Source organism: Oceanicoccus sp., assembly GCF_029238675.1.
Classification (GTDB): Bacteria; Pseudomonadota; Gammaproteobacteria; order Pseudomonadales; family Dasaniaceae; genus Oceanicoccus.
In genome coordinates, this window is the sequence record NZ_JAQWFR010000029.1 from 1 (window position 1) to 85,133 (window position 85,133).

Annotated in this window: 87 protein-coding genes, 1 other RNA gene and 1 pseudogene; 35 read left to right on the forward strand and 54 right to left on the reverse strand. The window is 47.6% G+C overall.

Annotation, left to right across the window (positions count from 1 at the left end):
* Nucleotides 1–81 precede the first annotated feature (81 nt).
* Nucleotides 82–467: RNase P RNA component class A (rnpB, locus tag P8H32_RS10365), an RNA gene on the reverse strand.
* 47 nt (nucleotides 468–514) lie between these two features.
* Nucleotides 515–1,378 (reverse strand): 16S rRNA (cytidine(1402)-2'-O)-methyltransferase, encoded by an 864-nt coding sequence (gene rsmI / locus P8H32_RS10370; RefSeq protein ID WP_297293566.1) that lies wholly within the window; start codon nucleotides 1,376–1,378, stop codon nucleotides 515–517.
* A 54-nt stretch (nucleotides 1,379–1,432) separates the two neighbouring features.
* Here rsmI and P8H32_RS10375 point away from each other — a divergent pair, with 54 nt between their 5' ends.
* The 4 genes from P8H32_RS10375 to P8H32_RS10390 are packed head-to-tail and all read left to right on the forward strand — an operon-like array spanning nucleotide 1,433 to nucleotide 4,890.
* Nucleotides 1,433–3,316: a penicillin-binding protein activator gene (locus P8H32_RS10375; protein WP_301089342.1), complete on the forward strand. Its 1,884-nt coding sequence runs from the start codon at nucleotides 1,433–1,435 to the stop codon at nucleotides 3,314–3,316.
* Complete coding sequence (locus tag P8H32_RS10380) at nucleotides 3,294–3,680, forward strand: YraN family protein (RefSeq protein WP_301089343.1); 387 nt, start codon at nucleotides 3,294–3,296, stop codon at nucleotides 3,678–3,680. Before P8H32_RS10375 ends, P8H32_RS10380 begins: the two co-directional genes overlap by 23 nt.
* A gap of 26 nt (nucleotides 3,681–3,706) precedes the next feature.
* Nucleotides 3,707–4,297, forward strand: coding sequence for an SIS domain-containing protein (locus P8H32_RS10385; RefSeq protein WP_297293560.1), 591 nt, complete (start codon nucleotides 3,707–3,709; stop codon nucleotides 4,295–4,297).
* Nucleotides 4,298–4,302: 5 nt separating this feature from the next.
* Complete coding sequence (locus P8H32_RS10390) at nucleotides 4,303–4,890, forward strand: BON domain-containing protein (RefSeq protein ID WP_297293558.1); 588 nt, start codon at nucleotides 4,303–4,305, stop codon at nucleotides 4,888–4,890.
* A 127-nt stretch (nucleotides 4,891–5,017) separates the two neighbouring features.
* Here P8H32_RS10390 and P8H32_RS10395 read toward each other — a convergent pair whose 3' ends face one another.
* The 7 genes from P8H32_RS10395 to zapE all read right to left on the reverse strand — a co-directional run bounded on the left by P8H32_RS10395 (nucleotide 5,018) and on the right by zapE (nucleotide 11,600).
* Nucleotides 5,018–5,446, reverse strand: coding sequence for a ClpXP protease specificity-enhancing factor (locus P8H32_RS10395; RefSeq protein ID WP_297293556.1), 429 nt, complete (start codon nucleotides 5,444–5,446; stop codon nucleotides 5,018–5,020).
* A gap of 95 nt (nucleotides 5,447–5,541) precedes the next feature.
* Nucleotides 5,542–6,192: a glutathione S-transferase N-terminal domain-containing protein gene (locus tag P8H32_RS10400; protein WP_301089344.1), complete on the reverse strand. Its 651-nt coding sequence runs from the start codon at nucleotides 6,190–6,192 to the stop codon at nucleotides 5,542–5,544.
* 100 nt (nucleotides 6,193–6,292) lie between these two features.
* The gene (locus P8H32_RS10405) at nucleotides 6,293–8,527 is read right to left on the reverse strand and encodes a ubiquinol-cytochrome c reductase (protein WP_301089345.1); all 2,235 of its coding nucleotides are present in this window, start codon (nucleotides 8,525–8,527) and stop codon (nucleotides 6,293–6,295) included.
* Nucleotides 8,527–9,126 carry a ubiquinol-cytochrome c reductase iron-sulfur subunit gene (gene petA, locus P8H32_RS10410; RefSeq protein ID WP_297293276.1) on the reverse strand — a complete coding sequence of 200 codons (600 nt, stop codon included), beginning with the start codon at nucleotides 9,124–9,126 and terminating at the stop codon, nucleotides 8,527–8,529. The genes P8H32_RS10405 and petA overlap by 1 nt, the downstream gene beginning before the upstream one ends.
* A 370-nt stretch (nucleotides 9,127–9,496) precedes the next feature.
* Complete coding sequence (rpsI, locus tag P8H32_RS10415) at nucleotides 9,497–9,889, reverse strand: 30S ribosomal protein S9 (protein ID WP_297293275.1); 393 nt, start codon at nucleotides 9,887–9,889, stop codon at nucleotides 9,497–9,499.
* 11 nt (nucleotides 9,890–9,900) lie between these two features.
* A complete protein-coding gene (rplM, locus tag P8H32_RS10420) occupies nucleotides 9,901–10,329 on the reverse strand; it encodes a 50S ribosomal protein L13 (protein ID WP_297293274.1) in 429 nt (142 codons plus the stop codon).
* 158 nt (nucleotides 10,330–10,487) lie between these two features.
* The gene (zapE, locus tag P8H32_RS10425; protein ID WP_297293273.1) at nucleotides 10,488–11,600 is read right to left on the reverse strand and encodes a cell division protein ZapE; all 1,113 of its coding nucleotides are present in this window, start codon (nucleotides 11,598–11,600) and stop codon (nucleotides 10,488–10,490) included.
* A 169-nt stretch (nucleotides 11,601–11,769) separates the two neighbouring features.
* On the opposite strand from zapE, the gene P8H32_RS10430 reads away from it, so the two are divergent.
* Nucleotides 11,770–12,255 (forward strand): DUF1043 family protein, encoded by a 486-nt coding sequence (locus P8H32_RS10430; RefSeq protein WP_301089346.1) that lies wholly within the window; start codon nucleotides 11,770–11,772, stop codon nucleotides 12,253–12,255.
* Between the two features lie 60 nt (nucleotides 12,256–12,315).
* Here the strand turns inward: P8H32_RS10430 and P8H32_RS10435 are convergent, their stop codons facing one another.
* Nucleotides 12,316–13,077 (reverse strand): Nif3-like dinuclear metal center hexameric protein, encoded by a 762-nt coding sequence (locus P8H32_RS10435; protein WP_297293027.1) that lies wholly within the window; start codon nucleotides 13,075–13,077, stop codon nucleotides 12,316–12,318.
* A 106-nt stretch (nucleotides 13,078–13,183) separates the two neighbouring features.
* On the opposite strand from P8H32_RS10435, the gene P8H32_RS10440 reads away from it, so the two are divergent.
* Nucleotides 13,184–14,329: a trypsin-like peptidase domain-containing protein gene (locus P8H32_RS10440; RefSeq protein ID WP_297293026.1), complete on the forward strand. Its 1,146-nt coding sequence runs from the start codon at nucleotides 13,184–13,186 to the stop codon at nucleotides 14,327–14,329.
* A 66-nt stretch (nucleotides 14,330–14,395) separates the two neighbouring features.
* On the opposite strand, the gene hisD is transcribed toward P8H32_RS10440, so the two are convergent.
* The 5 genes from hisD to P8H32_RS10465 all read right to left on the reverse strand — a co-directional run bounded on the left by hisD (nucleotide 14,396) and on the right by P8H32_RS10465 (nucleotide 18,891).
* On the reverse strand, nucleotides 14,396–15,700 hold the full coding sequence (gene hisD, locus P8H32_RS10445; RefSeq protein WP_301089347.1) for a histidinol dehydrogenase: 1,305 nt from the start codon (nucleotides 15,698–15,700) through the stop codon (nucleotides 14,396–14,398).
* Nucleotides 15,701–16,336 (reverse strand): ATP phosphoribosyltransferase, encoded by a 636-nt coding sequence (hisG, locus tag P8H32_RS10450; protein WP_297291123.1) that lies wholly within the window; start codon nucleotides 16,334–16,336, stop codon nucleotides 15,701–15,703.
* A gap of 24 nt (nucleotides 16,337–16,360) precedes the next feature.
* Entirely contained in the window at nucleotides 16,361–17,623 is a 1,263-nt protein-coding gene (gene murA, locus P8H32_RS10455; protein WP_297291122.1) for a UDP-N-acetylglucosamine 1-carboxyvinyltransferase, read from the reverse strand.
* A 16-nt stretch (nucleotides 17,624–17,639) separates the two neighbouring features.
* Nucleotides 17,640–17,888: a BolA family protein gene (locus tag P8H32_RS10460; protein WP_297291121.1), complete on the reverse strand. Its 249-nt coding sequence runs from the start codon at nucleotides 17,886–17,888 to the stop codon at nucleotides 17,640–17,642.
* Nucleotides 17,889–18,171: 283 nt separating this feature from the next.
* Nucleotides 18,172–18,891: a phospholipid-binding protein MlaC gene (locus tag P8H32_RS10465; RefSeq protein WP_301089348.1), complete on the reverse strand. Its 720-nt coding sequence runs from the start codon at nucleotides 18,889–18,891 to the stop codon at nucleotides 18,172–18,174.
* A 242-nt stretch (nucleotides 18,892–19,133) separates the two neighbouring features.
* Here P8H32_RS10465 and P8H32_RS10470 point away from each other — a divergent pair, with 242 nt between their 5' ends.
* From P8H32_RS10470 to yjgA, 12 genes are all read left to right on the forward strand, one after another.
* Nucleotides 19,134–20,114, forward strand: a complete 981-nt coding sequence (locus P8H32_RS10470) for a calcium/sodium antiporter (RefSeq protein WP_297291220.1) — start codon at nucleotides 19,134–19,136, stop codon at nucleotides 20,112–20,114.
* A 61-nt stretch (nucleotides 20,115–20,175) separates the two neighbouring features.
* The gene (locus tag P8H32_RS10475) at nucleotides 20,176–21,156 is read left to right on the forward strand and encodes a KpsF/GutQ family sugar-phosphate isomerase (RefSeq protein WP_297291219.1); all 981 of its coding nucleotides are present in this window, start codon (nucleotides 20,176–20,178) and stop codon (nucleotides 21,154–21,156) included.
* Nucleotides 21,157–21,161: 5 nt separating this feature from the next.
* A complete protein-coding gene (lptC, locus tag P8H32_RS10480) occupies nucleotides 21,162–21,752 on the forward strand; it encodes an LPS export ABC transporter periplasmic protein LptC (RefSeq protein ID WP_301089349.1) in 591 nt (196 codons plus the stop codon).
* A complete protein-coding gene (gene lptA / locus P8H32_RS10485; RefSeq protein WP_297291217.1) occupies nucleotides 21,742–22,287 on the forward strand; it encodes a lipopolysaccharide transport periplasmic protein LptA in 546 nt (181 codons plus the stop codon). The genes lptC and lptA overlap by 11 nt, the downstream gene beginning before the upstream one ends.
* A gap of 15 nt (nucleotides 22,288–22,302) precedes the next feature.
* The gene (gene lptB / locus P8H32_RS10490) at nucleotides 22,303–23,028 is read left to right on the forward strand and encodes an LPS export ABC transporter ATP-binding protein (RefSeq protein ID WP_301089350.1); all 726 of its coding nucleotides are present in this window, start codon (nucleotides 22,303–22,305) and stop codon (nucleotides 23,026–23,028) included.
* A gap of 227 nt (nucleotides 23,029–23,255) precedes the next feature.
* Nucleotides 23,256–24,770 carry an RNA polymerase factor sigma-54 gene (locus tag P8H32_RS10495; RefSeq protein ID WP_297291215.1) on the forward strand — a complete coding sequence of 505 codons (1,515 nt, stop codon included), beginning with the start codon at nucleotides 23,256–23,258 and terminating at the stop codon, nucleotides 24,768–24,770.
* Nucleotides 24,771–24,890: 120 nt separating this feature from the next.
* On the forward strand, nucleotides 24,891–25,199 hold the full coding sequence (gene raiA / locus P8H32_RS10500; RefSeq protein WP_297291214.1) for a ribosome-associated translation inhibitor RaiA: 309 nt from the start codon (nucleotides 24,891–24,893) through the stop codon (nucleotides 25,197–25,199).
* Between the two features lie 107 nt (nucleotides 25,200–25,306).
* Nucleotides 25,307–25,756, forward strand: a complete 450-nt coding sequence (ptsN, locus tag P8H32_RS10505) for a PTS IIA-like nitrogen regulatory protein PtsN (RefSeq protein WP_297291213.1) — start codon at nucleotides 25,307–25,309, stop codon at nucleotides 25,754–25,756.
* A 54-nt stretch (nucleotides 25,757–25,810) separates the two neighbouring features.
* Nucleotides 25,811–26,677 (forward strand): RNase adapter RapZ, encoded by an 867-nt coding sequence (gene rapZ, locus P8H32_RS10510; RefSeq protein WP_297291212.1) that lies wholly within the window; start codon nucleotides 25,811–25,813, stop codon nucleotides 26,675–26,677.
* Between the two features lie 70 nt (nucleotides 26,678–26,747).
* Entirely contained in the window at nucleotides 26,748–27,017 is a 270-nt protein-coding gene (locus P8H32_RS10515; RefSeq protein WP_297291211.1) for an HPr family phosphocarrier protein, read from the forward strand.
* 120 nt (nucleotides 27,018–27,137) lie between these two features.
* Complete coding sequence (gene mgtE, locus P8H32_RS10520) at nucleotides 27,138–28,496, forward strand: magnesium transporter (RefSeq protein ID WP_297291210.1); 1,359 nt, start codon at nucleotides 27,138–27,140, stop codon at nucleotides 28,494–28,496.
* 7 nt (nucleotides 28,497–28,503) lie between these two features.
* The gene (yjgA, locus tag P8H32_RS10525) at nucleotides 28,504–29,055 is read left to right on the forward strand and encodes a ribosome biogenesis factor YjgA (protein WP_301089351.1); all 552 of its coding nucleotides are present in this window, start codon (nucleotides 28,504–28,506) and stop codon (nucleotides 29,053–29,055) included.
* A 10-nt stretch (nucleotides 29,056–29,065) separates the two neighbouring features.
* Here the strand turns inward: yjgA and P8H32_RS10530 are convergent, their stop codons facing one another.
* The 7 genes from P8H32_RS10530 to P8H32_RS10560 all read right to left on the reverse strand — a co-directional run bounded on the left by P8H32_RS10530 (nucleotide 29,066) and on the right by P8H32_RS10560 (nucleotide 38,440).
* On the reverse strand, nucleotides 29,066–29,899 hold the full coding sequence (locus tag P8H32_RS10530) for a carbon-nitrogen hydrolase family protein (protein WP_297291208.1): 834 nt from the start codon (nucleotides 29,897–29,899) through the stop codon (nucleotides 29,066–29,068).
* Complete coding sequence (locus P8H32_RS10535) at nucleotides 29,896–33,807, reverse strand: YhdP family protein (protein ID WP_367279196.1); 3,912 nt, start codon at nucleotides 33,805–33,807, stop codon at nucleotides 29,896–29,898. Before P8H32_RS10535 ends, P8H32_RS10530 begins: the two co-directional genes overlap by 4 nt.
* 37 nt (nucleotides 33,808–33,844) lie before the next feature.
* A complete protein-coding gene (gene rng, locus P8H32_RS10540) occupies nucleotides 33,845–35,323 on the reverse strand; it encodes a ribonuclease G (RefSeq protein WP_301089352.1) in 1,479 nt (492 codons plus the stop codon).
* Complete coding sequence (locus P8H32_RS10545) at nucleotides 35,316–35,939, reverse strand: nucleoside triphosphate pyrophosphatase (protein ID WP_297291206.1); 624 nt, start codon at nucleotides 35,937–35,939, stop codon at nucleotides 35,316–35,318. The genes rng and P8H32_RS10545 overlap by 8 nt, the downstream gene beginning before the upstream one ends.
* Complete coding sequence (gene mreD, locus P8H32_RS10550) at nucleotides 35,929–36,420, reverse strand: rod shape-determining protein MreD (RefSeq protein ID WP_297291205.1); 492 nt, start codon at nucleotides 36,418–36,420, stop codon at nucleotides 35,929–35,931. The genes P8H32_RS10545 and mreD overlap by 11 nt, the downstream gene beginning before the upstream one ends.
* Nucleotides 36,398–37,285: a rod shape-determining protein MreC gene (mreC, locus tag P8H32_RS10555; protein WP_367279198.1), complete on the reverse strand. Its 888-nt coding sequence runs from the start codon at nucleotides 37,283–37,285 to the stop codon at nucleotides 36,398–36,400. The genes mreD and mreC overlap by 23 nt, the downstream gene beginning before the upstream one ends.
* A 117-nt stretch (nucleotides 37,286–37,402) precedes the next feature.
* Nucleotides 37,403–38,440 carry a rod shape-determining protein gene (locus tag P8H32_RS10560; protein ID WP_301089353.1) on the reverse strand — a complete coding sequence of 346 codons (1,038 nt, stop codon included), beginning with the start codon at nucleotides 38,438–38,440 and terminating at the stop codon, nucleotides 37,403–37,405.
* Nucleotides 38,441–38,719: 279 nt separating this feature from the next.
* On the opposite strand from P8H32_RS10560, the gene gatC reads away from it, so the two are divergent.
* The 4 genes from gatC to P8H32_RS10580 all read left to right on the forward strand — a co-directional run bounded on the left by gatC (nucleotide 38,720) and on the right by P8H32_RS10580 (nucleotide 42,310).
* A complete protein-coding gene (gene gatC / locus P8H32_RS10565) occupies nucleotides 38,720–39,007 on the forward strand; it encodes an Asp-tRNA(Asn)/Glu-tRNA(Gln) amidotransferase subunit GatC (RefSeq protein WP_297292236.1) in 288 nt (95 codons plus the stop codon).
* A 66-nt stretch (nucleotides 39,008–39,073) separates the two neighbouring features.
* On the forward strand, nucleotides 39,074–40,534 hold the full coding sequence (gene gatA / locus P8H32_RS10570; protein ID WP_301089354.1) for an Asp-tRNA(Asn)/Glu-tRNA(Gln) amidotransferase subunit GatA: 1,461 nt from the start codon (nucleotides 39,074–39,076) through the stop codon (nucleotides 40,532–40,534).
* Between the two features lie 3 nt (nucleotides 40,535–40,537).
* Nucleotides 40,538–41,983, forward strand: a complete 1,446-nt coding sequence (gene gatB / locus P8H32_RS10575) for an Asp-tRNA(Asn)/Glu-tRNA(Gln) amidotransferase subunit GatB (RefSeq protein ID WP_297292492.1) — start codon at nucleotides 40,538–40,540, stop codon at nucleotides 41,981–41,983.
* A 30-nt stretch (nucleotides 41,984–42,013) separates the two neighbouring features.
* Complete coding sequence (locus tag P8H32_RS10580; protein WP_297292491.1) at nucleotides 42,014–42,310, forward strand: PA4642 family protein; 297 nt, start codon at nucleotides 42,014–42,016, stop codon at nucleotides 42,308–42,310.
* A 68-nt stretch (nucleotides 42,311–42,378) separates the two neighbouring features.
* Here P8H32_RS10580 and smrA read toward each other — a convergent pair whose 3' ends face one another.
* Entirely contained in the window at nucleotides 42,379–42,978 is a 600-nt protein-coding gene (gene smrA, locus P8H32_RS10585; protein WP_301089355.1) for a DNA endonuclease SmrA, read from the reverse strand.
* 70 nt (nucleotides 42,979–43,048) lie between these two features.
* On the reverse strand, nucleotides 43,049–43,288 hold the full coding sequence (locus P8H32_RS10590) for a DUF2892 domain-containing protein (protein ID WP_297292489.1): 240 nt from the start codon (nucleotides 43,286–43,288) through the stop codon (nucleotides 43,049–43,051).
* 194 nt (nucleotides 43,289–43,482) lie between these two features.
* Between P8H32_RS10590 and P8H32_RS10595 the strand changes: the two genes are divergently transcribed.
* Nucleotides 43,483–44,106, forward strand: a complete 624-nt coding sequence (locus P8H32_RS10595) for a 2OG-Fe(II) oxygenase (RefSeq protein ID WP_301089356.1) — start codon at nucleotides 43,483–43,485, stop codon at nucleotides 44,104–44,106.
* Nucleotides 44,107–44,175: 69 nt separating this feature from the next.
* Nucleotides 44,176–45,228 carry a lipopolysaccharide heptosyltransferase I gene (gene waaC / locus P8H32_RS10600; protein WP_297292487.1) on the forward strand — a complete coding sequence of 351 codons (1,053 nt, stop codon included), beginning with the start codon at nucleotides 44,176–44,178 and terminating at the stop codon, nucleotides 45,226–45,228.
* Between the two features lie 68 nt (nucleotides 45,229–45,296).
* Here waaC and P8H32_RS10605 read toward each other — a convergent pair whose 3' ends face one another.
* The 12 genes from P8H32_RS10605 to gspC all read right to left on the reverse strand — a co-directional run bounded on the left by P8H32_RS10605 (nucleotide 45,297) and on the right by gspC (nucleotide 57,100).
* Entirely contained in the window at nucleotides 45,297–46,079 is a 783-nt protein-coding gene (locus P8H32_RS10605; RefSeq protein ID WP_297292486.1) for a type II secretion system protein N, read from the reverse strand.
* 3 nt (nucleotides 46,080–46,082) lie between these two features.
* Nucleotides 46,083–46,559, reverse strand: a complete 477-nt coding sequence (gene gspM / locus P8H32_RS10610) for a type II secretion system protein M (protein WP_297292485.1) — start codon at nucleotides 46,557–46,559, stop codon at nucleotides 46,083–46,085.
* 4 nt (nucleotides 46,560–46,563) lie between these two features.
* Complete coding sequence (gspL, locus tag P8H32_RS10615; RefSeq protein ID WP_297292484.1) at nucleotides 46,564–47,781, reverse strand: type II secretion system protein GspL; 1,218 nt, start codon at nucleotides 47,779–47,781, stop codon at nucleotides 46,564–46,566.
* Between the two features lie 35 nt (nucleotides 47,782–47,816).
* Nucleotides 47,817–48,893: a type II secretion system minor pseudopilin GspK gene (gene gspK, locus P8H32_RS10620; protein ID WP_297292483.1), complete on the reverse strand. Its 1,077-nt coding sequence runs from the start codon at nucleotides 48,891–48,893 to the stop codon at nucleotides 47,817–47,819.
* Complete coding sequence (gspJ, locus tag P8H32_RS10625) at nucleotides 48,868–49,503, reverse strand: type II secretion system minor pseudopilin GspJ (protein ID WP_301089357.1); 636 nt, start codon at nucleotides 49,501–49,503, stop codon at nucleotides 48,868–48,870. The genes gspK and gspJ overlap by 26 nt, the downstream gene beginning before the upstream one ends.
* On the reverse strand, nucleotides 49,500–49,901 hold the full coding sequence (gene gspI, locus P8H32_RS10630; protein WP_297292481.1) for a type II secretion system minor pseudopilin GspI: 402 nt from the start codon (nucleotides 49,899–49,901) through the stop codon (nucleotides 49,500–49,502). Before gspI ends, gspJ begins: the two co-directional genes overlap by 4 nt.
* Nucleotides 49,888–50,541: a prepilin-type N-terminal cleavage/methylation domain-containing protein gene (locus P8H32_RS10635; protein WP_297292480.1), complete on the reverse strand. Its 654-nt coding sequence runs from the start codon at nucleotides 50,539–50,541 to the stop codon at nucleotides 49,888–49,890. Before P8H32_RS10635 ends, gspI begins: the two co-directional genes overlap by 14 nt.
* Before the next feature lies 1 nt (nucleotide 50,542).
* A complete protein-coding gene (gspG, locus tag P8H32_RS10640) occupies nucleotides 50,543–50,989 on the reverse strand; it encodes a type II secretion system major pseudopilin GspG (RefSeq protein WP_301089375.1) in 447 nt (148 codons plus the stop codon).
* Between the two features lie 41 nt (nucleotides 50,990–51,030).
* Nucleotides 51,031–52,257 (reverse strand): type II secretion system inner membrane protein GspF, encoded by a 1,227-nt coding sequence (gene gspF, locus P8H32_RS10645; protein WP_297292479.1) that lies wholly within the window; start codon nucleotides 52,255–52,257, stop codon nucleotides 51,031–51,033.
* Nucleotides 52,258–52,265: 8 nt separating this feature from the next.
* A complete protein-coding gene (gspE, locus tag P8H32_RS10650; protein WP_297292478.1) occupies nucleotides 52,266–53,786 on the reverse strand; it encodes a type II secretion system ATPase GspE in 1,521 nt (506 codons plus the stop codon).
* Nucleotides 53,787–53,819: 33 nt separating this feature from the next.
* Nucleotides 53,820–55,865, reverse strand: a complete 2,046-nt coding sequence (gene gspD, locus P8H32_RS10655; RefSeq protein ID WP_297292477.1) for a type II secretion system secretin GspD — start codon at nucleotides 55,863–55,865, stop codon at nucleotides 53,820–53,822.
* Between the two features lie 257 nt (nucleotides 55,866–56,122).
* Nucleotides 56,123–57,100: a type II secretion system protein GspC gene (gene gspC, locus P8H32_RS10660; protein ID WP_301089358.1), complete on the reverse strand. Its 978-nt coding sequence runs from the start codon at nucleotides 57,098–57,100 to the stop codon at nucleotides 56,123–56,125.
* A gap of 313 nt (nucleotides 57,101–57,413) precedes the next feature.
* Between gspC and P8H32_RS10665 the strand changes: the two genes are divergently transcribed.
* Nucleotides 57,414–57,623 carry a hypothetical protein gene (locus tag P8H32_RS10665; protein ID WP_297290784.1) on the forward strand — a complete coding sequence of 70 codons (210 nt, stop codon included), beginning with the start codon at nucleotides 57,414–57,416 and terminating at the stop codon, nucleotides 57,621–57,623.
* A 6-nt stretch (nucleotides 57,624–57,629) separates the two neighbouring features.
* Here the strand turns inward: P8H32_RS10665 and P8H32_RS10670 are convergent, their stop codons facing one another.
* From P8H32_RS10670 to P8H32_RS10680, 3 genes are all read right to left on the reverse strand, one after another.
* Nucleotides 57,630–58,934: a sodium ion-translocating decarboxylase subunit beta gene (locus P8H32_RS10670; RefSeq protein WP_297290783.1), complete on the reverse strand. Its 1,305-nt coding sequence runs from the start codon at nucleotides 58,932–58,934 to the stop codon at nucleotides 57,630–57,632.
* Between the two features lie 16 nt (nucleotides 58,935–58,950).
* The gene (gene oadA / locus P8H32_RS10675; protein WP_301089359.1) at nucleotides 58,951–60,744 is read right to left on the reverse strand and encodes a sodium-extruding oxaloacetate decarboxylase subunit alpha; all 1,794 of its coding nucleotides are present in this window, start codon (nucleotides 60,742–60,744) and stop codon (nucleotides 58,951–58,953) included.
* A gap of 70 nt (nucleotides 60,745–60,814) precedes the next feature.
* Nucleotides 60,815–61,051 carry an OadG family protein gene (locus P8H32_RS10680; RefSeq protein ID WP_301089360.1) on the reverse strand — a complete coding sequence of 79 codons (237 nt, stop codon included), beginning with the start codon at nucleotides 61,049–61,051 and terminating at the stop codon, nucleotides 60,815–60,817.
* Nucleotides 61,052–61,289: 238 nt separating this feature from the next.
* On the opposite strand from P8H32_RS10680, the gene P8H32_RS10685 reads away from it, so the two are divergent.
* Entirely contained in the window at nucleotides 61,290–62,246 is a 957-nt protein-coding gene (locus tag P8H32_RS10685; RefSeq protein WP_301089361.1) for a tRNA-dihydrouridine synthase, read from the forward strand.
* Between the two features lie 113 nt (nucleotides 62,247–62,359).
* Here P8H32_RS10685 and P8H32_RS10690 read toward each other — a convergent pair whose 3' ends face one another.
* Nucleotides 62,360–63,067: a DUF4126 domain-containing protein gene (locus P8H32_RS10690; RefSeq protein WP_297293024.1), complete on the reverse strand. Its 708-nt coding sequence runs from the start codon at nucleotides 63,065–63,067 to the stop codon at nucleotides 62,360–62,362.
* A gap of 315 nt (nucleotides 63,068–63,382) precedes the next feature.
* Here P8H32_RS10690 and P8H32_RS10695 point away from each other — a divergent pair, with 315 nt between their 5' ends.
* Nucleotides 63,383–63,763, forward strand: coding sequence for a hypothetical protein (locus tag P8H32_RS10695; protein ID WP_301089362.1), 381 nt, complete (start codon nucleotides 63,383–63,385; stop codon nucleotides 63,761–63,763).
* Nucleotides 63,764–63,898: 135 nt separating this feature from the next.
* On the opposite strand, the gene P8H32_RS10700 is transcribed toward P8H32_RS10695, so the two are convergent.
* A complete protein-coding gene (locus P8H32_RS10700; protein ID WP_301089363.1) occupies nucleotides 63,899–64,261 on the reverse strand; it encodes a hypothetical protein in 363 nt (120 codons plus the stop codon).
* Nucleotides 64,262–64,431: 170 nt separating this feature from the next.
* Nucleotides 64,432–65,169, reverse strand: coding sequence for a 4'-phosphopantetheinyl transferase superfamily protein (locus P8H32_RS10705; protein ID WP_301089364.1), 738 nt, complete (start codon nucleotides 65,167–65,169; stop codon nucleotides 64,432–64,434).
* A 183-nt stretch (nucleotides 65,170–65,352) separates the two neighbouring features.
* On the opposite strand from P8H32_RS10705, the gene P8H32_RS10710 reads away from it, so the two are divergent.
* From P8H32_RS10710 to P8H32_RS10720, 3 genes are read left to right on the forward strand one after another with little or no spacing between them, the layout of a single operon-like run.
* Nucleotides 65,353–66,009 carry a RimK/LysX family protein gene (locus tag P8H32_RS10710; protein ID WP_297292028.1) on the forward strand — a complete coding sequence of 219 codons (657 nt, stop codon included), beginning with the start codon at nucleotides 65,353–65,355 and terminating at the stop codon, nucleotides 66,007–66,009.
* An 8-nt stretch (nucleotides 66,010–66,017) separates the two neighbouring features.
* Entirely contained in the window at nucleotides 66,018–67,553 is a 1,536-nt protein-coding gene (locus P8H32_RS10715; RefSeq protein WP_297292027.1) for an inactive transglutaminase family protein, read from the forward strand.
* Nucleotides 67,550–68,491 (forward strand): alpha-L-glutamate ligase-like protein, encoded by a 942-nt coding sequence (locus P8H32_RS10720; protein WP_301089365.1) that lies wholly within the window; start codon nucleotides 67,550–67,552, stop codon nucleotides 68,489–68,491. Before P8H32_RS10715 ends, P8H32_RS10720 begins: the two co-directional genes overlap by 4 nt.
* Here P8H32_RS10720 and P8H32_RS10725 read toward each other — a convergent pair.
* Genes P8H32_RS10725 through P8H32_RS10735 form a run of 3 tightly spaced genes read right to left on the reverse strand, consistent with a single transcriptional unit; the run spans nucleotide 68,478 to nucleotide 70,015 of the window.
* Nucleotides 68,478–68,978, reverse strand: a complete 501-nt coding sequence (locus P8H32_RS10725; protein ID WP_297293143.1) for a shikimate kinase — start codon at nucleotides 68,976–68,978, stop codon at nucleotides 68,478–68,480. The two genes, P8H32_RS10720 and P8H32_RS10725, sit on opposite strands and share 14 nt — an antisense overlap.
* Nucleotides 68,975–69,748, reverse strand: a complete 774-nt coding sequence (locus P8H32_RS10730; protein WP_297293142.1) for an SDR family oxidoreductase — start codon at nucleotides 69,746–69,748, stop codon at nucleotides 68,975–68,977. Before P8H32_RS10730 ends, P8H32_RS10725 begins: the two co-directional genes overlap by 4 nt.
* A gap of 12 nt (nucleotides 69,749–69,760) precedes the next feature.
* Nucleotides 69,761–70,015 carry a DUF3081 family protein gene (locus tag P8H32_RS10735; protein WP_297293141.1) on the reverse strand — a complete coding sequence of 85 codons (255 nt, stop codon included), beginning with the start codon at nucleotides 70,013–70,015 and terminating at the stop codon, nucleotides 69,761–69,763.
* Nucleotides 70,016–70,435: 420 nt separating this feature from the next.
* Between P8H32_RS10735 and P8H32_RS10740 the strand changes: the two genes are divergently transcribed.
* Entirely contained in the window at nucleotides 70,436–72,835 is a 2,400-nt protein-coding gene (locus tag P8H32_RS10740) for a TonB-dependent receptor (RefSeq protein ID WP_301089366.1), read from the forward strand.
* 75 nt (nucleotides 72,836–72,910) lie between these two features.
* On the opposite strand, the gene P8H32_RS10745 is transcribed toward P8H32_RS10740, so the two are convergent.
* Complete coding sequence (locus tag P8H32_RS10745; protein WP_297293139.1) at nucleotides 72,911–74,152, reverse strand: ABC transporter permease; 1,242 nt, start codon at nucleotides 74,150–74,152, stop codon at nucleotides 72,911–72,913.
* On the reverse strand, nucleotides 74,152–74,832 hold the full coding sequence (locus P8H32_RS10750) for an ABC transporter ATP-binding protein (protein ID WP_297293138.1): 681 nt from the start codon (nucleotides 74,830–74,832) through the stop codon (nucleotides 74,152–74,154). Before P8H32_RS10750 ends, P8H32_RS10745 begins: the two co-directional genes overlap by 1 nt.
* Before the next feature lie 86 nt (nucleotides 74,833–74,918).
* Here P8H32_RS10750 and P8H32_RS10755 point away from each other — a divergent pair, with 86 nt between their 5' ends.
* A complete protein-coding gene (locus P8H32_RS10755; protein WP_297293137.1) occupies nucleotides 74,919–75,524 on the forward strand; it encodes a DUF3299 domain-containing protein in 606 nt (201 codons plus the stop codon).
* A gap of 4 nt (nucleotides 75,525–75,528) precedes the next feature.
* Here P8H32_RS10755 and P8H32_RS10760 read toward each other — a convergent pair whose 3' ends face one another.
* Genes P8H32_RS10760 through P8H32_RS10775 form a run of 4 tightly spaced genes read right to left on the reverse strand, consistent with a single transcriptional unit; the run spans nucleotide 75,529 to nucleotide 78,026 of the window.
* Nucleotides 75,529–76,539, reverse strand: coding sequence for a GTP-binding protein (locus tag P8H32_RS10760; RefSeq protein WP_297293136.1), 1,011 nt, complete (start codon nucleotides 76,537–76,539; stop codon nucleotides 75,529–75,531).
* Nucleotides 76,540–76,554: 15 nt separating this feature from the next.
* Entirely contained in the window at nucleotides 76,555–76,959 is a 405-nt protein-coding gene (locus P8H32_RS10765; protein WP_301089367.1) for a MerC domain-containing protein, read from the reverse strand.
* Between the two features lie 23 nt (nucleotides 76,960–76,982).
* On the reverse strand, nucleotides 76,983–77,444 hold the full coding sequence (locus tag P8H32_RS10770; RefSeq protein ID WP_297293134.1) for a Fur family transcriptional regulator: 462 nt from the start codon (nucleotides 77,442–77,444) through the stop codon (nucleotides 76,983–76,985).
* 3 nt (nucleotides 77,445–77,447) lie between these two features.
* The gene (locus P8H32_RS10775; protein WP_301089368.1) at nucleotides 77,448–78,026 is read right to left on the reverse strand and encodes a DUF2796 domain-containing protein; all 579 of its coding nucleotides are present in this window, start codon (nucleotides 78,024–78,026) and stop codon (nucleotides 77,448–77,450) included.
* 228 nt (nucleotides 78,027–78,254) lie between these two features.
* On the opposite strand from P8H32_RS10775, the gene P8H32_RS10780 reads away from it, so the two are divergent.
* Entirely contained in the window at nucleotides 78,255–79,229 is a 975-nt protein-coding gene (locus P8H32_RS10780; RefSeq protein WP_301089369.1) for a nitronate monooxygenase family protein, read from the forward strand.
* Between the two features lie 827 nt (nucleotides 79,230–80,056).
* On the opposite strand, the gene P8H32_RS10785 is transcribed toward P8H32_RS10780, so the two are convergent.
* Nucleotides 80,057–81,241, reverse strand: a complete 1,185-nt coding sequence (locus P8H32_RS10785) for an ATP-binding protein (RefSeq protein ID WP_301089370.1) — start codon at nucleotides 81,239–81,241, stop codon at nucleotides 80,057–80,059.
* A 179-nt stretch (nucleotides 81,242–81,420) separates the two neighbouring features.
* On the opposite strand from P8H32_RS10785, the pseudogene P8H32_RS10790 reads away from it, so the two are divergent.
* Nucleotides 81,421–81,645, forward strand: a pseudogene (locus tag P8H32_RS10790) (transposase); the annotation flags it as partial.
* A gap of 899 nt (nucleotides 81,646–82,544) precedes the next feature.
* On the opposite strand, the gene P8H32_RS10795 reads toward P8H32_RS10790, so the two are convergent.
* Together P8H32_RS10795 and P8H32_RS10800 are read right to left on the reverse strand one after the other, a co-directional pair.
* Nucleotides 82,545–83,360 (reverse strand): metallophosphoesterase, encoded by an 816-nt coding sequence (locus P8H32_RS10795; protein WP_301089371.1) that lies wholly within the window; start codon nucleotides 83,358–83,360, stop codon nucleotides 82,545–82,547.
* 22 nt (nucleotides 83,361–83,382) lie between these two features.
* Entirely contained in the window at nucleotides 83,383–84,366 is a 984-nt protein-coding gene (locus P8H32_RS10800; RefSeq protein ID WP_301089372.1) for a hypothetical protein, read from the reverse strand.
* A gap of 299 nt (nucleotides 84,367–84,665) precedes the next feature.
* Between P8H32_RS10800 and P8H32_RS10805 the strand changes: the two genes are divergently transcribed.
* Nucleotides 84,666–85,133 (forward strand): hypothetical protein (locus P8H32_RS10805; RefSeq protein WP_301089373.1); only part of this gene is annotated, 468 nt, incomplete at its 3' end.

Here is an 85,133-nt window from a genome sequence, read left to right on the forward strand (position 1 = left end):
AGCGCAGTGGACCCTGTCCATGACAGAACCCGGCAACCGATCTATCTAAAAAGCCAGCAACTCAAACGCGCCAGATCAAAAAAAGTGAGCCAGCCGATAAGCCGGGTTCTGTCGTGGACAGTCATTCATCTACGATTTACGTCGCCATAAATCTTTAGCAACCTACCCGCCCACAGCGCGGGTACACGCCTATAGTGGGCCTATTTGGTCTTGCTCCGAACGGGGTTTACCATGCCGTAGACTGTTACCAGCTACGCGGTGGGCTCTTACCCCACCCTTTCACCCTTACCGGCTTCCGAGGAAGCTTAGGCGGTCTGCTCTCTGCTGCACTTTCCGTAGGCTTGCACCCCCCAGGTGTTACCTGGCGTTCTACCCTATGGAGCCCGGACTTTCCTCTCGGCCCCAACCCCGTTCAACCACAAGTGAAAGAATAGAGAAAAAGGCCCAGCGACTGCCTGGCTGGCTCGGGCGGGAGATTGCCATGCTTTAGGGGGAATAACAAGCGGACTAAGGTTTAATCCTTTTGTTGATCGAGGCCATACTGATAGAGCTGATTTTTTTTGCCGCCGGAAATTTTAGCAGCCAAAGCGGCGGCCTGCTTTAGAGGAAGCTCTTTAACGAGAATATCAAACACTCGATGACCTTCAGAATCTGAGCCATCTGCCTTATCGGCACCATGAACCAGCAATACACACTCCCCTTTTTGCTGGTTATGGTCAGCCTCAACCCAATCCGCCAGTTCAGCCACAGGCGCACGTTTAATAGTTTCAAAAGTCTTGGTCAACTCACGCGCCATTACAACCTGTCTATCAGCACCCAATACAGCCGACATATCCCTTAAGCAGGCCAATACACGATGGGGGGCCTCATAGAAGATCAGCGTGCAGGTTTCACCTTTAAGAGCCTCAAGCTGTTTAGTTCTAGCTTGCTGCCGGGCATTGAGGAACCCCTCAAACATAAATCGGTCAGAGGGAAGACCCGCAGCACTGAGTGCAGCAATGGCGGCACTGGCACCGGGAATAGGTACAACCTGGATACCGGCCGCCAGGGCAGCGTCCACCAAACGGTAGCCGGGGTCTGATATTAAGGGGGTACCCGCATCAGAAATCAGGGCGATGGATTGACCATTGGCTAATTTTTCTACCAATGCGTCGATGATATTGGCACCGGTATGATCGTGATATGCCACCAGTGGGGTAGCAATATTAAAATGCTGCATTAATCGCTTGCTATGACGAGTATCTTCAGCGGCAATCACATCTACCGATTGTAGTACCTCTACTGCTCGCGGTACCATGTCACCCAGATTACCGATGGGTGTTGCTACTACGTAGAGACATGAAGAAAGACATGAATTAGGGCCTGAGCTAACTGTCACAAATAATTCCCGCTGATTGGATATTAAAGACGCTAGCCTAACAATGCAGAGACAATGAGAACAACTCTTTTATTAATACTATTAAGCAGCATGCTGGTGGCCTGTGGCGGCCTGTCGACCAGGCCCAGCTCTCCTGAACAGCAAGCCCTATCCAAGGCTGAGCGTATTCAAGGGCTACTGACTGAAGCACACGGTAGCCTGTCCCCTGCTAAAGAGCGCATGCAACTTAAAGCGGCTACTCTGCTGCTAGAGGAAGAACAGCGCCACCTGGCCCAGCAAATTATCAACCAACTGCAACCCGATTTACTGCCGCTAAGGGACTATGCCCGCTATGTTGAGGTCAGCAGTGAGCTACTGATTCAGCGGGGAGAGTATCAGGAAGCCAGGCTGCTACTGGAAACCCCTCGCCTGCTGGAAAACCTCGATACCCTTTCACAAACCCGACAACTCACCCACGCCTTATTAAGGGCTGAAGTCTTTGCGCTACTAGGCAGCCATATCGCCAGCGCCCAACAGCGTATTTATATCAACCCCCTACTCAACTCCAAAAACCAGCGCAGCAACCGTGAAGCTATCTGGAATTCGCTGATGTATGTTTCCACCGCTGACCTGCTCCATTACCAAAAAACCAGCTTTGGTGGCGAGTACCAAGGCTGGCTGGAACTTGCGGTTATTGCCAAAGACAACCAGGGAGACCTGGAACAACAGCTGGCCCAACTCCAAAGCTGGCAACAACAATGGCAGGATCACCCCGCCAACCAAGAGCTGCCCGGCGGCCTTCAACTGATCAAAGAACTGGCAGCCAATAGACCACAACAGGTCGCCTTACTCTTACCACTCACCGGTAAACTGGCACCGTTTGGCAAAGCGGTACGGGATGGCTTTATCGCCGCACTGTATGAAACTCGCAACCGTGGCGGCAAAGTACCCAACCTGAAAATTTACAATACCGAAAACCACAGTGACTTTATGGCCCTTTACCAACAGGCCATTACTGAAGGCGCTGAGATGATTATCGGGCCTTTGGAAAAGCATCGACTCAGCTTATTATTCGATGCCGGTGATTTACCCGTGCCAACACTGGGCCTTAACCGTATTACTGATTATGGTGACGCCCCGGAACAGCTGTTCCAGTTTGGCCTGGTACCGCAGGATGAAGCCAGCCAGGTGGCCGATATCGCCTTTCTTGAAAATCACCGGCAGGCATTAATTATTGCCCCAAAAGGCGATTGGGGTGACAAGGTTAGCCAGGCCTTTAGCGAGCGCTGGGAAGCCCTGGGGGGCAAAACGATAAAGCGCAGCTTATATACCGGCCAGGCAGATTACTCCAACTCATTGAAAGACTCTTTATTACTGCAAGAAAGTGAAGACCGCTCAAAACGCATCCGGCGCTTAATCGGTGAACCGATAGAATTTCTACCAAGAAGGCGCCAGGATATTGATATGGTGTTTATGTTAGCCAGACCGCAACAGGCCCGCTCACTAAAACCGTTACTGGAATACCATTATGCAGGTGACTTACCTATATACGGTACCTCCCGCCTGTATGCCGGCTATGAAGATACCCGCAAAGACCGTGATATTAACGGTATAAGATTTACCGATATGCCCTGGGTGCTTAGGAAGCCTTCGGCCATGCAACAAACCATCAACACAGAAATCAAACAGAGTAAGCAATACCAGCGTATGTACGCACTGGGTATTGATAGTTTCCAGCTACACCCCAGGTTGCGCCAGCTACAGGAAACCGCCAACAGCCGTGTTTATGGCCATACCGGCAGATTGAAATTAAATGAGCGCAACGAGATTGAACGGCAAATGTTATTTGCCCGGTTTAAACGCAATAAGGCCACGATTATTCCAACGGCCACAGAAACTATTGATTTAATTTTAAACGACAGGGAAGGCGTCACTAATGATTGGGAAATGGCCAACTAACAGCAATAGCAACAACACGGGAGCAGCGGTTGAGCAAAAAGCCAGCCAATGGTTGCAACAGCAAGGGCTGAAGTTTATAGCAGCTAACTATCACTGCAAGGCCGGTGAAATTGATATTATTATGCGTGACAATGAACACCTGGTGTTTGTTGAAGTACGCTACCGCAGGCAAAATAGCTTTGGCGACGGTTTAGACAGCGTCGATTGGCGCAAGCAAAAGAAACTTAGTAAAGCGGCGGCTTTTTATTTATTGGAGCATCCGCAGTATAACAACCTGCCCTGCCGGTTTGATGTTATAGCAGCAAGACCCGACGGCCATGCCACGTTGCACTGGACATGGATAAAAGATGCATTCACGGTTTAAGAATCAATGAGACAGTAATAAACATTATGGATTTAGACCAGCACGTTATAGAGCTTTTTCACAGCAGTATTGATACCACCATGCGCACACTGGATGAGCAATCTGCCAGGGTAAGCGATTGCGCCATGCTGATGGTGCAGTGCTTACTGAGTGAAAATAAAATCCTCTGTTGCGGGGAAGCCACCAATGGCGCCCTGGCACAAGTATTTTCTGCTCATCTGCTCAACCGTTTTGATTATGAGCGCCCCAGCCTGCCAGCGATTAATTTAAGCAGCGATGCAACAACGATTACCGCTCTTTCCGCCGATGGTAATTTTAAAAATATCTTTGGTAGCCAGATTCGTGCTCTTGGGCAAGCCGGAGATATTCTGTTTATTATTTCCAATGCCAATGATTCTGGCACCACCCTGGAAGCCATTAAAGCAGCTCATGATAGAGAAATGGTTGTGATCTGTTTAAGCCACCAGCAAAGCAGTGACATTAAGGCTTTATTACAGCCTGAGGATATTGAATTACCTATACCCAGCGATAATAATGCCAGGGTAATGGAGTCACAGTTACAAATTATCAATTATCTGTCTGAGCTAATTGACCAACAATTATTTGGGAGCCACTAATACCCATGAAGACCTGTACTGCAAAACCTTTTTTAAACCTGTTTTTTTTAAGCCTGCTAATACTCACTATACAGGGCTGTAGTTCTATTTTATCCGCCACCACTGCCGACCCCATTGAAAGCGAAGAAGACGAGCGCACAACGGGCTCAGCGCTGGACGATGAAGTGATTGAAACCATTGCCCTGGTAAATATTGACAAAGCCCATGAGGAATTAGCACAGGCGCATATAGTGGTAGTGAGCTTTAATGGTGTGGTGTTACTGGCAGGCCAGGTAAATACCGCAGAGCAACGTATTCTCGCCGCACAAACAGTGGCCAAAATTGGCAAGGTACGCAGTGTCCATAACGAAATCACTGTGGCGGGCAAAACTTCCATGGTCGCTCGCTCTAATGACTCGTGGATTACCACCAAGGTAAAAACCAAGCTGCTGGCCGACGATGCGGTGGAAGGTGGGCGAATTAAAGTCGTTACCGAAAACGGCGTGGTCTATTTAATGGGATTGGTTACCAGGGATGAAGCCACCCGCGCTGCTGAGGTGGCCAGAAAAACCGGTGGCGTACAAAAAGTCGTTAGGATTTTTGAATATATTTAACCGCTATGTCATTCCCGCGAAGGCGGGAATCCAGACTGCATGTTTATGCTGTTATTTCCGCTAAAGCGGAAATTGACAGCACTGGATTCCCACCTGCGCGGGAATGACGGGGATGGGGTGTTTAAACTTACTTAACGACTCGTAACCCAGGTTTTTTCTTATTGCTATCGTCGGGCTTGGGGCCTGAAGATTTAACACCAGTAGGTTTGGGACCTACCGGCAATGGCGGCTCCGGATTAGAATCATCCAAATCAAAAATCATCCCCTGCCCATTTTCACGGGCATAGATACCCATCACCGCCGTCATTGGCACATAGATATTCATGGGCACACCACCAAAACGTCCATTAAATTCCATGGTTTCATTAGTCAGTAGTAAGTCCATAACGGCAACTGGCGATACATTCAACACAATCTGTCCGTTTTTAACAAACTCCTGTGGCACCTGAACATCATCAGCCATAGCATTAACCAGCACATAAGGTGTGCAGTCGTTTTCCAAAATCCACTCGTAGAGGGCTTTGACTATATAAGGACGACTTGATGTCATGGTCATAGATAAATTACCGTTTGTGCCGAGCTACCAATAAAAAGCCAAGAACAAAAAAGGGATGACAAATCATCCCTTTTTTAAAACCGTAGCTGAGGTCATTATGACGCCACTTGAGGACTACGCATTTCTTTTTCCATTTCTGACAAGCTGGCCTGGAAGGACTCACGTTCAAATAAAGAATCCATATAGGCCAATAGCGGCTTGGTCTGCTTGTTGTTGGGCATTTCAATCCCTAAAGCGGGTAAGCGCCAAAGAATTGGAGCCAAACAGCAATCTACCAAAGTAAATTCTTCATTCATAAAATAAGGCTTTTCAGTAAAGATAGGCGCAATCGCCATCAAACTTTCTTTCAATTCTTTACGCTGTTTTTCCAAGGTCTTGGCATTGGCTGTACCTTCAACCAGGCTATCAACCAATACACACCAGTCACGCTCAATACGGTAGATATACTGACGGCTTGCACCGCGAGCTACCGGATAAACAGGTAATAGTGGAGGATGTGGAAAACGCTCATCAAGATATTCCATCATCACTTTGGATTCGTATAACACCAAGTCACGGTCCAGCAAGGTTGGCAGACTGTTATAAGGGTTCATATCCGTTAGTTCGGCAGGGATATTATTCGCATCCGCTTCGATGACATCAACGGTAACACCCTTCTCGGCTAATACAATACGCACACGGTGGCTATAGTGGCTATTTGCATCGGAGAAGAAAGTCATTGAAGACCGTTTTGCAACAACACCCATTTGGTTTTCCTTAGCTGAATTCAGCTCTTTAACAAAAAATAATTTTCAAAAAAACGGTGGATCGATTGTTCCAAAATCAGCATCCGCCATTAATACACTGTTAGTGTATATCCTTCCAATATTCGCGGTTTAGCAAATAGGCAAAGACAAAGAACAGCGTGATAAATAACAACACATAGATACCAATGCGCTTGCGGTCTTCTACCATAGGCTCAGCTACATAGGCCATAAAGTTAACCAAGTCATAAATTGCTTGATCATACTCTTCAGGCGTCAACAGGCCTGGCTCGGTAACAACAAGACGTCCACAAGGGTTTAAAGCAGAGCCGTCTTCGGCAAATAAAACTTCTTCACCGGTTAGCTCATCACGCTTAATGCCACCGTTAGCTGCTTTAGCCGTGCCAGGAGCACATTCAGTCATACCTTGCAGTTCAAGCAAAACGTGGGGCATGCCCACATCTTTAAAAGTTTTGTTATTCACGCCATAAGGACGGCTTGGGTCAGCGTGAAAGGTACGCAAGTAAGTGTATAGCCAGTCAGCACCGCGAGAGCGGGCTACCAGTGTTAAATCCGGTGGCGCTGCGCCAAACCATTTTTTTGCCATAGGCTTTGGCATGGCGTTTTCCATCAGGTCACCGATTTTGGCAGCGCCCTCAATTTCACCGGACATACCTTCAAACTTCAGGTTGCCTTCAAACAACTCAACCGGCACACCAATATCGTTAGCGGTACGCTCATAACGCGCATACTGCATAGAGTGACACCCTATGCAGTAGTTCATATAAAGCTGGGCACCTTTTTGCAGTGAAGCCTTGTCAGTGGCATCTACTTCAATATGATCCAAATCAACCTTGGCTGATGCGCCAACGGCAGTCAGGGGAACGAGACACAGTAGTGCAATCGCGATTAAAGAACCCAGTGTTTTCCAGAAGCCCATACCACCATTCATCGTTACACGCTCAGGCTCTGGTAATTCCTGGTTTTTAGCAACCATAAAGGGCAAGGCAAAGAACAGTAGTGCATTAAGAATTGCGTAGATACGCGCTGAATACAATGGTTCCTGTGACGAAGGATCAAAACCGTCCAAGCCAATAAACAGCAGGAACAAGCCGGTGAACCACATGCTGCCAAAACGTAAAGCGGCAAACGCTTTATTGGTCCAGAACGGCATGGTCAGGAAGAACGCGAAGTAAACGATAGTGGTTACCTGCGCCAAAATAGTTCTGCCTGGAGTCGGAGACTTAACACCCAACACACCCAGGATAATAAACGCAGCAGCAAACACACCAATCATAATGGTAGGTACTTTACCTTTATAACGGAATGACTTGGCTTTACTGTGATCAATCCATGGCAGGATAAATAGAATCGCTACCGAGGCTGCGAAGGCGATAAAGCCTAACAACTTATCAGGAACCGCACGCAATACTGAGTAGAACGGCGTGAAGTACCAGACCGGCGCAATATGCTCAGGGGTTTTCAGTGAGTTAGCAATTTCAAAGTTTGCATACTCAATAAAGTAACCGCCCATTTCCGGCGCGAAGAAAAGAATCGCACAGAAGGCAAACAGGAACACAGCAATCGCTTGCAGGTCGTGCACCGTGTAATAAGGATGGAAAGCAACGCCGTCTAAAGGTACGCCGTTTTCATCTTTGTTTTTCTTGATGTCTACGCCGTCCGGGTTGTTAGAACCCACTTCGTGAAGAGCTAACAAGTGCATCACAATCAAACCTAATAGAACAATAGGCAGTGCAACAACGTGTAGTGCGAAGAAACGGTTTAGGGTAATACCCGAGATCAGGAAGTCACCACGAATCCACTGTACGATATCTTCACCCACAACCGGGATAGCACCGAACAAGGAGATGATTACCTGTGCGCCCCAGTAAGACATCTGGCCCCAAGGTAGTACGTAACCTACAAAGGCTTCAGCCATCAGCGCAACAAAGATCACCATACCGAACAACCAAACCAACTCGCGTGGTTTTTTGTACGAACCGTAAATCAAGGCGCGGAACATATGCAGATAAACCACCACGAAGAACGCCGAGGCACCGGTGGAGTGCATATAGCGGATAATCCAGCCGTAATCGACATCACGCATGATGTATTCAACCGACTTAAACGCTTCTTCAGAACTAGGGGTAAAGCTCATGGTGAGCCAAACACCGGTCAATAACTGGTTAACTAATACAACAAGGGATAGAACACCAAAGAAGTACCAAAAGTTAAAGTTTTTTGGCGCGTAGTACTTACCCATATGGGTGTTCCAGGCGCGCATAATTGGCAGACGATCGTCAACCCAATCTCTCAATCCTACTAGCATATTGATCATTAGGCTGCCTCCTGATCCACACCGATCACCATCACGGTATCGGTTTCAAAAGAATAAGGGGGTACTACAAGGTTAGCGGATGCTGGTACACCTTTGTAAACACGCCCGGACAAGTCGAACATTGAACCGTGACAGGGGCAGAAGAAACCGCCGACCCAATCGCTGCCATCACTGGTTGGAATTGAACCCACTTCAGGGCGATATTTAGGTGCGCAACCCAGGTGAGTACATAAACCGACTAGCACCATATATTCGGGGTTGATAGCACGCGCTGCACCTTCAATATACTCAGGCTGGTCAGCCGTATCCGAGGCGGGATCTTTCAGAGAGCCTTCAAGGCTGTTTAACTCAGCCACTGACTCAGCATTACGACGAACGACGTAAACGGGCTTACCGCGCCATTCAACGACCTTCATTTCGCCAGGCTCAAGCTTACTGACATCAAATTTAACAGGTGCACCGGCGGCTTTCGCCTTGGCACTTGGGTTCCAGGAACCAACAAACGGAACAGCGATACCGACAGCTCCTGCAGCACCTACCACGGAGGTAGCTCCTGTCAAAAAGCGTCGCCGCGTAGTATTAACGCCGTCATTACTCATGACGTAATCCCCCTACAGGCTAACAAGTTTTAAACCAAACCGAGTTTTACTACCCTTAAAGTAGCCACTCTCAGCACGGATTTTTGAAAAATTTCTCTAAAACCGCAGATATCTGCTTCGAATGGGGCCAAATAGTAAAGAAGTTGGCCCCTGCTTACAAGAATGAACCCTAGATAATTCAAGGACTTCCCCCTGCATAACAGTCAAAACTAAAAAGTAAACAGTCAAAATCTGCTGTTTTTCCAGTTGATAGCGAAAACCCTATCAACAGTCATAAAAAAACGCCCAGACTTTAGCAATCGTGGACGTTTTTTTGCGTGGCCTGGCAATCTGTTTAAAGACTTTGCCAGGCGCGAAATACAACCAACAATTAACGTTTCGAGAACTGCGGCTTCTTACGTGCTTTACGCAGGCCAACTTTCTTACGCTCAACTTCACGCGCATCGCGGGTTACATAACCCTCTGCACGTAGTGCTGGACGAAGACCTTCGTCATATTCCATAAGAGCGCGAGTAATGCCGTGACGAATTGCACCAGCCTGACCAAAGCTGCCACCACCGGCAACAGTGATGTTAAGGTCAAACTTATCAGCCATTTCTACAAGTTCCAGAGGCTGACGAACAATCATACGAGCAACTTCACGACCGAAGTACGTGTCGATAGAGCGCTTATTGATAGTGATTTCACCGGAGCCAGATTTTAAGAAAACTCTGGCTGTTGAAGTTTTACGACGGCCGGTACCGTAATATTGAGTAGCTGACATAGTTCCGTCCGTTATAGGTTAAGTGTTTGAGGCTGTTGGGCAGCATGGGGATGTTCAGTACCAGCGTAGACTTTCAGCTTTCTGAACATTGTGCGACCCAGTGGATTGCGAGGCAACATGCCTTTAACCGCATTCTGGATAGCGCGCTCCGGGGCTTTATCAATAAGCTTCTCGAAGCTGATTGACTTTAAGTTACCCACATAACCTGTGTGACGGTAATAGATTTTGTCTTTTGCTTTATTACCAGTAACCTGGATTTTCTCAGCATTAACAACGACGATATAATCGCCAGTATCAACGTGCGGGGTGTATTCGGCTTTATGCTTGCCACGCAAGCGGTGTGCGATTTCTGTCGCTAATCGACCCAGGGTTTTGCCATCGGCATCTACCAAGAACCAATCTCGCTGAACAGAATCCGGCTTTGCACTGAAGGTTTTCATCTTTTTAACAACCTATATTGTAGAGGTGCTACTAACTTGAGAGCAGGGACTCGTATTTACGAAGAGCGCGGATTGTACAGAGATGAGGCAGGTAGATCAAGGCTTTTGGCGAGTTAATTAGGGGGGAATAAGTGGCTTATTCCCAATATTCCAATGACTTAGGGTCGATGCTCAAGGGCGAGGTAGTCATGGGACTGCATTTCTAACAATCGGCTCTGGGTGCGTTCAAACTCAAAGCTCAGCCTGCCGCCGGTATAGAGCTGCTCGAGGGACACTTCTGCGGATAGCACCAGCTTCACATTGCGGTCGTAAAACTCATCCACCAGATTGATAAACCGGCGCGCCTGGTCATCTTTGCTAGTGCCCATTTGCGGCACATCGCTGACCAAAACCGCATGAAACTCCCGGGCCAGCTCAATATAGTCATTCTGGCTGCGGGGGCCGTCGCAGAGTTCTTTAAAGTCAAACCAGGCCACATCATCAGAGACACAGCGGGCAATAACCGGCCGACCTTCTATATCCAGGGGCTCATTGCGCTGAATATGCTCGGCATCGGGGTTCAGACTGGTAAAGGAGCGGTCAAGACTTTTATCGGCCCCATCATCCAGGGGATAATGGTAAAGCTCTGCTTGTTCCAGTGCTCTCAGGCGATAATCAATACCGCCATCAACATTCACCACCTCTGTATGCTGCTTGACCAAGGCAATGGCTGGCAGGAAGCGGCTGCGTTGCAGACCGTCTTTATAGAGACCATCAGGGACAATATTGGAGGTAGCTACCAGGGTAACACCGCGACCAAATAGCTGCTCGAACAGCCCCCCGAGAATCATGGCATCGGTTATATCCGACACAAAAAACTCATCAAAACAAATCACTTTGGCTTCAGCGGCCAACTGGTCGGCAATCAGGTTTAAAGGGTTTTTCTCACCCTCAAGCTTGGCCAGCTCTTTATGAACACGCTGCATAAAACGGTGAAAGTGAACGCGCATTTTACGTTCAAAAGGCAAAGCATCATAAAAGGCGTCCATCAGATAGGTTTTGCCTCGACCAACCCCGCCCCAGAAATACAAGCCTTTGACAGGCTCAGCTGTTTCCGGAGTCTTAAAACGACCTAACCAACGAGAAATGAAACCATCACTCGTAGTTTCAGCCTCCGCCGCTAGTAAGCGACTATATAAATCCTGCAAATAAGCCACGGCCTGCTCTTGGGCGGGATCATAAGAAAAATCCGGCTGTTTAAGGTCCGATTGATAACGCTCTGTAGGAGTCATACTATTGAAATCATCATTAACTAAAATGGCTCTGCGCCTTAGGGCGGGCAACTTTACCGAGATAAACAAACAGTATCAACCTATGATCAGTTGCAACAGGGCTCTGACGCGCGCCGATTTAAACGTTATACTAGCCCCCCCAAACCCAATTATATTGAAGGATAGATTTGTGTACTCTCTGGAATTAGTTATTACTGTTGTTTTTGCTATGACAATTATCGGCTTGGCCGCTGGCTATCTAATCGCTCTGAAGACTGGCGCCTCGCAGCAATCACAACGCCTGCTGAAAGACCAGCTTAATGAGATGAAAGAGCAACAGGAAAGCTACCAACACGAAGTGTCTGAACACTTTGTAGAAACCGCAGGTCTTTTAAACCAGCTAACCACCAGCTACCGCGATGTCCATAATCATTTGGCGAAAGGGGCGCAGTTGTTAGCGGGAGACAATGCCAAAGAAACACTTGAAGCCCTGGAAGCTGGAGACACTGAGACACCAGCGATTGTTAACGAAGGGGATACCATTACTCCACCGTTAGACTACGCGCCTAAAACGGCTCCCAATGAGCCTGGCATGCTAAACGAAGAGTTTGGTCTTGATAAAGAGCAACGCCAGCAGGAAATCGAAGGTGTGTTGGCTGCTGAAGACAGAATGTAACAACGTCATTCCCGCCTGCGCGGGAATGACAGTTCGTATACGTAAACGTGATGCCAAGAGCTAAGCCGGATTATCAATATCAATAAATTGGTAATCCAAACCAAACTTCTCAGCGACAAACTCACCCACTGCCTGCACACCATAGCGCTCCGTTGCGTGATGCCCCGCCGCTATATAGTGAATACCCAATTCCCTTGCGCTATGCACAGTAGGCTCAGAAATCTCACCGGAAAGATAAGCATCCACACCCAGCGATGCCGCCTGGTCAATATAACCCTGTGCGCCGCCGGTACACCAACCAATAGTCTCTATCAGTTGATCCCCACCTTTAATGAATAAGGGCTCTCGTCCCAGGGCGGCATTCACATGCTGGCAAAATTGTTCTGCCGACAAAGGCGCCGCCAGACGGCCAATATTACCCACCGAATGGGGATTGCCGGGTTCCAGGCCATCGGTCACGGTTAGGTCAAGCAACTTGGCAAGCTGGGCGTTATTACCCATTACCGGATGAGCATCCAGCGGCAGGTGGTAAGCAATCAAACTGATATTATGTTTTAACAAAGCCTCTATACGGCGATGTTTTATACCCACAATACAGGGATCTTCCCCTTTCCAAAAATAACCGTGATGTACCAAAATCGCATCCGCGTTTTCTTCAATCGCACGATCAATCAAAGCCTGGCTGGCAGTCACACCGGCTATTAAAGTATTGATGGTTTCACTGCCCTGCACCTGCAAACCATTAGGGCAATAATCATTAAAGGCTTCCGGCTTTAATAATTCATTAGTACAGTTTAAGAACTCTTTCAGGCTTACAGACATCGTTATTCGCTCAGTACTTGTAGAATAGATATAGATCTGCCACCGCAGCAAAACTCATGTTAGGCTACAGCATCAAACGTAAATCTCAAGTGTGGCTAACACCCTTATGAAAGAGTTTTTCCAATTTTTGCGCTGGCCCGTTGTCTGTGGCTTATTAGCCGCCATTATTATTCTGGATCACTTCCCCAATTTTTTGGGTTTGGATAACTCCACCAGCAATGGCCAAAGCCAGCAAATTGCTGCGCCAGCCAGTCTGCAAGGTCCCTACTCCTATTCCCAAGCGGTAAAACAGGCAGCCCCTGCTGTGGTTAATATCTACACCAGCAAAACCGTTAAGCAGGAACTGCCACGCCGATATAGAGATCCCTTTTTCCGCTTTTTTTTACAGCGCAATAATATCCAGCAAAAAGAACGGGTAGAACGCAGCCTGGGCTCGGGTATTATCATCAACCCTAACGGCTATATCCTGACGAACAATCACGTCATCAAAGAGGCCGATGAGATTTTAGTCTTGCTACAAGATGGCCGGGAAGCTTTGGCAACAGTGATTGGCACTGACCCGGAGACCGACTTAGCGGTACTAAAAATTGACTTAAGTGACCTTGAGACTATTACTATCGGCGATCCATCCCAAGCCATGGTGGGTGATGTGGTGTTAGCGATTGGCAACCCCTATGGTTTTGGCCATACCGTCACCCAAGGTATTATCAGCGCTACTGGCCGCTACGGTTTAAGACTGACCACCTATGAAAACTTTATTCAAACCGATGCGGCTATTAACCCGGGTAACTCCGGCGGCGCACTGGTTGATGCCCAGGGCAAACTACTGGGTATTAATACTGCCATTCAAAGTAACTCCGGTGGCTCACAGGGTATAGGTCTTGCTACCCCTTCCGATCTCGCCTTGAGAATTATGTCGGACCTTATCCAGTACGGCAAAGTGATCAGGGGCTGGCTGGGTATTGAGGTGCAAGCAATACCTGCCGCTATTGCGCAATCTTATAATTTGCCGTTTAACAACGGCGTTATTATCACCGGTACCTATCGGGGTGGCCCGGCGGATGACAGTGGTTTAGTGGGTGGGGATATTATTACCAGTATTAACGGGCAACCGGTGGGTGATGGTCACGCGGGCATGAACTTTATTGCCGCCACCAGACCCGGTGAAGAAGTGGCTATTGAAATTGTCAGGGAAGGACAAATAATGAATGTGAATGCAGTGGTGGGCAGCCGGCCAAACGCCAGGGAGTAAATCGCACCGTCATTCCCCCCCTGTCATTCCCACCTTCGCGGGAATGACAGGGGGCGGGTAATGGCGTTATTTCTTGATACGGTATTCAGCAGAGCGGGCGTGAGCCGTTAAGGACTCACCTCGTGCCAAAACAGAAGCCACTTTACCCAACTCCGAAGCACCTTCCGCCGAGCAGTGGATAATCGAGCTGCGCTTTTGGAAATCATAAACACCCAACGGCGAAGAAAAACGCACCGTACCCGAGGTGGGTAAAACGTGGTTAGGGCCAGCGCAATAATCACCCAATGCTTCTGAGGTATAACGTCCCATAAAGATGGCACCGGCATGTTTAATTTGCGGCAATAATGCTTCAGGGTCTTCAACGGATAATTCCAGGTGCTCGGGGGCAATACGATTACAGACCGCAATCGCCTGCTCTATATCACTCACCTGAATTAACGCCCCACGGTTATACAAAGACGCTGTAGCAATAGCTTCGCGCTCCAGGGTGGGTAGCAACTTTTTAATACTGGCTTCAACCTTATCGATAAACGCAGCATCGGGACAAACCAGAATAGATTGCGCGTTTTCGTCGTGCTCAGCCTGAGAAAACAAATCCATGGCAATCCAATCGGGATCGGTTTGACCATCGCAGATCACTAAAATCTCTGACGGTCCGGCAATCATATCCAGCCCCACCTGGCCAAAGACCTGCCGCTTTGCTGTGGCTACAAAAATATTGCCCGGCCCAACAATTTTATCAACTTGTGGAATGGTTTCAGTACCGTAGGCCAATGCTGCGACGGCTTGCGCGCCACCAACGGTGATGACCTTATCAACACCGGCAATGGCTGCCGCTGCCAGTACAATATGATTGATTTCACCATCGGGCGTGGGACTGGTCATCACAATTTCTTCAACCCCTGCCACCTTCGCAGGAATCACATCCATCAAAACGGTGGATGGATAAGCCGCTTTACCACCGGGGACATACACACCCACTTTTTCCAGGGCAGTAATCTGTTGGCCCAACACGGTGCCATCGGCTTCTTGATAAGACCAGGAATCTTGTTTTTGATGCTGGTGATAAGAGCGAATTCGATTGGCGGCTGTTTCCAGCGCCGTGCGCTCTGCTGCAGAAATCATCGTCAGGGATTGTTTAATTTGCGCTTTATCCATCACCAGTTCGGTCATAGACTTTGCACTCATACGATCAAAGCGATTGGTGTACTCTAACAAGGCTTCATCACCACGCGCTTTAATCGCGGCAATCACATCATTAACCACCCCCACAACAGAGTCGTCAGACACAGAATCCCAGGCCAGTAACTGGCTTAGGCGCTGCTCAAAGTCGGCTTGATTGGCATTGAGGCGGGTAATAGACGCTGACATTTAAGCCGCCTCCACCGCTGCGCGCAGTTGCTCAATAATTTGTGAAATACGCTGGTGCTTGCGCTTCATGGCGGCACGGTTCACCACCAGACGGGAACTGATATCCGCAATTAAATCCTGCGGCTCCATACCATTGGCCTTTAAGGTATTACCGGTATCCACAATATCGACAATCATATCGGCCAAATCCATTAAAGGCGCCAACTCCATTGCACCATAGAGCTTAATAATATCGGCTTGAATACCTTTTTCCGCGCAATAGTGTTTTGCCACATTGGTGAATTTTGTAGCGATACGAACACGACCTTGAGGTAATTCTTTACCCACCAGACCCGCTGTCATTAAACGGCATTTGGAAATATTTAAATCTAACGATTCATATAAGTCAGCACCGCCGGCCTCTAGCAACATATCTTTACCAGACACGCCCATATCAGCCGCACCATGTTGTACATAGGTCGGCACATCCGAACCACGAATAACTAGCAAACGGATATCCGGCTGGTTGGTATCAAAAATCAGCTTGCGGCTCTTGCTAATATCTTCAATCGGCTCAATGCCTGCCGCTGCTAACAAGGGCAGTGTCTCTTTGAGGATACGGCCTTTAGTTAAGGCGATAATGACTTGTTGGTCCATAGTGCTTCTTTAGTAGCTCGTGATTTACTTCGCCAAACGACGAATATTCGCGCCCAGCAGCTGTAGTTTCTCTTCAATACATTCGTAGCCGCGGTCAATATGGTAAATACGATCAATCACCGTATCACCTTCAGCCAGTAAACCTGCAATAACCAAACTGGCTGACGCCCTGAGATCAGAAGCCATAACCGGTGCTGACTGCAAGGTATCCGTCCCCTCTATGATGGCAGTATTGCCTTCAATAGAAATCTTAGCACCCATACGATTCATTTCCTGGGTCTGGTTCAGGCGGTTTTCAAAGACGGTTTCTGTGACTCGACTAGTGCCTTCCGAAATCGCATTCATGGCGGTAAATTGCGCCTGCATATCCGTAGGGAAAGCAGGATAAGGGGCAGTTTTAATATTAACCGCCTGAGGCCTGCGCCCCTCCATATCCAATTCAATCCAATCATCACCGGTGGTGATTTTGGCTCCTGCCTCTTCCAGCTTAACCAGTACCGCTTCCAAAATATCGGAGCGGGTATCTTTTAATTTAACGCGTCCGCCGGTTGCAGCGGCAGCCACCAAATAGGTACCGGTTTCAATTCTATCGGGCATCACTGAATATTCACAGCCATGCAAACGCTCTACACCTTCAATCGTAATAGTGGGCGAACCATGACCACTGACCTTGGCACCCATTGCGTTTAGACATTCTGCCAAATCAACCACTTCCGGCTCACGGGCGGCGTTTTCAATCACCGTTGTCCCTTCGGCTAAGGCTGCGGCCATCATGATATTCTCGGTGCCACCCACGGTTACAGTATCCATTAAGATATATGCGCCTTTAAGACGACCATCAACCTTGGCGCGAATATAACCTTCATCCACATCAACCGTTGCACCCAACGCTTCGAGGCCGCGCAGATGCAAATCTACGGGACGGCTACCAATGGCACAACCACCGGGGAAAGATACATTGGCTTCACCAAAGTGCGCCAGCATTGGGCCTAACACTAAGATTGAGGCGCGCATGGTTTTAACCAATTCATAAGGCGCAGTTAAATCTTCAATGGTGTTGGCATTAACTTCGATACCCAACATCTCATCAATCACCACATCAACCCCCATACAGCGCAGCAGCGCAATCATGGTAGTAATATCGTGCAGGTGAGGCAGGTTGCGAATAGTGACAATTTCATCACATAACAAGGTTGCCGCTAAGATAGGCAGGGCTGAGTTCTTAGAGCCGGAAATCCGAATCTCACCATTTAAGGTTGCGCCACCACTGATCAGTAATTTATCCATCAAAAAAGCCCGTTATTTAAAAGGATTGGGATTTAGCTGCCATTTCGGCACGGGTATATGTCTTCATATTAACAGCATGGATGCTGCCATCAGCAATTTGCGGGTTTAGCGCCGCATACACCAGCTGCTGTTTTTTGACCGCATTTAAACCTTCAAAAACATCCCCCACCACGGTGATATCGAAGTGACGACCATCCCCTGCTACTTCAATATCACAATCGGTAAGATGTGTTTGCAGCAGTTGTTTAACGTTTTCAGGTTCCATATTAAAAGCTCCGCAGCCAAGGTAGGGGCTACTGACAGATTAGCAGACTATTTATTGAGCTACCGAGTGATTACATAAAGCAAAACCGGCAACGGGAAAAAGGCGGGGATTGTACGGAATCTGGGGATTAATTGCGAGCTGTCATTCCCGTAAAGCAACGTCATTCCCGCGAAGGCGGGAATCCAGAGTGCATGCTTATGCTGTTATTTCCGCTCAAGCGGAAATCTACAGCATTGGATTCCCGCCTTCGCGGGAATGACGGGAGGGCGGGAATGACGTTAGATTAAGCGTCGGCGCCCTTATTGGTAGGGTCCACACTCCAATTATCGATCACAGCATCAATATCGCCTTTGTATTGCCTGGCCGCAGAACGAAATTGGCTCTGGTAAACCTTGCCCAAATTAATGGCTTCAATGGTGACATTACGCAACTTCCAATCACCGGCCCGGTTTTTACGCATTTTGTACTGCACCACGTAGGGTTTTTCACTATCGCCATAAATATGCTGGATAACAGTCACGCTACCCTCGGTTGGCGCGCCCTCAGCAGGTGGCAATACTTCAATTCTATTGCCATTAAAAGCGAGCAAACCCTTAGCATAGGTCTGTACCAAGCCATCTTTAAAGGTATCGGCAAAGCGCTTCATGCGAGCTTTGAAAGCGGCCTTCTCTGCAGCGGTTTTCAGCGTCATATACTGTTTTTTGCTAGCATAGGGGCCCATTACACCACGGGAAAAACTATTAAAATCAACCACATCGGATAATATCAACTCTATTTCATAGTAAAAGCGGTCTGGGTCAGTTTCGTAGTAACCCTGGGCATCAGTGATGATTTTCATCACTCTCTCTGTTGTACCCTTAACCACATCGTTGGCGCTGACCGGGGATGCTTTCTCTACATCCTGGGCAGCTACTGCCACAGCCCAAACACATAAGATAGCTGCGGCTAAAAACGTTTTAGCTGAATAAGCCACCAAGGCTGCCACCGAGCGAAAATCCTTCATAAATCTGTTCCCATGTTTTTATCGATAGTTTTTATCAATAGTTTCTGTTAATAGCTTCTGTTGATAGTTACGGTCAATTTGAATACTAGCCTAATGTAACCAAAAACCTTCAGCGGTAACAGTACCCAAAGGAGAAATGAGGTATTTCAGGCTGTAAAACATACCCTTTCTGCTCAAGCTCTATATAATGCAGCCACCGTCGAAACGACCCCAGCCATTAACTACCAAAACTCAGCGAATCTATGATCATAACCAGCGTTGCCATTATTATCGGGTTTATTGGCCTAATCTGGAGCGCGGACCGTTTTGTGGCCGGGGCTGCGGGTATTGCCCGCAACCTCGGTATGGCACCGATTATGATCGGCCTCACGATCGTGGCGCTGGGCACCTCCGCTCCCGAGATTATCGTCGCCATCAATGCCGCCATGGATAATGCCGGCGGTCTGGCTGTTGGCAATGCACTGGGATCAAATCTGGCCAATATTGGCCTTGTGCTTGGTATCACCGCGATCATCTCACCGATTCCTATCGCCAAAACCTTACTAAGAAGAGAAATACCCTTGTTGCTTGGGGCAACATTGGCCGTATTATTCTTTCTCTATGACCACCAGCTGGGCAGGATGGATGGTATTGCTTTTTTACTGATACTGGCAGGCATCTTCTATTATCTGGTCAATAGCAAGTCTCACCAACCCGATGCCGAGCACGAAGCCGATATTGAACATATCCCCGAGCTATCGCAGGGCAAAGCCTGGTGGCTATTCTTCCTCGGCTTAGTTTTGCTGATTGTCAGCTCAAGATTGCTGGTCTGGGGCGCCCGGGAAGTGGCGTTGGCCTTTGGTGTCAGTGAGCTGATTATTGGCCTGACCGTGGTTGCCGTTGGCACCAGCTTGCCGGAACTCGCCGCTAGTGCCGCCAGTGCCCTTAAGGGCCACCATGATATTGCTATTGGCAATGTGGTCGGCTCCAACTTATTTAATCTGTTAGCTGTGATGGCTATGCCTGCACTGATTGCCCCCGCCGCTCTGGAGCCCGCTGTATTTAACCGGGATTATTTATCCATGACTGGCCTTACCCTGGTGTTAGTCTTATTAATATATGGACGCCACTGGTGGGCCAATAAAAAATCGCCGGGGACTGCTACCATCAGCCGAGGCGATGGTCTTTTATTATTGTTGTGTTATGGCGCTTATTATTATTTACTGTTTCCGATTGGTGCCTAGCCGGCCACGGCGGCACACCCTTAGACAGCCCTTAACCATGTACGGGAAAATTGATTGAGTTATGACTGAAAATACCGACAGTCTCTATAAAACCTCTGCCCTTCGCACCATTGCTATGGAGCGCGATGCCGTCAATGAACTGATCCAGCATATTGATCAGAGTTTTGACCAGGCCTGTGAATTAATGATGACCTGCAGCGGCCGCGTGGTCGTTACCGGAATGGGGAAATCCGGCCATATTGGCACCAAAATAGCGGCAACGCTGGCCAGCACCGGCACCCCCGCCATATTTGTTCACCCCGGTGAAGCCAGCCATGGGGATATGGGTATGATCACCCCTAACGATGTAGTACTGGCTTTATCAAATTCGGGGAATACCGCTGAAGTAGTCACCTTATTACCGCTGTTAAAACGAATGGGCACCCCTTTGATTAGCATGACCGGCAACCCGGGCTCAACGCTTTCAACCGCTGCCAATGTTAATTTAAACGTCTCTGTATCCGAAGAGGCCTGCCCACTGGATCTTGCGCCAACTTCCAGCACTACTGCTTCATTGGTTATGGGTGATGCCCTGGCCATTGCACTATTGGAAGCCAAGGGATTTAGCGCTGAAGATTTTGCCTTCTCTCATCCCGGCGGCGCACTGGGTCGCAGGCTGTTACTCAAAGTCGAAGACGTTATGCATACGGGGCAATTAATACCGATAGTCAACAGCGGTACCAAACTCAGCGATGCCCTGCTGGAAGTCACTAGCAAGGGGCTGGGCATGACCACTATTATTGATGACCAGCAATCACTACTTGGGATTTTTACTGATGGTGATTTGCGCCGCACCCTGGACCAAAGCATTGATATTCATAATACCGCTATCAACGATGTGATGACGATTAACTGTAAGACCGCCACAGCTAATATGTTAGCCGCTGAAGCATTAGCCATTATGGACAACGGCAAAATAAGCGTATTGGCAGTGATTAATGAAAGCAACCAACCTATTGGCGCCGTGCACCTACATGACTTGCTGAACGCTGGCGTTGCTTGACCGAAATGAAACTATTTAGCACCCGCAATATCAATACTAGTATCGCCGTAGTGGCCGGTTTGGTATTGCTGGTGTTTTTGTTGTTTTATGCTGAAACAGGTACCCCGCCAGCCCTAACCGGCAATACACAAGTGAAGCTACAGCCGGATTTTTACCTGATCAAAAGCTCCACCAAAGAATATGATGAGACCGGCAAGCTGGATATCGTTATGAACAGCGAATCTCTTCAGCATAACCCCAAAGATGATAGCATTAGCCTGCAAAAGCCTTATTTTCAGGTTTATCAAAACGGTATTGCAAGCTGGCGAATAAAGGCACTTTCTGGCACAGCTTATAACAGCGGTAGTAAAATCGACCTGGAACAACGTGTTGAAATTATTAATGACAACAAACGGACATCGTTAACTACACCACAACTTTTTGTTTATCCCAATAAAAAACGCGCCAGCACCGACAAGCCCGTTACCCTGCGCAATGATAACGGCTTTACTCGCGCTATTGGCATGAAAGCGGATTTAGAAAAAAAACATATTGCGTTACTTGATCAAGTCAGAGGCCAGTATGAACCAACGGCGGCACCAGAAGATGCTCAATAACTTATTTTCCAGCGCATTGCTTTTCTCCCTGGCCCTATTAAGTCCGGCTGCTCTTGCGCTGCCGGAAGACAGCGCATTACCGATCAATATACAGTCCGACAGGGCTAGCCAAAAGGCGCTTAAAAATGGCGAGAAAACCGAGTACTTTGGCAATGTACTGATGACCCAGGGCTCGTTAAAAATTTCCGGTGACCATATTATTGTCCGCAGCAAAGACAGAAAAGTGATTTCTATCGTGGCGTTGGGCAAGCCCGCGCATTTTGAACAGCAGTCAGATCCCGGCAAAGCGCCCATCAAAGCCGATGCCAACAAACTGCATTACCGCCTGAAACAAGATACGGTTATCTTAAGTGAGAATGCCTCCATCGAGCAAAATGGCACAACGGTCTCGGGCAAAAGAATTGAGTACAATATTGCCTCCGAGCAAGTGAAAGCAATCGGCGGCAAGGACAATTCCGACCGCGTTAAGATGGTACTAATCCCGGAAGGTAACAGCGAAACCGAATCTTCAACATCCCCCGAAAATAAAGATTAAAGAATAAGGAACACAATGCCTGTACTGACAGCCAATCACCTGGCCAAAGCCTATAAAGGTCGTAAGGTGGTCAAAGATGTGTCACTGGAAGTCCACAGCGGACAGATTGTGGGACTGCTAGGCCCTAACGGTGCCGGTAAAACCACCTGCTTCTATATGATTGTCGGTATTGTCACCGCCGACCAGGGCACTATTGCCCTCAATGGCGAAGACCTGACCGGCCTATCCATGCATGGCCGTGCTCGCCAGGGTATTGGTTACTTACCCCAGGAGGCGTCGATCTTCCGCAAACTCACCGTGGCAGACAATATTTCTGCCATCCTCGAAACCCGCAGCGACCTGAATAAACAACAGCGCAACGACAAACTGGAAAGCCTGCTACAGGAATTTCATATCACTCATATCCGCGACAGCCTGGGTATGGCCCTGTCGGGGGGGGAGCGCCGCCGAGTGGAAATTGCCCGCGCCCTTGCCACTGAGCCCTCGTTTATTTTACTGGATGAGCCTTTCGCAGGGGTTGACCCTATTTCCGTGGGAGATATCAAACAGATCATTACCCACCTGAAAGATATAGGAATTGGCGTACTGATTACTGACCACAATGTCCGCGAGACACTGGATATTTGCGAGAAGGCCTACATTGTCGGCGAAGGCCATATTATCTCTGAAGGAGATGCCGACACCGTCCTTAACAACAAAAAAGTCCGCGATACTTACCTGGGGCACCAATTTGTATTGTAAAAAAGTGGGAGTTTTTCGCAAAATCGGTATAACTATTGCTAGTAGCATTGCTAGTAGCGAAAACCACCGCTAAACTGTCCCTAAGTCAAACAAATAAGAAATCCATATATTTGTTATTTTTCAACCATGTAAGACACTAAGCATCCCATATCTCGAAGCGGCACAGTAGTGCGCACTTACCAGCAAAACCCCGCCAGAGATATGCAGTATGGGTAACACGATAGCCTATGAAACAATCGCTACAGCTTAAAATCGGTCAACAACTGACAATGACGCCTCAGCTACAACAGGCGATCAAACTACTTCAATTATCCACCCTCGACCTGCAACAGGAAATCCAGCAAGCGCTGGAAAGCAATCCCATGCTGGATGTTAATGAGGAGCAGGAAGCCGAGCGCAAAGCTGATAGCGAACAGGAAAAAGTCAAAACCGAGGAAGTCGATTTCAGTAACAATGTAGAAGCCAAAACCGAGACGGTTGAGGTGGAAGGCCCCAACGCTGACAGTGAGTGGCAGGAAAACATTCCGGAAGACTTGCCTGTCGATACCCAGTGGGACGATGTCTACCAATCCAGCACACCGTCCACGCCCAACTCATCACAGGCCACCTCAAGCAACGAAGACTTCGACTTTGATTCCCGCAACAGCGTGACCGAGTCCCTGCAGGATCACCTGTTATGGCAGCTTAACCTGACCCGCATGTCTGATATTGATCGCAGTATTGCCATGGCAATTATTGATGCCGTTGATGACAATGGTCGCCTAACCCTATCAGCAGAGCAGCTACACAACAGCTTTATTAAAGACAATCCCGATATCGAGCTCGATGAAGTGGTAGCCGTATTGCACGGTGTTCAGCAGTTTGACCCCCCGGGGGTAGCAGCACTGGATTTACAGGAGTGCCTGCTGATTCAACTCAATCAACTTTCCCCGGATACGCCCTGGTTGAAGGAAACCAAGGTAGTTATTAACCGCCACCTATCGCTACTGGGCAACCGTGATTACGCACAATTGATGCGCCGCAGCAAACTCAAAGAACCCGAGCTACGTGAAGTGCTTAACCTGATACAAACCCTGAACCCCAACCCGGGTGAAATGGTTGCACCGGACACCACCCAGTATATTGTGCCCGACGTCTATGTAAAAAAGGTCAAAGGCCGCTGGATCGTTGAACTCAATCCCGATATTGCTCCCAAATTAAAAATTAACAGCGACTATGCCTCGTTGGTCAAACGGGCAGATAATAGCGATGACAACAATTTCCTACGCGACAATTTGCAGGAAGCACGCTGGTTTCTTAAAAGCCTGCAAAGCCGCAACGAAACACTGATGAAAGTCGCCACTCGGATTGTCGAACACCAGCGTGGCTTTTTGGAATATGGCGAAGAAGCTATGAAGCCCCTGGTGTTGCACGATATTGCCGAGGCGGTTGAAATGCATGAGTCGACCATCTCCAGGGTGACTACGCAAAAGTATATGCACACTCCCAGAGGCATCTTCGAGCTTAAGTATTTCTTCTCCAGCCACGTCAGTACCGACTCTGGCGGCGAGTGCTCATCGACTGCCATTAGAGCCCTGATCAAAAAATTAATTGCCACAGAAAACCCGAAAAAGCCCTTAAGCGACAGCAAAATCACTGTAGAGCTGGGCGACCAGGGTATCAAAGTGGCCCGGCGCACCATCGCCAAATACCGCGAGTCACTGATGATCCCTCCCTCAAATGAACGAAAGCGGCTAGTCTAGATATAGCAATTGTTACAATTGCGGTCATTCGAATAAAAATCTGCCCGCAATTTGATGTTTATACTCGACAGATTGTTACTCAAAGAGTAACTTAAATACCACAACTAGAAGGAGCAGCTTATGCAAATTAATGTTAGTGGACACCACGTAGAAGTCACCCCCCCACTCCGCGAATACGTAAACGCCAAACTCTCCAAGCTTCAGCGACATTTCGATAACATCACCAAAACCGATGTGACCCTCACCGTAGAAAAGTTGGTACAAAAGGCAGAGGCCTCTGTACACGTAGCTGGCGCAGATTTATTTGCCGCCTGTGAGTCAGACGATATGTATGCTGCTATTGACCAGTTAATTGATAAGCTTGATCGCCAGCTTATTAAACATAAAGAAAAAAATACCCACCGCAAACAAGGGGTGGCCTCTCGTTAAGAGTAAAGCTTTGACACTCTTTAGCTTTACTATTCAGCGATATTGCATAACTACATTACCTAACTACATTACCTAACTACAAAGAACGGAAAACCATACTGTAAACCATGAAACTCGATAGCATCCTAAGTCCCGACCGTACCCTCTGCGGTGCACCGGGCAGCAGTAAGAAACGAGTACTAGACACTATATCCCAATTTATTTGCCAGGATTTGTCGGAATTTAACCCCAATCAACTCTTTGACAATTTGCTGGCCAGGGAAAAACTTGGCAGCACAGGTCTGGGCAATGGCATTGCTATTCCCCATTGTCGCATCACTCAATGCCAGTCCGTGATCGGGACTTTGATCAAGTTGGACGAAGCGGTAGATTTTGATGCCATCGATGGCAAGCCGGTCGACCTGATATTTGTTCTTCTGGTTCCCGAGCAGGCCCACGATGAACATCTCAATGTTTTAGCGACTCTGGCCGAACGTTTTAGCGACCAGGGATTTTGTCAACGGTTACGCAGCGCTACCGATAATGAGAGTCTTTATCGTCTGGCGACTGCGAACTAAAACCGTTTATAAAACGTACCAATAAGACACTAACAACAGCCAGAGGCCTGGCCAATGAAACTTGTTATTATCAGCGGACGCTCCGGCTCCGGCAAAAGTACTGCTCTCAACCTGCTGGAGGACGAAGGCTATTACTGCATTGATAACCTGCCCGTCGTATTAATACCGCCAACCGTCAAACACCTGCAAAGCAGCGATGCCCAGGAGCACAACAAAGTTGCTATTTGTATTGACGCCCGCAATGCCAGCCAGGACTTATCTAATCTGGTAGGTCTGGTCCAGGACAAGCCCGACAACCTGGATATCGATATTTTATTTCTCGATGCCGACAGTGAAAAATTGATCATCCGCTTTAGTGAAACCCGCCGGCGCCACCCACTCAGCAACAAGCAGACAGCACTTACCGAAGCGATTATCAACGAGCGTAAGCTGCTGGAACCCATTGCCGATATCGCTACACTGACTATTGATACCAGTAGCATGAGCTTGCACGAACTTCGCACCATGATTAAATCCAGGTTAGTGGAAAAAGACAGCACCGGTATTTCTATTTTGTTTCAATCCTTCGGTTTTAAACAGGGTGTGCCTGTGGATGCCGATATGGTTTATGACATCCGCATTTTGCCCAATCCTCACTGGGACCCTTCGCTGCGCGCGCTAACTGGCAAAGACCAGCCAGTGATTGATTTTCTGGATCAGCAGGATGAAGTGAATGAGATGTATAAAGACATCAAGGACTATCTGGTAAAATGGCTACCCTTGTTTGAACACAATAACCGCAGCTATATCACCGTAAGCATTGGTTGCACCGGTGGACAACATCGCTCAGTATATATGGCCGAGCGACTAGGCAAATACTTTCAGGCCAACTATAACAACGTGCAAATTCGCCACCGCGAGCTGGACCGCCTTACTCCTTAACAATAACTAATTATCACCGACTAACTATCACCAACTAACTATCACCAACTACAAACAGCAATAAAAAAGTATGATTAAAACGACCATTACCATTATTAACAAACTCGGACTGCACGCCAGAGCCGCCTCCAAGTTTGTCACCACCGCCTCAGCCTTTGGCTGCGATATTAAAGCCGGTAGAGGCGGCAAGATGGTCGACGGCAAAAGTATTATGTCAGTGATGATGCTTGCCGCCAGCAAGGGCACCGAGCTTGAACTGGAATTTGATGGCAGTGACGAGCAAAAAGCCTATAATGCCTTGACCACCCTGATCAACAACCGCTTCGACGAAGGCGAGTAACCCACCCAACGATTTTTCTATTATTTCACCAGCTTATCTTGTTGATTTCCCTACTTTTCTGGATAATTCACCGCGTTCACCTAAACTGCCAATAGCGTTTCTTTCCCCGGTGGAGCAACAATGCCAGCAACAGCAGAGACTATTCAAAGCCACGGCCACCTTGATCAGCTAAATCAAGCTCTGGATAGCGGCGCCTTTATTCAGGTACAACGCATGCTTAATAGCCTGCCTGCGCCGGATGTGGCTCATATTATTGAATCATCACCGCCAAAAACCCGTGCGGTTATTTGGCGCTTAATTGATGTGGAGCGTGAAGGTGAAGTACTCCCCTACCTGAACGATGAAATTGAAAGTCAATTCCTGCGGGCTATGGACAGCAAAGAGCTACTGACCATTACCGAAGGTCTTGAGGCGGATGATGTCGCCGATATTTTGCAGCAACTGCCGGACCGGGTTATCCGTGAAGTACTGCAACTGATGGATCAACAAGACCGGCAGCGGGTTGAACAAGTACTCTCCTACCCGGAAGATACTGCTGGCGGCATGATGAATACCGATGCCATCACGGTGCGGGCGAAAACGCCACTGGACGTAGTATTACGTTATTTACGCCGCCACGAAGAACTGCCAGAAATGACCGATAACCTGATTGTGGTTAACCGTCGCGATGAATATATAGGCCAACTTCCCCTTAGAAAACTATTGGTATCAGACCCCGGTATTACCGTCCGTGAAATTATGGTCACGGATATTGATGCCATACCTGCCACTATGGACGATGGCGAGGTGGCCACATTATTTGAACGTAATGACTGGGTATCAGCACCGGTCATTGATGAAACCGGCAAACTGGTTGGACGTATCACCATCGATGATGTGGTAGATGTTATCCGGGAAGACGCCGACCACTCCCTGATGAGCCTGGCCGGTCTGGACGAAGATGAAGATACCTTCGCCCCGGTGTTTCAAACAGCGCCCCGCCGGGCTATGTGGCTGGGTATCAACCTGGTTACCGCCTTTTTAGCCTCGGCCGTGATCAATCTTTTTGAAGGCACTATTGATAAGGTAGTCGCCCTGGCCATTCTAATGCCCATTGTCGCCAGCATGGGCGGCATCGCGGGCACACAGGCACTTACCGTGGTGATACGCGGTATGGCCCTTGGGCAAGTGGGTAGCAATAACAGCGGCTGGCTTATTAACAAAGAATTTCTGGTAGGTGTTATTAATGGCCTTTGCTGGTCACTGGTGGTTGCAGCAGCAGCCACCCTCTGGTTTGACGACCCATTAATCGGGATCATTATCGCCTGTGCCATGGTGATTAATTTAATCACCGCTGGCCTTGCAGGTGCTATCATCCCCATCGCCTTACGCCGTATGAATATCGACCCTGCGCTGGCTGGCGGTGTGGTGCTTACCACAGTGACCGATGTGGTTGGGTTTATGTCATTCCTTGGTCTGGCCACCTTATTTTATATGTAAGCTTTATATGTATAGTTCTATTGATGAGCAAATGATGAACGACGAACACAATTTTGATGAAGATGATGATGAAGAAATCATCTATGTAAGCCGCTCGGAAATGAAGCGGGATATGCTAGAGCTGCAAGCATTAGGTGAAGCCATTGTAAAACTCAGCAAAGGGCAGCTGGAAACCATCCCCCTTGAAGATGAAACCCTGGCCGAAGCCATTTATACCGCCCGCAGAATCAAACACCGGGAAGGCCTGCGCCGGCAGATGCAGTATATTGGCAAACTGATGCGCAAAACCGATACTGAAGCCATCGAGGCCGCCTACAAAAAGCTTCAGGATGGCCGTAAAGAAGAAGCCAGGGAATTCCATGAACTGGAACAGTGGCGGGACCGCCTGATTGCCAGTGGCCCCAAATCCATTGAAGAAGTGATGACCCAGTACCCGAATGCTGACCGCCAGCACTTGAGGCAACTGGTAATGCAAGCCAATAAAGAAATCAAAAACAAAAAGCCCCCCGCCGCCAGTCGTAAGTTATTTCGTTATTTGCGGGAATTAAGCGACAGCTAGAATATGCCAGTTATTTTTTGGTGCTAACGGTAAAACGCTGGTGCTGTTTAATCGGCATAGCGCGACGATGTTTTGCCGCTTCATCCAGGTCAATAGTGGCAATCACATAGCCGGCACCTTGCTCTTTGCTGGCCAGCTGTTTTCCCCAGCTATCGAAAATAACCGATTCACCGGAAGTTTTGCGGGAAGGAGTATGCTGCCCACCTTGGTTAGCGCCAATAACATAACACTGGTTTTCAATGGCGCGGGCCTGTAACAACGGTAGCCAATGAGCTTTGCCTGTCAGGAAGGTAAAGGCTGCAGGCACCGCAATAATATCTACATCTTCGGCAAACATAGCCCGAAAAAATTCCGGAAAACGCAGGTCATAGCACACAGCCAAACCCAAACGGCCAAAAGGGGTATCGATTACTACGACTTTGTCGCCCGCTAAAAACGTATCTGACTCGCGATAACTGCCCTGGGCATCAGCCACATCCACATCAAACAAATGGATTTTGTGATAACAGCCTTGCTCGTCGCCCTTATCATCAAACACAAAACAGGACGCTAATACCTGCTCACTATTTTCAACCGCAAGCGGTATTGTGCCCGCTACGATCCAAATACCCAGGCGTTTAGCCAGGGCGCTAATAAAAGGCCTGATAACCGCTTTATCGGAAGCCTCCTGCAAACCCAATGAGCGCTGCGCGCGGGTACTAAACATGGCAAAGGTTTCAGGGAGCACGATTAATTGAGCACCTGCCGAAGCGGCTTCTACAATCAAACGCTCTGCCTCGGCGAGATTACCATCGAGGTCATTGTTGCTCACCATCTGGATGGCTGCAAGCTGGAACGGGTTCATGGCTCTGCCGTCACTGGCTGGCTATCTTCCGCTAACGGGGAGGGCTCCCCGGATTTATTTTTTTTGCCACTATCAAAGACTTTAACAAAGGACAGCCGGGGATCATTCCAATCTCCTTCAATACTGTAAACAGCGCTGGCGATTCGGTCAAACTGGTCTTCAAAAATTTTACTGGCCACATAGACACCGGCAGCCGTTGGCAAACCCCCTGCCAGGCCCGCAATCCAGGGTAAATTATTAGTCACTGGCAAAGTGGCAATTAACTGCATATCCAATTCCTTAGTCTGTAAATTAGCATCGCCACGCAGGCTGAAGCGGCTTGAGGGTGCTTTCACCGTTAAGTCTTCAACAATTTTTAATAGGGAATCTTCAAATAATAGCTCACCTTCAATACGGTCATAACTGATACCGCTTTCATAAAGATCAGAGAAGTCTAACTGCAAGCGTCTAACGATATTGGCGAGGTTAACAATACCCACCACTTTCAATGTGCCTGCAGCTGTATCTGAAGCCTTTAAAAAACGCCCCTCTTTAACCTTTAAATACAGAGGGCCGGAGGATATTGCCAGCGCCCATTGGTTAGGTGTGCCGGGCCAGGTTAAATCCAGGGATACATTACCCTCCCGGCTTTCTATCATTCTCTCGTAATGCCAGTTTTCTAACACATCGCCTAAATCAGTAAACTCAAACTGGCCATACAAACGGGTCTCTTCACCGCGCTCTGTTTGCAGCCATTCCAGTGTGGCTGGATTCTCTTTATTAATTCTAAGACCGCGTAAGTCACCTGAGATATTATTGAACACCAGACCATCTTCCTGGCTGCGTAGCTCAAAACCAAGATTGCCAAAGAGTTCATCCCCTAAAAATAATTGCTCAACAGAAAAATCCAGATTCAGCTTACGCAGGGAATCAAAGTCTGAGGGGGACAGATCATCCGACACAGAAGACTTGGGTAATTTAAGCCACTGCAACCTGGTGATCAGTGGCAATGCGGCATCATCGGCAATAAATAATTCACCGGAAAAAATACTGTTGCTGGCGGTAAGCCACCAGGCATCCTGCCAACGTTGCAGACCTACAGTAGAGTTTTCATAACGCTGGTCAAAGCCGGAAAAATCTTTTATCAATAGCTCTCTGACTTTGATCCGCAAACCCTGCTCTTTTTCTTCACTGCTATCCGCTTTTTGATTGTGCAGTTGCAAGCTGGCCTCATTGTACTGGGCAAGCACCTTCTGCCATTCATCCAAAACAAAGTTATCAACCGCACCCGTTACCACTAAAAAGTCCGGCTGATGCTGTATATTCTTTGCGCCATCAAGAATAGCCAAACCACTTTCTACCTGCCCCTTATCTAAACGCAATTGCAGTTCGGCAATATCAACCACCCCCATACGCAATAGAGGCTTATCACCTGTCAGTGGCAGCTTTAGCCAAAATTCACGCTTATCATCCGCTTGTTTGGCATAAGGCTCCGGCAAGTTAATTTCAACACCCAACAAATTTGACGCTGCAGTAAATTCACTACCGTCCTTACCGTTAACCACAATCTGTGCAACTACATCCGTTTCGCCACGGGCAAAGGCCAGTGCCGGCTGCTGACTCCAATTCAGCACATCCCGAATATCCGCGCGGCCGGCAAAATCTACCAACACACCGCTATCTTCATCCGTGCCAACCTTAACCACAAAGGGTTTGTTATATAAGTTGGCATTCAGGCCCGGTGAATAGAAGCCTTGCTGGCTACTGTAATTTAACGGGCCACCTACATCGGTAAACTGTAACCGGTATTGTGGAATCGCGACGTCGTTATCCGCCAACTGCACCGCCACTTCAATATCCGCAGGCTTATTGGCACCGGCAAGGGCTAAGCCAAGGCTAACTTCGGCACTGGCCTGGCCTTGCAGTTGCCACTGTTCAAAGACATCGCCCACGATTTTTTGTAGGGCGCTTTCATTAACCAGCCTGATCGCATCACTGGACCGGCCGGCGGCTTTTGCATCAACCGTCAACCAGATGCCTCCTCCCTCTACGGTGGTGGTGGCAACCCTGGCTTCGAGAACATCCATATCATATATTTTGGCTTCAGTGGTATTGACCCTGGCATTGTTATCATCCACTTCAACCAGACCCGTAATACCCGTCAATTGTGGCCAGTCAGGGTGATAATTCAGGGTGACATCTTCAACGTTTAAATAGAGCTGTACCGTTCGATCACTTACATCGCCTTTGCGCAGTGAGCCGTGGTAAATAAAACCACCATCAATCACTCGTCCCTGTGGAACGCTAGTCGCCATCCAGTCGAGAAAATCCTGGTTCAAGGTATAGGGAATAAATTTATCCCGGTGGCTGGCTGCGGTATCAATCAAACCTATGGTTAATGTCATTTCGGGCGGTATTAGACTGCCGGCTTTTGTCGGCAAGTCCAAATTCAGTAACGCAGTGGCAGGGCCGTGATCAGCGGATAAATACAATGGCTCGCTCTCGACATAGACCCTGTCCTCAGTAATCTGCCAACTCACTTTACCTTCGGCAGATTTAAACGCTAAAGGCTGGCGATAGACCGACGGAAATTCCATGGAGAAATCTTGCGTTTTCAACTCCACAAAACCATTAACAGGGTTTAGTTCAATATAACCGTTAACACCAGTGGCACCGGGCGCGCCCTTCCAGGGGGCGACAGAAACATTGTCCAGATTAGCTTGCAAAATAAAGCGAGGCGTTTTTCCCGGGGTGGGGTTGCGGGATAAATTCAGGGAAACCTGTTGTAAATTACCCGCAAGGGAAAGCGTGTTAACCGTCTCTTTTAATCTATCTTCCAGTAAATCAATCGCCACCAGTTGCCGGGTGGTTTGTGCCAAATCCAGGGTAGGGATGGATATTTCCAGCCGCTTGTTTTTAATATCAACTTTCAGCTGTTCAAATTTAAAGGCCTGTTGCTGCCAATTCATCGCCAGTAGAGGTACCCACCCTTGCCAGTTATTATCGGCACTTTTCTCGGCTCTAAAATTAATTTCCAGATCTTTTAAAGGGGCAAGCTGACGACCACTTAAAGCCGCAATATCTATTAGGGGTGTAGTAATAGACCCCTGCAACTCAATCACCGTTTGTGGCTTCCAATCCAGCCATAACTGCCCATCAATACGGGCATCTTCCAGATCTATACCCAGGGCGCTGATAGCCGGCAGCTGGGCTGAAAAATCGACGTCATTAAACGTCAAATAAGCTTTGGCAGAAAACTCATCCTGCTCGCGGGGGTCGCCTTGCGATTCAATGATCCCCAGCACAGGTTCTGCTGATTGATCAAAATTGGCCTCAACCCGAAAACGCCTGAAGTCCCCTGCCCGCTTAAAGGACAATTCTTTAACCGCCAGCAAGGCATCACTACCTTTGGCAAAGCTAACCGCCATATTGGCGCCTAATAAATCAGCCACTTCGACAGAGAGCACTAAATCAATCAGGTTATCAAAGTTAGTGCTGCCACCGGTGTTAATCGGGTAGCCCTTTAACTGCCATTTACCGGGGCTGGTTTCTTCCAGGGCACATTCAACACCATCGATTAGCAGGCGTTTAATTTGCCACGAGCCATTTAGTAAGCTGCTAAGGGGGTCTAACTGCAAACTAAGCTTGTCAATACTTAATACGGTTTGGCCGGGATCATCCGGTGCATAAAGTACTAGCCGCTCCACGGTGAGTATCGGGGAAAGTCTTGACCAGCGGCCATAAAGACGGTCGATATTGAGGGGCAGGTTGGTGAATTGATTAAATCGCGCTACTAGCGGCTTTTGGTACTGCTCTACATAATCAATATAGTAACGACCGACACTGACATAACTGGCAACAAGGATTAATGCCATGAACAAAGTTGCCCATAGCAAACGATTAACCCAGATAGCACTCTTTTTTAACAAGGCTTCTATTTACCTAATTGATTCAACAATACAAAGGTCACAGCAAAATGACATCAAACTGTTCCTGGTTATAAACCGTTTCTACTTGAAACTGAATACTCTTGCCAATAAATTCTTCCAGATCCGCCACACTGGCAGACTCTTCGTCCAGTAGACGATCAACCACTGATTGAGAGGCCAGTACTAATAATTTGTCATTTTCATAGGCTCTGGCTTCACGCAGTATTTCACGAAAGACTTCATAACAAATAGTTTCAGCGGTTTTGACCGAACCCCTGGCATCACAGACCGGGCAATCTTCGCACATTACATGTTCAAGGCTTTCGCGGGTACGCTTGCGGGTCATTTCTACCAAACCCAATTCAGAAACACCGGTAATAATATTTTTGGCGTGATCATTTTCCATCGCTTTTTCCAGGGTGCGGTGAACCTGGCGACGGTGTTCAGCATCTTTCATATCAATAAAATCAACAATAATTATGCCGCCAAGGTTACGTACTCGCAGCTGTCTGGCCAAGGAAGTTGCCGCTTCCAGGTTGGTTTTGAAAATGGTTTCTTCCAAATTTCGGTGTCCAACAAAACCACCGGTATTAACATCAATGGTGGTCATGGCTTCAGTTTGATCGATAATTAAATAGCCACCGGATTTCAAGGCAACTTTACGGCCCAATGCTTTTTGTATTTCATCTTCAACGCTGTAGAGGTCAAAGATGGGGCGTTCTCCAGGGTAATATTCAATACGATTCTTTAGCTCGGGAATATAATCTTCGGCAAACTGCCGCATATTCTGGAAGCTTTCGTTAGAATCGATACGAATTTTTTCTATCTCGGGCTTTACCAAATCGCGCATAGTGCGCATATATAAGGGCAGATCCTCATAAATAATAGCCGGCGCCTGACGCTCTTTCATTTTGCGCTCGAGCGCAGCCCACAGGCGTTTAAAATATTTTATATCCGCTAGTAGCTCATCTTCACCGGCACCCTCGGCCGCAGTACGAACAATAAAGCCACCAGGATTTTCCATTTGCTCCGCCGCAATACATTTCTCCACCAGATCACGTAAACGGTTTCGCTCTTCTTCATCCTCCAGGCGCTGGGAAATACCAATATGCTGATGATGGGGCATATAAACCAGGTATCTGGAAGGGACGGACAAGTGCGTGGTTAAGCGCGCGCCCTTGGTACCGATGGGGTCCTTAACCACTTGCACAATAAGGCTCTGCCCCTCGCGGACCATGGTGCGAATATCCGGCTCTTCGCTACTGCGCTTTTCAACGCCGTTTTGGTCAAGCACCGCAATATCGGATACATGGATAAAGCTGGTTCGCTCCAATCCAATCTCGACAAAGGCGGCCTGCATACCGGGTAGTACTCGCACCACTTTGCCTTTATAGATATTGCCGACAATACCTTTTGACGCACTGCGCTCGATATACACTTCTTGCAACATGCCGTTTTCAACCACCGCTACCCGGGTTTCGGTGGGGGTGACATTGGCTAAAATTTCTTCACTCATGGGCGTCCATCTGTTCAATGCTTTGCAGCAGTTGTTGAGTTTCCAGCAGGGGCAAACCCACTACTGCCGAATAGCTGCCGTTAATCTTTTCTACAAATACAGCACCAAGCCCCTGTATAGCATAGGCACCAGCCTTGCCCAGAGGTTCACCACTGAGCCAGTATTGCTCTAGCTCCGCCGCTGTGATCTCGCGGAAACTGACCTCGGTAATACTGAGGGCAAGCTCCTGATGCTGTTGATAGCATAGACAGATTGCGCTCATCACCCGATGGGTTTTGCCCGACAATTGCCCCAGCATGGCCAAGGCGTGATCGCGGTCACGGGGCTTGCCCATAATCTGGTCGGCAATTATCACGGCAGTATCTGCACCTAGCACCGGCAAAGGTTTTAAACCTTGTTGTTTGACTACCGCCAAGCCTGCCTGAGCTTTGGCAATGGCTACCCGCTGTACATACGCTGCGGGAAGCTCGCCCGCTAAAACCGTTTCATCGGTTTCCACTGAGAGTTTCTCAAACGTTACGCCAATCTGTTCTAACAGCTCTGCTCTGCGTGGAGACTGTGACGCCAGATATAAACGAGCAGAACGCTTCGCTTCAGGTGACGGTTTAAGTGACATAGTAGGCTCGACGTAACACCCGTAAAAACACCGACAATAAGGGCCACAACAGCGCACTCACTAAAGCGGGTAATAAAAAGAGAAGATTAGGAGAAACTGTACCCGTTAGGGTTTCAACCCAATGACATAGCAACTGGTTAAGGCCGATCAAGACAAAAATAACCCCTGCCTGCTGGATTGGGGGATACATCCGTAACCGCTGATAGAGAATCAGGGACACGTAGGCCAGCACCGCCAGGGCAAAAGCATGCTGCCCAAGGGGGCTGCCCTGCATAATATCCTGTAGCAGGCCAACGACCCAGGCTATGCCAATACCCACTCGTTCCGGCAAAGCAATCACCCAATAAACCAATACCATAGCGACTAATTCAGGGCGGCCCCATTGCGCCCATACCGGCAACGGCACAATAGCCAACCAAAGAGCCATTAGCAGGGTTAGCGCGATAACCCAGTGACCATTACTCGGGCTCAACGGCTGCACTCCCTTCACGCCGGTTACTAAACACCAGCAAGACATGCCGGCTTCTGTTCAGGGCAGCACTGGGTTTGGCTTTAACAATGGCAAAGGCCTGGCCGGGGTCAATGGTGACTTCGGTCACTACGGCCACCGGGTAACCCACCGGAAAACGCTGGCCAAGGCCGGAACTCACTAGTAAATCACCCACTTTAATATCCGTGGTTGCCGCCACATGTTGCAAAATAAGCTCATGGAACAGCCCAACTCCCTCAGCCACACTTCTAACACCATTGCGATTTATCTGGACTGGCAGGGCGTGGGAGGCATCGGTAATAAGCAATACCCGGCTTTGCAAAGGGCCAACCTCAATAATTTGCCCCATCAAGCCCAGGGCATCGGTTACCGGCTGGCCCACATATAAACCATCTTTTTTACCCTTGTTAACAATAATCTGGTGGTGTAAAGGGTCCGGCGACACACCTACCATTTCCGCTACCAACACACTGTCATCGAGAATAGCGGAGGAATTAAGCAGCTCTCGCAGCCGAACATTCTCAGCTTCCAGTGAGGCTAACTTTTGCACTTGGGCTTTGAGTAGCAAGGATTCAGCGGTAAACCGTTCATTGTCGGCAATCAGGGTTTTGCGACTGCGGATATTTTCATCGCTCCACTCGGAAATTTTGCTGGGGATATCCCCAACCCAATAGAACGGCGTGGCGACAATAGAGAGATTGGCTTGCAGGTCTTTAACCCAGCCAAAACGCTGGCCGGCAAAGATAAGCACAAGGGCAATAGTGCTCAGTATTAAAAACCGAGCACCAATAGAAGGGCCTTTTACAAATAACGGTTTGATGAGCCTAACCCATATTGTTTTGCTGTCAGGGTGAATGCAGTATCAAAGCCCCATAACACACCTGTCATTCCCGCGTAGGCGGGAATGTCGGGCATTAAGAGAACAGATACTTTACTCTATATTCCGTCAGATTTACCGGTTGAGCTGTTATCGCTATTCCGTCGATAAAAGATCAATACTGTGACGATCCATAATCTCCAATGCCTTACCACCGCCGCGGGCAACACAGGTCAACGGATCATCCGCCACCAGTACCGGCAAGCCAGTTTCATCAGAGATTAAACGATTGAGATCACGTAGCATGGCGCCACCACCGGTAAGCACAATGCCGGTTTCTGCAATATCTGCGGCCAATTCCGGGGGGGCTTGTTCCAATGCACGTTTAACCGATTGCACAATAGCCGTTAACGGCTCCTGTAAAGCTTCAAGAATTTCATCACTATTAAGAGTAAAGCTGCGGGGTACACCCTCAGCCAGGTTGCGGCCGCGCACATCAATTTCACACAGCTCACTTTCAGTGTGAGCACAACCTATCTCTTGTTTAATACGCTCCGCCGTGGCATCGCCAATCAGGCTGCCATATTTACGGCGAACATGGGAAACGATGGACTCGTCAAAGCGGTCACCACCGACCCGTACAGAATCTGAGTACACCACACCATTAAGGGAGATAATAGCAATCTCAGTGGTACCACCACCGATATCAACCACCATGGAGCCGGTGGCTTCCTCAACCGATAGCCCGGCACCAATCGCGGCGGCCATGGGTTCCTCGATTAATCGCACCTCGCGGGAACCGGCACTCAGGGCAGATTCACGGATAGCCCGGCGCTCTACCTGGGTAGACTTACAGGGTACGCAGATCAATACACGGGGGCTGGGGCGGATAAAGCTGTTTTGGTGAACTTTGGATATAAAGTGCTGTAGCATCTTCTCAGTGACCTGAAAATCGGCGATAACGCCGTCTTTCAAAGGTCTAATGGCTGTGATATTGCCCGGTGTACGACCCAACATACGCTTGGCGTCAGCGCCTACAGCTTCGATGGTCTTTTGACCATTGTGGACACGAATCGCGACCACTGAGGGTTCATCCAGAACAATGCCCTCTTCGCGCACATAAATGAGGGTGTTTGCAGTCCCAAGATCAATGGACAGATCGTTGGAGAAAATGCCTCTTATTCTTTTAAACATTGAGTTATTTCACCTTAAAGGTTTTGGCACAGGTCTTAAAGGCAGCTACGGGAATAGATCCCGCTTGATGGCGCCATATGTCTTTGCTTTGGCTTCTTTGTTCTAACTTGTTTGTTTTGAAGAAAGTTTAGCCTATTTTTGACGCCATACTGCTATATCAAAGCCTGCCCTGCAATAAATTTGCCACTCTAACAACGGCAGGCATTTAGAGCAAGGCGGAAATGTGATAAGTTTAGGGTTTATAACGACTTATCCGCCGCGCCAATTGAGTAAACAGCAATGTCCGTAGAACAATCCGATATTGAAAAGATCGCTATCCTGTCCCGTATCCGGGTGGCAGAAAATGATATTCCCGAAGTGGCCGACCGGATTAACGATATCCTGGCCATGGTCGACAACATGCAGGCAGTGGATACCGCCGATGTTGAGCCTATGGCCAACCCCTTAGATGCGGTGCAACGCCTGCGTGATGATATGGTCACCGAGACCAACCAGCGCGACAGCTTTCAAGCCATTGCCCCGGACGCCGATGAAGGCCTATACCTTGTCCCCAAGGTTATTGAATAACGCCCATCGCAATATTTCCAAAATCCCGAACCCTTGAGATTTGACCCGTAACACACAGGATTTTCCATGCATAACAAAACACTGGCTGAGCTGAGTGAAGGCTTATCCAATAAAACGTTTTCCAGTGAAGAGCTTACCCAGCACTTTTTAGGGCGTATCAAAACACTGGATGCAGATTACAATAGTTTTATCACCGTGACCGAAGAACAGGCCTTGAGTCAGGCCAAAGCCGCCGATGCAAAAATCGCCAGCGGCGATGCCTCAGCATTAACGGGCATCCCTTTAGCTCATAAAGATATTTTCTGTACTGAAGGAGTAAAGACCAGTTGTGGTTCAAAAATGCTGGATAATTTTATTCCGCCTTACAACGCCACCGTGATCGAAAAATTTAATCAGGCCGGTGCCGTTTCCCTGGGCAAAACCAATATGGATGAGTTCGCTATGGGCTCCTCTAATGAATCCAGCTTTTATGGCGCGGTTAAAAATCCCTGGAATACTGACTGCGTACCCGGCGGCTCATCCGGCGGCAGTGCCGCTGCGGTTGCTGCGCAATTAGCGCCAGCCAGTACTGGTACCGATACCGGCGGCTCGATTCGCCAACCCGCTGCTTTATGCGGTATTACAGGGCTAAAACCCACCTATGGCCGTGTTTCCCGCTACGGCATGATTGCCTTTGCCTCCAGCCTTGACCAGGGTGGCCCAATGACACGCAGCGCTGAAGATGCCGCACTGATGCTTAATGTGATGGCGGGCTTCGATGCCAAAGACTCAACCAGTATGGATAAAGCAGTCCCCGACTACACCGCCACACTAAACGATAACTTATCAGGCTTAACCATTGGTTTACCGAAAGAATATTTTGGTGAAGGTTTAACACCCGCTATCGAGCAAGCGGTACAAGCCGCCATTAAAGAATACGAAAAGATGGGCGCGTCGGTAAAAGAAATTTCTTTACCGAATACCCACCTGGCTGTGCCCTGCTATTACGTGATCGCCCCTTCAGAAGCCTCGGCCAATTTATCGCGCTTTGATGGTGTGCGTTATGGTTACCGCTGCGAAAACCCGGAAGATTTACAAGACCTCTACACCCGCACCCGTGAAGAAGGTTTTGGCGAAGAAGTTAAGCGCCGTATTTTGGTAGGCACTTATGCCCTGTCTGCCGGTTTTTACGATGCTTACTACCGCAAGGCGCAACAAATCCGCCGTTTAATTAAAAACGATTTTGTAAAAGCCTTTAACAGCGTTGATGTGATTATGGGCCCAACCGTGCCCAACACAGCCTTTGCGTTAGGTGAAAAGTCTAACGATCCTGTTGCTATGTATTTAGAAGATATCTACACCATCTCCACCAATCTGGCAGGACTGCCCGGTATGTCCATCCCCGCTGGTTTAGTAGATGGTAAACCCGCAGGCTTACAGCTAACCGGCAATTATTTTGCCGAGGCCAAGCTACTTAACGCCGCCCATCAATTTCAACAAGCGACCGACTGGCACCAGCAAATGCCGGCGATCAAGGCGGAGGGCTAAGTTATGGAATGGGAAACCGTCATAGGGCTTGAAGTCCACGTACAATTGGCCACAGCCTCCAAAATATTTTCAGGCTCCAGCACCGCCTTTGGTTCTGAACCCAACACCCAGGCTAATGCGGTTGATTTAGCCATGCCAGGCACATTGCCCGTGTTAAATGAAGGTGCTCTGCGCAATGCTATTATGTTTGGTTTAGGCATTGGTGCCGAGATCAATAAGCGTTCGGTATTCGATCGGAAAAATTATTTCTATCCAGATTCGCCTAAGGGCTACCAAACCACGCAAATGGATTATCCTATTGTTGGTGCTGGCTCAATTGAAATTCAACTGCAAAATGGTGAAAGCAAAAAAATTCGCATTCACCATGCTCACCTTGAAGAAGATGCGGGCAAATCAGTGCACGAAGGTTTGCAGAACAATTCAGGAATCGATTTAAACCGAGCGGGTACACCGCTGATCGAAATCGTTTCCGAGCCAGATATGCGCAGTTCAGAAGAAGCCGTTGAATTCGCTAGAAAACTCCATGGTATTGTAACCTCCCTGGGTATATCCGATGGCGATATGTCGCAGGGCTCTATGCGCTTTGATGTAAATATTTCTGTGCGCTTAAAAGGCGAAGAGGAATTGGGTACTCGGACGGAAACCAAAAACCTGAACTCTTTTAAGTTTATGGAAGAGGCCATTGCACTAGAGGTAGAACGTCAAATCGATATTCTGGAAGACGGCGGCAGCATTACCCAGGAAACCCGCCTCTACAATAGCGAAAACAAAACCGCCAAAGCGATGCGCAGTAAAGAAGAAGCCAATGACTATCGCTACTTCCCCTGCCCTGATCTACTACCGGTTGAAATTGATGATGATTATATTCAAGCACTGAAAGATACATTGCCTGAACTACCGGATGCTCGCCAGGCACGCTTCGTTGAAAGCTATAATCTGTCCAGCTATGACGCCGGCATTTTAAGTGGCGATGCCACTATGGCCAGCTTTTTTGAAGAAACAGCCGCTGCCTGTGACGACGCCAAATTAGCCGCCAACTGGTTGATGGGTGATGTTTCAGCAAAACTTAATAACGATGAACTGACTATTAAGCAATGCCCTATAGCTGCAGCTCAATTAGGGCAGTTAATTGCACGCATTAAAGACAACACCATCTCCGGTAAAATCGCCAAGCAGGTTTTTGAAGCTATGTGGGCCGGTGAAGGTGATGCTGATACGGTAATCGAAGCCAAGGGCTTAAAGCAGGTTTCCGATACCGGAGCACTGGAAGCTATGGTTGACGAGGTGATTGCCAATAACCCAGAGCAGGTGGAAAACTTCCGCAATGCCGATGAGGGCAAACGCAAAAAAATGACCGGCTTTTTTGTTGGGCAAATTATGAAAGCCTCTAAAGGCCAGGCCAACCCGGGCATGGTTAACAAAATTCTTATGGCCAAGTTAAACGGCTGACAACACAATTTTCAAAACAGGTAGAGATTTATGTCACTGAAGAAAGATAAAGAAAAGGTTCTGGATGAAGTTTGGACAGAAGAGCGCGTTAAAGATTTTCTGGACGTTAAACCCGCCGAAGATATTGAAGCGGACTTTCATGTTTTATTAAAAGCGTATCAATCTATGCGCCTGGAAAACTTTGCAGAGTTTGTTGGCTTTTTTACTGCGCAGGATCGCAATATCAACGCCACCAATCCTAAAGGCGAAACGGTACTGTCGATTGTTAAACAGCATCGCGCCTCTGCAGACTATGCCGAAGTACTTAGCGCCAACGGCGCTGCGTAAATAACGGTGGATTGCAATCCACCCTACGACAGCATTGTAGGGTGGATTATAATCCACCAACCCAAACTTCAACCAGCAATGGTTCTACCTCGGCTTAAACGATCTCTATTCTCCTGCTTTTTCCTCTCGCTCTTTCCTAGTAATACATAGGCCGCCCCCAAACCACCATGCTGGGGTCGGGCACTACAAAAGGCCTGCACTTCATCCATATCGGGCAACCATTTATTAACATAGCTTTTTAACAGCGCTTCGTCCTTTTTACTATGACTGCCCTTGCCATGCACAATAATCAGGGAGCGCAAATCATAGGCCGCCCCTTCTTTAATAAAGTTATAAACCTCAGTACGGGCCTTTTCCACCGTCATACGATGTAAGTCCAGCCGGCCTTCCTGTGGATATTTGCCTTGTTTTAATTTTTTAAATACGCCGTTCTGCACACCGGGGCGTTTAAACTCAAGAGGGTAATAAGGATCTAACAGATCAACAAAGTCGCTGGCGAGGTGATTTTCATCTTTGCCTGATTCCTGGGTGGCCGCCTTGCGCCGCGCTTCCTTTGCCAACTCTGAATCACCACTGCGCTTTAGGGAGACTTTTTTCTCCACCTTGATAGGCTTAACATCACCCATTTCCTGAAGAAAAAGATCATCGTCTTTTTGATCATCTGACATTTTTTTGATACCGGGAATAGTAAGAACACAACCTTACTGGGACAGTGGCGCTAGGTCAATGTGGTGTTATTTACAGAGTGGAACCTTTAGCATCACAGCGGCGTTCGCCTTTCTCAGAAGTATTCAGATCAATTACAAACCAAAGGTAGCAACGTGAAAAAATACCATTGAGCATTAGCAGCACGGATATAACAACAACAAACCATTCGATACCATTCATTTCAGGCTGGCTTATAGCCCAGGATGAAAACAAAACACCCATTAGTAAACGGATAATACGCTCAACGTTTCCCAAATTACGTTCAATCATTGGTTAAGCCTCTGGCAGCTCCTGGCATTAGTTTTTTGATTAATGTGTTTGCTAGTAATTACGCGAAGGGATATTAAATAGATCACTCAGGGGGGGTAATAGGGGGTAGCCGAGAAGGAAGAGGACAAACCAAACTTGCACCCATCCCACAACCAGTGAATAATCCCCGTAAACAGTATCACTGAGACGCCACCATGCCCGAGCTACTAAATATTGAAGCCCTAAAAAACACCGAAGTACACTCACGACCCTACCCCTATTTCATGCTTGAGCAGTCTCTAAACAGCGATAAAGTTGCGCAAGTGATGCAGGACTTCCCGGAAATTACCGGTGGCGGCAGCTATACAATGGAAGACCTGGAGTCAGGCCCAAGCTTTGAAGCCCTGATTGAAGAGCTCAACGGCCCTGAATTTCGTCAGCAAATCACCGATAAACTGGGGCTGGACCTCAACACACTGCCTATGATTGTTACCCTGAGAGGTATTTCCAGGGCAAAGGATGGTCGAGTCCATACCGATTCCGTGTCCAAAATCGCCACTATCCTGATCTACTTTAACGACGATTGGACCGCAGAGACTGGCAAGCTAAGAGTCTTAAACAGCCATGATATGGACGATATGCATGCTGAAGTGGTGCCCAATGCCGGCACCCTGTTCGCCTTTCGAGTCACTGAAAACTGCTGGCATGGCTACCCTCCTTTTGAAGGCAGCCGTCGCTCCATCCAAATTAACTTTGTGGCGGATGAGGCCGCGGTTAAAAAGCACCATAATCGCCATGGCTTTACCGCCAAACTCAAGAAGCTATTTAGTCAGGGCTAAGATCAGGTTATACTTAACGCATCTACAGGGGACTTTCAGTCCCCTTTTTTATAACGGTATAAACGGGCAATGAGTAAACGGGTTTTATTAATCAAGCTGACTTCTATGGGCGACTTAATGCACGCCCTGCCCGCACTTACCGATGCCGCCACTGCCATTCCCGGGATTGAATTCGACTGGGTGGTGGATGAAGCCTTTGCCGAAGTGCCCAGCTGGCACCCCGCCGTCAACCAGATTATCCGCAGCGCCCACCGGCGTTGGAAAAAAGATCTTAGCCAGTCCATTTTTGGCGGGCAGTTAGCCAACTTCTACAGCCAGTTAAATCATGCCGACTATGACGTGATATTAGACGCGCAAAACAATATTAAAAGTGCTGTTATTTCTACCCTGCGCCGCGGCAAAATACATGGCCTCAGCAAAGACAGTATTCGAGAAACACCGGCCCACTGGGCTTACCGCTACCAACATAATGCCGATAAATCCCAACATGCTATCGCCAGACAGCGCTTATTATTTTCTGAAGCTATTGGTTATGACTTGCCGCAAACCGCACCGGATTACGGCATTGACCGCAGCATGATGCAACTGCCAGACATCAAGCTTCCTGAGCGTTTTCTTTTTTTTGTGCATAACGCCAGCTGGACCACCAAGCTATGGCCAGAGTCACACTGGCATAAGCTGATTGAACAAGCAGGGGACGCTGGCTACGAAGTTCTACTACCCTGCGGCAATGATGAAGAACTAGCCAGAGCTCAACGTCTTGCCGAACAACATAGCAATGCAATAGCACTGCCAAAATTATCTCTATCCCATATTGGCGGCATTATGGATAAAGCTGAAGGCGTGGTGACCTGTGATACCGGCCTTTGCCACTTAGCGGGAATGTTAGATCTGCCTTCGGTGAGTTTTTACGGCCCTACCAGCGACCAGCTAGTTGGCGCTACGGGTCTAAATCAGCAGCATATTATAGCCAGCAGTGAAGACTTTAGCTGTGCGCCCTGTTATGGCAGAAGCTGCACTAAAGATGGCGGAGACACGGAGATGTCTGATTGCATGGAATCGTTTTTACCAGAACAGATTTGGACAGCACTAACAGAACTGATTGCTAAGCGCAGTTATTAATTCGGCATGGGTACTGGGCAGTAACAGTAAAAAAATAAACGTAACTTTAACTACATAAGCAAGCACGCTTAAAACCGGCCACGACTTTTCAATACAATATCACCCTGACTATTACGTTTGCCCAACCACGCTATTGATTCAGTCACTTCTGGAGCCAATTCCGGCCTTGCTTGTAAGGTGGCATCAAATTGATAAACGCCATTGACCGGGTTTATGGTTAATAAACCCATCATCCCCAAGCTGGCACTAAAATCATTGATATCAACATGAACCAGATTATCCTGCAGTGTGATCTGCGCCATATAGCTACCTAACGGCATAGCATAATCGCCCCCAAGCCAATCCACATATTCCACATTGAGTACGCCATCAATGGCGAGTAATTGTTTTGGGTTAACAATAATATGATCAAACACAAAAGCGATATCACCTTTGACCAGCATCGGGAACCAAGGCTCTAATAAACTAATCGGTAGGCGACCTTCGACATTGTTAATGCTTATATCGCCTTTCTCATTGGCAACAACAGTCCCTTGTAGACGAAGCTCCGGGGCATTGCTGGTGAGATGAATAATAGGAGTGCGGTCTAGCAGTGACATAGGTTCAAGCTGCCATGACAACACACCTAAGGACACAGCTTCACCATCGATAGTCATTATGGCTTCATTGGCCCGCCCTTCCCAGACGGTGCCCTCAAGCTTAGCCAAAGTGATAGCTGGTGCTTTGGGATCCAGTAATTGACGTTTCTCTAACTCTTCCAATGCCATCGGTACTAGTGAGGCGGGAGCATTGGCAATCGCCAGCACAGCGACGACTAAGAGTAGGACAACGGCAATTAAAATAGCCTTCACCAATTAGCCCCCCTGACGTAAGCGCACAGAAACATTGACTAAACCTGTGGCCGCGCCATTGCTGATGGACAGATCTTTAACTAACACACCGTGGTCATTTTCCAGCGCACCAATCCAGGCGATCACATCATTAAATACCGCATTTTCAAATCGTACTTGTACATCACCCGATGAGGAGGGCTGAAAACGATTCATGGTTAGGCCGCTGGCTTTTACCGTTGTGTCTATCAGGCGAGCAAGGTTTTGTTTAGAACCTGATTTCCCCGCGCCAGATTTTTGCAGTGCGTTATATTCTTTGGCCAGTTCTTTAACCGCTACTAAACTCTCCACCGCCTGCTTATTTTGCTGTTCTAAACGGGTGACCGAGGCAGACATCGGCGCAAGAATCACTACAAATAATAGATAGGCCAAAACCACAAAAGAACCGAACAACAGCATCAACTGTTCCTGGCGACGTAAATTATTAAACCATTGCTGCATCGTCTTAACCTCTCACCCGTAGCCTGGCTCGGGTTTTATCACCCTCGGCGTTGCTGCCGGTTAACTCCGCTTTTAAGCCTAGTTTTTCTAAATTGGCGCGGGCGGTTTCTACATCATTAAAACCCGACGCCAGGATAGTCATGCGAACTTCCGACTGTTTTTCATTGTAGTTTAAGCTTTGCACACTTAAGCCATTCACCGCATTCAATACTGGGCCTATCTGGCTCAGAATAGAAACAAAGCCTTCGCCTGATGTACCTTTCATCGCGCCGACTTTGCGACGTAGTTGTCTTTCTGGATCCATCACTGCACCGCGAGGCACAGCAGTTCGGTAGGCCCGTTCTATTTCAGCACGCAGCTCAAGGTTATTCTTTTCCAGTACAGAAAGCTGGGTATACGATACCGCCACTTGAAAGATAACGGCGGTAGCTAATAGCAACGCGGCCACTTTCCAGGTTTGCCACCATTTTTTCCATGGCAGGCTTGGGGCGTAATCACCCTGAAGTAAATTGATAGTAGTCGCTGTAACTTGTTGTTGGCTTAAACCTGTTGCCATCACTGACCAATAATCCTGATACTGCCAGTCAGCAATACCTCTTAATAGTTCCGGTAGTTGTGCGTTGATGGCTGACTGTTGTTCTTCGTTACAATAAACCGTTAGCCCCTCGGGCAGTTGCTCCGCTTCATCCAGCATTAACTGCAAAGCAAACGGGGCTGCATCCGCTTCCAGAGCAAAACCCTCATAGGCTGCTGAACGCACCAACCAGCGATCACCATCAACGACGATGCTCCAACGTTCACTCTGTAGAGGGATATACAATAACTCTGAAACCAACTGATTAATTTCAACGGTTTCAGGTACGGCATCGATTAAACTCTCGTCCAAAGTATCGCGCTTGATAATGGCCAGAGATACAGAGTTGCCAGCAATATCGCCCAAGGCAATATGCTGCTCTTCAATATCGTCTATGCAATCGTCTTCCAATGAATAGGGAATGGTCTGACGCAGTAATTTACGTTCGTGGCTTTCAAAGGCTACGGTTTTTAATGTGATATTTTCAGCATTAGCTAATAGGGTGACATTGGCGGCTTGCTCGCACTGCGCTTGTAGGCGCTCACCATCACCTACTATTAACTGAGGGGCAGCCGCTGATTTTTTCTGGGCTACCAACCACTCGTAGTTATCAATGCCACACGGTTTTATTACTATTATCGAGTTCACGATTAACGCTTGCCTGTTTTATGGTTATCTATGGTTTAACTTTCATTGTTTGCATTACTGTCCGCATTACTAGCAGGCCCGGCCTCACATTCACCAAACCCTGACTGGCCCCTGGCGATGGTTTTTATCTCGCCACCGGTACTGCGATGTAACACACTGTACAAAGTAAATTCTCTATCTAAAAATAGACTGTCTGTTCTCAGTAAAAAATATTCGCTTTTTACCGTAAAACGACTGGTATCCAGTTTTGAGGCTGGATGCTTACTGGCAAAATCTTCCAGCTTGTCATAACCCGTATTCTGTTGCGTAAGCTCTGCGGTAATATCACCATCGCGCTGCGCTATCAGGGAGTCGGCTTCAGACTCTGATAAAGGCCGGCGCACCCCCGTATCGTTAATAGCACGAAGTACCATAGCTTCAGCGGTATTAACATTAAGCAGTGCACTACCATCTAACGCAATCACATAGGGCTGTAACGCTCTATAGATTTGTGGTGTTATACCTTTTACCCAACGCAATTCAGAGACGCTAGTAAAAGGTCGGTTAGCCGCCTTGTAGGGCACCTCTAAATCCCCATAGTAACCGTTTTCTGCGCCGCCCTCTGGGCGGGTATTACTATCTTTATCTACCCAGTCCGAAACCGCATTGGTGATAGTTTCCGCCTGTGGCTGGTCGATAGTCTCTTCCAGCTTCAAGGCCTGTAACAGGCGGATAAATATTTCCTGGCCAGGGGTAAAACTCGCAGTCCCTTTGCCACTACCCGATAAGCTATTAAGGTTAAAACGCCCCTGCAAATCACACAGGGTTCCCGCTATTGCACCCCACTCCATCGGATATTCAATTGTGTTGTATAACCAGCCCTCGCTGCGATGGTCTTTATCGGGGCTGGCTGTCAAATCAGTTTGTAAAACTTCGCGGGCGATACCTTCTACCCCGGCCATATAAGCGAAGGCCTGTTTACCCAGCAACTGGTTTTCTACCCGTTTCAAGGTCACCAGAAAATCACTTTTGAGCGTGGTGGCCAATAGCGTTACCATCATCAAAACTACTAAGGCAAGGATCAACGCGGCACCTTGCTGCCTGGCTTTAAGGCTGGGCGATACTAAAGACACGTCTCACCTCACCAAAATTTTCCAGCTCAAATTTTATATCCACTGCCAGGGGTAAGTTATCAGGATCATCCCAAATATCGACCCACTCACCGCCCAGCACACTCGAAGATGCACCAGCAGAATTGCCATTTAAAAATGCCAACTCCAGATTAATCACGCCCTTTAATACCAGGGTTCGCTGCTGACCTTCGTACTCTGAATTGCGATCCAATACAGACCAACTTTCACGCCAGAGTTCATCATCTTCCAGCACATAACGCACTCGCTGCAATTCTCCACGGGGCAATTCCCGTGGGTTGTGCCAACCCCTTCGCGTTAAGCTCAAAGGGTAGTCACTTAAAGCGCCGCCGACTAAGGCAGCTTCAACATCGCCATACTCGTTGTTAATCGGCCTTGCCACCGCATTGCGAATATCTCGCTCTAGTATGGTTAAGGGCAACTGGATATCAGCAATTTGCTGAGCCTGCTCCTCATGCCCTTCGGCGGCGATTATCGAGGTACTCAGACCACTGTAGGCTAACATCGCGACAAAGGCGGTGATTAACATCGCCAGCATCACTTCAATTAAAGTAAAACCCGCAGACAATCTGACTAGTATCGCCCGCTTCATAATTTTTTATGAAACCGATCAATTAAACCCGTTACGCTCACCACCGATGACTCCTGATCATCTTGATCGGCATAAACGGACACCACTAGCTGACTAAAATTATCATTCTCGGTTTTTACCGGCTTAATAGTCCAGAACCATTCCTTGCCAGCCATTTCTTCAACACCCGAGCGTTCACGATCGATTAACTGGTTGTTTTTTCTGTTTTCTATATAAATCAGTTCCAGCTGATTTAATGCTACCCAATGGGCAATAGTTTGCTCACGTAAATAGGCGGTATTATTGATGGTGCTCATCATTTGGAACAGCAATGACGAAACGGCGACAGCAACAATCATTAGCGCCACCATCACTTCCACTAAAGTAAAGCCCGACGATTGCGTGCTAATTTTCTTCATCGTCCTCTAACCCCGTAAGCACCTTAATTCGGCCGAGTTCATCCCCTTTAATCTCAACCTGATTATCGGGACTTTGCGCATCATATAACGTCATACTAAAGGCACTGATTTCACCACTGGATAATAACCATAAAGCCGGCAGCAGTGGTTCTTGTTGTTCTTCTTCAGTACCGCTTAACTGCTCGGCTATGCCCTCTTGCTGGTCAAAGACACTGGACTGCTCATTAACCGTCCGCTTTAATAAAATCTCAACTTCTTCTTCAGAGCCTTCCAACTCCAACCTGACACTGATGCCAGGAGAAAATAAAAAATCTACTTCACCGTTGCTGCTGCTGGCTAATTCCCAGTCGCCTTCTTTATTGCGAACTAACCAGCGGTAACCATACTGCTCTAAGTTGTAACCATCATTGTTATCAGCAGGTTGACGGTATATATCCACCCCCCACTGGGTATTGCTAAGAATAGCCTCTTCAGCAATCAAGGCTGAGCTATTGGCGAACTGTTTTGCCTCACTTAGCAAGCGGTAGCTTTCATTACCACCCACGTTAAAATTGGCCAAGCTGAAACCCAAACCAATAATCAGCAGAACGACCAATAGCTCGACTAAGCTAAAGCCCCGTGCTGAAATAATTCTACTCAACTTATTCGCCTTCACCGCCTTTTTTCATCCAACTACCAATATCTGCATTTTGGTCTTCACCACCAGTAACGCCATCGGCACCCAGACTATAAATATCATAATCATCATCGCTGAACTCAGCGGGGCTTAGGTATAAATAAGCACGCCCCCATGGGTCAAGCGGTAGATTTTTTAAGTAGCCGCCTTTTTTCCAATTATTGGGAACGGGGTCGATAGTGGGTTTTTCCACTAAGGCTTCCAGACCCTGCTCACTGGTTGGGTAGCTAAAGTTATTTAGACGGTACATACTTAAAGACGTATCAATCGCGCTAAAATCTGCCTTTACCTTTTGTACCCGGGCATCATCGGCCTGGTCCAATACGTTGGGTGCTACGATACTGACTAGTAAACCAATAATGACCAATACCACCATTATTTCGATCAAACTAAAACCGGACTGCTTCTTCATCATTTTTTCCTATTAACTTGCTACATTTGGCTTTTTTAAAACTAAGCCACTAAATTATTCATTTGGATAATGGGCATCAAAATAGAAAACACAATCGTGCATACCACTGCGGCCATTACCAAAATCATCATGGGTTCAAACACGCCCATTAAATTATCCAAGCTCATATCCAGTTCACGTTGCTGGGTCAGCGCTGATCGTGCCAGCATATTCTCCAGCTCGCCACTGGCCTCACCGCTGGCGACCATATGCACCATCATAGGCGGAAAAACCTCCGCCTGATCCAATGCCCGATGCAAACTTCCACCCTCCTGTACAGTAATAGCAACCTCTTTGCTCGCTTCTCGCAAACGCAGATTGGTTAAGACTTCTCCCGCTATTCGCAGACCATCTAACAACGGCACGCCACTGGACGTTAAAATGCTTAGGGTAGAAGCAAAGCGAGCGGTATCCATGGCAACGACAAAGCCGGAGATAAACGGCAGTTTCAGCACAATACGATGCCAGACCTTGCGACGTTCAGGGCTTTTTAATAATTGCCGCCAACCGACTATGACAACAATCAGTCCGACAATCAGTGTCCACCATTTCTCAGAAAAGAATTCACTGGTGGCGATTACTATTTTAGTTAAAGCAGGCAATTCCTGTTTGGTATGGTTAAACATGCTGACCAAATCAGGGACGACAAAAATCATTAATACACCGATAACCGCTACCGAGAGCAGCGTTAAAATAATCGGGTAAATCATCGCGCCTTTTAATTTTTGCGCAGTATGCTGACTGTTTTCGGTGTAATCGGCTAACTGCTCTAATACCGTACCTAAAAACCCAGCCGTCTCACCAGCCTTAACCATGGAGCAATACATTTCGTTAAAAATTTGCGGAAAGTCGCCCAAGGCATAGGCCAGACTATGCCCTTCTAATACTCGGGCGCGTACTTGTAACATTAAACTTTTGATTCGCGGCTTTCTGGCTTGCTGGGCTGTTGCGGTCAGTACTTCATCCAACGGCATATTGGATTGCACCAGGGTCGCCATTTGTCGTGTGATTAAACACAGGTCAGCCTGACTGATGCGAGGTTTAAATAAACCTTCTAAATTAAAACCCGAGCGAGGCTTGGCAATTTTTTCTGCGGATTCGGTAACGGCGACAGGTTTTAATTGCTGCAGGCGTAGCTGGCTTCTGACCTGACGCTCTGAGTCACCCTCAATAACGCCTTTGACCATTTTGCCATTGCTATCAAATGCTTTATAGCTAAATGCCGACATGGTGAGCCCTAGGCTGCGGTTACCCGCAACACCTCTTCAACGGTTGTTTCACCGGCCAATACCCGGCGGCGGCCATCATCCAATATTCCCCCGGCGCGTTTGCGGGCTTCGGTTAGCATTTCCTGTTCGCCGACACCTTCATGGATCATGACCCGTAAGTCATCATCAATCTCTATCATTTCGTAAATGCCAGTACGGCCTTTATAACCACTCTGATTACAATGGTCACAACCGACGGCACGATAAATGGTGACCTCTTCGGTGCTGCCGGACATACCCAACAGAGCCAATTCACCTTCACTGGCCCCATGCTCTTCTTTACAGTGATCGCACAAAACCCTGACCAAACGCTGGGCTAACACACCGATAATACTTGAGGATAATAAGAAAGGCTCAACACCCATATCCTGCAAACGCGTTATGGCACCAACAGCCGTATTGGTGTGCAAGGTAGATAAAACCAGGTGACCGGTTAAACTCGCCTGCACGGCAATTTCTGCTGTTTCGGTATCGCGAATCTCACCGACCATGACTACATCGGGATCCTGCCGCAGGATTGCCCGCAGGCCTCTGGCAAAGGTCATATCTACTTTGGAATTGACTTGTGTCTGGCCAATGCCCGGCAATAAATATTCCACTGGGTCTTCGATGGTTAGAATATTGCGACTGCTTTGGTTTATATGGGTTAAGCCAGCGTAAAGTGTTGTGGTTTTACCGGAACCTGTTGGGCCCGTCACCAAAATAATACCGTGAGGGGTATGCAATGCCTTAGTATAAGCCTCGTGTACCTGTTGATTCATTTGCAACTGGTCGAGATGCAACTGCCCGGCTTGCTTATCTAACAGGCGCAGTACAACGCGCTCACCATGGGCGGAAGGAATGGTTGATACACGAATATCGACGGCATGCCCCGCCAGGCGAATGGAGATACGGCCATCTTGCGGCACACGTTTTTCGGCGATATCTAATTTAGCCATCACTTTTAAACGTGACACCAACAGCGGAGCTAGCATTCGTTTTGGTGACAGTACTTCCGTTAAAATACCATCGATACGAAAACGTACTGTTAGTTTATCTTCAAAGGTTTCAATATGAATATCAGAAGCCTGCTCTCGCACCGCCTGTGATAGCACCGCATTAATAAGACGAATAACCGGTGCATCATCATCGGCATCCATCAAGTCGGCAGTATCGGGAATTTCATCGGCCAGGCGAGTCAGGTCAATATCCGACCCCATATCTTCGGCCACTTGCACGGCTTCGTTATTATCTTTTTGATAGGCTTGGGTTAGTCGTTGTTGAAAAGCGCCTTCGGAGAGTTCGGTGCTAGTAAATGACTGGCCTAGTGAGCGACGCAGTTCAAGTAAGGTAGCAACCTTTAGACCCGGTCGATAAAAAATATGCGGCTGCTCATTATCGTACTGCAACAACACGCCATGGGCCTGGGCAAAGGTAAACGGCAACCGCTCAACTCTTGCATCGGTCTCGGCCAGGTCTTCATTTTGAATAATAGTCTCAGCATTATCCATTACGCGCACCCTTGCTAACAGAAGCCATTAATCTCATTGCTCTGCTGCCTCGATTTTTTTCTCCTCTGCCGCTCGCTTGTCCTGAATGTCCTGCAACTCTTCCAACTCTTCACGCCACTGTGGTAACAATGGCAAGGACTCATCATCAATCAGGTTTATACCTTCTTCAATTTCTCTCAACTGCTGAGAGCGGATCAGTCCATATTTTTGCCCTGTTACATCATCCATTATTCGTTTATCACGCACGATAGTAGGACGGATAAAGATCAACAAGTGTTTTTTGCCAACGCGGGTTGAAGTACTTCTAAACAGAGCGCCAATAACAGGCAGATCACCTAACAAAGGGACTTTCTGAACTTGCTCAGTAACATCATCTTCAATCAAACCACCGAGAACAATAATCTGGCCATCATCTGCCAATACCTTGGTATCGATCTTTCTTTCACTGGTGATAACGTTGCTGTTTAGTGTTGCGCTGCCTTCGATAACGTTGGACACCTCCTGGGAGATTGCCAATACCAGTGAGTCCCCTTCATTAATCTGCGGGGTAATTTTCAAGGTAATACCTACATTCTCACGCTCCACAGTTTGGAACGGGCTGTTGGGGTTAGAGGAGACACCGGTCGAGGTATATGAACCGGTAACAAAAGGAATATTCTCACCCACGGTAATGGATGCCTCTTCATTGTCCAGTGTTAACAGTGAAGGTGTGGATAAAATATTGGCTTCACGATTACCCTGTAATGCATTAATGACTACATTAAAACTTAGATCATCATCTAACTGTCCTATACCCAAAACCTGGCCAGCTGCACCACCTAACACTTGTGCAATACTTGCACGGGAATCAACGGGGTCACCGTTCTCGTCTGTTTCAAAAGCAGCGGCGGCTATAGCGCCACCCAAACCCTGGTTACCGGATGAACCATAGGAACCGCTATCGTTAAGAAATAACCACTCGATACCCAGATCGCGACCATCGTCATCGGTCATTTCTACAATAATGGCTTCTACTAATACCTGCGCCCGGCGAATATCCAAACGCTGAACCACCGATAATAGCGACTGCATGATGTCAGCTTCTGCCGTGACAATCAGTGAGTTGGTGCCTTCATCCGCCTCAATGGTTGCGGTGGCTTTTTTATTGCCCTTGGCTTTATCGTTTTGCTGATTCATTCGCTCCATATTCTGCACAACCTTGGTTAACACGCCGGCAAGGTCCTTTGCCACCGCGTATTCAAGGTAAACAACTTTTACATTGCCGCTTTGTGCCAGCGGAGTATCAAGGTACTGAATTAACGATTTAACGCGCTGACGCTCCAGCTCATCGCCCGTTACCAGAACGCTATTGGTGCGCTTATCTGCCACCAAGATTAATTTTTTAGTTTCAGCCTGCCCTTTTGCCGATGCCGATTTTTTTAACTGCTCTAACATTCTTACTACTTCTTCGGCGGAAGCATGTTCAAGCGGCACAATATCGGTTTTTTGCACGGCGGACAGATCAATACTGCTGATCACTTTTTTGATGCGGTTAATATTGGCTGCAGTATCAGAAATGATAATGGCATTACTGGGTGTATAAGCGGCCATATGAGCTTGCTGTGGTGCTAGCGGGCGAAGCACCGGAATTAACTTTGCCGCTGAAATATTTTGTAATTGGATAACCTGAGTAACAATACCGCTGCTGGTTTTTAGGTATTCACCGGTTTTAACTTCTACTGGCGCTGTTCTGGCGCTTTTGGCGGGGATGATACGCGTAACGTTGCCGGACTCTACTGCAGCAAAACCCTGTACTTCAAGAATCGATAAAAACAATTCATACAGCTCTTCACTGGTAACTGGCTTGGCGGAAATAACCTGAACCTTACCTTTGACCTTGGGGTCGATAATTATGGTTTTTTTCGATGCTTTGGCAACAAAACGAATTAATTCCTGGATATCGGTCTCTTTAAAGTTAACCGTCCAGGTTTGCCCCTCTTGGGCTGCAGCATCAGTCGCCGTTTGTGCGGTGGCTATGGGGCTGATGCCCACCAATAGTGCCAGCATTGCCGCCTTCAATCCCCGTTGAAATAAAACCATAAAACCTATACCTAATTATTAAATTTATACTGCCATTCCCAAAAAAAACTCTCGTCATTCCAAAAAAAAACTCTCGTCATTCCCGCGAAGGCGGGAATCCAGCCTGCATGCTTATGCTGTTATTTCCGCGAAGGCGGAAATCTACAGCACTGGATTCCCGCCTTCGCGGGAATGACGATAGTCATTTTCGTCGAAGCCTGCCCTCGAGTGCATTTGTCGGGGGCGGGGATGACGTTGTTTTGTGGCACTGTTCTTTTTTATTCACCCAAAGACACCAACACTTCAACCGGGGCGCCATTGCGATCCACAGTAAAGCTTGCTTCTGATGCCGTGCGCATCAGCTTATAAATCTCCAATGCCTTGGAAGGTTCATCTAATTCAATGCCATTGATACTGGTAACAATGTCGTTAGTTTTAAAACCTAATTGGGTAAACTGCTGCCTGTCACGGCCAGGACTGACTCGGTACCCCAACATCTGGCCATCTTTTTGTGCGGGTGATATCCGCAACACTTGTGCCAGGGAACTTGGGTTTTTATAGAGGCGATCGCGATACCCCTTAGCAAGATTGGTCGCATCTGCATTGCCGCGCTTATCGGTCACCGCTGTTGTGTTTGATTGAGGGGGGGATACTGCCTGCCTGGGGCCAGAGGCTTTCTTTTCGTCGTCGTATAGCCATAGGGATTCATAACGACCGCTGTTATCCAGGATCACATGATCTGTCATCACCCGGGCCAGGGTGACATTATTACCCGCTGGCAATTTGTCGCCAATATAATATTGATCCTGTTTATTTTGGTAGACGATAACCGCCAGCGATTCATCATCATCGGGGGTATGGACAATACCCTCCAGGCTCAATTTCAATTTGGTCTTAGTGGCATTTAAGGCCGCGTTATCAGCAACTACCGCTGTCTCAGTCTGAAGTACCGGTACTGCACCGACAGCACCAAACAGGTTAATAGATTGCAGTTGGGCAATATCTGTTTTACTAGCGGCTTGGGTTTGGGTAGCCGAAGTGGTATCTGTAGTGGTATCTGTAGCGGCAGGTGTAGCGGCAGGAACAGCATCATCGCTAATAAAGACACTCGCCAGCTGGGCCAGGGCAATTAACAGCCAAACAATAAGCGCACCGCTGACTGCCTTATTTATAGATTGCACAGGCAGGGCTTTCGCCACATCGATCAGCTGTTGCCCAATCTGTGCAACCCGTGCTGTTACCTGCTCCGCAGTCAATCTATCACCTCATATTTTTATCATTAATAGCGCATTATATGGGGCATACAAGGTGATAGGAACCCTAATAATAAGATCAATACGCCCTAAGTCTGTGGCATATTCACAACTCACTGGAAAACTGCGGCTCATGGCCTAGAATTGTTCCTACCCCTAGCAAAAAGTGCTCTGCCCAAATCACCAACGGAGAACCACAGTATCACGGTAACATGACTGTAATATGACGCTGGGGCAGCACTGTAAAGTGCACTTTAAAGCTAGTACACACACCGGAAAAGCCTAGGAAAACTTGCTATAAACAGCTTAAAAAACAATGACTAACCGATTTTTCTTTAACAGACGTACCGGCCTTGATCGCCGTCAGGGCAAAGAGCAACGTCAAAACCCAAGACTGGACCTCAGCCATAAGCGCAGAAGGAAGTCTGATGAGCGACGGGATTTGGAGCGTTCAGATGCTGGGGACTTTTATGCGTCGAATAATTATTTTAGCCGGGGCAGCCTAAGCAGCCCCGACAAGCACTAATCTCTATTAGCCACCCACCAAACTAATCATCACACCCGCAGCAACCGCAGAGCCAATAACCCCAGCCACATTGGGCCCCATAGCATGCATCAGCAGGAAGTTTTGCGGATTGGCGTCCAACCCTACTTTGTTGGATACCCGTGCGGCCATTGGCACCGCAGAAACACCGGCAGAGCCAATCAAAGGATTGATAGGCGTACTGGAAAAACGGTTCATCAATTTTGCCATCAATACGCCACAGGCCGTACCAATACCAAAGGCCACCATACCTAGCAGCAAAATACCCAGGGTATTAAAGTCCAGGAATTTATCTGAACTCAATTTAGAGCCCACCGACAGACCCAGGAAGATAGTGGTGATATTGATCAGTGCATTCTGGGTGGTATCACTTAGGCGGTCTACCACACCACATTCACGCATCAGGTTACCCAGACAAAACATTCCCAATAATGGCGCTGCAGAAGGTAATACCAGGGCCACCAGAATCAGCAGAACCAAGGGAAAGCAAATCTTTTCAGCCTTGGAAATAGGCCTTAATTGCACCATTTCAATCTTGCGTTCTTCTTCGGTAGTCAACGCCTTCATAATGGGTGGCTGGATCATGGGCACCAGCGCCATATAGGAATAGGCCGCCACCGCAATGGCACCCAGCAGATCAGGGGCCAACAAGCTGGCCACATAGATAGCCGTTGGACCATCAGCACCACCGATAATACCGATAGCCGCAGCATCAGCGAGGGAGAAATCCATCAGGCCAAGGGCCGTTAAACCCACCGCACCCAGTACGGTAGCGAAGATGCCAAATTGCGCTGCAGCACCTAGCAGCAAGGTTTTAGGGTTGGCGAGCAATGGACCAAAGTCTGTCATTGAACCCACCCCCATAAAGATAATCAACGGGGCAACACCGCTGGCAATCGCCACGGTATAGAAGTTGTAGAGCATGCCATTGCTAAAGCCCAAATCGGCAGCGGTTTGCACGGCTAACACATGCATACTGGCACTGGAGGCTTCATAGGCGTTGAAGATATCTTTACCGGTTTCCCAGCTGGCCAACTGCAAAGCCGTTGCCATGGCTTGCAACACCTCAGGGTTAGCAGAATACAGTGCATTCTCGACACCGGAAAAGGCCAGGCCAGCACCGGGGATGTTGGCCAGGATACCACCAAAGCCAATAGGTACTAGTAATAAAGGTTCAAAGCCACGCTTGATCGCGAGATATAACAGCAGCAAGCCCACCAGAATCATCACAAACTGGCCGGGAGCTATTTGATAGATGCCCGAGTCGTACCAAAGGGATAATAACTTTTCCATAGGTTGATAATCCCAATTACGCGATGCTTAACAACACGTCGCCAACGGCGACTGAATCACCCTCTTTGACACTAACACTAACCACGGCACCTGAAGTGGCCGCACGGACTTCGGTTTCCATTTTCATGGCTTCCAGAATAATAATCACATCACCTTGTTGCACATGTTCGCCAACGGCGACATTGACCTTAAAGATATTACCGGCCAACGGAGCAACAACGGGGTCGCCAGCACCGGCAGGCGCAGCGGGTACAGCAACAGCTGGAGCGGCAGCGGCGGCAATATTAGAAATATCACCACCTTCAGCGACCTGAACCACATAACTCTGGCCACCCACTGCAACGGTATACACTTCTGCATCACCCGGAGTAGCAGCGGCAGCCGCCGCAGCTGGAGCCACTTCTTCACCGGTAGGCACGGGTTCAAAGGCATCTGGATTGCCGCGGTTTTGTAAAAATTTCAGGCCAATTTCAGGGAATAAGGCGTAGGTCAGCACGTCGTCGATTTCATTCCCGCCAGCGGCCAGCTTAATGCCCTTCTCTTTAGCGATACCCTGCAGATCACCGGTCAGCTTATCAACTTCCGCTTCAATTAAATCCGCAGGGCGACAAGTAATAGCCTCTGCACCGTCTAATACACGGGCTTGTAGTTCAGCATTCACTGGCGCTGGTGTTGAACCATATTCGCCCTTTAATACACCTGCTGTTTCTTTGGAGATAGACTTATAACGCTCGCCAAACATCACATTCATCACGGCCTGGGTACCAACAATTTGCGACGTTGGCGTTACCAGTGCGATATAACCCAGGTCTTTACGGACTTTAGGAATTTCAGCCAGTACATCATCTAACTTATCGGCAGCGCCCTGGTCTTTTAGCTGGCTTTCCATATTGGTCAGCATGCCACCGGGCACCTGTGCCACCAGAATACGGGAGTCTACCCCCTTTAAAGACCCTTCAAATTTGGCGTATTTCTTTCGCACTTCACGAAAGTAAGCGGCAATTTCTTCCAGCAGGGTAATATCCAAACCCGTATCGCGATCAGTACCCTCCAGCATGGCCACTACGGATTCGGTGGGCGAGTGACCATAGGTCATACTCATGGAAGAAATAGAGGTATCGACATTATCAATACCCGCTTCAATCGCTTTTAATGCCGTGGCTGTGGATAAGCCTGTAGTGGCATGGCACTGCATATGAATAGGGATATCCAGTTCTTTTTTCAGGCGACCAACCAATTCATAGGCCACATAGGGCTTTAACAAACCCGCCATATCTTTAATGGCAATCGAGTCGGCACCCATGGACTCAATCTGTTTGGCTAAATTCACCCATAGATCTATATCGTGAACAGGGCTCAGGGTATAGGAGATAGTACCCTGGGCATGCTTGCCCACTTTACGCACCGCCTTAATCGCCGTCTCAAGATTGCGCGGGTCATTCATCGCATCAAAGACCCGAAATACATCAACACCGTTTACCGCTGCACGCTCTACAAAGCGCTCTACAACATCGTCGGCATAGTGACGGTAACCCAAAATATTCTGGCCGCGGAATAACATCTGCTGCGGCGTATTGGGCATCGCCTTCTTTAGTTCGCGAATACGCTCCCAGGGGTCTTCACCCAAATAGCGAATACAGGCATCAAAGGTGGCGCCACCCCAGGATTCCAGCGACCAGAAACCGACCTGGTCCAGCTTTTCAGCAATGGGTAGCATATCGTCCAAACGCAGACGGGTTGCAAACAGGGATTGATGCGCGTCGCGAAGGACAACGTCGGTAATACCCAGGGGCTTTTTGATGTCACTCATGGCCATAAACCTTTAGTGTGGAAATTAGTACTTGGGATTGATGTTTGATGCTTGATGCGCAATACAACGTTTACTTATTGCGAGAACGATACTTATGGATAGCGGCACTGATTATGGCCACTAGCTGGTCATCGTTGGCCACGGCAGCGGGCTTGCCTGCTGGTGCCGTTGGCTCTGGTTTGGCGAAGCGCTGCAACAAAGCAGACATTAAAGTAGTGGTAGCAATCAACAGTACTAAAAAGGTAAATACCGTGCCCATACCATAAAGCATTAGCTCAATGCCTTGCTGCATTAAGTTGTCCTCCATTGCCCACCCCTGTCTCTGTCTTTAATCCGTTTTTAATAAGTAATAAAGGCCACAACTACCGGTAAATGTGGCCAAAATGGACGATTAATTTACAGGGTATCCTGCCTTTAGGCAATAAGAAACATTATGATTATGCCGCCTCACACACAAGCCTTCGCTAAAAGCTCGCAGATACGTATAATCCTGCGGCCGCCCTGATTAGAGGGTCTAAAACTTAAAAGTCTCAGCTATGCGAATTATGTTAGCCCCCATGGAAGGCGTCGTTGATCACACCATGCGCACCATGTTGACAGCAGTCGGTGGCATTGACCGCTGCGTCACCGAATTTGTTCGGGTTACCACCGCCCGCCTCCCCACGCGTACTTTTTATCGTTACTGCCCAGAGCTACATAATGATGGCCTAACCCCAAGCGGTGTGCCGGTTTATATACAACTGTTAGGTGGCCAGCCTGAGCCTATGGCTATCAATGCAGAACGAGCAGCGGCATTAGGTGCACCCGGTATTGATATCAACTTCGGCTGTCCCGCCAAGCAAGTTAATCGCAGTGACGGGGGCTCGGTACTACTGAAAGAACCAGACCGGGTCTATAAGATTATTGATGCGGTTAGAAAAGCAGTGCCCGATGAAATTCCTGTAACTGCGAAAATCCGGCTGGGATTTGAAGACCGAAGTTTATTGGGCGATGTTAGCCAGGCAGTTTTTGCCGCCAATGCCAGTGAGCTAACGATTCATGCGCGCACTAAAGAAGACGGTTATAAACCTCCAGCTTATTGGGATGCGATTGCCGATATTAATGCCAATAGCCCTATTCCCATTATCGCCAACGGTGAAATTTGGTCGGTTAAGGATTATCACCAGTGCATTAAGGAAAGTAGTTGCGCCGATATTATGCTGGGGCGCGGTATTTTGGCTTGCCCGGATTTAGCGCGGCAGATTAATGCAGAACAGTTGCAGCAAAACACTACGGTGATGCAGTGGCCAGATATTGTTGAGCTGTTAGCGCAGTTTTGTGTGGTAACGGAAGAGGAGTATGAACCTAAGTATGTCGGCAACCGAGTAAAACAATGGCTGGGATATTTGCGGCGGCAGTATCCTATGGCTGAGGTTTTGTTTGAAGAGGTTAAGCGGCTGAAATGGCCTGAAGAGATTGCTGAAGGAATTAACAGGCATAAGACTCCTGTCATTCCCACATAACCGTCATTCCCGCGAAGGCGGGAATCCAGCACTGGTTATTTCCGCATTGGCGGAAATAACAGCATGCAGTCTGGGTTCCCGCCTTCGCGGGAATGACGATCGTACGGGAATGACTAGCCTTTTCTTTCTCCATCACCCTGTGCCAAACCAGCCCCCAGAGCTTTGCCGGAAAAAGTATCGTCTGGCGTTGGCGCAGGCTTTACCGGTTTCTCAATCAGGCCCAGAAACATACCAACTTTATTCACGACAGCTTTTAATAAACCCCAAACTTTCGGCATTAGCCAAATCACCACAGCAATAAAAACAAGCAATAAAATTAAAAATAGAACGGGGTGATTTAAAGCCGCCCACAATCCACCAATCACCAAAATATCTTCTGAGAAAGACGCCGCCCAATTACTGACAGGTTCGGGTGACGTATTAATTAATAGACGAGTACCGGCTTTAGTGAAATGGGAAGTGGCTGCTAAAGAGCCTCCCATAATACCGGCGGCTATTTCCATCGCCGGAGAAACCTCGCCGACAGCGCCAGCCGCCAATAGTGCCCCGGCGGGAATACGAATAAAGGTATGAATGGTGTCCCAGCCGGTATCAACACCGGGGGTTTTATCGGCAAAGAACTCCACCGCATACATAATACCAGCCGCACCTACGACCATAGGGTCTTGCAGAATTTGTAACTCGGCGGGCAGGTCAATATTACCTGTGGCACCACCAATACCCAGCACAAGTAATGCCGCATAGAGGTTAATACCACTGGCCCAGGAAGCTCCCATAGTCAGTGCCAAAGTGGCTAATAATGTCTCGTACGTTTCCATCATTGAACTCCGCTTGTTTCCACTATTACCTTTATCCTACCAAGGCTTTAGTGAATACTCACTGAATAATCTGGTTTAGTGGTATAGACCCCAACGGAAAATGTGGTTTGGGCTTCTAAGCATTTGATTGGGAAGAGTATTTACCCTAGGCAGACTGTCATAAAAAATTCACAAATGATTAACTGAGAGCTGCTGGGTATCTCTGGGGCTCTCACCTACTATTATCCAGTGGGTATTCAGTATTCCGGAAAAAAATAACAATTCTAACGCCTGGGTATTCCATTCAATTTTAAGTATTAAATCATTAGGGCGTCCTGTATGAAAAAACGTATTCCATTTCCACCTTTGAAAAAATTCCCTGTCATCCATTCGCTGACAGTTGCCAGCCTTTTTTCCACACTGGTGTTAGCCACCGTCGCGCAGGCAGCAGAACCCGATACTATTTTCCAGGATTGTTTACTGGAAGGAAAAGTTGTCGCCGATAAAGCCAGCAATGGCAGCAATGTGGTTCGTATTGATTTCTATAAGGCACAGCTCTATAAGCCAGAGTCCCGTTGCATTATTGATGGCACCCTGGAATTTAAGCAGCCTAAAGGGTCCTTGATTGAGAATCTTTCTGAAGGTTCTGTGGTGCAGTACCACTATAGTAAAACCCATGATGGGAAAACCAGTTGGCAGTTAGTGGGTGCCTTTATTTAAAAGCGTTTTACCGATAAAAAAATACCCGGTCTTTACCGGGTATTTTTTTGCCTGCCAATTTCAAGCTAGCCAATCCCGTCATTCCCGCCCCCGACAAATCCACTCGAGGGCAGGCTTCGACGAAAATGACTATCGTCATTCCCGCGAAGGCGGGAATCCAGTGCTGTAGATTTCCGCCATGGCGGAAATAACAGCATAAACATGCAGTCTGGATTCCCGCCTGCGCGGGAATGACATAGTTTTTTTGCCACTATAAAACTGATGCAATGGCGCACCGTCAGCTAGCAACTGAACCTCATATTCACCGGTAACAAGATCAAACGTTACAACACCACTGGCCGGTACTGATTCAGTTTTACCGTCAACAATAATGGAATAGCTGCGATTATCTTCCTGCGATAGATTAGTCTGAATGGCCAACTCATTGGCGGCGTGGGCTGCAAACCCTGTAGTTAGTACCGCTATACTGGCCAATCTGGTGAAAAACAACTTTTTCATTAAAACCCCTATTATTCCGTACTTGGCATTATCAATAGCACTAACACGTCGTAACCTGGCTGTAATCAAACCCGTACCCAGTTCGGTTAGCTGAATACCATCATCACCATTACCAGAGGGGCCACCACAAAAAATGAAAGTTACAAGCCGGTGATAGTTCTATGTAATTTTTATGGCAACTGCAAGGGAATGATTTCGAAGTGGCGCACTACCAGTTCCTGCTGGTTATCTGCCCCCGTACGAATAGCTACTGCCATACGATGAGTATCGTTAGGGTGAAATAATTGAAAGCGCCAGGCAGCGGCATCTTGTGGTATTTTTTCTGAAAAACTAATTGAAATAGTATCAGCAATCTCAAAACTGAAATTACCTAAACCCAGACTAATACCGCGACCATCAGCTTTCATATAAGCTTCTTTTAAAGTCCAGTAATCAAAAAAACGATCTTGCTGTTGGTCAGCAGGCAAAGAAAATAACTGATTTAATTCCGGCTTGGAGAAATAGCGATCAGCAATCGCCAACACATCATTGTCACGTTCGATATTCTCAATATCCAGACCTATGTCGTGACACCGTGTTACAACACAGGCAACCATATGAGAAGTATGGCTAAGATTAAAACGTAGCTTGATACCCGGGTTACTCACTTCAGGCTTACCATGCTCACCTTGGGTAAATGACCAATCGGCAGGGTCAATATCGGCGTAGCGCGATAGTACCGTTCTGGCCAGGGCCCGGGTAATTTTGTCAGCGGCGCGCAGATGCTCAAATCGATAGCGTCCATTGCGCTCTATTTCCTGATCCGACATCAACTCGAGATAGGATGGCAATAAGGCCGAGCTTACCTGGCTAATATCTGTACACCAAATATGAACCTCGCTATCTTCTAAGGTTAATAGTTCTGCCAAGCCTTTACTCCAAAATTATCGGGCCAGAGGGTCATTGAAGACCATAACCATACTATAAGTACATACTATAAACACACACTATAAATACTTCGGCAAACATAGATATTTTGAACCAGCACCTATTGCTCACCGATGGTTATCCGTTATTATTGCTTTACATACTATCCGGGTATTGTTTTGACCGTGACTGCATCCATAAAACGCATCGGCTTGATCTGCACCTTATTGATCCTGGCCGCTTGCCAATCCTTGATAACACCGCATACTGAAACTGTTATAGCTGACACCCGTTGTGAGTGTGCAGACCTGGTCGTTCGGCAACCCGATGAGACCATTGCAAAAACACCTGTTTGCCCCGCTGCGGCTACCGCCTCGAGAACGCCAACAGCGGGAGCCTCCAAAGCGAAAATTATCAATGATTTATTAGTGATTGGCCGAGTGGAGAATGTCACCCTGCTACCCGGCAATACCCGCTTAAAAGCAAGAATCGATACGGGTGCCGGCTTAACATCACTCAATGCACAGGCATTGGTGTTTTTTGAAAGAGATGGTGCCTCATGGGTTCGGTTTTCGGTACCTACAGAGGTTGCGGGTAAAGTGGTTACCCTGGAAAAACCGGTGAAGCGCTATGTTAATATCAAACAGCATTCTGGTGAATCTCAACGTCGGCCCATTGTTGAAATCAGTTTAAAGCTTGGCGCTATAGAAGAGCCAACAGATGCCTCATTAGCAGACCGCAGCGCATACCTTTACCCGCTTTTAGTAGGCAGGAATTTTTTACGTGACCGAGCTATGGTCGATGTCAGTACCAAGTTCACCATTCCCTCCCGTCAGCGCTAAGGCTTATTATGTCCCCCAGAGCCCAGGTTTATTGTTTAGGTTTGTTTTTTATTCTGCTGGGGGCTGGGCTAGTAGCCTATAAAAGCCAGGTGCTTAGTCTGCCGATTACCCCCGGTGAATACCAAACTGTATGGACGATTGAGGCCAAGGTGGAATTTACTGCCAGGGGTGATGCGGTCAAAGCTTCTATGGCCCTCCCCAAAAGCCAGGCCAATATGGAAATTCTTGATGAAATATTCAGTTCCTCTGGTTACGGCTTTACCGTAGAAAATACTGACGGCCATGGTCGAGCTACCTGGACCAAGCGCCGTGCCAACGGCAAGCAAACTCTCTACTATAAACTCGATGTCTATCAAACCGAAGACAACAGCACTCTGGAACCGTTAGAGCTCTCCACGACGATAGAACGACCAGACTGGTCTGGCACCCGACGGGCCTCACTGCGCGAGGCCGCCGCTAATATTATTGCTGAAAGCTGGCAAAAATCCTCAGACAACGAAAGCTTTGTCGGACAGTTATTAAAAGCTGTCAATGATCCCAACAACAAAGAAAATCTGTTAATTCGTAATAGCCTCAGCAACCAAACAACCACCCAGCTATCACTCGACCTGCTGGCCACTGCAGATATTCCAGCCCATATTATTCGTGGTATTTATCTGGAAGATGACCGCAGTAGACTGACCCCGGTTGTATTGTTAGAAATTTTTGATGGTGAGCAATGGCTGGTTTTTGACCCAAAAACCGCAGCCCGCGGATTGCCGAAAAACTTTCTGATTTGGCAGCGTGGCGATAAATCATTGCTGGATGTAGAGGGAGGCAGTCGCTCCCGCGTTAGGTTCTCCATCCTGACTAATAATGTACCCGCCAGGGATGTCGCCCTAAAAGAGATGGGTAGCGAACAAGTTGCCCTTCTCGATTACTCGATTTACAGCCTGCCAATAGAGCAGCAAAGTATTTTTAAATTTATTTTGTTGGTCCCTGTCGGCGCCCTGGTTGTTATTTTTATGCGTTTGGTTATCGGCATCCGCACAGCGGGCACCTTTATGCCGGTGCTATTAGCTATCGCTTTTGTGCAAACCAGTTTAATCAATGGTGTGGCTATTTTTCTGTTAATTCTAGCGGTGGGTTTATGGGTTAGATCTTATTTAAGCCGGCTGGATTTATTATTGGTCTCACGGATTGCCGCCGTGGTGGTCATTGTTGTGGCTATGATGTCGATGATAAGCATCGTCAGTTATAAACTAGGCGTAGAGCAAGCCCTGACCATTACCTTTTTCCCGATGATTATTATTGCCTGGACCATTGAGCATATGTCGATCTTATGGGAAGACGATGGGCCTATAGAAGTACTGGTACAAACCAGCGGTAGCCTGTTAGTCGCTATTTTATGCTATCTGGTAATGACCAATCACTATATTGAACACTGGATGTTTAACTTTCCTGAATCATTACTGGTGCTGCTCGGTTTGATTATTATTCTTGGGCATTACACCGGCTTTCGTTTATCTGAGTTGTTGCGCTTTTGTCACATGAGAATGCAATGAGCTGGTTTATTAGCCCGAAACAATTATTGCAAAGAGGTGTGCTTGGCATGAATAGCCGCAATATTCATTATATTGCCCGCCACAATTGCCGCCATCTCTACCCACTGGTAGATGACAAACTTAATACCAAGCAGGCAGCACAGAAAAAAGGTATCGCTGTACCAGAGTTGCTAGGAGTGATAGAAAGCCAATGGCAACTACGGCAACTTAAACAACTAATCAGCCAACGTGAAAAGTTTGTGATCAAACCCACTCGCGGCAGCGGCGGAAAAGGCATATTAGTAATTACCGGTCGGGACTTCGATTACTATGTAAAGTCCAATGGCCGCAAATTAGAACTCTCAGATATTCGCCGCCATATTAATAATATTCTTAGCGGCCTTTACAGTCTGGGTGGCAAGCCCGATCGGGTGATGATAGAAGCCTTAATTGACTACGACCCGGCTTTTACCGGCTACACCTATGAAGGCGTGCCAGATATCCGCATTATTATTTTCAAAGGTTTCCCGGTTATGGCTATGTTGAGGTGTTCCACTCACTCATCCGATGGCCGTGCTAATTTGCATCAAGGAGCTATTGGTGTGGGACTGGATTTATTAACCGGAAAAAGCATTACTGCGGTACAACATAACCGTCCACTGAAACAACACCCCGATACCGGCAAAGCTTTTTCCGAATTACAAATCCCGCAGTGGCAGGCTATTTTAGAGCTGGCAGCAAGCTGCTATGAAATGACTAATTTAGGTTATTTGGGTTGCGACATTGTACTGGATAGAGCCATTGGCCCCGTTATTCTGGAGCTTAATGCGCGGCCCGGCTTAGCGATCCAGTTAGCCAGTGATCAAGGCTTGCTTCACCCATTAAGCCAAATAGAAGCCCTTGGCGACGACGCAACAGAGTTCTCCCCCGCCGAGCGTGTAGCCTTTATGCAGCAGTAGTAGCCTCAACAATCATGGCCACTAACTCATCCTGTGTTTTCCCTGCACAATCAATCACATGATCGGCATGCCGCCGGTATAAAGCATTGCGCTCAGCAAATAAATCCGCAAAGTTTTGCTCGGGATGACGGGCTATCCCTCGCTGCTCATAGTTATTAATGCGCTGTTTTAGCTCATCCAAAGCCACATCTAAAAAGACTACAGGCCCCAGTTTTTTTAATGCCGCCATACCCGCTTCGCTATAGACCGCACTGCCACCGGTGGCAATAATATGATTGTTATCATTGACCGCTAACAGCGTCTCTTCTTCAATACGTCGCAGGTTCAGGTAATCTGTTTCATCAATGATTTGCTGCAAGGGCTTGTGTTCGCGCAACTGGATTAGTAAGTCGGTATCGACAAAATCTCTGGCGGTGGCTTTGGCCAACTGAACACCAAGGGTACTTTTTCCCGCACCGGGCATCCCAATTAAACTAATACTGCTCATCGTGAACACTCTTTCTCTGCAAGATAAGCAATTTGTAATTGCTCGCTGGTCACCCGGATAAACCCCTGTTCAGTTCCCTCAAAACCCTGCTCGGTGGTTGCCCACTCAATCGCCGCTGCCGCCACTTTTTTTACATCAATAAAAGCCGCTGGCAACTTATTCTGCACCGACTGTGGCAAACGCCGCTGTAAGCCAGACAGTGGTGACATAAACCATGATAAAGGCAGCGCCATGCCATTGGCGGTATGTCGGGTGCCATAAATACCCGCCGGCTGTAACACCGCCGCCTGACGTTTAGCTGATGAAGCTGCAAAGGTTTGTGCGGCGTCCAGGGTTTGTTGTTTGCCAACGTAATAAGCGAAAGACTCTGTCTGCAATAACGAGGGAATATCCGCCCCCATTAGCACCAATCGATTAACCCCTGCCTCTTGGGCCGCATGGATAACCCTGACCTGGCTGGTGCCATTCATCATCAACTGGTAGTCAAACGCTGCCTGGGTAAAGGTGGGCACGGGAGGAGAACCTACCAGGCTAATAATCGCCCGCGCGCCTTGCAATAGCTCTATATCCGGCGACAAGGCATCACCCTGCAACCAGCGCACCTTGTCCAACCAGGGATGTTGAGCGCTGTTGAGATAAGCAGGAGCTGTACCGCGACGTGAAACGCTGATACAAGCAATACCCTGCTCCGCTAGTAACTGACAAATAGCCGTGCCAACAAAGCCATTACCACCATATATAACAATAGGTGCATCTTTATGGTCACTCATAACGCCTCCATATCAATAAGCCTGCTCAATTCGATCAAGCTTAAGCATAAATTCATTCAGTGATTTTCTTGAATCGTATTCCATATTAAATTTATTATGAAACAGAATCGATAAGGTGACTTTCTCATCACTAAGGGTGACGGTATAACCATCAAAGGAGGGAGTAGCGTAGAGGCCGTCAAGAAAAAAAGCATCCTCTTTACGCTCGCCATTTGTCATCACTTTATCAAACACAGATAAAGCAACTCTGATATCTAACTTATCCATTGTCATTCCCGAAAATGAACGTCATTCCCGCCTGCGCGGGAATGGCGTTCCATTGAGTGGTTTCTATTCAGGTACAACCAGCCTGAATAACCAGCCTTATAAGTAGTATACGCCATCCGTTAATATTTGGATGCAGGCGGGAAATCCGCCTACTCCGGCATTGATAAAGCCTGCCATTTGGCGTTGACTGGCTTTTGCAAACTTGGCCGGGGTATCTCATTTATATACCCGGTAAGCTTTACCTCAAGAATAGATATGATATAACATATCACCAGTACGCGGAAAAATACTCAGACAAACAATAAATCTCCCCAGTCGTGGCTTATCTATCGGTCTACAGCCCGAATATAGATATTTCCGGGTAGAAAAATTGAGTGTTCTCTTTAGTCACCAGCATTTTTAAGATCATTTGGAGCATCTATGAAATTCATATCACTAACAGCAGTGATGGCACTGCTGCCGGCGTCAGCCTATGCCCTGGAGGGCCAAATCTCGGATACCAGTGGCAAGGCCATTCGTGGCGCATCCATTGAAGTGGTTGGCCAGTCCCTGACCACCACCACAGACGAGCAGGGTAATTTTAAACTGGATACTGAAGGCGCGGCACAGCTGCATATTATTGCGCCGGGTTATGTTCACAAAAGCCTTCAGCTGGGTGCCGGCGAGACCGATAAGCCGCTGCAAATTGAGTTAGCCCAAAGCGTTATCGAACAAATGGATGTTGTCGGCATCCCACTACATGCCTCTAATCTTGAGTCGGCTATTCCCGTTACCGTACTAGCCGGTGATGAGCTGCGCAATAAACAGGCGGCCACCCTGGGTGATACCCTGGGCGGTGAAGTGGGCGTACATACCAGTTTCCACGGCAATGTGGCCAGTACGCCGATTATCCGCGGTTTAAGCGGCCCGCGCATATTGATCACACAAAATAGCCTGGATGTCAGCGATGCCTCCCGCGTTGGCCCCGACCATACGGTTGCCTCCGAGGCGTCTACTGCAGAGCAAGTAGAAATATTAAGGGGCCCCGCCACCTTATTTTATGGCAGCGGTGCCATCGGCGGGGTCGTTAATGTTGTCGATAAGCGTGTACCGGTCGATACAGAAACCCGGGGCGAGTGGCTGCTAAGCCATGATTCGGTCAACGACCAGGAACTGGCTTCCTTTAATCTGAATACCGGCGCTGGCAATGTGGCATTGCATTTTGATGCTTTCTGGCGTGAATCGAATGATTATGAGGTGCCAACCTCCCCCGAAATTGATGAAGATCATGGCGAGCGCAGTGTTGATAGTACCGCCGAGGAATCAGAGGGATTTACTGTAGGTGCCAGCTATATTCTGGATAATGGTTATGTCGGTCTGTCTTACGGCAAACTTGACCGGGAGCATGGTATTCCAGGCCATGGCCACGGTGAAGAAGAGCATGAAGGCGATGATCATGAGGGCGATGATCATGAGGGCGAAGAGGAATCGGTAACTCTTGGACTAAAACAGGATCGCTATCAGCTAATCAGTGAACTGAGCTTTGACGGAGCCTTTTTTAATGGCTTAAACACGCGTCTGGGCTATACCGACTACGAGCATACCGAATTTGAAAATGGCTCTGTTGGCACCACCTTTAGCAATGAAACCGAAGAAGTAAAGATTGAACTGCTGCATCAAGCGCTATCTGGCTGGAGCGGTGCCATTGTCTTTGATTACAAAAACAGTGATTTTTCTGCGGTAGGGGAAGAGGCCTTTGCGCCACCTTCCGAGACAGAAACTTTTGCCATTGCGCTGGTTGAAGAGCGTAGCTTTGGCAATGTACTGCTACAACTGGGTGCACGTTTCGAGCAGGTGAATATTAATAGCAATGATATCGCTATTGCCGAGGTCGAGTTCCACCATCACGATGAGGAGGAAGAGGAGCACATTGAAGAGGCAGGTCATGAAGACCATGAGGATGAAGTGTTTTCATTTGATGAAGACTACAATCCCTTTAGTCTTTCAGCCGGTGCGGTCTGGGATTTCAAGCCTGGTTACAATGTGGGTGTTTCCATAAGCTATTCTGAGCGAGCACCTTCCGCTGCCGAACTGCTGTCCTTTGGCCCGCATATTGCGACCGGCACCTTCGAAATTGGTGCTTTATACGAAGCTCATGAAGAAGATGATGAGCTGCATTTTGAGCCAGGCAGCAGCAAGCCTGAGATGGAAAAGTCCACCAATATCGATATTACTTTCCGTAAGTTTGAAGGAGATGTGGGTATTATTCTTAATGCGTTCTATAACGAGGTAGATAATTACTATGCCGAGTTTGATACTGAACTATTTGCCGAAGTGGGTCATGATCATGGCGAAGAACCTGAAGCAGATCCCGATCCTCACGCCGACGAGCTACCTGTATTTGTGTTCCGGAGTGAGGATGTCTCTCTTTACGGTTTCGAAGCCCAGGGTATCTGGCAAGTAAACTCCAATTTCAAAACCAGCCTGTTTGCTGATTATGTTCGCGCCGAGCTGGATGATGGCGGTGACTTGCCACGTATTCCTCCGATGCGCTTTGGTGCCAGTGTAGATTATGTTTACAACAATCTATCCGCCGGCCTGAGCTGGACACGCTATAGCGATCAGGACGATGTGGCGGAACTGGAAACGGAAACCGATGGTTATGATTGGGTCGATGCCAATATAAATTATCGTATTGCGCTTAACAGCACTGAGCTAACACTATTTGTAAAGGCTGAGAATTTAACGGACGAAGAAGCCCGTGTTCATAGCTCTTTTATAAAGGATCTGGCTCCAAGACCCGGACGCAATTTCCGGATTGGTATTCGCGGTAGTTTTTAACCCGTAAACGGTCTCTTGGCTTTAATAAGTCAAGAGACTGTCTTTGCATAAACCGTCAGAAAACCTTAAAAGTTGCTAACGGCTTAACCTCGCATTTTTATAGGCAAAGAAGGAAGGAAGAGCAGCGGCAATAATAGTCGCGCCGATTATCAACAGGACAAAAAACAGCTTATTCCCTGACAATAGTGAGCGCCCCATATGCAAGCTAAAGTTTGCAGCCAGAAAGTCGCTACTTAGCCCCAAACTTAAATACAAGCCTGAAACGGCCAATAAAATACTCAACAAGCTAATCAACAACGCTTCCATTTCAATGATTAAAAATAGAAACACAGGTGATGCGCCAATAACTCGCAGCAAATGTATTTCATGCTCTCGCTCCCTGATCGAGGCTAACATCATCGCGCTTAAACCCAGCAAGGCAGCCATTAGAATAAGACCGGAAATAAGACGCAGGGTATTTTCCATCAGGCCCATCATTTGCCACAGCTCTGATAAAGCCACCCCCGGAAGAATGGCCGACAGCGGCTCTTTGCGATAATTATTAATATTACGCTGCACCCGAAATGTCGCCATTCTGGAGTTTAGGCCCAGCATAAAGGCGGTAATGGTTTTGGGCTGAAGGGCCAGCGATTCCAGTTGGTCGGTAGTGATAGTGCTGCCGGGCATTTTTACGCCCTGCTGCCAATCAATATGAATAGCTTCTATACCTTGTAAACTAATATGAACCGTCTGGTCTACCGGTGTGCCGGTAGTGGCTAAAATACCGGTGATTTTAAAGGGCCGGTCATCGTGAAGGCTAAAGCTGGTTTTACCAAGGCCGTGGGCCAGTACAATTTTATCGCCCAGTGAATAGCCTAACTTTCTGGCGACTTCTGAGCCGAGTACAACATCAAACAAATCACTAAAAGGTTTGCCTTCGGTAAAATCCAGTTGGCGCTTATTGCCATAGCTAAAGTGTTTAAAATAATCCGTGGAAGTGCCCATCACGCGATAACCCTTGTGGGAATCGCCCAGTGAGACAGGAATTGCCCATGCCACCCTGGAGTTATCGGCGATAGCTTGATAAGTCTCCCAATCAATATTATTGGTCGGTGAGCCAATACGAAAAACCGAATAAAGCAATAGGTTTAAGCTACCGGTCCTGGCACCTACAATCAGGTCGACACCTGAAACGGTGCTGTTAAAACTCTCTTTAGTTTGAGTGCGGATATGCTCAACACCCAGCAGTACAAAAATACTGACACTCATTGCCAGAATGGTCAGCACCACCGAGCCCTTTCGATTGAGTAAGCTTTTGGCGGCTAAGCGAAAAAACATCAGTGACCAGCTCCTGCCGTATTAATCTCTGCCAGGGCATCAATCCGATTAAAGTATTTCGCCAGCGACATATCATGGCTAACGAAAAGCAAGGTGGTGTTGTGCTCCGCGACCATGGCCATAAGTTCGGACATAAAATGATCGCGGTTGTCCTGGTCAAGGGAAGAGGTAGGTTCGTCGGCAATCAGCAGTTCCGGTTTATTGATCATCGCCCTTGCGATGGCGATACGCTGTTGTTGGCCGATGCTAAGGTTTGCCACCGGTTTTTGCCAATCGGATGGGGCAATATGAAAGCTGGATAATAAGGACTTGATATCATCCTTTAATGAGGACGATAGGTTTTCTTTGGCAAACTGGTGGGCCAGTGCAATATTATCCATCGCATCGAGATAGGGGATAAGATTAAATTGCTGGAAGATATAGCCAATATGGTCGGCTCGAAAACGATCCCGTTGCCGGCTGCTTATTTTATCCAGACGCTGGCCCAGCACAGAGACCTCGCCGGTATCGGCCTGTAACATACCGCTTAGTAGATTAAGCAGTGTCGATTTCCCGCCGCCGGAAGGCCCGTGGACAAAAACCTGCTCGCCAGCAGCAACGGCCCAGCTATTGATATTCAACACCCTCTTCCCCGGCGTGTCGGGGTAGCTGTAACAGACATCCTTTAATTGAATGGTCATAAACGGTTTAGTCAGTAATGGCTTGTCAACATGGAATGATACCCAGTATCATCCCGTGATGCGAAGTTAATTAACTGGTGTAAAGTTTGAAAGCGTTATCCTTCTATAAAACGGTAGTTTTGCTTTTCGTATTATCCGTGCTGGCCGCGACCACCCTACAAGCTTCCAACTCCCCTGCCAAAAAACCGGCAACACCCACTGAGTTTAAAACCATACAATGGCCCGATCTAATGCCCCAGGCAGATCTGGATGCCCTGTTAAACCCACCGGAATATCTGGCGAATATCGAAGACGGTTCAGCCGAAGATCAAATTAGCAGCCAGATTAGTAGCTCTATTGCCGCCGCCAAGGATGACCGCTACCAGCAGGCCCTGGTATCCACCAATATCAGGCCGGAAATGAATGGTCGGGGTATCCGCATTCCGGGGTTTATTGTGCCGTTGGAATTTAGTGATGACCAAGTGATCACCGAGTTTTTTATTGTGCCGTTTTTTGGCGCCTGTATCCATGTGCCGCCACCGCCACCCAACCAGATTATCCATGTGAAATATCCCAAGGGCTTTAAGCTTGAGGCTTTGTATAATCCGTTTTGGCTATCCGGTGTGTTAAAAACCACTCTAATAGAAAATGATATGGCAACAGCGGCCTATGCGATGGAAGTGCATCTGGTGGAAGAGTATGCCGAGCCGTAGTGTGTTAGTCGGCCTGTTTAATACAGGCTAATAACTGCTCTTCCCACTGCCCGCAAAGCTCGCTGGCAATAATTTCAATACGGCTTTCCATACAGTCGTCCAGTTCAATTTCGGTGAGTGCATCACTGGTCAGGTTATAGCCATAAATACCATTCTCAGTAATAAATACCGCTTTCATTCTTTCCGCGACAATACCATTTAAAAAAGCAAATAATTTATTGTGGTCAAAGACTTTTGTTGACTCAAAGCGCCAGCCAATACTGTGAAAACCCTCCCCTTGATTGACCGCCCTGATATAACCGCAGGCAGGTATGGGCTCGTCGTTCAGGTTGTTGCCAGTGGTGTTTTCTTGATGATGGTGGTGATGGGAGTGAACCGATAAACCCGTGGCGCCCTTTAATAAATCCAGCGATATTTTTCCCTGTTCGGCAAAAACAATGTCTACCTCGGGTGAGGCCTTGGCTTTAGCATAGCCTTCAAGCTGCGCCTTGTGTCCTGCTTGATAAAGGTCCTGTTTATTGCCAACAACAGTATCCGCAATAGCAATTTGCTGGTTAAAGGTTTGATGCTCTGTATAGCGTGTATCATCCAGTTTTCTGGCATCAACTAGCGTTATGGTTTTTTCAATGGCAAGCACCTCTCGATAATAGTCGGCGGTTAATACTCCCATCACTTCCCTCGGATGACCCAAGCCGGTAGGTTCAATTAATAAACGGTGGGGTCTGGCGCGGCTCAGTAATTGATTAAGGGCAATTTGCATTGGCAGGCCCGCTGCGCAACACATACAGCCGCCGGGGACTTCGCGAATATAGACCTGCTGCTCTTCACTATGCCGGCCTTGAAACAAACTGCCATCGACACCGATTTCACCAAATTCATTCACCAGTACTGCCCAGCGTTCATCACTGGGTTTGGATGCCAGTAAATGCAAAATAGCCGAGGTTTTACCCACCCCTAAAAAACCAGTAATAATATTAGTAGGGATGGCGATTAATTTTTCTTTGGGGGGAGTCATCGCAAGCCCTTGCGGTTATCGCTCAGCATGACACTCGCAGTGGCTGTGCTGGCATAGTCGATGATTTAACAGATGACCGGTGGCGATAATAATGGCACCGAATACCGTAAAGGCTGTTTCACCGCGCTCACCCAATAAGTCGTGACCAAAAAAGGCAGCGAAGATTAACAGACTTAAACCGGCTATGCCCAGTAACAGTACTCTATAGTCTCGATGTTTTTTACAGCCCATGCTTAGGGCCAGCAGACTGGTTGGGATAACAGCGGCAATCATCCACCGGTGAAAGGCTTCGTCTTCCAGATTGATGGCTGCGAAGGTAGGTAATAACGCCACGGCAAAGGGCACTGCCAGGCAGTGGAGTGTGCAAATAAAGGATAGGCTGATAGCCGTTTTATCAGCAATAGTTTGTAATTGTTTCATGGTAACTCAGTTTAATGGCGGTCTTAGGCGGCTTTATCACTACATTGATTGCAAAGACAATTGATTTCCAATTGCGGGCTAGCCAACTGAAAACCGGCCTCCTCTACCTTGCGTTTCAGAGTGTTGATAGTTGGCTTGCCAACGGTGATCTCTTCAACCCGTTGGCAGTCACCGCAGATTAAAAATTGTGGCACGCCATGATCGTGACCACAGGTGATATGGGCACAGGCAATATATTTATTGGCCAGGTTCAGTTTATGAACTAAACGCTCTTGCTGTAAAAAGTCGAGAATGCGATAAACCGACATGGGTGGCGGGGATACACCGTAGGTCTCTTTACAGTAATCGACCAGTTCATAAGCAGACATAGCGCGATCGGATTGTAATAAACCTGACAGTACCTGCTTGCGCTTAGCCGTTAATTTACTGCCATTGGCTTTGCAGCTTTGTTCCGCATGGTTAATGATGGTTTGTACTTTAGTCATAAATCACCTGATACGGATAAGATTGGATTGTGCGGTTAATGTTATCGCACCCTGTTGGCTCTCCGTCAACCACATCACCTCCAGTGTTTCGATAGCTGGAAACAGGGAGATCAGATTGGCCGAGACTGTCTCGAGTTCTTCTCCCTTTATGCATTCATAACTATAGTTTGCGTTGATCTCGCTATGGCTGTCGCGGTCTTTATGGCCATGGCTATGTTGGCCACCCTGTTCGATAACTGAAGACATATCGACCCGGGCTTGTTTTAAACGACAAGCGCTGCCGGAGAATAAAAACAGCTTAGCAGCTTGCAGGCTTGCCGTGGCTTTCTCGACGGCTTTTATATGCTTTTCAGATGTAGCCCTGTGTTCAAAGCCGACAATATTGATTGCCGGTGATTCAAGGCTTATTTCAAGGACATTGCCTTCCAGTGCCAGGGTCAATTGCGCAATACCATGCAGATGAGCTTGCTGTGCTGGCGCTGGATGCTTGTCGCTATGGCTGTGGCTAGCATGCGACTGAGGGGCGGCTAGGAGCGTTGAGCTAAGTAGCAAAGCAGCAATTAGGGAATAAGGTTTTATCATTGGCTAGCCCCAACTATATAAGGCCTGTATTACGGGTTATTTCAATCATGATATAACATATCATTTTTAGGGTAAAGCTCTAACTATGGCGCGCCTGACAACAGAACAGCAGGTTGCTCCAACTAATTTTTAACTATACTACCCCGCCAACTTATGTCACAGTCTATGCCAGAACAAACACGCACAAGCGGCTAAACTGCTGGGGCTCCATTCACCTTAGGGGGTACTATGAAAACCAAAATTACAGAGCTATTTAATATCGAACATCCCGTTATTCAAGGCGGCATGCACTACGTGGGTTTTGCCGAGATGGCCGCTGCCGTCTCCAACGCGGGCGGCCTGGGCATTATCACCGGCCTGACGCAAAAAACACCTGAAGACCTGGCCAATGAAATTGCCCGCTGCAAGGAAATGACCAACAAACCTTTCGGTGTCAACCTCACCTTCTTACCCGCTTTTACCGCACCGGACTACCCCGGCTATGTAAAAGCCATCATTGAAGGCGGTGTCAAAATTGTGGAAACCGCAGGCCGCAGCCCTGAAGCTTACATGCCCCATCTCAAAGAAGCGGGCATTAAGGTGATTCACAAATGCACATCCGTGCGACATGCGCTAAAGGCAGAAAAAATTGGCTGTGACGCCGTCAGTGTTGATGGTTTCGAATGTGGTGGTCACCCAGGAGAAGATGATATTCCCAATATGATTCTGTTACCACGAGCTGCCGAAGAATTATCAATTCCCTTTGTTGCCTCCGGCGGTATCGGCAACGCACAACAACTGGTGGCGGCTCTGGCCTTGGGCGCCGAAGGCATCAACATGGGCACACGTTTTATTGCCACCAAAGAAGCGCCCGTTCACGAGAATGTGAAGCAGGCCATTGTGCAGGCGAGCGAGCTGGATACTCGGCTGGTGATGCGCGGTCTTAAAAATACCGAACGGGTATTAACCAATGCTGCGGTGGAGCGTATAGTGGCAAAAGAAGCCGCCCTGGGTGACAAGGTGCAGTTTTCCGATATTCAGGATGAGGTGGTGGGTGTCTACCCCAAAATTATGAAAGAAGGTGAAATGGATATTGGCGCCTGGTCCTGTGGCATGGTTGCCGGATTGATTTCTGACACACCAAGCTGTCAAGAGCTGGTTGAGCGTATTGTCAACGACGCGGAAGATATCATCCGCAATCGTCTGGCAGCATTTGCCTCATAAGACTCATTCAGAAACCCTATTCTCGCAGGGACGCGAGCTGATGGAGAGATCGACGGCAGGAATCTTATCAACATCTGTCAGCCATGAATCCACACCCATATTTAACGTTAGACGACCTCGGTGAACCAACATACCAATTTCCCACGCGGAGATTGATGTTTGGTCCCATGCTGAAGCGGCTTAAGACACAATGCAAAACCAGGCACTATTCTTCCCTCTCTTTCCCTTTCAAGCGAAGCCAATATTTTTGGTTACTCAGATTTAAATCCGTTTTCTTTTGCCCATTCAATCATCTCTTCCAATCCACCTTCCATTTCTTCAAAAAATTTCCCAGAGCAAAAACCCTATAACTCCATTCTGCTTTTTCGCCACAACACTTAATACCCCCGAAAGACAAATTTATATCTTCAACTTTTCGTCTACTATTCCCACATTTTATGGATACTGAAAAATCTAACGCCTTCATCCAATGATTTCTTTTTTTAATAACAAGTAACACCGGTCGATTATGCCCTCTATTTTATCCAGCTCATTATCAAAACGCTGAGCCTCTTTGTAGAGAGTAAAATCCCAAGTTTCTTTACAGTACACAAAAGTTAAACACTCTTGAGAAAGTATTTCACAACGATATTTATGAGACTCCTCAACGTAATAGCTCAAATAATGCTCGTTATTACGGTAATCGTAAAGCAACCTTATTTTTATTAATAATGAGCGGAAACGAACTGTCTTTGCTGATACAGAGAAAACTAGTGTCACTTAAATAAACCAAGTACAACCAGGCCATTTACAAGTAAGCCCCCTACTGGGTCGAAAACGTCTAAGGCCTATTTACCCACTTCGGATAAAAAGTCAGTCAAGCTGATCGCCTCTGTATTATCAGCCAGTGTAAACCGGTCCTGCCCCGAGTAAATAACAAATTTTTTCGTGGCTTTAATATCTTCGCTTGCCAAATGAAAGCCTCTCGTTAACTTGGGAGAGGAGGATCGCTTAATCTCAACAGCGATAACGGCTTGCTTTGGTCCTTCCAGCACCAAATCTATCTCAGCTTGGCTAGACGTGCGGTAATAGCTGTATTGCCACTTGCTGGATAGACTGGAAACAATGCTTTCCAGTACAAACCCTTCCCAACTGGCCCCTAGCACGGGATGCCCTAACAAAGTCTCATGATCGGATATATTCAGCAAGCGATGCAGCATACCACTGTCACGGATATACACCTTGGGCGACTTAACCAGCCGTTTTTTGGTATTCCCTGACCAAGGCTGCAACTGCCTGACCATATAAAAGTCAGTCAGTATATCCAGATAAGAGCGGATGGTTTTATGGTCCACCTCAAGGCTCTTACCCAACGATGACAGGTTAACCTGCTGACTATGCCAATGAGCCAGCATACTCCAGAACCGCTTCATTCGTTCTGCTGGCACTCTCGGCCCCATCAACGGTATGTCCCGTTCGACATAGGAGGCAATAAAATCTGAGCGCCAATCCCAGCTTTCGTCATCATCGCCTGCCAGATAGCTATCAGGGAAACCGCCCCTGAACCAGAGTTTATCAACGTCAAAGCTGTCTGGGGCATGTTGATAGATTTCAGGGATAGAAAAAGGGCTGAGTTCCAGATAGCGAATACGACCCGCCAAAGTCTCGGTTGAATGCTGGAGCAAGTCACGGGATGCGGAGCCAAGCAGCAGGAAATGTCCTGCTTTCTCCCCTGCCCGCTTTCTCATATCGACCAGGCTACGCAGTATCCTGAACAGGTCAGGCTTACGCTGAACCTCATCGATAATCAGCAATTTGTTTTCAAAACGCTTGAGATAGTCTTCTGGCTCGTTGAGTTTTGCCAGATCAGAATCAAGCTCCAAATCCAAATAGGCGACTTCTTTATCCAACTGGTTATTAGCAATCTCAAGCGCAAGTGTTGTCTTCCCTACCTGACGCGGCCCCAATATGGCCACGACTGGCATGGTATGTAAGGCTTGAACAATATTGCTTTCTAATGAACGAGGTATCATTCTTGCATTCTGGCACCCAAACTCCCAAATTGCAAGGTTAAAGATTTCACCCTCTTACCGAGGACTCGTTGATTAACCTCATAGCGATCAATATCTGTACCCCGTCAGCACCATGTGGACCAAATAGCCTGATTGCCTAAGAGATACTTTTCGTTCATCGTTAACCTTAAGAGGACTTAATGATGACAAAGAAACGCAGTGCTGAAAAAATGGTACGAGATATACGCCGCCATACCCGTAAAAAATACTCATCTGAAGAGAAGATTCGCATTGTGCTTAAAGGCTTGCGCGGCGAGGAACCTATCGCTGAGCTGTGCCGCAAAGAAGGCATTAATCACAATGTGTATTATCGCTGGTCGAAAGACTTCATGGAGGCTGGGAAGAAGCGCTTATCAGGCGATACAGTCGGACTTGTATATGGAGCCTCGGAAGGATCGGATTAATGGATTTATCCTTTTGATAAATATAGGGATTAACTTACAAAGAAATAATTTATGCCCCCATAAGTGCCCCCTATCTGTAACTCCAGCCCCCGCAGGTATTATTACGCGGTCTGCATGGGTCATCCTAGATTTGAGGTCAGGCCAGCTTTTATAGTTCATGATAAAGCTCCTGCTTTTTCAATAACAGAGCTTAAAGATGATGGTTTTGTGATCGCATGGAAATCATGCACTGATGAATGTGGTATTTATGGAAAAATATACAGGGAAAATTAGATGCCATTACCTAATTGGCGCATTGTTGGCTTATAAGCTCTAGGCTTAGCAGCTCTCAAGCGCCGTCAATCTAGTTGACACGTAAACCTTCCAAAGCTCATCAGAACGCCTATATAACCCCGTAGCCCCCCTAGGCCACTTACCCAGGGGCATAGAGGGTTTGATGGCTATGGAGGCTTTGAAGTGGCTTGGGTTAGTAAAAACCGTAGACATTTTTGATCCGTTGACAACCAATCATTCGGACTATAACACTAGTAAACACGTTAGCAAGCAGAGCACATGGCGCCTAAAGCAGGAGATGACTTGCTCCTTCTCTGCCATTATTTAAGCCTAACTAGTTGATAGTTAGGCTTTTTTATTGCATTTTTTTCTATGAGACCGTCAATAAGACCGTCTTTTGTTTTTTCCTCAAACGACGATATCTATTTTGGTCGTTTCATTAACGTTTGTTCTAGAGTACAGCATAAAACTATTGGGCCGATTCTAGTGTTGGTTATTTTTCAGTCAGTATAGATTGTTGGTGTAAGGATGGATAGGGCCTTGCTAAGGAGGTATCTTTTTAAACCATCCAAGAATTTTTGCTACTCCTAATAAGTAAGTGTAATGAAGTCCCACTCGGCTTGGGCGTTGAACCTAAAAGGTAGGACGCTTGTCCCTACACCTGAGCTTACGAACAGTTGTATTTTGTCATCTTCATACATTCCACAATGAGCCTCTCTTGGTGCTGTTGTTGGCACATACATACCGCCATACCAAGGAATTGATATTTGACCGCAGTGGGTATGCCCTGCAAATATTAGCCCTTCCACCTTAGGATGGAATGCAGCGGCAGGATCATGCGTCAAACTTAACTTGAGCAAGCCTGCGCAGTCGGGCGGAAATTCAACATATTTAAAGTTATTAGTGAATGCGTCGCCGAGGCCTCTGATACAAATACCGACATCATCCAAAACAGACACTTGATTCTCCAAAACGATAATGCCTTTATTGCTGAGATGTTGACGCCATAACTCACCATTTGACCAATGGTCATGATTGCCTAATATGGCGACCACGGGTATCTCACCTGAGGACCCGAGGATGTCCGATATTTGATGACGTATTTTGGCGATAGCATCATTATTACCCCCGTTATCAATGTAGTCACCCGCAAGCATAATAACGTCGGGGCGTTTACTGATAACGTCACTCCATAAATCAGATAAGTCATTAATCGCATTGGGCGATGTTTTGATATGGAGATCACTAATCAAAGCTAAATGGTATGGTTTATCAGATATACCATCTTGGCCCGTGTTAATGGCTATGACATTTATCTTGGGCTTGGTATTACTGTATAGCTGAACGCCAATTGCAGCCACAATTGCAAATGTAATAACTAGTTTTAAATATTTACTCATCATTTAGCACTGTCTTTTGGCATGTTTAATTTCCATCACTAACCCCCCAGTCATAACGTAGCGCCATAATATTATCAATTAACTGCTCAAGACACATTCCTTCCCATTCAGTCATAATGTCATCAAGGGTTGCAAGTGCCGCATCATAACCATTGTGATCTCCGCCAGTATGAAAGTGTAAAGTATCAATATCGGCACAATAGGCGGCAATAATTTGTAGGAGCGGCATAAGTTCACGGTTGCCACCGTATGCACCACATCCCCAATATCCCGTATGTATTGAGACTTCGGCATCCTCGTTTATTTCTTTACTAAGTTTTACCGCTGCAGAAAACCCGGTGATTGCCGAAGCCAGAATGAATTTAATTTGGTCTCGCGTATATAAGCCAAAATCTGGCTGCGGTGACTCCATAGCAATGATATTAGTCTTCGTTGGAGGGCTAAGCAATGTTGTGGCTGTCCTAATTGCCTTATCAGAAGCGAACTGAAATTCGTTGCCATATAACCCATGTGGCCTCTCCAAAGCAGCATTTGGGTCAGTAGCTACTTCACATCGACGTTCCACACCAGTAATAAGAATTGGTGTGGCTTGACCGTTTTTTACCGTAGTGCGTTCAAGCTCTAAATCAAGGATTGCTTCGCGAAGACAGGCTAGGATGGGGTGCTCAACTACCTGCATTTCGTCTTGAGCAAATAAGGGTCCACCATAAAAACCGAACACATCTTCGTGAGCAAAATTTAAATGCCACTCAACACAGTTGTTCGATGAGGGAGGATATGAGAAATATCCGCTGTGCTTAACCAACTTAACGTCAGTTTTATAAACATCCTCAGGCAATCCCATCTGTGCCCAACGCGTATAACCAATAACAGGTGATTCAGTGTAATGCTCTTTCAGACCCAGCTTGAATACTATCGATTTATTTAAATCAGTGATAACCGGAGGGTACTGAGCGAACAGCTCGTTAGCATTAAACTGTTGGGTTAGTAAAAGCCTAGAATCATTCATGGTTTTCTCCTGTGGTATGCTTTTTAAAATACCATGCGCACTAAAAGGTTGGAAAATCAAATTTAGACCCAAGTATGCATATCGTGCGATTGACCAATACTTATTACCAACGCGTAAAGAAGTATTGGTATAGATTGCAACTCAGCCTACAAATAAGCTATAAATCCCTAAATATATTATTCTGTGCTCTACATATTTACAAATGTAGTTTTATGTGGTATAATGTATTCTCCATTTGGCGAAGCGCCTTGTGTAGCCAGACTAATAACCCCAAAAAAATAGTTAAGGAGCGAGTGACGATGCCTAGTTTGAATCTTCAAAATCGGTCGAATCAGCAACTTATGGTAATGCTACACAACATTATGCAGCACCGGGATAAAGCAGCAGCTGAAACTAGAAAAAAAATCCTTTATCAAGAACTGGCAAATCGCAATAAAGCCTTTTGCTCAGGCCAAGACATTGACGTTATGCCCAGCGATGGCGCCTTATCCGCATTCGGTTACCACGTGGGGGACGGTGGAATAACCAGACCCGAAAAACGCCAGTTAATCCTTAAATACGTACTTGAAGCGCCCATCCCTCCCTTAGTTGATAAGGATTATACAAAGAGCTGGGGGCTGCCAAATAGCGTCAGTCGCAAAGAAAAATTATTAAGGACACTCAAAGGTTTGGCCTCAGGCGTCAAAAACAGAGGAGCTTATGCGCGCGATAGTTATGCAAGAGCACTATCACACTGGGAGCAAGACATTAAATATGTGCAAGGCCTT

What these genes read in the sequence shown, in the direction of transcription:
- P8H32_RS10375 (WP_301089342.1), top strand. Translation starts at nt 1,433, where the DNA reads ATGAGAACAACTCTTTTATTAATACTATTAAGCAGCATGCTGGTGGCC.
- P8H32_RS10380 (WP_301089343.1), top strand. Translation starts at nt 3,294, where the DNA reads ATGATTGGGAAATGGCCAACTAACAGCAATAGCAACAACACGGGAGCA.
- P8H32_RS10385 (WP_297293560.1), top strand. Translation starts at nt 3,707, where the DNA reads ATGGATTTAGACCAGCACGTTATAGAGCTTTTTCACAGCAGTATTGAT.
- P8H32_RS10390 (WP_297293558.1), top strand. Translation starts at nt 4,303, where the DNA reads ATGAAGACCTGTACTGCAAAACCTTTTTTAAACCTGTTTTTTTTAAGC.
- P8H32_RS10395 (WP_297293556.1), bottom strand. Translation starts at nt 5,446, where the DNA reads ATGACCATGACATCAAGTCGTCCTTATATAGTCAAAGCCCTCTACGAG.
- P8H32_RS10400 (WP_301089344.1), bottom strand. Translation starts at nt 6,192, where the DNA reads ATGGGTGTTGTTGCAAAACGGTCTTCAATGACTTTCTTCTCCGATGCA.
- P8H32_RS10405 (WP_301089345.1), bottom strand. Translation starts at nt 8,527, where the DNA reads ATGATCAATATGCTAGTAGGATTGAGAGATTGGGTTGACGATCGTCTG.
- petA (WP_297293276.1), bottom strand. Translation starts at nt 9,126, where the DNA reads ATGAGTAATGACGGCGTTAATACTACGCGGCGACGCTTTTTGACAGGA.
- rpsI (WP_297293275.1), bottom strand. Translation starts at nt 9,889, where the DNA reads ATGTCAGCTACTCAATATTACGGTACCGGCCGTCGTAAAACTTCAACA.
- rplM (WP_297293274.1), bottom strand. Translation starts at nt 10,329, where the DNA reads ATGAAAACCTTCAGTGCAAAGCCGGATTCTGTTCAGCGAGATTGGTTC.
- zapE (WP_297293273.1), bottom strand. Translation starts at nt 11,600, where the DNA reads ATGACTCCTACAGAGCGTTATCAATCGGACCTTAAACAGCCGGATTTT.
- P8H32_RS10435 (WP_297293027.1), bottom strand. Translation starts at nt 13,077, where the DNA reads ATGTCTGTAAGCCTGAAAGAGTTCTTAAACTGTACTAATGAATTATTA.
- P8H32_RS10440 (WP_297293026.1), top strand. Translation starts at nt 13,184, where the DNA reads ATGAAAGAGTTTTTCCAATTTTTGCGCTGGCCCGTTGTCTGTGGCTTA.
- hisD (WP_301089347.1), bottom strand. Translation starts at nt 15,700, where the DNA reads ATGTCAGCGTCTATTACCCGCCTCAATGCCAATCAAGCCGACTTTGAG.
- hisG (WP_297291123.1), bottom strand. Translation starts at nt 16,336, where the DNA reads ATGGACCAACAAGTCATTATCGCCTTAACTAAAGGCCGTATCCTCAAA.
- murA (WP_297291122.1), bottom strand. Translation starts at nt 17,623, where the DNA reads ATGGATAAATTACTGATCAGTGGTGGCGCAACCTTAAATGGTGAGATT.
- P8H32_RS10460 (WP_297291121.1), bottom strand. Translation starts at nt 17,888, where the DNA reads ATGGAACCTGAAAACGTTAAACAACTGCTGCAAACACATCTTACCGAT.
- P8H32_RS10465 (WP_301089348.1), bottom strand. Translation starts at nt 18,891, where the DNA reads ATGAAGGATTTTCGCTCGGTGGCAGCCTTGGTGGCTTATTCAGCTAAA.
- P8H32_RS10470 (WP_297291220.1), top strand. Translation starts at nt 19,134, where the DNA reads ATGATCATAACCAGCGTTGCCATTATTATCGGGTTTATTGGCCTAATC.
- P8H32_RS10475 (WP_297291219.1), top strand. Translation starts at nt 20,176, where the DNA reads ATGACTGAAAATACCGACAGTCTCTATAAAACCTCTGCCCTTCGCACC.
- lptC (WP_301089349.1), top strand. Translation starts at nt 21,162, where the DNA reads ATGAAACTATTTAGCACCCGCAATATCAATACTAGTATCGCCGTAGTG.
- lptA (WP_297291217.1), top strand. Translation starts at nt 21,742, where the DNA reads ATGCTCAATAACTTATTTTCCAGCGCATTGCTTTTCTCCCTGGCCCTA.
- lptB (WP_301089350.1), top strand. Translation starts at nt 22,303, where the DNA reads ATGCCTGTACTGACAGCCAATCACCTGGCCAAAGCCTATAAAGGTCGT.
- P8H32_RS10495 (WP_297291215.1), top strand. Translation starts at nt 23,256, where the DNA reads ATGAAACAATCGCTACAGCTTAAAATCGGTCAACAACTGACAATGACG.
- raiA (WP_297291214.1), top strand. Translation starts at nt 24,891, where the DNA reads ATGCAAATTAATGTTAGTGGACACCACGTAGAAGTCACCCCCCCACTC.
- ptsN (WP_297291213.1), top strand. Translation starts at nt 25,307, where the DNA reads ATGAAACTCGATAGCATCCTAAGTCCCGACCGTACCCTCTGCGGTGCA.
- rapZ (WP_297291212.1), top strand. Translation starts at nt 25,811, where the DNA reads ATGAAACTTGTTATTATCAGCGGACGCTCCGGCTCCGGCAAAAGTACT.
- P8H32_RS10515 (WP_297291211.1), top strand. Translation starts at nt 26,748, where the DNA reads ATGATTAAAACGACCATTACCATTATTAACAAACTCGGACTGCACGCC.
- mgtE (WP_297291210.1), top strand. Translation starts at nt 27,138, where the DNA reads ATGCCAGCAACAGCAGAGACTATTCAAAGCCACGGCCACCTTGATCAG.
- yjgA (WP_301089351.1), top strand. Translation starts at nt 28,504, where the DNA reads ATGTATAGTTCTATTGATGAGCAAATGATGAACGACGAACACAATTTT.
- P8H32_RS10530 (WP_297291208.1), bottom strand. Translation starts at nt 29,899, where the DNA reads ATGAACCCGTTCCAGCTTGCAGCCATCCAGATGGTGAGCAACAATGAC.
- rng (WP_301089352.1), bottom strand. Translation starts at nt 35,323, where the DNA reads ATGAGTGAAGAAATTTTAGCCAATGTCACCCCCACCGAAACCCGGGTA.
- P8H32_RS10545 (WP_297291206.1), bottom strand. Translation starts at nt 35,939, where the DNA reads ATGTCACTTAAACCGTCACCTGAAGCGAAGCGTTCTGCTCGTTTATAT.
- P8H32_RS10560 (WP_301089353.1), bottom strand. Translation starts at nt 38,440, where the DNA reads ATGTTTAAAAGAATAAGAGGCATTTTCTCCAACGATCTGTCCATTGAT.
- gatC (WP_297292236.1), top strand. Translation starts at nt 38,720, where the DNA reads ATGTCCGTAGAACAATCCGATATTGAAAAGATCGCTATCCTGTCCCGT.
- gatA (WP_301089354.1), top strand. Translation starts at nt 39,074, where the DNA reads ATGCATAACAAAACACTGGCTGAGCTGAGTGAAGGCTTATCCAATAAA.
- gatB (WP_297292492.1), top strand. Translation starts at nt 40,538, where the DNA reads ATGGAATGGGAAACCGTCATAGGGCTTGAAGTCCACGTACAATTGGCC.
- P8H32_RS10580 (WP_297292491.1), top strand. Translation starts at nt 42,014, where the DNA reads ATGTCACTGAAGAAAGATAAAGAAAAGGTTCTGGATGAAGTTTGGACA.
- smrA (WP_301089355.1), bottom strand. Translation starts at nt 42,978, where the DNA reads ATGTCAGATGATCAAAAAGACGATGATCTTTTTCTTCAGGAAATGGGT.
- P8H32_RS10590 (WP_297292489.1), bottom strand. Translation starts at nt 43,288, where the DNA reads ATGATTGAACGTAATTTGGGAAACGTTGAGCGTATTATCCGTTTACTA.
- P8H32_RS10595 (WP_301089356.1), top strand. Translation starts at nt 43,483, where the DNA reads ATGCCCGAGCTACTAAATATTGAAGCCCTAAAAAACACCGAAGTACAC.
- waaC (WP_297292487.1), top strand. Translation starts at nt 44,176, where the DNA reads ATGAGTAAACGGGTTTTATTAATCAAGCTGACTTCTATGGGCGACTTA.
- gspM (WP_297292485.1), bottom strand. Translation starts at nt 46,559, where the DNA reads ATGCAGCAATGGTTTAATAATTTACGTCGCCAGGAACAGTTGATGCTG.
- gspJ (WP_301089357.1), bottom strand. Translation starts at nt 49,503, where the DNA reads ATGAAGCGGGCGATACTAGTCAGATTGTCTGCGGGTTTTACTTTAATT.
- gspI (WP_297292481.1), bottom strand. Translation starts at nt 49,901, where the DNA reads ATGAAGAAAATTAGCACGCAATCGTCGGGCTTTACTTTAGTGGAAGTG.
- gspG (WP_301089375.1), bottom strand. Translation starts at nt 50,989, where the DNA reads ATGAAGAAGCAGTCCGGTTTTAGTTTGATCGAAATAATGGTGGTATTG.
- gspF (WP_297292479.1), bottom strand. Translation starts at nt 52,257, where the DNA reads ATGTCGGCATTTAGCTATAAAGCATTTGATAGCAATGGCAAAATGGTC.
- gspE (WP_297292478.1), bottom strand. Translation starts at nt 53,786, where the DNA reads ATGGATAATGCTGAGACTATTATTCAAAATGAAGACCTGGCCGAGACC.
- gspD (WP_297292477.1), bottom strand. Translation starts at nt 55,865, where the DNA reads ATGGTTTTATTTCAACGGGGATTGAAGGCGGCAATGCTGGCACTATTG.
- P8H32_RS10665 (WP_297290784.1), top strand. Translation starts at nt 57,414, where the DNA reads ATGACTAACCGATTTTTCTTTAACAGACGTACCGGCCTTGATCGCCGT.
- P8H32_RS10670 (WP_297290783.1), bottom strand. Translation starts at nt 58,934, where the DNA reads ATGGAAAAGTTATTATCCCTTTGGTACGACTCGGGCATCTATCAAATA.
- oadA (WP_301089359.1), bottom strand. Translation starts at nt 60,744, where the DNA reads ATGAGTGACATCAAAAAGCCCCTGGGTATTACCGACGTTGTCCTTCGC.
- P8H32_RS10680 (WP_301089360.1), bottom strand. Translation starts at nt 61,051, where the DNA reads ATGGAGGACAACTTAATGCAGCAAGGCATTGAGCTAATGCTTTATGGT.
- P8H32_RS10685 (WP_301089361.1), top strand. Translation starts at nt 61,290, where the DNA reads ATGTTAGCCCCCATGGAAGGCGTCGTTGATCACACCATGCGCACCATG.
- P8H32_RS10690 (WP_297293024.1), bottom strand. Translation starts at nt 63,067, where the DNA reads ATGATGGAAACGTACGAGACATTATTAGCCACTTTGGCACTGACTATG.
- P8H32_RS10695 (WP_301089362.1), top strand. Translation starts at nt 63,383, where the DNA reads ATGAAAAAACGTATTCCATTTCCACCTTTGAAAAAATTCCCTGTCATC.
- P8H32_RS10700 (WP_301089363.1), bottom strand. Translation starts at nt 64,261, where the DNA reads ATGAAAAAGTTGTTTTTCACCAGATTGGCCAGTATAGCGGTACTAACT.
- P8H32_RS10715 (WP_297292027.1), top strand. Translation starts at nt 66,018, where the DNA reads ATGTCCCCCAGAGCCCAGGTTTATTGTTTAGGTTTGTTTTTTATTCTG.
- P8H32_RS10720 (WP_301089365.1), top strand. Translation starts at nt 67,550, where the DNA reads ATGAGCTGGTTTATTAGCCCGAAACAATTATTGCAAAGAGGTGTGCTT.
- P8H32_RS10725 (WP_297293143.1), bottom strand. Translation starts at nt 68,978, where the DNA reads ATGAGCAGTATTAGTTTAATTGGGATGCCCGGTGCGGGAAAAAGTACC.
- P8H32_RS10730 (WP_297293142.1), bottom strand. Translation starts at nt 69,748, where the DNA reads ATGAGTGACCATAAAGATGCACCTATTGTTATATATGGTGGTAATGGC.
- P8H32_RS10735 (WP_297293141.1), bottom strand. Translation starts at nt 70,015, where the DNA reads ATGGATAAGTTAGATATCAGAGTTGCTTTATCTGTGTTTGATAAAGTG.
- P8H32_RS10740 (WP_301089366.1), top strand. Translation starts at nt 70,436, where the DNA reads ATGAAATTCATATCACTAACAGCAGTGATGGCACTGCTGCCGGCGTCA.
- P8H32_RS10745 (WP_297293139.1), bottom strand. Translation starts at nt 74,152, where the DNA reads ATGTTTTTTCGCTTAGCCGCCAAAAGCTTACTCAATCGAAAGGGCTCG.
- P8H32_RS10750 (WP_297293138.1), bottom strand. Translation starts at nt 74,832, where the DNA reads ATGACCATTCAATTAAAGGATGTCTGTTACAGCTACCCCGACACGCCG.
- P8H32_RS10760 (WP_297293136.1), bottom strand. Translation starts at nt 76,539, where the DNA reads ATGACTCCCCCCAAAGAAAAATTAATCGCCATCCCTACTAATATTATT.
- P8H32_RS10765 (WP_301089367.1), bottom strand. Translation starts at nt 76,959, where the DNA reads ATGAAACAATTACAAACTATTGCTGATAAAACGGCTATCAGCCTATCC.
- P8H32_RS10770 (WP_297293134.1), bottom strand. Translation starts at nt 77,444, where the DNA reads ATGACTAAAGTACAAACCATCATTAACCATGCGGAACAAAGCTGCAAA.
- P8H32_RS10775 (WP_301089368.1), bottom strand. Translation starts at nt 78,026, where the DNA reads ATGATAAAACCTTATTCCCTAATTGCTGCTTTGCTACTTAGCTCAACG.
- P8H32_RS10780 (WP_301089369.1), top strand. Translation starts at nt 78,255, where the DNA reads ATGAAAACCAAAATTACAGAGCTATTTAATATCGAACATCCCGTTATT.
- P8H32_RS10785 (WP_301089370.1), bottom strand. Translation starts at nt 81,241, where the DNA reads ATGATACCTCGTTCATTAGAAAGCAATATTGTTCAAGCCTTACATACC.
- P8H32_RS10795 (WP_301089371.1), bottom strand. Translation starts at nt 83,360, where the DNA reads ATGATGAGTAAATATTTAAAACTAGTTATTACATTTGCAATTGTGGCT.
- P8H32_RS10800 (WP_301089372.1), bottom strand. Translation starts at nt 84,366, where the DNA reads ATGAATGATTCTAGGCTTTTACTAACCCAACAGTTTAATGCTAACGAG.